This window comes from Streptococcus sp. oral taxon 431 (genome assembly GCF_023110115.1).
Classification (GTDB): Bacteria; Bacillota; Bacilli; order Lactobacillales; family Streptococcaceae; genus Streptococcus.
Genome location: NZ_JALDVP010000001.1, coordinates 230687 through 346029 on the forward strand (window position 1 = coordinate 230687; position 115343 = coordinate 346029).

The 115343-nt window shown below is 37.8% G+C and carries 115 protein-coding genes (2 of these 115 running past the window's edge); 52 read left to right on the plus strand and 63 right to left on the minus strand.

Annotated elements, in window-relative coordinates; translation table 11 throughout:
* The 14 genes from M1F91_RS01265 to M1F91_RS01330 form a co-directional block, all read left to right on the plus strand.
* Positions 1-619, plus strand: the 3' portion of a protein-coding gene (locus M1F91_RS01265; RefSeq protein WP_247912569.1) for an ATP-binding cassette domain-containing protein. The gene continues 119 nt to the left of window position 1, outside the view; 619 of the gene's 738 nt are visible here — the last part of the coding sequence; its start codon lies off the left edge, out of view; its stop codon occupies positions 617-619.
* A 2-nt stretch (positions 620-621) separates the two neighbouring features.
* Positions 622-2304, plus strand: coding sequence for an ABC transporter ATP-binding protein (locus M1F91_RS01270; protein ID WP_247912295.1), 1683 nt, complete (start codon positions 622-624; stop codon positions 2302-2304).
* A gap of 263 nt (positions 2305-2567) precedes the next feature.
* Positions 2568-3320 carry a CPBP family intramembrane glutamic endopeptidase gene (locus M1F91_RS01275; protein ID WP_247912296.1) on the plus strand — a complete coding sequence of 251 codons (753 nt, stop codon included), beginning with the start codon at positions 2568-2570 and terminating at the stop codon, positions 3318-3320.
* An 88-nt stretch (positions 3321-3408) separates the two neighbouring features.
* Positions 3409-3900, plus strand: a complete 492-nt coding sequence (locus M1F91_RS01280) for a nucleotidyltransferase (protein WP_247912297.1) — start codon at positions 3409-3411, stop codon at positions 3898-3900.
* A 262-nt stretch (positions 3901-4162) separates the two neighbouring features.
* Positions 4163-4969: an alpha/beta hydrolase gene (locus M1F91_RS01285; RefSeq protein ID WP_247912298.1), complete on the plus strand. Its 807-nt coding sequence runs from the start codon at positions 4163-4165 to the stop codon at positions 4967-4969.
* Positions 4970-4980: 11 nt separating this feature from the next.
* Positions 4981-5796, plus strand: coding sequence for an ADP-ribosylglycohydrolase family protein (locus tag M1F91_RS01290; protein ID WP_247912299.1), 816 nt, complete (start codon positions 4981-4983; stop codon positions 5794-5796).
* A 46-nt stretch (positions 5797-5842) separates the two neighbouring features.
* A complete protein-coding gene (locus M1F91_RS01295) occupies positions 5843-6409 on the plus strand; it encodes a hypothetical protein (protein ID WP_247912300.1) in 567 nt (188 codons plus the stop codon).
* 105 nt (positions 6410-6514) lie between these two features.
* Positions 6515-6757 (plus strand): phosphohydrolase, encoded by a 243-nt coding sequence (locus M1F91_RS01300; protein WP_247912301.1) that lies wholly within the window; start codon positions 6515-6517, stop codon positions 6755-6757.
* 258 nt (positions 6758-7015) lie between these two features.
* Positions 7016-7402 (plus strand): hypothetical protein, encoded by a 387-nt coding sequence (locus M1F91_RS01305; RefSeq protein ID WP_247912302.1) that lies wholly within the window; start codon positions 7016-7018, stop codon positions 7400-7402.
* 14 nt (positions 7403-7416) lie between these two features.
* On the plus strand, positions 7417-8388 hold the full coding sequence (locus M1F91_RS01310; RefSeq protein WP_247912303.1) for a hypothetical protein: 972 nt from the start codon (positions 7417-7419) through the stop codon (positions 8386-8388).
* A gap of 268 nt (positions 8389-8656) precedes the next feature.
* The gene (locus tag M1F91_RS01315) at positions 8657-9538 is read left to right on the plus strand and encodes a diacylglycerol kinase family protein (RefSeq protein ID WP_247912304.1); all 882 of its coding nucleotides are present in this window, start codon (positions 8657-8659) and stop codon (positions 9536-9538) included.
* A gap of 55 nt (positions 9539-9593) precedes the next feature.
* Entirely contained in the window at positions 9594-10472 is an 879-nt protein-coding gene (locus tag M1F91_RS01320; RefSeq protein ID WP_247912305.1) for a DUF4300 family protein, read from the plus strand.
* Between the two features lie 13 nt (positions 10473-10485).
* On the plus strand, positions 10486-10668 hold the full coding sequence (locus M1F91_RS01325; RefSeq protein ID WP_004252868.1) for a hypothetical protein: 183 nt from the start codon (positions 10486-10488) through the stop codon (positions 10666-10668).
* Positions 10669-10672: 4 nt separating this feature from the next.
* Entirely contained in the window at positions 10673-10984 is a 312-nt protein-coding gene (locus M1F91_RS01330; protein ID WP_247912306.1) for a hypothetical protein, read from the plus strand.
* 61 nt (positions 10985-11045) lie between these two features.
* On the opposite strand, the gene M1F91_RS01335 is transcribed toward M1F91_RS01330, so the two are convergent.
* Positions 11046-12065 (minus strand): hypothetical protein, encoded by a 1020-nt coding sequence (locus M1F91_RS01335; RefSeq protein WP_247912307.1) that lies wholly within the window; start codon positions 12063-12065, stop codon positions 11046-11048.
* 250 nt (positions 12066-12315) lie between these two features.
* On the opposite strand from M1F91_RS01335, the gene M1F91_RS01340 reads away from it, so the two are divergent.
* From M1F91_RS01340 to M1F91_RS01380, 9 genes are all read left to right on the plus strand, one after another.
* Entirely contained in the window at positions 12316-13332 is a 1017-nt protein-coding gene (locus M1F91_RS01340; RefSeq protein WP_247912308.1) for a hypothetical protein, read from the plus strand.
* Positions 13333-13929: 597 nt separating this feature from the next.
* On the plus strand, positions 13930-15384 hold the full coding sequence (locus M1F91_RS01345; protein WP_247912309.1) for an aminotransferase class I/II-fold pyridoxal phosphate-dependent enzyme: 1455 nt from the start codon (positions 13930-13932) through the stop codon (positions 15382-15384).
* On the plus strand, positions 15385-16245 hold the full coding sequence (gene speE / locus M1F91_RS01350; RefSeq protein WP_223338447.1) for a polyamine aminopropyltransferase: 861 nt from the start codon (positions 15385-15387) through the stop codon (positions 16243-16245).
* A complete protein-coding gene (locus M1F91_RS01355; RefSeq protein WP_247912310.1) occupies positions 16242-17501 on the plus strand; it encodes a saccharopine dehydrogenase family protein in 1260 nt (419 codons plus the stop codon). Before speE ends, M1F91_RS01355 begins: the two co-directional genes overlap by 4 nt.
* A complete protein-coding gene (gene nspC / locus M1F91_RS01360; RefSeq protein WP_247912311.1) occupies positions 17501-18628 on the plus strand; it encodes a carboxynorspermidine decarboxylase in 1128 nt (375 codons plus the stop codon). The genes M1F91_RS01355 and nspC overlap by 1 nt, the downstream gene beginning before the upstream one ends.
* A complete protein-coding gene (aguA, locus tag M1F91_RS01365; protein WP_247912312.1) occupies positions 18625-19710 on the plus strand; it encodes an agmatine deiminase in 1086 nt (361 codons plus the stop codon). The genes nspC and aguA overlap by 4 nt, the downstream gene beginning before the upstream one ends.
* Before the next feature lie 9 nt (positions 19711-19719).
* Entirely contained in the window at positions 19720-20595 is an 876-nt protein-coding gene (gene aguB / locus M1F91_RS01370; RefSeq protein ID WP_247912313.1) for an N-carbamoylputrescine amidase, read from the plus strand.
* 323 nt (positions 20596-20918) lie between these two features.
* Positions 20919-21155, plus strand: coding sequence for an AbrB family transcriptional regulator (locus M1F91_RS01375; RefSeq protein ID WP_247912314.1), 237 nt, complete (start codon positions 20919-20921; stop codon positions 21153-21155).
* Entirely contained in the window at positions 21152-21565 is a 414-nt protein-coding gene (locus M1F91_RS01380; protein ID WP_247912315.1) for a type II toxin-antitoxin system death-on-curing family toxin, read from the plus strand. Before M1F91_RS01375 ends, M1F91_RS01380 begins: the two co-directional genes overlap by 4 nt.
* Before the next feature lie 139 nt (positions 21566-21704).
* Here the strand turns inward: M1F91_RS01380 and M1F91_RS01385 are convergent, their stop codons facing one another.
* From M1F91_RS01385 to M1F91_RS09115, 3 genes are read right to left on the minus strand one after another with little or no spacing between them, the layout of a single operon-like run.
* Positions 21705-22520, minus strand: coding sequence for a TIGR03943 family protein (locus tag M1F91_RS01385; RefSeq protein WP_247912316.1), 816 nt, complete (start codon positions 22518-22520; stop codon positions 21705-21707).
* The gene (locus M1F91_RS01390; protein ID WP_247912317.1) at positions 22517-23422 is read right to left on the minus strand and encodes a permease; all 906 of its coding nucleotides are present in this window, start codon (positions 23420-23422) and stop codon (positions 22517-22519) included. The genes M1F91_RS01385 and M1F91_RS01390 overlap by 4 nt, the downstream gene beginning before the upstream one ends.
* Positions 23423-23554, minus strand: coding sequence for an SPJ_0845 family protein (locus M1F91_RS09115; RefSeq protein WP_263393592.1), 132 nt, complete (start codon positions 23552-23554; stop codon positions 23423-23425).
* Positions 23555-23709: 155 nt separating this feature from the next.
* On the opposite strand from M1F91_RS09115, the gene M1F91_RS01395 reads away from it, so the two are divergent.
* Genes M1F91_RS01395 through M1F91_RS01405 form a run of 3 tightly spaced genes read left to right on the plus strand, consistent with a single transcriptional unit; the run spans position 23710 to position 26607 of the window.
* Entirely contained in the window at positions 23710-25839 is a 2130-nt protein-coding gene (locus tag M1F91_RS01395; RefSeq protein ID WP_247912318.1) for a Tex family protein, read from the plus strand.
* On the plus strand, positions 25826-26275 hold the full coding sequence (locus M1F91_RS01400; RefSeq protein ID WP_247912319.1) for a SprT family protein: 450 nt from the start codon (positions 25826-25828) through the stop codon (positions 26273-26275). The genes M1F91_RS01395 and M1F91_RS01400 overlap by 14 nt, the downstream gene beginning before the upstream one ends.
* A gap of 59 nt (positions 26276-26334) precedes the next feature.
* Positions 26335-26607 carry a PspC domain-containing protein gene (locus tag M1F91_RS01405; RefSeq protein ID WP_247912320.1) on the plus strand — a complete coding sequence of 91 codons (273 nt, stop codon included), beginning with the start codon at positions 26335-26337 and terminating at the stop codon, positions 26605-26607.
* Positions 26608-26662: 55 nt separating this feature from the next.
* On the opposite strand, the gene M1F91_RS01410 is transcribed toward M1F91_RS01405, so the two are convergent.
* Positions 26663-27358, minus strand: coding sequence for a VIT family protein (locus M1F91_RS01410; RefSeq protein ID WP_247912321.1), 696 nt, complete (start codon positions 27356-27358; stop codon positions 26663-26665).
* Positions 27359-27549: 191 nt separating this feature from the next.
* On the opposite strand from M1F91_RS01410, the gene M1F91_RS01415 reads away from it, so the two are divergent.
* Complete coding sequence (locus M1F91_RS01415; protein WP_247912322.1) at positions 27550-28830, plus strand: O-acetylhomoserine aminocarboxypropyltransferase/cysteine synthase family protein; 1281 nt, start codon at positions 27550-27552, stop codon at positions 28828-28830.
* A 64-nt stretch (positions 28831-28894) separates the two neighbouring features.
* The gene (gene radC / locus M1F91_RS01420) at positions 28895-29575 is read left to right on the plus strand and encodes a DNA repair protein RadC (protein WP_247912323.1); all 681 of its coding nucleotides are present in this window, start codon (positions 28895-28897) and stop codon (positions 29573-29575) included.
* A 261-nt stretch (positions 29576-29836) separates the two neighbouring features.
* Here the strand turns inward: radC and M1F91_RS01425 are convergent, their stop codons facing one another.
* The 8 genes from M1F91_RS01425 to M1F91_RS01460 form a co-directional block, all read right to left on the minus strand.
* A complete protein-coding gene (locus M1F91_RS01425; protein WP_247912324.1) occupies positions 29837-30091 on the minus strand; it encodes a hypothetical protein in 255 nt (84 codons plus the stop codon).
* A 24-nt stretch (positions 30092-30115) separates the two neighbouring features.
* Positions 30116-30805 (minus strand): gamma-glutamyl-gamma-aminobutyrate hydrolase family protein, encoded by a 690-nt coding sequence (locus M1F91_RS01430; protein ID WP_247912325.1) that lies wholly within the window; start codon positions 30803-30805, stop codon positions 30116-30118.
* Between the two features lie 15 nt (positions 30806-30820).
* On the minus strand, positions 30821-31462 hold the full coding sequence (locus M1F91_RS01435) for a redox-sensing transcriptional repressor Rex (protein WP_004252929.1): 642 nt from the start codon (positions 31460-31462) through the stop codon (positions 30821-30823).
* 82 nt (positions 31463-31544) lie between these two features.
* Complete coding sequence (locus M1F91_RS01440) at positions 31545-31760, minus strand: DUF4649 family protein (protein ID WP_247912326.1); 216 nt, start codon at positions 31758-31760, stop codon at positions 31545-31547.
* A 9-nt stretch (positions 31761-31769) separates the two neighbouring features.
* The gene (locus M1F91_RS01445; RefSeq protein WP_074324088.1) at positions 31770-32117 is read right to left on the minus strand and encodes a DUF1831 domain-containing protein; all 348 of its coding nucleotides are present in this window, start codon (positions 32115-32117) and stop codon (positions 31770-31772) included.
* Between the two features lie 4 nt (positions 32118-32121).
* Positions 32122-33237 (minus strand): cysteine desulfurase family protein, encoded by a 1116-nt coding sequence (locus M1F91_RS01450; RefSeq protein WP_247912327.1) that lies wholly within the window; start codon positions 33235-33237, stop codon positions 32122-32124.
* A 15-nt stretch (positions 33238-33252) separates the two neighbouring features.
* Positions 33253-34203, minus strand: coding sequence for a ribose-phosphate diphosphokinase (locus M1F91_RS01455; protein ID WP_247912328.1), 951 nt, complete (start codon positions 34201-34203; stop codon positions 33253-33255).
* A gap of 123 nt (positions 34204-34326) precedes the next feature.
* Positions 34327-34896 carry a CYTH domain-containing protein gene (locus M1F91_RS01460; RefSeq protein WP_247912329.1) on the minus strand — a complete coding sequence of 190 codons (570 nt, stop codon included), beginning with the start codon at positions 34894-34896 and terminating at the stop codon, positions 34327-34329.
* Positions 34897-35029: 133 nt separating this feature from the next.
* Here M1F91_RS01460 and M1F91_RS01465 point away from each other — a divergent pair, with 133 nt between their 5' ends.
* From M1F91_RS01465 to xerS, 8 genes are all read left to right on the plus strand, one after another.
* Positions 35030-35701 carry a GTP pyrophosphokinase family protein gene (locus M1F91_RS01465; protein WP_045616114.1) on the plus strand — a complete coding sequence of 224 codons (672 nt, stop codon included), beginning with the start codon at positions 35030-35032 and terminating at the stop codon, positions 35699-35701.
* The gene (locus M1F91_RS01470; RefSeq protein WP_247912330.1) at positions 35685-36503 is read left to right on the plus strand and encodes an NAD kinase; all 819 of its coding nucleotides are present in this window, start codon (positions 35685-35687) and stop codon (positions 36501-36503) included. Before M1F91_RS01465 ends, M1F91_RS01470 begins: the two co-directional genes overlap by 17 nt.
* Positions 36500-37399: an RluA family pseudouridine synthase gene (locus tag M1F91_RS01475; RefSeq protein WP_247912331.1), complete on the plus strand. Its 900-nt coding sequence runs from the start codon at positions 36500-36502 to the stop codon at positions 37397-37399. Before M1F91_RS01470 ends, M1F91_RS01475 begins: the two co-directional genes overlap by 4 nt.
* A gap of 15 nt (positions 37400-37414) precedes the next feature.
* Complete coding sequence (gene pta, locus M1F91_RS01480) at positions 37415-38389, plus strand: phosphate acetyltransferase (RefSeq protein WP_247912332.1); 975 nt, start codon at positions 37415-37417, stop codon at positions 38387-38389.
* A 148-nt stretch (positions 38390-38537) separates the two neighbouring features.
* Positions 38538-39389, plus strand: coding sequence for a ribosome biogenesis GTPase YlqF (gene ylqF / locus M1F91_RS01485; protein WP_247912333.1), 852 nt, complete (start codon positions 38538-38540; stop codon positions 39387-39389).
* Entirely contained in the window at positions 39376-40155 is a 780-nt protein-coding gene (locus tag M1F91_RS01490; RefSeq protein ID WP_247912334.1) for a ribonuclease HII, read from the plus strand. The genes ylqF and M1F91_RS01490 overlap by 14 nt, the downstream gene beginning before the upstream one ends.
* 15 nt (positions 40156-40170) lie before the next feature.
* Positions 40171-41721: a ClC family H(+)/Cl(-) exchange transporter gene (locus tag M1F91_RS01495; RefSeq protein ID WP_247912335.1), complete on the plus strand. Its 1551-nt coding sequence runs from the start codon at positions 40171-40173 to the stop codon at positions 41719-41721.
* 354 nt (positions 41722-42075) lie between these two features.
* Positions 42076-43146, plus strand: coding sequence for a tyrosine recombinase XerS (gene xerS / locus M1F91_RS01500; protein ID WP_247912336.1), 1071 nt, complete (start codon positions 42076-42078; stop codon positions 43144-43146).
* Between the two features lie 78 nt (positions 43147-43224).
* On the opposite strand, the gene M1F91_RS01505 is transcribed toward xerS, so the two are convergent.
* From M1F91_RS01505 to M1F91_RS01555, 11 genes are all read right to left on the minus strand, one after another.
* Positions 43225-44214 carry a lipoate--protein ligase gene (locus M1F91_RS01505; RefSeq protein WP_247912337.1) on the minus strand — a complete coding sequence of 330 codons (990 nt, stop codon included), beginning with the start codon at positions 44212-44214 and terminating at the stop codon, positions 43225-43227.
* A gap of 58 nt (positions 44215-44272) precedes the next feature.
* The gene (lpdA, locus tag M1F91_RS01510; protein ID WP_247912338.1) at positions 44273-45976 is read right to left on the minus strand and encodes a dihydrolipoyl dehydrogenase; all 1704 of its coding nucleotides are present in this window, start codon (positions 45974-45976) and stop codon (positions 44273-44275) included.
* Positions 45977-46015: 39 nt separating this feature from the next.
* Entirely contained in the window at positions 46016-47059 is a 1044-nt protein-coding gene (locus M1F91_RS01515) for a dihydrolipoamide acetyltransferase (RefSeq protein ID WP_247912339.1), read from the minus strand.
* Positions 47060-47386: 327 nt separating this feature from the next.
* Positions 47387-48379 carry an alpha-ketoacid dehydrogenase subunit beta gene (locus M1F91_RS01520; protein WP_006152177.1) on the minus strand — a complete coding sequence of 331 codons (993 nt, stop codon included), beginning with the start codon at positions 48377-48379 and terminating at the stop codon, positions 47387-47389.
* 16 nt (positions 48380-48395) lie between these two features.
* Positions 48396-49364, minus strand: coding sequence for a thiamine pyrophosphate-dependent dehydrogenase E1 component subunit alpha (locus M1F91_RS01525; protein ID WP_247912340.1), 969 nt, complete (start codon positions 49362-49364; stop codon positions 48396-48398).
* A gap of 181 nt (positions 49365-49545) precedes the next feature.
* Positions 49546-50886, minus strand: a complete 1341-nt coding sequence (locus M1F91_RS01530; RefSeq protein ID WP_247912341.1) for an MATE family efflux transporter — start codon at positions 50884-50886, stop codon at positions 49546-49548.
* A 43-nt stretch (positions 50887-50929) separates the two neighbouring features.
* Complete coding sequence (locus M1F91_RS01535) at positions 50930-52198, minus strand: dihydroorotase (RefSeq protein ID WP_247912342.1); 1269 nt, start codon at positions 52196-52198, stop codon at positions 50930-50932.
* A gap of 12 nt (positions 52199-52210) precedes the next feature.
* Complete coding sequence (locus M1F91_RS01540) at positions 52211-52675, minus strand: 8-oxo-dGTP diphosphatase (RefSeq protein WP_247912343.1); 465 nt, start codon at positions 52673-52675, stop codon at positions 52211-52213.
* A gap of 12 nt (positions 52676-52687) precedes the next feature.
* The gene (locus M1F91_RS01545) at positions 52688-53341 is read right to left on the minus strand and encodes a uracil-DNA glycosylase (RefSeq protein ID WP_247912344.1); all 654 of its coding nucleotides are present in this window, start codon (positions 53339-53341) and stop codon (positions 52688-52690) included.
* Positions 53342-53352: 11 nt separating this feature from the next.
* A complete protein-coding gene (locus tag M1F91_RS01550; protein ID WP_247912570.1) occupies positions 53353-54108 on the minus strand; it encodes a DUF4336 domain-containing protein in 756 nt (251 codons plus the stop codon).
* A gap of 64 nt (positions 54109-54172) precedes the next feature.
* The gene (locus tag M1F91_RS01555; RefSeq protein ID WP_247912345.1) at positions 54173-54865 is read right to left on the minus strand and encodes a YjjG family noncanonical pyrimidine nucleotidase; all 693 of its coding nucleotides are present in this window, start codon (positions 54863-54865) and stop codon (positions 54173-54175) included.
* Positions 54866-55280: 415 nt separating this feature from the next.
* On the opposite strand from M1F91_RS01555, the gene M1F91_RS01560 reads away from it, so the two are divergent.
* The gene (locus M1F91_RS01560; RefSeq protein ID WP_247912346.1) at positions 55281-57050 is read left to right on the plus strand and encodes an Ig-like domain-containing protein; all 1770 of its coding nucleotides are present in this window, start codon (positions 55281-55283) and stop codon (positions 57048-57050) included.
* A 125-nt stretch (positions 57051-57175) separates the two neighbouring features.
* On the opposite strand, the gene M1F91_RS01565 is transcribed toward M1F91_RS01560, so the two are convergent.
* The 4 genes from M1F91_RS01565 to rexB form a co-directional block, all read right to left on the minus strand.
* Complete coding sequence (locus tag M1F91_RS01565; protein ID WP_247912347.1) at positions 57176-59266, minus strand: glucosaminidase domain-containing protein; 2091 nt, start codon at positions 59264-59266, stop codon at positions 57176-57178.
* A 362-nt stretch (positions 59267-59628) separates the two neighbouring features.
* Positions 59629-60126 (minus strand): YkgJ family cysteine cluster protein, encoded by a 498-nt coding sequence (locus tag M1F91_RS01570; protein ID WP_247912348.1) that lies wholly within the window; start codon positions 60124-60126, stop codon positions 59629-59631.
* Between the two features lie 89 nt (positions 60127-60215).
* On the minus strand, positions 60216-63866 hold the full coding sequence (gene addA / locus M1F91_RS01575) for a helicase-exonuclease AddAB subunit AddA (RefSeq protein ID WP_247912349.1): 3651 nt from the start codon (positions 63864-63866) through the stop codon (positions 60216-60218).
* Positions 63863-67114: an ATP-dependent nuclease subunit B gene (rexB, locus tag M1F91_RS01580; RefSeq protein WP_247912350.1), complete on the minus strand. Its 3252-nt coding sequence runs from the start codon at positions 67112-67114 to the stop codon at positions 63863-63865. The genes addA and rexB overlap by 4 nt, the downstream gene beginning before the upstream one ends.
* A gap of 116 nt (positions 67115-67230) precedes the next feature.
* Here rexB and M1F91_RS01585 point away from each other — a divergent pair, with 116 nt between their 5' ends.
* The 3 genes from M1F91_RS01585 (at position 67231) to M1F91_RS01595 (ending at position 69885) form a co-directional block, all read left to right on the plus strand.
* Entirely contained in the window at positions 67231-68040 is an 810-nt protein-coding gene (locus tag M1F91_RS01585) for a Cof-type HAD-IIB family hydrolase (protein ID WP_247912351.1), read from the plus strand.
* Between the two features lie 164 nt (positions 68041-68204).
* Entirely contained in the window at positions 68205-69113 is a 909-nt protein-coding gene (locus tag M1F91_RS01590; RefSeq protein ID WP_024054139.1) for an ATP-binding cassette domain-containing protein, read from the plus strand.
* A 10-nt stretch (positions 69114-69123) separates the two neighbouring features.
* The gene (locus M1F91_RS01595; protein ID WP_247912352.1) at positions 69124-69885 is read left to right on the plus strand and encodes an ABC transporter permease; all 762 of its coding nucleotides are present in this window, start codon (positions 69124-69126) and stop codon (positions 69883-69885) included.
* 39 nt (positions 69886-69924) lie between these two features.
* Here the strand turns inward: M1F91_RS01595 and M1F91_RS01600 are convergent, their stop codons facing one another.
* From M1F91_RS01600 to glmU, 8 genes are all read right to left on the minus strand, one after another.
* The gene (locus tag M1F91_RS01600) at positions 69925-70803 is read right to left on the minus strand and encodes a HAMP domain-containing sensor histidine kinase (protein ID WP_247912353.1); all 879 of its coding nucleotides are present in this window, start codon (positions 70801-70803) and stop codon (positions 69925-69927) included.
* A complete protein-coding gene (locus M1F91_RS01605) occupies positions 70800-71501 on the minus strand; it encodes a response regulator transcription factor (RefSeq protein WP_247912354.1) in 702 nt (233 codons plus the stop codon). Before M1F91_RS01605 ends, M1F91_RS01600 begins: the two co-directional genes overlap by 4 nt.
* A gap of 105 nt (positions 71502-71606) precedes the next feature.
* Entirely contained in the window at positions 71607-71867 is a 261-nt protein-coding gene (locus M1F91_RS01610; RefSeq protein WP_045763891.1) for a SemiSWEET family transporter, read from the minus strand.
* Positions 71868-72032: 165 nt separating this feature from the next.
* Positions 72033-74321, minus strand: a complete 2289-nt coding sequence (pcrA, locus tag M1F91_RS01615) for a DNA helicase PcrA (protein WP_247912355.1) — start codon at positions 74319-74321, stop codon at positions 72033-72035.
* A gap of 121 nt (positions 74322-74442) precedes the next feature.
* Entirely contained in the window at positions 74443-75138 is a 696-nt protein-coding gene (locus M1F91_RS01620) for a 5'-methylthioadenosine/adenosylhomocysteine nucleosidase (RefSeq protein ID WP_247912356.1), read from the minus strand.
* Positions 75139-75148: 10 nt separating this feature from the next.
* Complete coding sequence (gene macP / locus M1F91_RS01625) at positions 75149-75460, minus strand: cell wall synthase accessory phosphoprotein MacP (RefSeq protein WP_247912357.1); 312 nt, start codon at positions 75458-75460, stop codon at positions 75149-75151.
* 11 nt (positions 75461-75471) lie between these two features.
* Positions 75472-76017 (minus strand): NUDIX hydrolase, encoded by a 546-nt coding sequence (locus M1F91_RS01630; RefSeq protein WP_247912358.1) that lies wholly within the window; start codon positions 76015-76017, stop codon positions 75472-75474.
* Positions 76018-76026: 9 nt separating this feature from the next.
* Entirely contained in the window at positions 76027-77406 is a 1380-nt protein-coding gene (gene glmU / locus M1F91_RS01635; protein WP_247912359.1) for a bifunctional UDP-N-acetylglucosamine diphosphorylase/glucosamine-1-phosphate N-acetyltransferase GlmU, read from the minus strand.
* A 157-nt stretch (positions 77407-77563) separates the two neighbouring features.
* On the opposite strand from glmU, the gene M1F91_RS01640 reads away from it, so the two are divergent.
* From M1F91_RS01640 to lysS, 5 genes are all read left to right on the plus strand, one after another.
* Complete coding sequence (locus M1F91_RS01640) at positions 77564-78364, plus strand: glycoside hydrolase family 25 protein (RefSeq protein ID WP_247912360.1); 801 nt, start codon at positions 77564-77566, stop codon at positions 78362-78364.
* Positions 78365-78468: 104 nt separating this feature from the next.
* Positions 78469-79311, plus strand: coding sequence for a DUF368 domain-containing protein (locus M1F91_RS01645; RefSeq protein ID WP_247912361.1), 843 nt, complete (start codon positions 78469-78471; stop codon positions 79309-79311).
* The gene (locus M1F91_RS01650) at positions 79311-79793 is read left to right on the plus strand and encodes an aminoacyl-tRNA deacylase (RefSeq protein ID WP_247912362.1); all 483 of its coding nucleotides are present in this window, start codon (positions 79311-79313) and stop codon (positions 79791-79793) included. Before M1F91_RS01645 ends, M1F91_RS01650 begins: the two co-directional genes overlap by 1 nt.
* Entirely contained in the window at positions 79793-80416 is a 624-nt protein-coding gene (locus tag M1F91_RS01655; RefSeq protein ID WP_247912363.1) for a histidine phosphatase family protein, read from the plus strand. The genes M1F91_RS01650 and M1F91_RS01655 overlap by 1 nt, the downstream gene beginning before the upstream one ends.
* A gap of 135 nt (positions 80417-80551) precedes the next feature.
* The gene (gene lysS, locus M1F91_RS01660; RefSeq protein WP_247912364.1) at positions 80552-82042 is read left to right on the plus strand and encodes a lysine--tRNA ligase; all 1491 of its coding nucleotides are present in this window, start codon (positions 80552-80554) and stop codon (positions 82040-82042) included.
* Positions 82043-82160: 118 nt separating this feature from the next.
* Here the strand turns inward: lysS and M1F91_RS01665 are convergent, their stop codons facing one another.
* Complete coding sequence (locus M1F91_RS01665) at positions 82161-83144, minus strand: GTP pyrophosphokinase (RefSeq protein WP_247912365.1); 984 nt, start codon at positions 83142-83144, stop codon at positions 82161-82163.
* 23 nt (positions 83145-83167) lie between these two features.
* Positions 83168-84838 (minus strand): formate--tetrahydrofolate ligase, encoded by a 1671-nt coding sequence (locus tag M1F91_RS01670; protein WP_247912366.1) that lies wholly within the window; start codon positions 84836-84838, stop codon positions 83168-83170.
* A gap of 233 nt (positions 84839-85071) precedes the next feature.
* Here M1F91_RS01670 and coaB point away from each other — a divergent pair, with 233 nt between their 5' ends.
* From coaB to M1F91_RS01685, 3 genes are read left to right on the plus strand one after another with little or no spacing between them, the layout of a single operon-like run.
* Complete coding sequence (gene coaB, locus M1F91_RS01675) at positions 85072-85758, plus strand: phosphopantothenate--cysteine ligase (protein WP_247912367.1); 687 nt, start codon at positions 85072-85074, stop codon at positions 85756-85758.
* 14 nt (positions 85759-85772) lie between these two features.
* Positions 85773-86324 (plus strand): phosphopantothenoylcysteine decarboxylase, encoded by a 552-nt coding sequence (coaC, locus tag M1F91_RS01680; protein WP_247912368.1) that lies wholly within the window; start codon positions 85773-85775, stop codon positions 86322-86324.
* Complete coding sequence (locus tag M1F91_RS01685) at positions 86308-86871, plus strand: ECF transporter S component (RefSeq protein WP_247912369.1); 564 nt, start codon at positions 86308-86310, stop codon at positions 86869-86871. Before coaC ends, M1F91_RS01685 begins: the two co-directional genes overlap by 17 nt.
* A 34-nt stretch (positions 86872-86905) precedes the next feature.
* Here the strand turns inward: M1F91_RS01685 and udk are convergent, their stop codons facing one another.
* The 3 genes from udk to M1F91_RS01700 form a co-directional block, all read right to left on the minus strand.
* The gene (gene udk, locus M1F91_RS01690; RefSeq protein ID WP_247912370.1) at positions 86906-87544 is read right to left on the minus strand and encodes a uridine kinase; all 639 of its coding nucleotides are present in this window, start codon (positions 87542-87544) and stop codon (positions 86906-86908) included.
* 120 nt (positions 87545-87664) lie between these two features.
* Entirely contained in the window at positions 87665-89398 is a 1734-nt protein-coding gene (gene ptsP / locus M1F91_RS01695; protein WP_025170355.1) for a phosphoenolpyruvate--protein phosphotransferase, read from the minus strand.
* Positions 89399-89402: 4 nt separating this feature from the next.
* Positions 89403-89666, minus strand: coding sequence for a phosphocarrier protein HPr (locus tag M1F91_RS01700; protein WP_000146952.1), 264 nt, complete (start codon positions 89664-89666; stop codon positions 89403-89405).
* 360 nt (positions 89667-90026) lie between these two features.
* Here M1F91_RS01700 and nrdH point away from each other — a divergent pair, with 360 nt between their 5' ends.
* The 4 genes from nrdH to M1F91_RS01720 all read left to right on the plus strand — a co-directional run bounded on the left by nrdH (position 90027) and on the right by M1F91_RS01720 (position 94472).
* Complete coding sequence (gene nrdH, locus M1F91_RS01705) at positions 90027-90245, plus strand: glutaredoxin-like protein NrdH (RefSeq protein ID WP_036757515.1); 219 nt, start codon at positions 90027-90029, stop codon at positions 90243-90245.
* Positions 90246-90314: 69 nt separating this feature from the next.
* The gene (gene nrdE, locus M1F91_RS01710; RefSeq protein ID WP_247912371.1) at positions 90315-92474 is read left to right on the plus strand and encodes a class 1b ribonucleoside-diphosphate reductase subunit alpha; all 2160 of its coding nucleotides are present in this window, start codon (positions 90315-90317) and stop codon (positions 92472-92474) included.
* Between the two features lie 137 nt (positions 92475-92611).
* Positions 92612-93574: a class 1b ribonucleoside-diphosphate reductase subunit beta gene (gene nrdF, locus M1F91_RS01715; protein WP_006148574.1), complete on the plus strand. Its 963-nt coding sequence runs from the start codon at positions 92612-92614 to the stop codon at positions 93572-93574.
* 130 nt (positions 93575-93704) lie between these two features.
* Positions 93705-94472 (plus strand): DeoR/GlpR family DNA-binding transcription regulator, encoded by a 768-nt coding sequence (locus M1F91_RS01720; protein ID WP_247912372.1) that lies wholly within the window; start codon positions 93705-93707, stop codon positions 94470-94472.
* 39 nt (positions 94473-94511) lie between these two features.
* Here the strand turns inward: M1F91_RS01720 and lacG are convergent, their stop codons facing one another.
* The 22 genes from lacG to eno form a co-directional block, all read right to left on the minus strand.
* Positions 94512-95918 carry a 6-phospho-beta-galactosidase gene (gene lacG, locus M1F91_RS01725; protein ID WP_348982805.1) on the minus strand — a complete coding sequence of 469 codons (1407 nt, stop codon included), beginning with the start codon at positions 95916-95918 and terminating at the stop codon, positions 94512-94514.
* A gap of 213 nt (positions 95919-96131) precedes the next feature.
* Positions 96132-97823: a lactose-specific PTS transporter subunit EIIC gene (locus M1F91_RS01730; protein WP_247912374.1), complete on the minus strand. Its 1692-nt coding sequence runs from the start codon at positions 97821-97823 to the stop codon at positions 96132-96134.
* On the minus strand, positions 97823-98140 hold the full coding sequence (locus M1F91_RS01735; protein WP_247912375.1) for a PTS lactose/cellobiose transporter subunit IIA: 318 nt from the start codon (positions 98138-98140) through the stop codon (positions 97823-97825). The genes M1F91_RS01730 and M1F91_RS01735 overlap by 1 nt, the downstream gene beginning before the upstream one ends.
* Positions 98141-98173: 33 nt before the next feature.
* On the minus strand, positions 98174-99010 hold the full coding sequence (locus tag M1F91_RS01740) for a PRD domain-containing protein (RefSeq protein ID WP_247912376.1): 837 nt from the start codon (positions 99008-99010) through the stop codon (positions 98174-98176).
* A 230-nt stretch (positions 99011-99240) separates the two neighbouring features.
* Positions 99241-100221, minus strand: a complete 981-nt coding sequence (lacD, locus tag M1F91_RS01745) for a tagatose-bisphosphate aldolase (RefSeq protein WP_006148581.1) — start codon at positions 100219-100221, stop codon at positions 99241-99243.
* 1 nt (position 100222) lies between these two features.
* Positions 100223-101152 carry a tagatose-6-phosphate kinase gene (locus tag M1F91_RS01750; protein ID WP_247912377.1) on the minus strand — a complete coding sequence of 310 codons (930 nt, stop codon included), beginning with the start codon at positions 101150-101152 and terminating at the stop codon, positions 100223-100225.
* Between the two features lie 10 nt (positions 101153-101162).
* Positions 101163-101678 (minus strand): galactose-6-phosphate isomerase subunit LacB, encoded by a 516-nt coding sequence (lacB, locus tag M1F91_RS01755; RefSeq protein WP_247912378.1) that lies wholly within the window; start codon positions 101676-101678, stop codon positions 101163-101165.
* Between the two features lie 148 nt (positions 101679-101826).
* Positions 101827-102252, minus strand: coding sequence for a galactose-6-phosphate isomerase subunit LacA (gene lacA / locus M1F91_RS01760; protein ID WP_006148584.1), 426 nt, complete (start codon positions 102250-102252; stop codon positions 101827-101829).
* 263 nt (positions 102253-102515) lie between these two features.
* The gene (locus tag M1F91_RS01765) at positions 102516-103409 is read right to left on the minus strand and encodes an aldose 1-epimerase family protein (RefSeq protein WP_247912379.1); all 894 of its coding nucleotides are present in this window, start codon (positions 103407-103409) and stop codon (positions 102516-102518) included.
* 95 nt (positions 103410-103504) lie between these two features.
* Positions 103505-104980: a PTS galactitol transporter subunit IIC gene (locus M1F91_RS01770; RefSeq protein ID WP_247912380.1), complete on the minus strand. Its 1476-nt coding sequence runs from the start codon at positions 104978-104980 to the stop codon at positions 103505-103507.
* 49 nt (positions 104981-105029) lie between these two features.
* Positions 105030-105335, minus strand: coding sequence for a PTS sugar transporter subunit IIB (locus M1F91_RS01775; RefSeq protein WP_006151856.1), 306 nt, complete (start codon positions 105333-105335; stop codon positions 105030-105032).
* A 40-nt stretch (positions 105336-105375) separates the two neighbouring features.
* Complete coding sequence (locus M1F91_RS01780) at positions 105376-105852, minus strand: PTS sugar transporter subunit IIA (protein WP_247912381.1); 477 nt, start codon at positions 105850-105852, stop codon at positions 105376-105378.
* Positions 105853-106032: 180 nt separating this feature from the next.
* Positions 106033-106644: a hypothetical protein gene (locus M1F91_RS01785; RefSeq protein WP_247912382.1), complete on the minus strand. Its 612-nt coding sequence runs from the start codon at positions 106642-106644 to the stop codon at positions 106033-106035.
* Between the two features lie 73 nt (positions 106645-106717).
* Positions 106718-108541: a translation elongation factor 4 gene (gene lepA / locus M1F91_RS01790; protein ID WP_036757546.1), complete on the minus strand. Its 1824-nt coding sequence runs from the start codon at positions 108539-108541 to the stop codon at positions 106718-106720.
* A gap of 81 nt (positions 108542-108622) precedes the next feature.
* A complete protein-coding gene (locus tag M1F91_RS01795; RefSeq protein WP_247912383.1) occupies positions 108623-109351 on the minus strand; it encodes a metallophosphoesterase family protein in 729 nt (242 codons plus the stop codon).
* Positions 109352-111019, minus strand: coding sequence for a DNA repair protein RecN (gene recN / locus M1F91_RS01800; protein ID WP_247912384.1), 1668 nt, complete (start codon positions 111017-111019; stop codon positions 109352-109354).
* A 6-nt stretch (positions 111020-111025) separates the two neighbouring features.
* Positions 111026-111457, minus strand: coding sequence for an arginine repressor (locus M1F91_RS01805; RefSeq protein WP_247912385.1), 432 nt, complete (start codon positions 111455-111457; stop codon positions 111026-111028).
* Positions 111450-112265: a TlyA family RNA methyltransferase gene (locus M1F91_RS01810; protein ID WP_247912386.1), complete on the minus strand. Its 816-nt coding sequence runs from the start codon at positions 112263-112265 to the stop codon at positions 111450-111452. The genes M1F91_RS01805 and M1F91_RS01810 overlap by 8 nt, the downstream gene beginning before the upstream one ends.
* Complete coding sequence (locus M1F91_RS01815) at positions 112258-113133, minus strand: polyprenyl synthetase family protein (RefSeq protein WP_247912387.1); 876 nt, start codon at positions 113131-113133, stop codon at positions 112258-112260. Before M1F91_RS01815 ends, M1F91_RS01810 begins: the two co-directional genes overlap by 8 nt.
* Positions 113130-113342: an exodeoxyribonuclease VII small subunit gene (locus M1F91_RS01820; RefSeq protein WP_004253516.1), complete on the minus strand. Its 213-nt coding sequence runs from the start codon at positions 113340-113342 to the stop codon at positions 113130-113132. Before M1F91_RS01820 ends, M1F91_RS01815 begins: the two co-directional genes overlap by 4 nt.
* Entirely contained in the window at positions 113320-114660 is a 1341-nt protein-coding gene (gene xseA / locus M1F91_RS01825; protein WP_247912388.1) for an exodeoxyribonuclease VII large subunit, read from the minus strand. The genes M1F91_RS01820 and xseA overlap by 23 nt, the downstream gene beginning before the upstream one ends.
* Positions 114661-114837: 177 nt before the next feature.
* Positions 114838-115343, minus strand: partial view of a surface-displayed alpha-enolase gene (gene eno, locus M1F91_RS01830; RefSeq protein ID WP_225750274.1) — the 3' end only. The gene runs 799 nt beyond the window's last position; 506 of the gene's 1305 nt are visible here — the last part of the coding sequence; its start codon lies off the right edge, out of view; it ends in the stop codon at positions 114838-114840.

Consider the following 115343-nt stretch of genomic DNA (forward strand, 5'->3'; position numbering starts at 1 on the left):
TGCTGGAAAAACAACGTTAATGAAATGTATGTTATCCTTATCAACAATTACATCAGGTAGTATTGAAATTTTTGGGAAAAATCTACACGAACACAGAGAAGAAATCCTAAGTCAGATTGGAAGTATTATTGAATCACCAATTTTTTATGATAATTGCACTGCAAAAGAAATTTTGGAAATTCACGCTCAGTATATGGGGAAAAATATTACTGAATCAGATGTAATAAGAGTATTAAGAATGGTCGGATTAAAAAATACGACTAAAAAAGTAAAAGATTTTTCGTTAGGAATGAGGCAAAGGCTTGGTTTAGCTCGTGCTTTTCTAACAAAACCTAAATTGTTGATTTTAGATGAGCCAATCAATGGTTTAGATCCAATAGGAATTCAAGAAATTCGAAATCTTTTGTTGTCGCTTTCTAAGGAGCATGGAATTACAATACTAATATCGAGTCATATATTATCGGAAATTTCACAGATAGCAGATAAAATTGGTTTTATCAAAAATGGAGAAATGGTAGAACAGGTCTCTATGAAAGAGATTAGGAGAGAGAATATTAACTTAGAAGAATATTTTATGTCTCATTTTCTAAATGAAATTAAGAATTATGAGGTAGATTAAGGATGAAACAATTGATAAAGGATCATCAGAAGGCTTTTTATGCTTTCATGATATTTAATATACTGGTTCCTTTAACTAATATTGCTTTTGCTTATTCTATTAAAGGGATTATTGATAGTGGAATGTCCCAAAATGAAGATGCCTTAACTCAAGCGGTACTAGTAGGAGCTACTGTTATTTTCATCTATGCAGGACTCAACTTTATATCTCTTCGATTGAGAAATAAACTTGTTAGGCAAATCATGTCAAGATACAAAAACAAGGTGTTCCAATCTATTTTAGATAGCGATTATAGAGAATTTTCTAAGGAAAAATCAGGGAAGTTTATTTCTGTATTAACCGAAAATATGAAGAAAATTGAGCAAGATTATCTCCACCAGTATTTTAATATTTCAAAAAACCTTTCCTTAATGATTTTTTCACTCCTAGCTATGTTTATAGGTAATTGGTTTTTGACTTTATTAGTTATCATTGCTAGTGTTATTCCGATAATAATTTCAGGATTTATTGGACAAAAATCTGCCTCTCTACAAAATAGTGCTATGATTGCAGATCAGAAGTATTTAGCTAAGGTTAAAGATATTTTAGCAGGATTTCTTGTTATCAAAAGTTTTAATGTGAAAGAGTCTATCTGTGAGGATTATAGTCATGAAAGTGAAAAATTTGATGAAATAAATTTTATAAAAGGGAAATTTGATGTTTTAGCTAATGTTATTTCGCAGCTTTCAGGGATGATTGTATTTTTGGTAGCCTTTGGTGGAGGAATGTATCTTGTTTTTAATGGCCATACCACAATTGGAAGTGTAACAGCTATTGTTCAACTGGTCAATTTTGTGGTAATGCCACTAAATGAAGTTGGCATGGGAGTGAGTAAATTCCGTGAAGGTCAGGCAACACTAGATGCATTTGAGGTAAAAGATGTAAGCGAACTTCAGACTGGTGAAACGAAAGAAAATTTCGATGATGTTATTTCTTTTTCAAATATAGATTTTTCTTACCCTAATACTGAAGAAAATATTTTTTACCATTTATCTTTAAAGATTCAAAAAGGGGAAAAAATTGCAATTGTAGGAACGTCAGGTAGTGGGAAATCAACTTTGCTCAATCTATTGCTGAGTTTTTACGATGTAACAAGTGGATATATTTCAATTGATAATCAGGATATACAAGCTATTTCAGCAGAGAGTCTTTATAACTTAATGACTATTGTTCAACAAGACGTTTATATCTTTGATGATACTTTAAGAGCAAATATTACACTTAATCAATCCTTCACTGATGAGGAAATAAATCAAGCTGTACAGCAGTCAGGTCTGGAAAGTTATGTTTTAGAAAATGAATCTGGTCTACAAACTTTATGTGGAGAGAATGGCTCAAATCTATCTGGCGGACAAAAACAAAGACTTAGTATTGCGCGTGCCTTAATTCGAAAAACACCGATCTTATTATTGGATGAGGCTACCTCATCTTTGGATAATCAAGTAACTACTGAAATTGAAAATTCAATCTTGGATATTCAAGATTTGACTGCACTTGTAGTAACCCACAAGTTGAATGAGAACATTTTGAAAAAATACGATAGAATTCTCTTTGTGAAAGCAGGCGTCATTGTTGAAGATGGTTCTTTTTGTGACTTGATGGATAGGAGAGGTGAGTTTTATAAGTTGTTTGAGTTGAGTGTGTAATTCTCTTTCATTTTATAGTATAATTTTATAAAACACTCTATCACTTTCGTTCTATAATATAGAAGTTTGCTATCACGACACGTTGAGTGCGTGAGCTTGTTGGTAAAAGCCTAGAAAGCTTGGTATGAATCAATAATGAAAAGCCTTGATTGTAAGGCTTTTTTTGTGTTTTTGTGATAGAATATAGTTAGTTATAAAGCGAGAACAACTAAGAAACAGTAAAAAAATATTAGATATAAATTAATCAAGATGAGGAAGATAAAATGACAGAAATTGACAAAAAGAATTTAAAAAATTTTCTTTATTGTACATTTGGAATTACTTATATAGCTTGGGGGATTCTTGCCATCTTTACGCAATCTCATTTTTGGGGATTAGAAACATTTATAGGGAGAATGTTACATATAGTAGGTGCACTTGGTCCAGCTATTGCAAGTGGCTTTTATTTGAAAAGGAATAATATAAAATTTCAACATTTTCTATTTAGTAAGAAAGGAAAAAGTAGTATTTATTTCATTATTCATTTGTTAGCAATTTTGATACTATTTTCTGTATCGTCCTTAGAATTAAATGGAGTATCCATTTATCTGATGCCATTATTCTTTATACAACTAATTTTTTTTGGTGGTGGACATGAAGAATTAGGATGGAGAGGAATATTACAGCCGTTACTTGATAAAAAATATACATATTGGCAATCTAATTTGATTGTAGGATCAATTTGGGGAATATGGCATCTGCCTTTATGGTTTATAGTTGGAGAAAGTCATCAAGGATTTCCTTTTATTTTATTTTTTATATATACATTATTTTTAAGTTTTGTTTTAGGGCTTCTTTACCGTCAAACGAAATCTGTGGGATACTGTATATTATTTCATGCGTTCGCAAATTTGTTAAATCTCTATTTTGTGTTAAAAATTAATGTTATTTTTATTATCATTTTTATTGCTTATTTAATTTATACTATATTGGCTAGTAATAGAATTAGTAAGGAAAAGAATTTGTATCTAAAATAAATGGATATACTCTAGAAAATGAAGATGATTTTGTTCAAGGTAATAAAGAAGAAATAACGAATATTTATATGAAAGGCTTAGAGTAAACATGAGTCTCTTATTTGAAGAATTTAAAACCATTTGTTTCCATTTAAATCGAGTCGGAATTACACCGACACTGATGGGGTCTTTGGGATTGGAGTTTAGAACGAAAGAAAATTGGGGGCCGTCTGACATTGACATTCATGTGCCTGGTGACCCTAGAGGTTGGGAAGCACCTGATCATCTAAGAATTTATGACTGGGACAAGATAATGAAAGTGATGAAAGACTTAGGCTACGTCTTAATAGATATTCATGAGCATGAATTCCAAAAGGATCGAGTGAGTGTTGAATTTGGAAGTATCGATTCCTTACCTGATTTTGCAGGAGTTTCGGAATCGGATATAGAGCTTATTCACATTGAAGGCATCACTTTTCGTCTTCCAAGTCTGGAGCAGTATCTAAGTATTTACAAAGCTTCTTCTCAAGACTCCTATCGAAATGAACAAAATAACAATAAGGATTTTAAAAAGATCGAGTGGCTGGAAAAACATTTGTAAATTATCATATGAAAAGTAGTAAGTTGTAAGACTGACTGCTATGTTATTTTTATTGGTTATTTAATTTATACGATATTGGCTAGTAATAGAATTAGTAAAGAAAAAAGATTTTAAAATTTAGATCAGGATACCCATTATTAAAGGTAACATTCTATCTAGATAATCGATGTTAGAGATTGTCTGTTTAAAGTGGTATCACAGCTTGTTCAAACAGATTAAACAAAGATGTAGCTAGGAATGTCTTACAGTAAGGAGTTTAAATATGAAATTCCATGAATTTGGTGATAAGAATTTGCCTTCTATCTTGCTGATACATGGCGGTGGCAGTTCTTGGTGGAATTATCTTCGTCAAGCACGGATCTTATCGGAGAAGTATCGTGTCATTCTACCCACCTTGAATGGCCACGGCGAAGAATATCAACTTGATTATGCTTCTACTGAAGATTCTGCTTTGGAGATTCTGGACTATATCAAAGCAAACTGTGGTGGGAAATTGTTTGCAATCGGTGGTGTTTCACTTGGTGGTCAAATTACTATGGAGCTTTTGTCAATAGACAGAGATATAGCTGAGAAAGCCATCATAGATGGAAGCCTCTGTATTCCTCAACCAAGGTTGGCTAAAATCAGTATTTTTCTGGTACGTCTATTTGGCAAACTAATAATTAGTAAATTCTCTTGCAAACTTCAGTTAAGCATGATGAACAAACTCTATCCTAAACTCGCTTATCCAGAGGAACTAAAAGATTATTATTTGGAGGATCTGCCAAGGACGCCTATCAAAACATTGGTGACCATTTACAAAACCTATATGGGGCATTACAAGCTAAAGGATACGATTTCTGTTAATAAGGCGCAGGTTCTTTATATTTATGGTGAAAAAGAATTGAACTGTGTGAAAGCATCAGCGAAATTATTTCAACAACTGCATCCAAATACGATTTTGTATGAAGCTAAGGGCTATAACCATGGCTATTTATCAGCTTACCTGCCTCAAGAGTGGATTAATTTGGTGGTGCCATTTTTAAAGAGTGATTCATTGGAAATGTGTAATGAATCTGATATATCATAAGGAGGAATCTGATGCTAGGAGCAATAGTTGGAGATATTGTTGGTTCAGTTTATGAATGGAACAATATTAAAACGAAGGATTTTCCCTTGTTTAGGGATGACTGCTTTTTCACAGATGACACGGTGATGACCTGTGCTGTGGCGGAAGCAATCATGAATGGTGGACAGAAGGATGACTTCATTGATGCCATGAAGAAGTATGGCAGAATGTATCCAAACGCGGATTATGGTGCCAGGTTTAACCGGTGGCTTATGACCGACAACCGTGAGCCTTACAATAGTTTTGGGAATGGTTCTGCGATGCGCGTTTCTCCGTGCGCTTGGGTAATGGAGGCTACAACATACGAGTTACCGTCCGAGGGAAAACGTCTGGCGAAACTTTCTTCAGAGGTGACGCATAACCATCCAGAAGGAGTTAAAGGAGCTATGGCTACAGCGGATGCGATTTATATGTGCCGTTATTTCTTCGATAGTAATAACCCTGCGGAGATTAAAAGACGCGTTAAGGAACATATCGAGAAAGAGTATGAATATGACCTTTCTAAAACGCTGGATGAAATTCGTCCTACGTATCGTTTCAATGAAACGTGTCAGGAGACCGTTCCTCAAGCCATCGTTGCATTTTTAGAGAGTACAGATTTTGAAGATGCAATTCGAAATGCGATTTCTCTTGGTGGGGACAGCGACACTCTTGCTGCAATCACAGGAAGTATCGCCGAGGCAGCTTATGGAATTCCTGAGTGGATCAAGGACAAGGCCTATAGCTATTTAGATGAGCCTTTAAAAGAGGTGCTCAGACGATGGGAAGAAACGTTTGTAATAAAATAATAGATAGGCGTTATGCGGACCGATACTGAATGAAGGAGGGTTATCGATGGTTATATTAGAATTGTACCAAAACAATTATTCAAAGGATTTAGTCGTATTTGAGACAATAGAAGAAGGGAAAGAATTTGTAGCCAAAATACCTGGATATACTTTAGAAAAAGAAGATAGTTTTGAAGTGGAGTATTTTAATCCAAAAAATCTTCCGGATTATATGGAAATTGTCTTCAATGGAAATATTGTTCCTTTATCTAGATTTTCGTTTAATCCTGAAGAAAATGTGGATATTATTTGGAAAGAGATTTCGAATCTATCTGTTAAAAACGATAAAGTAATCGAAGGCGCTACAAAAGTAGATGCCTATGTCGTTAACAACGGTGAAGTGAAAACCTATGTCGAAGCCAGAGAAGCGAAATTCCGTAAGGCAAAAGCATTCTTAGAAAGCAAAGGATATGAAGTCGATAGAACCTTTTTTGGAAGCGAAGACGGCGAAGCGATTGTCTACAGAAAAAAAGACGCCGAAGATTGGCACTTCTTATGTCACCTAGATCCTTCTTTTATAGAGATTAAAGATGTAGAGGGATATGTGAAAGAAGCAATGGAAGAGATGCAATAGTCAACCAAAGTCCGTTTTGAGTTGCTATCACGTCTTGTGTGAGCTGATTGACCATCAAATAGTAAACCTTTAACATTTCTAGTTTCTTAAGGAGAAATATCGATCATGAAAATGGAAATAGGGAAAACCTATCTTGTAAAAAAAGATATTTTTGGTTTAAAAAAAGATGAACTTTGGACCTTAGTTGACAAGGGTTATCAGGCTTATTATGGTGAACATAATTTCGTATTTGTCAATGATGATAAAGTGAAGGTATTTGCAGTTTTACAAGATAGTTCAGAAGAAGATATACAAATTTACCATCATCTGGATGACTATCTTGAAGAAGTCGCTCATGAGAGTTTCTAGAGGATGTGAGTTGCAAATTGAAAATGCCTACTTTTAATTAAGCTTAGACCTAATTAATCAATTTAAGTTAAGAGTTTATATTTGAAATAGAGTCTTCATAGAGACTTTTTCGTTATAAAAAAACTAGACTGAAACCACGGTGAAAACCGTCTGGTTCAGTCTTTTTTTCTGTTAATGTAGTATAATAAAAGGTGTAAGAATTCTATTTTTTAATAGGATTTTTCCAAGAATGAAAATTCTTCTAGAAAGAGGAGAATCATGAAGCAATCACTTGAATTTTTAAGAGAAAGAATCACCGATAAGATGCCCTTAGAGGAAATGGTAGCAATCTTTGAAGACTTGTGTCGTGAGCCTATTGAGGATGAGATGATTTTATTTGAAACAGGGACATTTACAGCTATATCTGATAAGCCAATGTTTCAACTATCGTTGGTAAGGCAAGCTCCAAATGAAGATGAAGAGTTTTATCAAGTTCACCTCGATATTTTCTATGAAGCATGTCAAGAGAATAAAATATTTCATGAATCGATCTGGGATGAAGATTTAGAGGAAAATATCTTTGATTACATTAGAGCTTCAGAGGTGTTTGCCTATGCTAAAGAGCAAGAATACCAAGCAGTCAAAATTTATCTGGAAGAAACTTAAGAATAGGTAGTAATATGTTTAATTTTTTTAAGAAAACAACACACAAAAAACTTGAAATCAATCTCCACAACAATTCAATGATTATTAACGGAACCAGCTTATCTTTTCCTTTGTCCTTGCAAGATATTGAAGCTGTATTGGGAAAGCCTGACCAGGTTGTCAAAAGAGATAATAAGTTTATTAAATACATTTATGACAATATTGGTATTGTATTTGAACATTCTTTCACGATTAAAAATCATTTAAAAAAATCTAAAACATACATTGATGAGGAACATTTGATTTCTACTGTTTTCCTCTACTATGGCGATGTTGTAAAATCTATGACTGGAGAGAAAGAATTGCCAAAGCAACCATGTCAAGCTGTGGTATTAACAGATGGAAAATCGCCTTATTTCTTTTCTGATAGGCATAGAGTAGGGGATTTTAACCTTATTTTATGGACTCCTTATGGAACTAATTTTAAAGGAATTGCAGAGACAATCACAGACACACTTTCTATTTCCTTCTTTCCAGAGATAAAACGTGAACGGGAAAGCTACAAGTTAAAAGAAACTGACGAAGAAGTGCTTTCCTTTAAAAATATAAATTTTAAACTAGCCATTATCCAGGTTTTAATGTATGATTTAGAGGTTTTGAAACCTGTTTTTAATATTTTTGACTTTGCAGAGGAAGTCAGTGAGTTGAATATCGATACAGAAAGTATGGAGATTATTCAGCCAGCACTTGATTATATGATAAATCTTCCTCTACCTAAGAAATATGCTGAACAAGTTCAAGAAATCGATATGGATGGAGGTAACGAGATTTACATGAATCTGATACCTCAGTGGGACGGTGAAGATGATAGTTTCGATCTAAATGAAATTAGTCTTAAAGAACTGCAACAGTTTCCAAATCTGAAGAAAGCGACAATTATGACTAGTAATTTTAAACAAGTTGAGGATATTTTTAAGAGTCAAGGAATAAAAGTAGAACTGCTATAAACGTCCTTTTTAACTAGATTTAATAAATTCTCTCAAGAGGGAGTGCCAAGGATACTAGTAGCAAGCATTCTACTCTACATGATTTTTAACATTGAAAACTTAAGAATTTTAAGATTTAATATTAATGAATTATTAGGCGAGAGAACAATCTATTTAAATTCAGGACATCCAATTTTTAATTTTAAGAATTTAGTTATATAATGACATAGTATTAAAAAGCTATATTGAAACTTATTTTTTTATAGTTAGGTTGTAAGGAGAATAATAAATGAAAAAAATTATGGTAATCATCAATCCAACATCTGGAGGCGAAAAAGCCTTGGATTATAAGGTAAAACTGGAGAATAAAGCTAGAGATTTCTTTGAAGATGTGGAGATTAAAATTACGGAGAAAGCGCAAGATGCCACAAACTTTGCAGCAGAAGCTTCTCAGGAGCGATATGATGCTGTTCTTGTTTTTGGTGGAGATGGGACTGTCAATGAAGTAATCTCTGGTATCGCTGAAAAAGACTACATTCCTAAACTCGCGATTATTCCAGGAGGAACTGGAAATCTCATTACAAAACTATTAGAAATCAATCAAGATATTGATGGTGCTATTGACGAACTCGATTTTAATTCTACGAATAAGATTGATATCGGAAAATCAAATGGGCACTATTTCGGATACATTTTTAGTATTGGTTCACTGCCAGAAGCTATCCACAACGTTGGGATAGAGGATAAAACGAAGTTTGGTATGCTTGCCTATGCGATTAATACCATGAAGTCTGTTGTAACAGATCAAGCGTTTAATATTACTGTTGAGACAGAAAATGGAAATTATATTGGCCCGGCCAGCCATGTCTTGGTTCTCCTTACCAATTATTTCGCTGATAAAAAAATCTTTGATGAAGACAAGGATGGTTATGCCAATATTTTGATACTAAAAGATGCCTCAATCTTTACTAAATTGTCAGTTATCCCTGATTTATTAAAAGGGGATGTCGTCGTAAATGATAATATCGAGTATATGAAAGCTCGTCATATAAAAATTTCATCTGATTCTGAATTAGAAACGGATGTTGATGGTGAAAAATCTGATGACCTACCAGTAGAAATCAAGGTGCTAGGTCAGCATATCGAAGTCTATTCTCAACCTAAAGAATAAGATTTTTAAACTTTGACAAGTCTTTTTAACGATATTTTTTAATAAAGGAAAGCCTATGAAAATTAAAAAATTAGCAACTGTTAGTCTTTGCTCAACACTTCTTTTGACCATAGTAGCTTGTAGTCAAACTCAAAAGACTTCTGATAGTACTGCTGAAACTTCAGTGACTCAATCACAGTCGAATCAGGTTTCCTGGAGAGCAACTTATAGCAATTTGAACAATCAACCGAGTGCAGAAGAAGTTCGGAAAGCCTTGGCTGCACATTTGGATAAAGATAGTGTCGATGCATTTTTAAACCTTGTCAATGATTACAACGCAACTGTCGGCTCAGTAGGCTTAACTGGGGATTTTTCTACATTTACCAAAACAGACTATGATGTTGAAAAGATAAGCAATCTTTGGACACCTAAAAAGGGTGATTTTGTCGGTACCAACTGTCGTATTAACAGTTATTGTTTATTGAAAAATTCTATTGAAATTCCTAAGTTAGAGAAAGATGATTCCCTTTTGTTTGTCGATAATGATGCCATTGATAAAGGAAAGGTCTTTGGTGCAGAAGACAAGGATGCTTTTGATATTTTATTCTCAAGAGTCAAGACCGAAGCAACGACAGATGTCAAAGTTCATGCTGCAAAGATGGAACAATTCCTTTCTCAATTCAAGTTTAACGAAAATGCTCGAATGCTCTCCGTAGTCGTTCATGATGACTTGGATGGTCAATCCCTCTTTATTGGGCATGTCGGTATTCTTGTACCAAGCGAGGGTGGCTATCTCTTTGTTGAAAAGTTAACCTTTGAAGAGCCTTATCAAGCCATCAAATTTGCGACCAAGGAAGATTGTTACAAATATCTAGATACAAAATACGAAAACTATACAGGAGAAGGTCTAGCTAAACCATTTATTATGGATAATGATAAGTGGGTTCAATTTTAAGGGAGTAGACATTATGGATGCATTGTTTGGACTGATAGTCTTATTCCTAATAGGGGTATGGGCTGTTTGGGTTATTAAAGGAAACCAGCAGAGACCAAGAAAAAATGAAAGGTTTATTGGTTATATCAATCGATACGATGAAGATGGAGAACCTTACCAAGCGGAGATTTGGGAAGTCAGTGAAGATGAGGAGTAGACATATGGAATTACAAGATTTTACAGAAAAAGAACAAGAAATGATTAAAAAGGGACTAACTTTCTCTAAACTTAGCGATAAGGAAACAACCGATAAGATTATCGCTCTAATCCCTCAAGAATACATTAAGCGTATTCCATTTTTTGTTAGAAAACATGCGATTACTCGTACTGTCAAAAGAATTTCTCTTGAATATCCAGAATTATACGCTATTGCTGAACAAGATGGCCAACTTCCAGAAAAAGAAGCTCAAGAATTACGACAAATTCTTACAGATATTTTCCAAGAAAAAATGAATAAGCATAAAATCAAGTAGGAGCGCGTAAACGCTCATCTATTTGATTATATGCTTACTAATGACTAAAGCTAACACTCCATCATTCCCACATGCTATGCTGGGCTCTGACTCCATAGCTATCAATCGAACCATCTGAATTGAACTTGGATTCAATACGGTACCTTTTCCAGAGGTCGTAATCTGCTGTTTGAATGGTTAGGATAAAGTTGTTATCTTTATCAGAGACATTATAATCAGCTGGATTGACTTCAAAGATATCGATTAATTTTCGTGTTTGAAAATCTTGGAGCTTGAGATTTGCTAGCTTGACATGATTGATGGAAATTTTTTCTAGTTGTTTGCTATCCTTAGGTGTTCTGTAATAGGTGATGACGCAGTTTTTGAGTTGATCAGTATCTTTACCTGTGGGAGTAAGGATCATAAAGCCATAGGACTGATTATCTCGCTTGACTTCTAAAAGCTGACCGTAATAGAAGTGGTCGTTTTTGGGATTGGTGATGGAACTCTCTGGATTTTTATCTTCGAAGCTAAAGCCTTGGTCCAAAAGCTCGGAAGCCTTGGTCTCACCGATAATGATAGTGGTATCTTGAATGGTTACTGGAACAGGTTGAGCTGGAAGGCCACTCATCATCATGCAAAACATAAAAACATAACTCGTTAAAAAAGCTGTCCCGATAAAAGCGTTGGTTGATGCATAGACATGACTGTTCTGAAAGTTTTTTCTTATAGCTAGTATAACAAATTTGCCAATACTTTTTAAAACCATACTAACAAGTACGATAAAAAATTGTTTTTTCAAACATTCATAAATGGCTTGAGGAAAGCTATTACCATGATAGTAGAAGACAGCCAATACGAGTAGATTTACGATTAAATAGATTAGCAAGAACCAATGAATCTCTTTAAGGGCATTAGCATCAGTGATTTCTTCATAGTCGACGTGAATTCTTCCTTGAATAGCATGGCCAAGTTTATAAATCCATTTGGGAATGTCTTTGCCTTTTTTAACCGCAACTACAAGTCTAATATAGAGATAGATAGTAAAGCACAAGGATAGAAAGAAAAGAGCATAAAAACCCAAAACAATACTAGTGAACATTACTACTTCCCCCGTTTTTCAATTGCTAGAGAACAATTTTGTTAGCTCCATTATAGCATTTTCTAGAGAAATAGAGCTAGAAATATCAGCAGTTTCCTTAAAGATAAATAGATGAGAATCATTGCCATTTAAGCTTTACCGATTGTGCTGATAGAAGGCTGCCCCTTCTTCTTAATGGTTTTATTGATTGGGGATTGGACATTAAAGAGAAAGATTAGATTTGAGAGAGAGCGTAAAGGAGTAGAGAGCCATGGGTAGAACGGTGATTATAGGTACTTTAATAGTTTTTTCAATCTTTAATCTGCTACTCGGTCTGGGTTTTTATCTCTTTCTAAAAAAGAGGAAAGAGAATGGGCAGTCATTGTACGAAACTACAGTAAATCAACAAATTCGAACAGAAAAACTGGGTCTAGGAGAGATTTTGGTCTACCTGTCCCTGATTGCAATAGCAGGGATCTTTGCTTTTCAGACCTTAAATAGAGGCGGTGTGGGGAATTCTATTTTAGCCAAAATGATCCTCCTACCTGCTATAATGGCCCTTTTCAATGCAAGAAAAAGGACTGGAAAGTCTTTACTTGCCCTCCTTATAACCTTGATGGTCTTTCTAGTAGGAGTCATGTTTAATCTCACGATTGGTTTCCCACCTCAAGCACCGATTTTGCAAATTAATGAAAGTAAAATCATTTTAACAGAAACCAAAGCAAGCGATCTGATGGAAGCTGGATTTGATATCTATGTAAGACAGGGTGATGGTGGTAGCGACTACGAAGACCTCCTGACAGATAGCAATTTCCAAAAGTATTCAGGAGATAAATCAGTCACTATCGAAAAAGGCTTCAGACTTGATAGCAATGCAGTTCCTTACGCTCCCTATCTCCTGGCAAAAGATGGCATAGTACTGGGCAGTATATCCTTTTACGGGGCAGAAGATAAGGAAGTGGTTCTAGAAGATTCTAAGGTTATTCAGATTCGATTTAATAAGGATAGCATTGAAGCAGCCAAGCAACATTCTATCACTTTCAAGTTAGATGAACTCGACTTGACTAGTCGACTTGATATCCCGCTTGTTCAAGCAACTTTTAAAAAGCATCTATGGTCAATCCCCCCATCAAATACAAGTGATGTCACTCAATTGTGGTATGGATTACAGTGGTCAAGTAACAGTGACTCTCTATTTTGGAATGAGTATTACAGCCTTATCCATCTAGATGAAAATTATTTGATGACTGATTTTGAACTAGCTGCGAAAGTTGCGCGTGATGAGTAGATAGAATTTTGAATTGTTGATTATGCTTACGGATTCATTAAAGGAACTAGTTGACTTAGTTCCTTTTCTTGATTATTGAATTAAATTTAAAACGATTTCTATTTTGAAGTTAATTAGATTTCACGAACAAAATATTAAATTATTTTAAAAAGTTCTAAAAATACTTTACAAGTCTCTGAAATCATGGTATAGTAATGAAGCTTAGAAAATGAGATGATGTTTTCTAGCAAATATAAACCCGAGTAAAAAATGCCTACGGACAGGCAGGGTTGAATGCCGAAGCGTGGTTGAAAAGCCGCATTATTGATAGGGTTAAAAGCCTACTTTTATAAGTTGATGTTAGGACATTCGTCCTAATTCGTAAAGATTTGTTAGTGTGGTGAAAGCACACGTCATCTTGTGAAACGATCAATAAAGTACGTAATATTTGCTACTAGAGAGTTAGGAAACATCAGGAACAGACATACTCAAAAGAAACAAACATAAACACGTCAGTAGATTGTAGAGCAGGTGCCAACCTGCTCTTTTTTCATAAGTATCCTTTAGAACCTTGCATTGTTAAGGTGTAAAACTATGGTAAAGGAGTATGTCTCTATAATGTTAAATCAAAACCAAGCTCCTATTTATGAGGGACTGGTCAAGTTACGAAAAAAAAGAATTGTACCTTTCGATGTACCTGGTCATAAGCGTGGTCGTGGTAATCCAGAATTAGTGGAACTTTTAGGGGAAAAATGCGTTGGTATTGATGTCAATTCTATGAAGCCCTTGGACAATCTAGGACATCCCATTTCGATTATCAGAGAAGCAGAAGAGCTAGCAACAGAGGCTTTTGGTGCTGCTCATGCCTTTTTGATGATTGGTGGGACAACTTCATCCGTGCAAACCATGATTCTTTCTACCTGTAAATCCGGTGATAAAATCATCCTTCCACGAAATGTCCATAAATCAGCTATTAATGCTCTCGTTTTATGCGGTGCTATTCCTATCTATATCGAGATGAGTGTGGATCCAAAAATCGGTATTGCTTTGGGGCTTGAAAATGAGCGTGTGGCGCAAGCTATTAAGGACCATCCGGATGCCAAGGCTATCCTGATTAATAATCCAACCTACTATGGGATTTGTTCAGATCTTAAGGGACTAACTGAGATGGCTCACGCTGCAGGAATGAAAGTCTTAGTAGATGAAGCCCACGGTGCCCATCTGCATTTTACAGATAAACTTCCTCTGTCTGCTATGGATGCAGGAGCAGATATGTCGGCTGTATCCATGCATAAATCCGGTGGCAGCTTGACTCAAAGTTCCCTTCTTTTAGTTGGCAATCAGATGAATCCTGAGTACGTACGCCAGATTATTAATCTGACACAGTCAACATCAGCATCCTACTTGCTAATGGCCAGTCTCGATGTTTCTCGTAGAAACCTAGCCCTTCGTGGTAAGGAATCCTTTGAGAAAGTTATTGAGTTATCTGAGTATGCTCGTCGTGAAATCAATGCCATCGGTGGCTACTATGCCTACTCAAAAGAATTAGTAGATGGTGTCTCAGTTTGTGATTTTGATGTAACCAAGCTGTCAGTGTACACTCAGGGTATTGGCTTAACAGGTATCGAGGTTTATGACCTCTTACGAGATGAATATGACATTCAAATTGAGTTTGGTGATATAGGCAATATCTTAGCCTACATTTCGATTGGTGACCGTATCCAAGACATTGAACGCTTGGTCGGTGCTTTAGCTGATATCAAGAGACTCTACTCGCGAGATGGGAAGGACTTGATTGCTGGAGAATATATCCAACCAGAGTTGGTGCTGTCTCCTCAGGAAGCCTTCTATGCAGATAGAAGAAGCTTAACATTGGACGAGTCCGTTGGCCAGGTCTGTGGGGAATTTGTCATGTGCTATCCTCCAGGTATTCCAATCCTAGCGCCAGGTGAACGGATTACACGAGAAATTGTCGATTATATCCAATTTGCCAAAGAACGTGGTTGTTCCCTCCAAGGAACGGAAGATCCAGAGGTCAATCACATCAATGTTATTGAGAGAAAGGAGAACTAGATGGATTTATGGTTTTCTGAAGTTCATACTCCAGATGTGAAGTTAACAATGAGAACAGCCAAACAGCTTTATTCTGGTCAAAGTGAATGGCAAGATATCGAAGTTTTAGACACACCAGCTTTTGGAAAGATTTTGATTTTAAATGGGCATGTCTTGTTCTCAGATGCAGATGATTTTGTCTACAACGAAATGACAGTTCACGTTCCTATGGCTGTCCATCCAAATCCAAAGAAAGTCTTGGTTATTGGGGGTGGTGACGGTGGTGTTGCCCAGGTTTTGACTTTATATCCTGAATTGGAACAAATCGATATTGTAGAACCAGATGAGATGTTGGTAGAGGTTTGCCGAGAATACTTCCCAGATTTTGCTGCAGGACTTGATGACCCTCGCGTCACCATTTACTACCAAAATGGACTGAGATTTTTGAGAAACTGTGAAGATGATTACGACATTATCATTAATGATGCGACAGATCCATTTGGCCATACGGAAGGACTCTTTACCAAGGAATTTTACGGCAATAGTTACCGTGCTCTCAAAGAGGACGGAATCATGATTTATCAGCATGGTAGTCCCTTCTTTGACGAAGATGAGTCAGCTTGCCGAAGCATGCACCGCAAGGTCAATCAAGCCTTTCCAATCAGTCGGGTCTATCAGGCCCATATTCCAACTAGCCCAGCTGGCTATTGGTTGTTTGGATTTGCATCGAAAAAATATCACCCTGTCAAAGATTTTGACAAGGAAGGTTGGAAAAAACGCCAGCTTTTCACAGAATACTACACTGCAAACCTACACGTCGGTGCCTTTATGTTGCCCAAGTATGTAGAAGACATTTTAGAAGAAGAGGAAGGAAAAAAATGAGTCGTTTATTAGTTATTGGATGTGGGGGAGTCGCCCAAGTTGCTATATCAAAGATTTGCCAAGATAGCGATACTTTTAAAGAAATTATGATTGCTAGCCGTACCAAGTCAAAATGTGATGAATTAAAGGCTAAATTAGAAGGCAAAACAAGTACTAAAATTGAAACAGCTGCTCTTGATGCTGACAAGGTAGAAGAAGTCATTGCCTTGATTGAAAGCTACAAACCAGAAGCTGTTTTGAACGTAGCTCTACCTTATCAAGACTTGACCATCATGGATGCTTGTTTGGCAACAGGTGTCCACTATATCGATACTGCCAACTATGAGGCTGAGGACACAGAAGACCCTGAATGGCGTGCTATTTATGAGAAACGTTGTAAGGAACTTGGTTTTACAGCCTACTTTGACTACTCATGGCAATGGGCTTACCAAGGTAAATTCAAAGAAGCAGGTCTGACTGCCTTGCTTGGTTCTGGTTTTGACCCAGGTGTAACAAGCGTCTTTTCAGCTTATGCACTCAAACATTACTTTGACGAAATCCACTATATCGATATTTTAGACTGTAATGGTGGTGACCACGGTTATCCATTTGCTACTAACTTTAACCCAGAAATCAATCTACGTGAGGTTTCTGCACCAGGTTCTTACTGGGAAGATGGAAAATGGGTAGAAGTCGAAGCTATGTCTATCAAACGTGAGTATGATTTCCCTCAAGTTGGTCAAAAAGACATGTATCTCCTCCACCATGAAGAAATCGAATCATTAGCAAAGAACATTCCAGGTGTCAAACGCATTCGCTTCTTTATGACTTTTGGCCAATCTTATCTAACTCACATGAAATGCTTAGAAAACGTTGGGCTCCTCCGTACAGATGCTATTAACTTTAACGGACAAGAAATCGTACCAATCCAATTCTTGAAAGCCTTGCTTCCAGATCCTGCAAGCCTTGGCCCACGTACTGTTGGTAAAACAAATATCGGATGTATCTTTACAGGCGTCAAAGATGGAGTTGAGAAGACAATCTACATTTACAATGTTTGCGACCATCAGGAGTGCTATGCAGAGGTTGGTTCACAAGCCATTTCTTACACAACAGGTGTTCCTGCCATGATTGGGACAAAACTAGTGATGGATGGTACATGGAAAAAGCCTGGAGTTTATAACCTTGAAGAGTTGGATCCAGACCCATTCATGGAAGCTTTGAATACATACGGTTTGCCATGGGTTGTGGTTGAAAATCCACAAATGGTGGACTAATGAAATTAGAACAAGTACCAACGCCTTCTTATATCATTGACTTAGGAAAATTAGAAGAGAATTGCCGCATTCTGCAAGAGGTTCAGGAAAAGGCTGGCTGTAAGGTTTTGCTAGCTCAAAAGGCTTATTCTCTCTATAAAACCTATCCCTTGATTAGTCAGTATCTGTCAGGTACGACGGCTAGTGGACTCTATGAAGCCAAGTTAGCTAGAGAAGAGTTTCCGGGGGAAGTCCATGTATTTGCGCCTGCTTTCAAGGAATCAGATATGGAAGAGCTACTGCAAATATCTGATCATATTGATTTTAACTCAGAGAGACAACTTCGAAAGTATGGTCAACGTTGTCGTGAGGCTGGTATCAGTGTGGGTCTTCGCATCAATCCTCAATGTTCAACGCAGGGTGACCACGCGCTTTATGATCCTTGTGCTCCTGGCTCTCGTTTTGGAGTGACTTCAGACAAGATACCAAGTGATTTATTGGAATTGGTTGACGGACTTCATTTTCATACCCTCTGTGAGCAAGGGGCAGATGATTTACAAACGACTTTGAAAGCAGTAGAAGACCAGTTTGGAGCTTATTTGCACCAAGTTAAATGGCTCAATATGGGTGGTGGACATCATATTACGAGAGATGATTATGATGTGGACTTACTGATCTCTGAGATTAAACGTATTCGAGAAACTTATAACGTAGACGTCTACATTGAACCTGGAGAAGCCATTGCCCTTAATGCGGGCTATCTAGCGACAGAAGTCTTGGATATTGTTGAAAACGGGATTGAGACCTTGGTGCTAGACGCCTCGGCAAGCTGCCATATGCCAGATGTTCTTGAGATGCCTTATCGTCCCCCATTGAGAGATGGATTTGAAGCGCAAGAAAAACCTTATACTTATAGACTCTCTTCAAATACTTGCCTGACAGGGGATATCATTGGGGATTACAGCTTTGAAAAACCGATTGAAATTGGCGATCGTCTCTATTTTGAAGACATGGCTATTTACTCATTTGTCAAAAACAATACCTTTAACGGCATTGGGCTTCCAAGTTTGTATCTCATGGATAAAGAGGGTAAGTGCAGTCTAGTCAAAGCATTTGGCTACCAAGACTTTAAGGAGAGATTATCATGATGGACAGCCCAAAGAAATTAGGTTATCGTATGCCTGCAGAGTATGAACCCCATCATGGAACTCTCATGATATGGCCTACTCGACCAGGTTCTTGGCCATTTGAAGGAAAGGCCGCTAAAGCTGCTTTTAGCCAGATTATCAAAACGATTGCTCAAGGGGAAACAGTTTACCTTTTGGTGGAGCAAGACTATCTATCTGAAGCACAATCTTATCTTGGAGACAATGTTGTTTATCTAGATATCCAGACAAATGATGCCTGGGCTCGTGATACAGGTCCGACCATTCTTCTTAATGATAAAAGGGAAAAGTTGGCGGTAGATTGGTCTTTCAATGCCTGGGGTGGTTCTGTTGACGGTCTTTACCAAGACTATGAAGCAGATAACCAAGTAGCCAGTCGCTTTGCAGAAGTTTTAGAGATACCTGTTTATGATGCCAAACCTTTTGTACTGGAAGGTGGAGCTATTCATAGTGACGGTCAAGGAACCATTCTTGTCACAGAAAGTTGTTTGCTCAGTCCTGGTCGTAATCCTCACCTGACTAAAGAGGAGATTGAAAAGACCTTACTAGAGAGTCTTGGTGCTGAAAAAGTTATCTGGTTGCCTTATGGTATTTATCAAGACGAGACAAATGAACACGTCGACAATGTTGCTGCCTTTGTTGGTCCTGCTGAGGTTGTTTTAGCGTGGACGGATGACCAAGATGATCCTCAGTATGCCATGTCTGCAGTAGATTTAGCTCTTTTAGAGAAGGAAACCGATGCAAAAGGCCGGAGTTTCACTATTCATAAACTTCCAATCCCAGCAATTCATCAAGTAGTTACAGAGAAGGATTTGCCGGGCTATACTTATGAAGAAGGGGAAGAGGAGCGTTATGCTGGTGAAAGACTAGCAGCTTCCTATGTGAATTTTTACATTGCTAATAAGTCTGTATTAGTGCCGCAATTTCAGGACTCTAACGACCAAGTGGCCCTGGATATTCTGACACAGTGTTTCCCAGACCGTGAAGTCGTAGGAATCCCAGCAAGAGATATTCTATTAGGTGGTGGAAATATCCACTGTATTACCCAACAAATTCCAGAATAGGAGAAAAAGATGAGAAATGTAACGGTTGCAGCTATTCAGATGCAATGCGCTAAGGATGTGGAAACCAATATCCAAACAGCTGAACGTTTAGTTCGACAAGCTGCTGAGCAAGGAGCCCAAATTATTCTCTTGCCTGAATTATTTGAACGTCCCTATTTCTGTCAGGAGCGTCAGTATGACTACTACCAGTATGCCCGGTCGGTGACAGAAAATACGGCTATTCAGCATTTCAAAGGAATTGCCAAAGAGCTAAAGGTGGTTTTACCGATTAGTTTCTATGAAAAAGATGGTAATGTCTTATACAATTCTATTGCTATCATTGATGCAGATGGAGAAATACTGGGCGTTTATCGTAAAACTCATATACCAGATGACCATTATTACCAAGAGAAATTCTATTTCACACCTGGAAATACTGGTTTCAAGGTCTGGGACACTCGCTATGCCAAGATTGGTATTGGCATCTGTTGGGACCAGTGGTTCCCTGAAACAGCCCGTTGCCTTGCCTTAAATGGTGCAGAATTGCTTTTTTATCCAACAGCCATTGGTTCGGAGCCGATTTTGGATACAGATAGTTGTGGTCACTGGCAACGTACTATGCAAGGGCATGCAGCAGCAAATATTGTTCCAGTTATCGCAGCTAATCGTTATGGTTTGGAAGAAGTCACTCCTTGTGAGGAAAATGGAGGACAAAGTTCCAGTCTTAATTTCTACGGTTCATCCTTTATGACCGATGAAACAGGAGCTATTTTAAGTAAAGCTGAACGACAAGATGAAGCAATCCTCTTAACCACTTATGACCTTGACAAGGGAGCAAATGAACGCCTGAATTGGGGCCTCTTTAGAGACAGAAGACCAGATATGTATAAAGATATCGTGAAATGACAAAAAGCCTCCAAGAGGCTTTTTGTTTATATACTATATTAATTTTTGATAAAGTATTAGAAATCTGATAAAATGAACATAGCATTACTGAGGAGAAGAAAGACTGGGAAGCTCTCAATGAATTTTTCCTTTAATAATTAAGTCGTTATGACGGTAGATGTGGGCAAGCAATGAACGACCACCAAGCGCCTGATCCAAATGCTTATTCGGTTTATTCTGATGAGTTATTAGTAGAAAATTCTTAAGCTGAATTATTTTAAATGATAATCTATCATTGTAATTACGGTAATTATTTGTTATAATACTTCAAAGGAGGAAATCAGATGGTATTAAAAACAAGAAAACAAGGAAATTCAATCACCATTACCATTCCAAGTGAATTCAATATTCCAAGTGGTGTTAAATACGAAGCAAAATTGTTACCAAGTGGTGAAATTATCTTTACTCCCGAAGAGTCTGGACATCAGATTTCTTATGTATCTGATGATGCCTTTGACTTAAATTTGGACAAAATTTTTGACGAATACGATGATGTTTTTAAAGCTTTGGTGGAAAAATGACAGTCTATCTAACAGAAAGGCAAATTGAAAAAATCAATGCTTTAGCAATTCAACGGTATTCACCTAATGAAAAAATTCAAACAGTTAGTCCTTCTGCCTTAAATATGATTGTCAATTTACCAGAACAATTTGTCTTCGGTAAACCTCTTTATCCAACAATTTTTGATAAGGCAACGATACTATTTGTCCAATTGATCAAGAAGCATGTTTTTGCCAATGCTAATAAACGAACTGCTTTCTTCGTTTTGGTGAAATTTCTACAGTTAAATGGTTATCGTTTTTCTGTAACAGTTGAAGAAGCGGTAGATATGTGTGTAACTATCGCAGTAGACTCCTTAACAGATGAAAGGTTATCTAGCTACACCAAATGGATCTCTGAACATTCATTTAGAACTAATGGCCAAATTTAAGCTTGGATATTTAAATCCTATAAGTAAAAAATAGATAAACAGACAGTATTAGAATTCTGAAATACAGAAATCTAATATTTTGAATATGTCAATCATTCAACCTTATTAAACAAAAAAAGTAGCCCACTAAGGCTACTTTTTAAAATTCTTTATAAACATAAGTATTTTCGGGTTTGTCTACTTTGATGAAGGACTGGACTTCAAGGGTTGGGAGGACTTGGTTGAGTTCTTTGTGATAGTGATTGCTAATATTACCTTTGACTCTGACCCAAGTGTTATTTTCGTACTGAATAGTGTTTCCAGTGGTCAAAAGGCCAAAAACTCCTGAATCAGCAATACAGTGCATAATACCAAAGCGAAAAACAAATTGACTATTGGTATGATTTGGATCGTTGTAGACAAAGCCAGTAAACTCTATTTCCTTACCTTCAAATTCATTTGGATAATCATAGATAGCTTCCATGACCTCCAGGTAATTTTCATCATTGATAACTATCCTAGATTGAGATAAGTATTTATCAGCACTCTTTCGAATAATATTTTCATGAGCTGTTTGTGAATAAAAGCGACTGGTATCCGGCTTAAGATACTGACTGCTCGTTCCTTCACTTGCTTGGATTGCCTTGTCAGTTCCTTCCGACAAAGGGAAATAATATCCTTTTGCCGATACTGTTTGTGAATCCAGAGTGACAGTTGGAAATGTAAATCCAACTAACAAGGGTAAACTTAAGAGGACAAAACTAGCAAGCTTGGCTGAAAAACTATGTAAGTGACTGTGTTCTTTCAAACGCTTGAAGCAAATATAGGCTTGAACAATGGCTAGTAGCAAAGATAAAAACATAGTGATATAAGCCAGATATGAGTAGTGGAGGTTTATATACTGATTGAGCTTACCTGATAGGTGCAGATAAAGGGTTAAGATAAAATAGCCAAATAAGATAAAAAATCGAATCATAGCAGCACCCCGACTAGATAAGAATAGACAAGAACAACAAGAGTTACAATTGTCATGAATTGCCAAATAAATCGCGTTTTGAGATAATTCTTCATCATGAGTAGGTTCTTGACATCAAGCATGGGACCTATAACCAGAAAGGCAAGCACTGGAGCAAACCCAAAACTTGATAGAAGAGAAGAGCCAATAAAGGCATCCGCTTCACTACAGAGGGATAGAAGGAAAGATAAGACCATCAGAAGAACAATAGCGAGCATTGGTGTCGCACTGATGGATGTCAGGATACGAGTTGGAACATAGACTTGGACTATACTTGCAAAAAGACAGCCAAAGACCAAATAACGCCCCATATCAAAGAATTCATCAATAGCTTGGATAAAGATCTGAAGCAGTTTTTGACTTTTAGTCAAGTGAGAAAAATCATGCTCATGGCAAGCCAATCTATTTTCTTTTTGGATAGGTCCCTCCCAGACAAAACCAAGAAAGATACCCAATATAGTAGCAATTAGAATAGCGCCCAAAGCTCTTAGGAGAACCATTTGAATTGAATTACTAAAGGCTGAATAAGTCGCAAAAAGTACGATGGGATTGATGATAGGAGCGGTTACTAGAAAGGGAACAGCTGTATAGCTTGGAACCTTCTTTTCTAAAAAACGATTGATGATCGGAACGATTCCACATTCGCAAGAAGGAAAGAGAAAACCGATGAAGCTACCAAAAAAGATTCTCCCCAAGCGATTTTTAGGGAGAAATTTATAAACCTTCTCAGGTGTGACATAGACTTCAATGGCACCAGAGATGATACTACCAATTAAGACAAACGGTAAAGCTTCAATGATAATTGAAAGAAAAATGGCGCCAGCTTGTAGCACACTAGAAGGGAAACTTTGAAAGAGTGTCATCTATTTTTTCTTTACTGCCTTATCTTTCTTTTCTTTGTCATCTGGAAATGTTACTTGCTTTAAATCAGGTAGTTTAGCGAATTCTTCGAACATCTTATCTAAGTCATCAGTTTTTGTAAATTTAACAGCCATGATGCATACCTCGATTCTTTTAGTTAACACTATTATACTATTATTTCTAAGAAATAGTTGGATTTTAAAATAAACATGGCTTTTATCTTTATAAAGTTGAAATAAAGCAACAAATTAATGAAAACAAGCTTTCGCGCTTATGGTATAATAGTTTCATGGATAAAAAATATGAAAAAATTTCCCAAGATTTGGGTGTAACTTTAAAGCAGATTGATACTGTCTTGTCTTTGACAGCAGAAGGAGCAACTATCCCCTTTATCGCCCGTTATCGGAAAGACATGACTGGTAGCCTAGATGAAGTTGCTATTAAAGCTATTATTGACCTCGATAAAAGTCTAACAGCTCTCAACGATCGTAAAGAAACTGTTTTAGCAAAAATCAAAGAGCAAGGCACGTTAACCAAGGAATTAGAAGAAGCAATTCTTTCTGCCGAAAAATTAGCAGATGTAGAAGAACTTTATCTTCCCTATAAGGAAAAACGTCGCACCAAGGCAACGATTGCGCGTGAGGCGGGACTCTTCCCACTTGCTCGTTTAATCCTACAGAATGTTTCTAACCTAGAAAAAGAAGCAGAAACATTTGTCTGTGAAGGTTTTGAAACTCCACAAGATGCTTTAGCAGGGGCAGTAGATATCTTAGTAGAAGCTCTTTCTGAGGATGTTACTTTACGTTCAATGACTTATCAAGAGGTACTTAGACGCTCTAAGATTACTTCTCAAGTCAAAGATGAGAGTCTTGATGAAAAACAAATCTTTCAGATTTATTACGATTTCTCAGAGACAGTTGCAAACATGCAAGGCTACCGTACACTTGCCCTTAATCGTGGTGAGAAGCTAGGAATTTTGAAAATTGGTTTTGAGCATGCGACTGATCGGATTCTATCTTTCTTTAGTGGTCGTTTTAAAGTTAAGAATGCTTATATTGACGAAGTTATTCAGCAATCTGTTAAGAAAAAAGTATTGCCAGCTATTGAGCGTCGTATTCGTACGGAACTAATAGAGAAGGCAGAAGAAGGAGCTATCCAACTCTTCTCAGAAAACCTTCGTAATCTCCTTCTGGTTGCACCTCTTAAAGGGCGCGTGGTCCTTGGATTTGACCCTGCCTTTCGTACAGGTGCCAAGCTTGCAGTCGTTGATGCGACTGGGAAGATGCTGACGACCCAGGTCATTTATCCCGTCAAACCAGCTTCAGCTCGTCAGATTGAAGAAGCAAAGAGAGATCTGGCAGATTTAATTGGACAATACGGTGTGGAAATCATTGCTATCGGCAATGGTACTGCTAGTCGTGAGAGCGAAGCCTTCGTCGCTGAAGTTCTTAAAGATTTTCCTGAGGTCAGCTATGTCATTGTAAATGAGAGCGGTGCATCTGTCTACTCAGCTAGTGAACTTGCTCGTCAAGAGTTTCCAGAGTTAACTGTTGAAAAACGTTCTGCTATTTCCATTGCTCGTCGCTTGCAAGACCCACTTGCTGAATTGGTTAAAATCGATCCCAAATCCATCGGTGTCGGTCAATATCAGCACGATGTTAGTCAGAAAAAACTGTCTGAAAGTCTTGACTTTGTTGTTGATACAGTAGTTAACCAAGTTGGTGTCAATGTCAATACAGCTAGTCCAGCCTTACTTTCACACGTAGCTGGGCTTAACAAAACAATCTCTGAAAATATCGTGAAGTACCGTGAAGAAGAAGGAAAAATTACATCACGCGCCCAAATCAAGAAAGTTCCTCGTTTAGGAGCAAAAGCCTTTGAACAGGCTGCAGGTTTTCTCCGTATCCCTGAAAGTAGCAATATCCTTGACAATACAGGTGTTCACCCAGAAAACTATGCTGCCGTCAAGGAACTTTTCAAACGTTTGGACATTAAGGACCTAAACGAAGAAGCACAAGCAAAACTCAAGTCTATATCAGTTAGTGAAATGGCTCAAGAGCTAGACCTCGGTCAAGAAACCCTCAAAGATATTATTGCAGATCTTCTCAAACCAGGCCGTGATTTCCGTGATTCTTTCGATGCTCCGGTCCTTCGCCAGGATGTCTTGGATATCAAGGATTTAAAAATCGGTCAAAAGCTTGAAGGTGTCGTTCGTAACGTTGTAGACTTCGGTGCCTTTGTTGACATTGGTATTCACGAGGATGGCCTGATTCATATCTCTCACATGAGCAAGAAATTCATCAAGCATCCGAGTCAAGTCGTTTCAGTTGGTGATTTGGTAACCGTTTGGGTAAAGAAAATCGATGTCCAACGCGAAAAAGTAAATCTGTCGCTCATTGCACCAGATGAATCTAACTAATTACGTTCGACAAGTTTCTTTAGAAGACTTTGGGAAACCTTTCAAACACCAAGCTCAATGGAATTCTCGTCTACGGTCGACAGGTGGACGATTTTTCCCTAAGGATGGGCATTTAGACTTTAATCCTAAAGTCTATCAAGAACTTGGTTTAGAGGTTTTTCGGAAAATTGTCCGTCACGAACTCTGTCATTATCATCTATACTATGAGGGCAAGGGGTATAAACATAAAGACACAGCCTTTAAGAAACTATTAAAAGAAGTAGACGGGCTCCGCTTTGTTCCTCCCTTATCAAGTGCTCGTCAAAAACCAGCTTTGGTTTATAAATGTCACTCTTGTGGTCAAGCCTATCAAAGAAAGCGTCGAATTGATACCAAACGTTATCGTTGTGGCCTTTGTCATGGTAAACTTATCCTACAAAATCAGCCCAAGGACTGATGCAGGGTGTTTTAGTTCATGTTATACTTATTTCAAGAATACCGAAAGAGGTACAAACTATGAATAAAAAATTTTACAAAATGAGACGAAATCGTATGATATCAGGAGTACTTGTTGGACTCTCTGATAAATGGGACCTTGATGTTACTCTTGTGCGCTTCATTTTTGCTATCTTTACAATCGCAAACTTCGGACTTGGAATCATCATCTACATTATCCTAGCCTCTATCATGCCAACAAAGGAAGATATCGAAGCAGAAATGTACGGAACAGGACCACGCAAGATGAAAGAAGCTGAACCAATCGATGATGATAAAGGTTGGTTTTGGTAGTTTTACTTAATTGTTTATGTTTGTATAATAAAAAAGATACCGTACGGTATCTTTTTTAAATACTAAATAACTGACCCAATAAATATGTCACTCCCATGGTTAAAAGACCTATACAGAGGTTACGAATCATAGCTGTTTTGGTTGGGGCTTTTCCGAGTTTGGCACTGGTGTAACCTGTAATCAATAGAGAAATCGCAACGATAAAAACAGTAGCAGGGATTCGATAGTCACTTGGAAAGACAGTTATTGAAAGCATGGGCGGAAGACTTCCGAGGACAAAGGCGATAAAGCTAGATGCTGCAGCATGCCAAGGATTAGTAAATTCTTCGTATTCGATTCCATACTTTTCCTCGACTAGAGCCTTAAGTGGATTATTTAGAAAAGCTTTGTTAACTAATAGTTGGGCTGATGTTTCACACTCACCATTTTGAAGATAAGCTGCGTATAGAGATTTTTTAGCAGCCTCCATATCTTTATCCAAAAGAAGTTGTTCGCGGGCTACAGCGGCTTCCTCCGTGTCTTTTTGAGTAGATACGGATACATACTCGCCACCAGCCATAGAAAAGGCGCCAGCAAGAATAGCAGCTAATCCTGAGAGGAAGATAATCCAGATATTAGTTGTAGCACTGGCAACCCCGATAACAACTCCAGCGATAGAGATAATACCATCATTTGCTCCTAGTACACCAGCACGCAAGATATTTAAACGGCCAGCAAAGTTTGCATCAATTTCATGTGTAATTTCTGACATAGTTTTCTCCTTTCTAAACATTATAAAGTATAGGAGAAGTGAATACAAACTTTTTAAACTATCTGAAAAAAGTTCTACAATTCTAATAATAGACATAGCTATTTCTTATGCCAATATATAACAAAGTTGTATTTGTAACTGAACGAATTAGGTGATACAATGAACCTAATGAAATCTTAGGAGGACTCACAATGACTCGTGAATTTAAATTTGAAACCCTACAATTGCATGCAGGACAAGTGGTAGATGCGACTACAAAATCTCGTGCAGTTCCTATTTACCAAACGACATCTTTTGTATTTGAAGATACCCAAGAAGGTGCAGAGCTTTTTGCCCTTCAAAAGGCTGGAAATATCTATACTCGTATTACCAATCCAACAACATCAGCCTTTGAAGAGCGTATTGCTGCCCTTGAAGGTGGAGTAGGTGCACTTGCAACAGCTTCTGGGATGGCAGCCCTTACCTATACAATTCTTGGACTAGCTCACGCAGGAGACCACGTCGTTGCGGCATCTACTATCTATGGTGGTACCTTTAACCTCTTGAAAGAAACCCTTCCTCGTTATGGAATCACCCCAACTTTTGTTGATATTGATAATCTAGAAGAGGTAGAAGCAGCGATTAAAGACAATACTAAACTTGTCTTGATTGAAACCTTGGGTAATCCAGTTATCAATATTCCAGATATCGAAAAAATCGCTGAAATTGCTCATAAACACCAGATTCCTTTGGTTGCAGACAATACTTTTGCAACACCATATCTTATCAATGTCTTTTCTCATGGTGTAGACATTGCAGTTCATTCAGCAACTAAGTTTATCGGTGGTCACGGTACAACTATTGGTGGTGTCATTGTCGATAGTGGGAAGTTTGACTGGGCAGCTTCAGGGAAATTCCCTCAATTAGTCGAAGAAGATCCAAGCTACCACAATATCAGTTATACTCGTGATGTTGGTGCTGCAGCCTTTATCGTAGCTGCTCGCGTTCAGTTACTTCGAGATATGGGAGCTGCTCTTTCACCGTTTAACTCATTCTTGCTTTTACAAGGTCTTGAAACACTTTCTCTTCGAGTTGAACGTCATGTTCAAAATGCTGAGAAAATCGTTGATTTCCTTGTAAACCATCCAAAGGTTGAAAAAGTTAATTATCCAAAACTTCCAGATAGTCCATACCATGCCTTGGCTGAAAAATACTTACCAAAAGGGGTCGGATCAATCTTTACCTTCCACGTTAAAGGCGGAGAAGCAGAAGCACGTAAAGTGATTGATAACTTAGAAATCTTTTCAAACCTAGCCAATGTTGCAGATGCAAAATCATTGGTCGTTCATCCGGCAACTACAACCCATGCTCAGTTGTCAGACTCTGATTTAGAAGCAGCAGGAGTAACTAAAAATCAAATCCGTCTCTCAATCGGTCTTGAAAATGTCGATGATTTGATTGAAGATTTGCGTCTTGCACTTGAAAAAATCTAAAAAAAAACTAGTTTTTATCGAATTAAACATCCTTCTCACGAATAATAAAGTGAGGAGGATTTTTATGTATAGTATTTCATTTCAAGAAGATTCGCTTTTACCAAGAGAGAGACTAGTCAGAGAGGGAGTAGAAGCACTCAGCAATCAAGAATTACTGGCAATATTACTAAGGACAGGAACAAAACAGGCCAATGTTTTTGAAATAGCACAGAAGGTTTTAAATAACCTAACTTGCCTAACAGATTTAAAAAAAATGAGCCTACAGGAATTGCAGACTTTATCAGGTATTGGACGTGTTAAGGCTATCGAATTACAAGCTGTTATCGAATTAGGCTACCGTATCCATAAAAGGGAAACAGTGGAAATGGAGAGCATTCTTAGCAGTCGTAAATTAGCTAAAAAGATGCAAGCTGAGCTTGGAGATAAAAAACAAGAGCACCTAGTGGCGCTCTATCTGAATACTCAAAATCAAATCATTCACCAGCAGACTATTTTTATAGGATCTGCTACGAGAAGCATTGCTGAACCTAGAGAAATTCTCCACTATGCCCTAAAGCACATGGCAACATCTGTAATTCTTGTTCACAATCATCCATCAGGGGCAGTAGTTCCTAGCCCCAATGATGACCATGTGACGAAGCTTGTTAAAGAAGCTTGCGAGTTAATGGGATTGGTCTTATTGGATCATCTTATCGTCTCACATTCCGATTATTTTAGTTACCGTGAGAAGACGGACCTGATATAGGATTATTTTTTGAAGTTTAGAGGACCCTGCTCAATCGCTTGTAAAGCGTAAGACTCTACTTCCTTCATATCAATTTTAGGAAGAGGATCAATTGCAGGGACTAGCAACTTTTCTTGCACGATAAAGTCGACAATAGCATTGAAATCTTTAATTTTATAATACTTTTTGGAGTGGATCAAGATATCTCTGTAAAAAACAAGCGAAGAACGAAATCTGCCTTTAAATTTGGCATCTGCCTTTTTACAAAATGGTTTTGCCTTTTTAGAGATTTTTTTTCAGTTCTTTTTGTTTGTCTTTTAGTGAGAGTTTGTCGAGATACTCTTTATTCTTAGAAAATGATTGGTAACTATATGCCATTAAAAGACTATATAGATTAGAATGTTGAAAATAAACTTCTATTTTCTTTTCCTTATAGGTTGAGAAATGGTCAATTTCCTTGCTCTTAACAGATGTTAAGACATTAATTTCTAAATCTCTTAAAAGTTCATGAGTAGAAGGGATGTTAAGTTTATTCATAATTAATTAGCTAATTTATCGAATTTACAATTCATTGACAACATAGTCGAAAAGTGTTTTATCTTTGGGGCGATTTTCAAAGAGAAATTCTGGATGCCATTGAACACCGAGATAAGGGAAACCGTCCGTACTTGTAACAGCTTCGATAATACCATCTTTAGGATCATGTGCTACAACCTGAAGATTAGGAGCTAAATCTTTGATGCTCTGATGGTGGAAAGAGTTGATATGAGAGATTTCTCCATAAATTTCTCGAAGAATAGTATTTGGTTCTGTGACAAGACGCTGAGTGGTGTATTCAGCGGAAGTATCTTGCCAATGATCTTCGATATCTTGATAAAGAGACCCGCCCATGGCTACGTTAAAGAGCTGAGTACCACGACAGACAGAAAAAATAGGTTTCTTTTGCTTGATTGCTTCTTTAATGAGGGCTAACTCAAAAATATCACGTTGAAGGTGGTAATCGTCGCTATCAATAGCTTTTGGCTCACCATAGTATTTAGGGTCAACGTTTTGTCCACCAGTTAAAATAAGTTTATCAATTAAACTAATGTAGTAACCGGCCATTTCTTCATCACCAATTGGTAGGATAATGGGAATTCCACCAGCTTCCTTAACTCCTTCAACAAAGCCTTTGGCAGCATAACTCATCATAAGCTCATCGTCTGGATGGGCATTTTCGTTTCCTGTAATCCCAATAACTGGTTTTTTCATAAATCAATTCGCTTTCTAATCCTCTTTTCGCATGAAATAGAGGAGGGTTTGAAGTTCGCTAGTAAGATCGACATACTGAACAACTACGTCTTTAGGAAGATGTAGGTGAACAGGAGAAAAACTGAGGATACCTTTGATACCAGCATCAACCAAAAGTTCCGCAACTTCTTGAGATTTAACACTAGGAACAGTAAGAATAGCAGTTTTAACATCACTATCCTTAATTTTATCCTTTATTTGAGAGATTCCATAAATTGGAACACCGTCGGGTGTCTTGGTACCAACCTCAGGATGATCATCTAGGTCAAAAGCCATGATGATTTTCATTTTGTTACGCTCATGAAAGCGGTAGTGGAGGAGGGCATGCCCCATATTTCCAATACCCACAAGCATCACATTGGTAATAGAATTATCATTTAAAAGATCAGCGAAAAAGTTCATGAGCTTTTTGACATCATAGCCAAATCCACGACGTCCAAGTTCGCCAAAGTAAGAGAAGTCACGACGAACAGTGGCAGAATCAATTCCAATCGCTTCTGCAATTTGTTTGGAATTAGCTCTTTCAATTTTCTCGGCATTAAATCTTTTAAAAATACGGTAATAGAGAGAAAGTCTCTTTGCTGTTGCTTTAGGAATAGCTGACTGTTTTTCTTTCACAAAATCACAACCTTTCTATCTACTATTTTATAGAAAGCTTGTGAAAATTGCAACAATAACGAAAAAAAAACTAAGAAAAATCTTAGTTTATCTTAGTTTCGTGGTAAGTCCTTAAAAAGCGGTAGAGATTACCTAGAAGTCCCTGATAAATTTCAACTCCATCATGTGTTAATGAAGTAATAAGAGTAGTATCAGGAAGGGTTACACAACCCGATAGAGAGAGCATAAGAGCTTCATAGTCTTCGTATTCTTGCACACGCTCTACTTGATAGGAGTCCTTGTAAGTTAATCGAAACATAATGACCTTCTATCTTTCGCTTTTTGTAAATACGCCACGCTCAACCAGGCTATCCATCAAGAAGTAGAATTTCTCTTGGTGAATGTGAGTTTCTTCTGATTTAAAGATATCAACTAAACGTAGACCAAATTTATCAGTGATGTTGATTTTGACCCCAGTTAAGTCTTTGTTGATGATAATCTTAAGTTGGAATCCCTCTCCACTATTTGGTACTTTTTCAAGAAGACGCGTTAATTCATAGTTACCAACTTTAGTTTCAAAAAAAGTATTATCTTTAAGCGTAAATTTTTTTACAGTTGGGCTAAGTGTGTAATCATAACGGCAATTTTTTAGTTTAATCGTTTGTTCGAATGCCATTGAGTTATCCTCCGATGATATTTTTAAGAGTTTTAGCAAGAGTAATTATTTCTTGTTCTGTATTTTGAGGTGAAATGCTGACGCGAACTGACTCGTGTAAGCGAGGAGAGTCTTCGCCGTAGAAGGCTTGAAGAACATGACTGACCTGAACAACACCAGCTGTACAAGCAGAACCAGTCGAGATAGAAATTCCTTCAAGGTCTAGACGAAGTAGCAGTAGATCGTTGCGTTGTCCTGGAAATCCAATGTTGAGGACATAGGGAAGTTGCTCTTTACCTTGGTTTAGATAGTAGGTTGCTCCAGCCATTTCAGCTAGAAATGTTTCTTGTAGTTTTTGAACTTTTTCAAAGTTAGGCTCTATATGTTCAAGATCATCCTTTAGAGCTGCAACCATACCTATAATTGCGGGAAGATTTTCTGTCCCTGCTCTTTTTTTCTGTTCTTGATCTCCGCCATGTAGGTAAGGATCAAAATCTGTAGAAGCAGCGTATAGGAAACCGATACCCTTTGGACCGTGAAATTTATGAGCAGAAGCACTGAGGAAATCTATTCCTAGTTCTTCAGGAAGAATTTCTAGCTTTCCGACAGCTTGAACAGCATCTACATGATAAGCTGCTGAATGTTCTTTTAAAATCTGACCAATTTCAGCGATTGGCAAGAGAGTACCTGTTTCATTATTGGCATACATGGTTGAAACTAGAATAGTATCTTCACGGAGTGCATTTTTAACTTGCTCTGCTGTGATTTCTTGATTTTCAGGTTCTAGAATTGTCACTTCAAACCCAAATTTTTCAACTAGATATTCAATAGGTTCAAGCACAGCATGATGCTCGATAGCAGTAGTAATGATATGTTTGCCACGATCTTGATGACGAAGACAGTAGCCGATAATAGCTGTATTATTACTTTCTGTACCACCAGAGGTGAAGAAAACGTGTTGGGGCTTTGTACCTAGTAAACCTGCTAATTCTTGACGGGCTTCACGTAATAATTTACCTGCTTGTCGCCCATGGCTATGAATACTAGAAGGGTTCCCATATGTTTCTTGCATGACTTGAGTCATTGCTGAGATAGCTGCAGGTGACATGGGTGTCGTAGCAGCATTATCTAAATAAATCAAAAACTCACCTAATTTCTATTTAAATTTAAATAGTGGACTAACTGGTTTTCTTTCATGAATACGAACCATGGCATCACCAATTAGTTCGCTTGCGGTAATATATTGTACATTCTTAGGTTTTTTACTTTCTGTCAATACAGAATCTGTCACCAAGACTTCCTTGATATCAGTTGCATCTAACAACTCCGCAGCACCATTAACGAACAATCCATGGCTAGATACCGCGTAAATTTCAGTAGCACCATCGCGTTCCAAAATTTTAGCAGCTTCAGAGAAAGTCCGGCCTGTATTAAGGATGTCATCGATTAAGATTGCTTTCTTGCCTTCAACCTCACCGATAATATATCCTTGACTACGTTCAGAATCATCTTGAGCATAGTCGATGATAGCAATCGGCGCATCAAGGTATTCAGCAAGACTACGAGCACGTTTTACACCTGAATTTTTAGGGCTAACAACAACCACATCTGAACCTGTCAAACCTTTATCACAATAATGTTTTGCAAAAAGAGGAATTGTGTAGAGGTTGTCAACAGGAATATCAAAGAAACCTTGAACCTGAACAGCGTGGAGATCAAGTGTCAATACACGACTAACTCCAGCTTTAACCAACATATTTGCAACAAGTTTAGCCGTAAGGGGTTCGCGAGAAGAAGCGATACGGTCTTGACGAGCATAACCAAAATAAGGCATGACAACATTGATTGTATTTGCACTAGCACGAACACAGGCATCAACAGTGATTAAAAGCTCCATCAAATGATTGCTAACAGGACAAGAAGTAGACTGGATGATATAAACATCATAGCCACGAACACTTTCTTCGATGTTAACTTGGATTTCACCATCTGAGAATTGACGTGATGATAATTTTCCAAGTGGCACACCTGCAGCATCTGCGATTTTTTGAGCAATTTCATGGTTTGATGAAAGCGAAAAAAGCTTCATATTCTTTGTATCTGACATTGATAAACCGTCCTCTATAAACTAAGTGAATCAGCAAAAGAAAACAATTTTAAAACAAGAGTTTTCTGTTACAGATTCTAATTTTTTTTATCTCCTTTATTTTATCAAAAAAAGTTGATTATTTCAGGATTTTTTCATATTTTCTATAAATCGTACTAATTTTGAAGGTGCTTTCTTGTAATGGATATCATTGGCTTGTAAAAACTCCTGAAAATTAAGACTTCCTTGGTCACCATTCTCAACTTCTAGCTCTAGTTCATAATCTACAATATCGAAGTAGCGGCTTTGATCAAGCGCCATGAGTCCAATAGCTGTTTCTTTTTCGTAACGAACAGTAGTTAGGCAACCTAAAACCACCCAACCACTTGTTGAAAGTCCACGGCTAGTTAGTTCTTCTAGAATCATCCCCTGAGGGAGTTTACAATTTTCAAGACAATATTTTGCTTCCTCAAGAGTAAGGGATTGGTTGTATTCCATATTTCCGACTTCTTGAGGAATCTTAATAGTCAGTTCGGCGCTTGTATCGAACGTACGAATACGCATTGCAATTTTATGTTGGCGAAGGTAAAAATCAGGCGTATCTAAGTAGTAATTTCTTTGTGTAACTGGTGTGACTTCTGAAAATTGAGCTAGCAATCGATCATATTCTTCTTCACTTAGAAGTGTTTTCATTTCTATTTCTAAATGTTTCATTTTTACAACCTTTTCTTTATATTTGAAAGCGATTTATGGTATAATAAGCATTGTATTTATTGTATATGATTTTCATGAGAAAATCAAAAACTAGATAAATGAAACTGCATAGAGAATTGGACGTAAGAGTTATATGATTACAGAATGGGAAGAATTTTTAGATCCTTACATTCAAGCTGTCGGAGAATTAAAAATTAAACTCCGAGGTATCCGAAAACAATATCGAAAACAAAATAAACATTCTCCTATTGAGTTTGTCACAGGTCGCGTAAAGCCGATTGAAAGCATCAAAGAAAAAATGGCACGTCGTGGGATAACCTATGACACGCTTGAACAAGATTTGCAGGATATTGCAGGATTGCGTGTGATGGTTCAATTTGTAGACGATGTGAATGAGGTTGTATCTATCCTGCGTAAAAGACAGGATATGAGAGTTGTTCAAGAACGAGATTATATCACTCATCGTAAGGCGTCAGGTTATCGTTCTTACCATGTAGTTATTGAATATACAGTCGATACTATAAATGGTGCAAAAACCATCTTAGTTGAGATTCAAATTCGTACGTTGGCAATGAACTTTTGGGCGACGATTGAACATTCACTCAACTATAAATACCAAGGAGATTTCCCGGAAGAAATCAAGGAAAGACTTGAGATTACCGCTAGAATTTCTCATCAGCTAGATGAAGAAATGAGTAAGATACGTGCTGATATCCAGGAAGCGCAAGCACTCTTTGATCCTTTGCACAGAAAATTAAATGACGGGGTAGGAAACAGTGACGATACCGATGAAGAATACAGGTAAACGAATTGACCTAATTGCCAACCGTAAACCTCAGAGTCAAAAGGTTCTTTTTGAATTAAAAGATTGCTTAAAAAAGAATAATTTTATCCTGAATGATAAGAATCCAGACATCGTTATCTCTATTGGTGGAGATGGCATGTTACTGTCTGCATTTCATAAATATGAAAACCAACTCGATAAGGTGCGTTTCATTGGAGTACATACTGGTCACTTAGGTTTTTATACGGATTATCGTGATTTTGAGTTGGATCAATTAGTCACAAATTTACAGTTGGATAATGGAGCTCGAGTTTCTTATCCGCTCTTAAGTGTTAAAATCTTTCTTGAAAATGGTGAAGTCAAGTCTTTCCGAGCACTAAATGAAGCTAGTATTCGTCGAGCGGATCGTACTATGGTTGCGGATGTCATCATTAACCATGTTCCCTTTGAACGTTTCCGTGGTGACGGCTTAACGGTTTCAACGCCAACTGGAAGTACAGCCTACAATAAATCACTTGGTGGTGCTGTCCTACATCCGACTATAGAAGCGTTACAATTGGCGGAAATTGCTAGTCTGAATAATCGAATTTATCGAACACTTGGTTCTTCAATCATTGTTCCTAAGAAAGATAAAATCGAACTAATACCAACTCGAAATGATTATCATACTATCTCTATCGATAATAGTATCTATTCTTTCCGAAATATTGAAAAAATAGAGTACCAAATCGATCACCACAAGATTCATTTTGTAGCCACTCCAAGCCACACCAGTTTTTGGAATCGTGTTAAAGATGCCTTTATTGGTGAGGTGGACGAATGAGGTTTCAATTTATTGCCGACGAACATGTCAAGGTCAAAACCTTTCTGAAAAAACATGAAGTTTCTAAAGGTTTACTTGCCAAGATTAAGTTTCGAGGTGGCGATATCCAGGTGAATGGGCATCCACAGAACGCAACCTATCTCTTAGATATCGGAGATGAGGTTGTCATTGATATTCCACCTGAGGAAGGTTTCGAGACATTGGAAGCAATTGATTATCTGCTAGATATTCTATTTGAAGATGATCATTTCTTGATTATTAATAAACCCTTTGGTGTTGCATCTATTCCTAGTGTCAATCATTCCAATACCATTGCCAACTTTATCAAGGGTTACTATGTCAAACAGAACTATGAAAACCAACAAGTCCACATCGTTACTAGACTTGATAGAGATACCTCTGGCTTGATGCTTTTTGCAAAACATGGCTACGCGCATGCTAGGTTAGACAAGCAATTGCAGAGAAAGGCTATTGAAAAGCGTTATTACGCCCTGGTTAAAGGTGAGGGTCATCTTGATCCTCAGGGAGAAATCATTGCACCAATAGCCAGAGATGAAGATTCCATCATCACTAGACGGGTCGCAAAAGGTGGGAAGTATGCTCATACTTCTTATCGAGTGGTAGCATCTTATGGAAATATTCACTTAGTTGATATTCGTCTCCATACTGGGAGAACCCACCAGATTCGGGTTCATTTCTCGCATATTGGATTTCCATTACTCGGAGATGACCTTTATGGTGGAAGTTTAGACCATGGCATAGAACGCCAGGCTCTACATTGCCATTACTTATCGTTTTATCATCCTTTCTTAGAAGAGCAGTTAGTGCTAGAATGCCCACTGCCGGATGATTTTAACGCACTTATTACACAGTTATCAAATAATAATTTATCTTAAAAGGAGTCAAAACTTATGGAAGTTTTTGAAAGTTTGAAAGCCAACCTAGTTGGTAAAAATGCACGCATCGTTTTACCTGAAGGTGAAGAACCACGTATCCTTCAAGCGACGAAGCGTTTGGTAAAAGAAACAGAAGTTATCCCTGTCCTATTAGGAAACCCTGAAAAAATTAAAATCTATCTTGAAATCGAAGGAATTACAGAAGGTTACGAAATCATTGATCCAGAACACTACCCACAATTTGAAGAAATGGTAGCTGCGCTTGTTGAACGTCGTAAAGGAAAAATGACAGAAGAAGAAGCGAGAGAAGTGCTTGTCAATGATGTTAACTACTTTGGTGTAATGTTAGTCTATATGGGCTTAGTAGACGGTATGGTGTCAGGTGCGATCCACTCAACAGCTTCAACTGTTCGTCCAGCTCTTCAAATCATCAAGACTCGTCCAAATGTTAGCCGTACATCAGGAGCCTTCCTTATGGTTCGTGGCGCTGAACGTTACTTGTTTGGTGACTGTGCTATCAACATCAACCCCGATGCTGATGCTCTAGCTGAAATCGCGATTAACTCAGCAATCACAGCTAAGATGTTCGGTATCGAACCTAAGATTGCTATGCTTAGCTACTCAACTAAAGGTTCAGGTTTTGGTGAAAGTGTTGATAAAGTTGTTGAAGCAACAAAAATCGCTCATGAATTGCGTCCAGACCTTGAAATTGATGGAGAATTGCAATTTGATGCTGCCTTTGTTCCAGAAACTGCCGCTCTTAAAGCTCCAGGAAGTAATGTAGCAGGACAAGCTAATGTCTTTATCTTCCCAGGTATTGAAGCTGGTAACATTGGTTACAAGATGGCAGAACGTCTCGGCGGATTTGCTGCAGTTGGACCTGTATTGCAAGGACTTAACAAACCAGTAAACGACCTTTCTCGCGGATGTAACTCTGATGATGTTTACAAATTAACTCTTATCACTGCAGCACAAGCGGTTCATCAATAAGAATTTTATCCCTCTTTTCCTCTCGGTAAAGGGGGATTTCCCTTTTATTGAGATATCATTCATCTGCAAAAATAGCCAAAATATGGTAAAATAGTCAGTAATCATCTATGTTTTATAGAATAAGTTTGTATGAAGAAAAGGAAATAAAATGGCAACTATTCAATGGTTTCCTGGACATATGTCTAAGGCGCGTCGTCAAGTCCAGGAAAATTTAAAATTTGTTGACTTTGTAACAGTTTTAGTAGATGCACGTTTGCCCTTGTCTAGTCAAAATCCGATGCTGACTAAAATCATCGGAGATAAACCAAGACTATTGATTTTGAACAAAGCAGACCTTGCGGACTCAGCATTAACGAAAGAGTGGCGTCAATACTTTGAATCACAAGGTATTCAGACACTTGCTATTAACTCTAAGGAACAAATAACAGTAAAAGTAGTAACGGATGCTGCTAAGAAACTCATGGCAGAGAAGATTGCGCGTCAAAAAGAACGTGGTATTCAAATTGAAACTTTGCGTACCATGATTATTGGGATTCCAAACGCTGGTAAATCAACTCTGATGAACCGTTTGGCGGGTAAGAAAATCGCTGTTGTTGGTAATAAACCTGGTGTTACTAAGGGGCAACAATGGCTTAAAACTAATAAGGACCTTGAGATTTTGGATACTCCAGGTATTCTTTGGCCAAAATTTGAAGATGAAACCGTAGCACTCAAGCTTGCTTTAACTGGAGCTATCAAAGATCAGTTGCTTCCAATGGATGAAGTAACGATTTTCGGTCTTAATTACTTTAAAACACATTACCCTGAAAAGCTTCAAGAACGTTTTAAACAAATGAATTTGGACGACGAAGCTCCAGAAATCATCATGGATATGACACGTATCCTTGGTTTCCGTGATGATTACGATCGCTTCTATAATCTCTTTGTCAAGGAAGTTCGTGACGGAAAACTTGGTAACTATACCTTAGATACATTGGATGATATCGATGGCAACGATTAAAGAAATAAAAGACGCATTAGCAAAGATAACAGATCTTGAAAGTCCCCTTTTTAAGGAGTTTGAAAATGATTCTCGCTCAGGTGTACAAAAGGAAATTGAAAAGCGTAAGAAAGCTATTCAAGCTGAAATTGATGAAAATCTGCGCCTAGAAGGCATGTTATCTTATGAAAAAGTGCTTTACGCTCAAGGTTTTAGCTTAATTGCTGGTGTAGATGAGGTCGGACGTGGCCCATTAGCTGGTCCTGTTGTTGCTGCGGCAGTCATTTTACCTCAAAATTGTAAGATTAAAGGTTTAAATGACAGTAAAAAAATCCCTAAGAAAAAACACGAGGAGATTTTTCAGATTGTCAAAGAGAATGCCCTAGCAATCGGTATTGGGATTATGGATAATCATGTCATTGACCAAGTCAATATCTATGAAGCAACGAAACTAGCCATGAAGGAAGCTATCTCTCAACTTGAACCTCAACCAGAACACCTTTTGATTGATGCAATGAAGTTGGATTTGCCGATTTCTCAAACATCCATCATCAAAGGAGATGCGAATTCCCTATCCATTGCAGCTGCATCCATCATTGCTAAGGTTACAAGGGATAAGATTATGGATAACTATGACCAGGAATTCCCAGGTTATGATTTTTCTCAAAATGCTGGTTATGGAACGGCTAAACATTTAGAAGGTATAGAAAAGCACGGATTTACACCCATTCATCGCACAAGCTTTGAACCGATTAAAACGATCGTTTCAGAAACTAATAAAAGATAATTAAAGGAGAGAATTATGGAGGAACAATCGGAAATACTTAGTTCCAAGAAAGAATTTGCCTTCGCGTCCAGTACGATCTTAGCCCAAGTAGGGCGAGGTATTATTGTCGGATTAGTCGTAGGAATTATTGTAGGATCATTTCGATTTTTGATCGAAAAAGGCTTTCATATCGTTCAAGGATTTTATCAAGACCAAGAAAATCTGATACGGAATCTATTGATTATTTTCCTTCTTTATCTTTTTATATGCTGGCTTAGTGCCAAATTAACACGTTCAGAAAAAGATATCAAAGGTTCTGGTATTCCTCAAGTTGAAGCGGAGTTAAAAGGTCTCATGTCTCTCAACTGGTGGAGTATTCTCTGGAAGAAATACATTCTGGGTATTTTGGCCATTGCAAGTGGGCTTATGCTCGGTCGTGAAGGTCCCAGTATTCAGCTAGGTGCCGCTGGAGGAAAAGGAATTGCTAAATGGCTCAAGTCTAGCCCTGTTGAGGAGCGTTCTTTGATTGCTAGCGGAGCTGCGGCTGGACTTGCTGCAGCCTTTAATGCACCGATTGCGGGGTTATTATTTGTAGTAGAAGAAGTCTATCACCATTTTTCACGATTCTTCTGGGTTTCTACCTTGGCTGCTAGTCTAGTAGCAAACTTTGTTTCCCTTCTCATCTTTGGCTTAACACCTGTGCTTGATATGCCTGATAATATTCCTCAAATGAGTCTTAGTCAATATTGGATTTATCTGGTTATGGGGATTTTTCTTGGAGTTTCTGGATATCTATATGAGAAAGCCGTTCTGAATGTTGGCAAAGTTTATGACTGGGTTGGCCAAAAGCTTAACATTGATAAAGCTTATCATCCGATTTTTGCTTTTATTCTTATTATTCCAGTAGGAATTTTTCTACCACAGATTCTTGGTGGTGGGAATCAAGTTGTCTTATCCTTAACAGAACAGGATTTTAGCTTCCAAATTCTCTTAATTTACTTCATCATTCGCTTTATCTGGAGCATGATCAGTTATGGAAGTGGACTACCAGGTGGAATTTTCCTACCTATTTTAGCTTTAGGATCCTTACTTGGAGCTCTGGTCGGTGTTATTTGTGTCAATCTTGGCCTTGTTAGCCAGCAGCAATTTCCTATCTTTGTGATTCTTGGAATGAGTGGGTATTTTGGTGCTATTTCAAAAGCACCATTGACAGCTATGATTCTTGTGACTGAGATGGTCGGAGATATCCGAAATCTAATGCCTTTAGGGATGGTCACCCTAGTTGCTTATATTGTTATGGATCTGCTCAAAGGGGCGCCCGTCTATGAAGCCATGCTAGAAAAAATGTTACCTGAATCAGCAACAGATGATGGAGAAATTACCCTAATTGAAATTCCAGTATCAGATAAAATAGCTGGTAAGCAGGTACATGAACTCAATTTACCTCATAATGTGCTCATCACAACCCAAGTACATAATGGGAAAAGTAAGACAGTTAATGGATCTACAAGGATGTATCTAGGTGATATGATTCATCTCGTGATTCCAAAAAGTGAAATTGGAAAAGTGAAAGATTTATTGTTGTAGAATTAGTTATTTACATAAATTATATTATGTCATGTATATTAGTGGTCTAAGATTAGTAATTATAATGATAGACCAAATCATATAAATCAAAACTCGATTCCTATATAATGGTATCGAGTTTTTATATTGTATTCTAATAAACTTAAACTGTAGAAGCTTTAGAAATTTTTTAAGTCAATAAATTAATGATTGATTATTAACTTAGCGAATCTAGACAGACGTTTTTTAGAATTGTATAGCTTATTTGAACATTCCTAAATCTCCCCTATAACATCTTTCCGAAAAACTATAATTTTCTTGAAAAATATATCTGGCTATGCTATACTACTAGTATAGAAAGATTTGGAGAAAAACATGAAACGCGAGATCTTATTAGAACGTATTGATAAACTCAAACAAGTCATGCCCTGGTACGTCTTAGAATATTACCAATCAAAACTGGCTGTTCCGTACAGTTTTACGACCTTGTACGAATACTTAAAGGAATACGATCGATTTTTCACCTGGGTCTTGGAATCAGGTATATCAGATGCTGACACCATGGCAAATATTCCCTTAGACGTTCTGGAGCACATGACCAAGAAAGACATGGAATCCTTTATTCTTTACTTGCGTGAACGTCCTCTGCTCAATGCCAATACGACGAAAAACGGGGTTTCTCAAACAACCGTTAATCGTACACTTTCTGCACTTTCTAGTCTTTATAAGTATTTGACTGAGGAGGTTGAAAATGAACAAGGGGAACCTTATTTCTATCGCAATGTTATGAAGAAGGTTGCTACCAAGAAAAAGAAAGAAACCTTGGCTGCGCGAGCTGAAAATATCAAGCAAAAGCTCTTTTTAGGTGATGAAACAGAGGGATTTTTGAATTATATAGATGAAGAATACCCTAAAACTCTCTCAAATCGAGCCTTATCGTCCTTTAACAAGAATAAGGAGCGAGATTTAGCCATTATCGCACTCCTTCTTGCCTCTGGTGTCCGTCTTTCTGAGGCAGTTAACCTAGATCTTCGAGATCTTAACCTTAAAATGATGGTGATTGATGTTACTCGAAAAGGTGGAAAAAGAGACTCAGTCAATGTGGCTGCCTTTGCTAAGCCTTATTTAGAGCAATATCTTGCTATTCGAGACAAACGTTATAAGACAGAAAAGACTGATACAGCCCTCTTTCTGACCTTATATCGAGGTGTTCCAAACCGGATTGATGCTTCTAGTGTTGAAAAGATGGTGGCCAAGTATTCAGAAGACTTTAAAGTCCGCGTAACTCCCCACAAACTGCGCCATACTCTTGCAACCCGTCTCTATGATGCAACCAAATCCCAAGTTTTGGTCAGCCACCAGCTAGGACATGCTAGCACACAGGTAACGGACTTGTATACGCATATCGTTAATGACGAACAGAAAAATGCCTTGGATGGTTTATAAAATACATAATATACATAATATAAATTATGTAAATAATAGCTACAAAAAAAAGAAGCTGGAAAAACCAACTTCTTTTTTTTATTCAACAACAGCCTCAGCAATTTCTTCTGCAGTAATTCCTGCGAAGTAACGGCCTAAGTTAATGGTTTGAAGTGCTTTAAGAACATCTTCACGTTCGTATTTAATGCCACGAAGGACATCTTCTACTGCTGCTACATCTTCGATACCAAAGAAGTCTCCATAAATCTTGATGTCTTGAATTTTTGACTCAATAACATTAGCAAAGATTTCAACTTTACCGCTTGGGAATTTAGTTCCACGACGGACGTTATACTCTGGTGATTTCCCATAGTTCCAGTCCCAAGTTCCAAACTTAGTTTCTTTGATGCGATTGATTTCAGCTAATTCTTCATCTGAGAATACATACTCAGTCATCTCAGAGTATTCTTTTTTCATGTATTCCAAGAGTAAATCACGGAATTCTTCAACAGTGATCTTTTCTGGCAACTCATCGATAATATTAGTTACTCGAGCACGGACTGATTTAACCCCTTTTGATTCAAACTTATCTTTAGACACTTTAAGTGCGTTAGCTAGGACTGACAAATCCACGTCAAAGAGAAGACAACCATGGTGCATGATACGGCCATTGATATAGGCTTGTGCATTTCCACAGAATTTCTTACCGTCGATTTCCAAGTCGTTACGGCCTGTAAATTCAGCTTTAACACCAAGTTCAGCCAAAGTATTGATAACTGGAGTAGAGAAGCTCTTGAAGTCAAAGGCCTTGTTTTCATCTTCTTTTGAAATGATGGTATAGTTAAGGTTGTTCAAATCATGGTAAACAGCTCCACCACCACTGATCCGACGGACTACTTCAATACCGTTTTCGCGTACATAGTCACGGTTAATTTCTTCGATGGTATTTTGGTGACGACCTACAATGATAGATGGTTTGTTGATCCAAAGAAGGAAGATTTGATCTTCATCAAGAAGATGCTTAAAAGCGTACTCCTCTAAAGCAATATTAAAGGCAGTGTCGTTTGAATGATTGATAATGTATTTCATAAGATACCTTCTAATACGATAGAGACTGGAAAATAATTCCAGTCTAATCTATCTATTTTTATTTTTTCTTAGGTGAATGGATAGCCATTCCAAGAACATCAGCAAATGCTTCGTACATAACTTCAGAGTATGTTGGGTGACCGTGGATTGTCTTAAGCATTTCTTCTACAGTGATTTCCATTTCGATGATACTTGACGCTTCATTGATCAACTCTGCAGCAGCAGGACCAATGATATGAACACCAAGGATTTCACCATATTTCTTGTCTGCAATGACTTTAACAAATCCTTGAGCAGCATCTGATGCAATTGCACGTCCGTTTGCGGCAAAGTTGAATTTACCGATTTGGACATCATATTTCTCACGAGCTTGTTCTTCAGTCAAACCAACTGCTGCTACTTCTGGAAGTGTGTAAATAGCTGCAGGAGTCAAGTTCAATTTAGCAACATGGTGATTTCCTTTAAGGGCATTTTCAGCAGCTACTTCACCCATACGGAAGGCAGCGTGAGCCAACATCTTAGTACCGTTGATATCACCTGGCGCATAGATACCTGGAACAGATGTTTCCATGTATTCATTGACCTTGATACGACCACGGTCTAACTCAAACTCAACTTCTCCGATTCCTTCAAGGTCTGGAACACGACCGATTGAAAGAAGTGCTTTATTTGCGATGATATCATCTTTTCCTTCGACTTTGATACGGAGTTTGCCATCTTCTTCGATGATTTCTTGCAGTTTAGTACCTGTCAAGATAGTCATACCTTTGCGTTCAAGAATCAAGCGAAGATTCTTAGATACTTCTGCATCCATAGCTGGAACAATGCGGTCCATCATTTCGATAACAGTTACTTTTGAACCGAATGTCATAAATGCTTGACCAAGCTCGATACCGACAACCCCACCACCAATGATCACAAGGCTTTCTGGTACTTCATTCATTTCAAGGATGTCATCACTAGTCATAACAAGTGATGATTCCATACCAGGAACGTTGATTTTGCTTACTTTTGAACCACCAGCAAGGATGATCTTCTTAGTTTCAAGCAATTCAGAACCATTTACCAAGACATTCTTATCTTTAGTAATAGTACCGATACCTTTATGAACATCAACTCCATAGCTACGAAGAAGTCCTGCAACACCACCTACAAGGGTATTGACAACTTTAGATTTTGTTTCTAGAAGTTTGTCCATATCAACTGTGAAGTTAGGATTTTCAATTACGATACCACGATTTGCTGCATGGCCAATATTTTCGATAATTTCAGCGTTGTGAAGGTAAGTCTTAGTTGGGATACATCCACGGTTCAAACAAGTTCCACCAAGTTCAGATTTCTCAACAAGAGCAACCTTACCACCTAATTGAGCTGCTTTAATGGCAGAAACATAACCAGCAGGTCCACCACCAATAACAACGATATCATAAGCATCATCGCTCTTACCATCATCGTTCGAAGCACTTGCTGCAGGTGCTGGGCTAGCTTCTGGTGTAGCTGCTCCAGCTGTTGGGATATTTTCCCCTTCTTCACCAAGATAACCGATAACTTCAGTAACAGGAACAGTCTCGCCGTCCCCTTTCAGGATAGCGATCAAGTAACCGTCTTCTTCTGCTTCCAATTCCATGCTGACTTTGTCAGTCATGATTTCCAAAAGGATTTCTCCTTCTTTTACAAATTCTCCGACTTTTTTATTCCATTGGACGATTTGTCCTTCTGTCATATCCACGCCGGCTTTTGGCATAATTACTTCTAAGGCCATATCTTACTTCCTTTATCTATATTTCTAAAAATAAATTCTCTAAACCAACATTGAGATTGGGTTTTCAATTAAAGCTTTCAAGTCTTTCATAAACTTAGCACCAGCCATACCATCTACGACACGGTGGTCAATTGTTAAACCAAGACTCATAATTGGACGAATCACGATTTCACCATTAACAACAACTGGTTTCTCAATTGTTGAGCTAACCCCAAGGATTGCTGAGTTCGGTTGGTTAATGATTGGACCGAATGATTGAACACCAAACATTCCCAAGTTACTGATGGTGAAGGTTGAATTTTGCAATTCGCTAGGAGCTAGTTTACCATCCAAAGTACGTCCGATAACATCTTTGAAGGCAACTACCAACTCAGACAAGCTCATTTTTTCAGCATTGTAGACAACTGGCGTCATCAAACCATTATCCATTCCAACAGCCATCGCAAGGTTGACATAGTTGTGAGTGATAATTGTCTTACCATCTTCAGTTAATGAAGCGTTAATGTACGGGTGTTTCATAAGCGTCTTAACAACCGCAAGTGAAAGCAAGTCTGTAACAGTAATTTTCTTGCCAGTTGCTTCCATGATTGGATCAAGGACTTTCTTACGAAGGGCAAGCATTTCAGACATATCGACATCGTAGTTAAGCGTGAAGGTTGGTGCAGTCAAGTATGATTCAACCATACGTTGAGCAATAACCTTACGCATTGGTGTCATCGGAATACGCTCGATTTCCCCATAAGGAGTTACGTTATCTGGAATTTCTTCCACTTTTTCGATCTGAGAAGGTGACTTAATCGTATCGTTTTCAATATTTTCCGGAAGGAAAGCTAAAACATCCTTCTTCATAATCTTGCCACGATGACCAGTTCCTTGGATTTCCTGCCATGCAATGTTATGTTCAAGGGCAATTCGTTTTGCAAGTGGTGAAATGCGAACCACATTAGTGTCTTTAAATGTTTCCACGTCTTCTTTGTGGACACGACCGTTTGCGCCTGAGCCAGAAATATCGTAGAGATTAATTCCTAAATCATCCGCTAATTTTCTAGCTGCAGGAGTCGCTCTTAGCTTATCATCAGCCATGACCTCTCCTATTCTATACTAAGATATTAAGGACGAAGAGGGCAATGAAAAAATAGGAGATTGACGATGTGTTCGATGAACACAAGGAAATCTATCTTTTTTTCACAGACCTCCGTCCGAATTCAATTACATGATGCAAAGGGCGTTTAAAAGCGACCGAAAAATAGGAAATCAACGTAGACTTCGATGAAGTCAAGGAGATTTATCTTTTTTTCGAGCTTTTAGCCCGTGCTCTAATCTAAGATATCAAGTACGTAGAGAACTTTGCATCTATTAGATACAAAGCTTCTCGTCTGATTTATTTGTTTACATAATCTATTTTATGTATTATTGTTTGTTGTGAGTTTTACGGATTGCATCTTTGATGCTTTCAACTGTTGGAATCATTGCATTTTCAAGATTTTGTGCGTAAGGCATTGGTACATCTTCCCCTGCACAGCGGCGAATAGGTGCATCTAAATAATCGAATGCTTCTGATTCTGAGATAATAGCTGAAATTTCACCGATAAAACCACTTGTCTTGTGGGCATCGTTGACAAGAACTACTTTTCCAGTCTTCTTAACTGAGTTAATGATGATGTCTTTATCAAGTGGAACCAAAGTACGTGGGTCTACTACTTCTACTGAGATGCCTTCTTCAGCCAATTCTTCAGCTGCTTGCATAACACGACGAAGCATTTTACCGTATGTTACTACTGTTACATCAGTTCCTTCGCGTTTGATTTCTCCGACACCAAGTGGAATTGTATAGTCAGGATCTACTGGTACTTCACCTTTTTGGTTAAATTCTGATTTGTATTCAAGGATGATAACAGGGTTGTTGTCACGGATAGAAGACTTAAGAAGTCCCTTCATATCAGCTGGTGTACCTGGAGCTACAACCTTCAATCCTGGGATATGAGTGAACCAAGATTCCAATGATTGTGAGTGTTGTGCTGCAGAACCTACTCCGTTACCAGCGGCACAGCGGATTGTAATAGGCACTTGACCTTTACCACCAAACATGTAACGAGTTTTAGCTGCTTGGTTGACGATATTATCCATGGCAATAACAGAAAAGTCCATGAAAGTCATGTCAACGATTGGGCGAAGTCCAGTCATAGCAGCACCAGCAGCTGCTCCAGAAATAGCTGCTTCGGAAATCGGACAGTCACGAACACGTTCTGGTCCAAATTCTTCAAGCATACCTACAGATGTACCAAAGTCTCCACCAAAGACACCGACATCTTCACCCATCAAGAGTACATTTTCGTCGCGACGCATTTCCTCAGACATTGCAAGGATAATGGTATCGCGGAAAGACATTAATTTTGTTTCCATATTTCTCTACTTCTCCTTAGTCTGCGTAAATATCTTCAAAAGCTGATTCTAGTGGAGGGAATGGACTTTCTTCTGCAAACTTAACAGATGCTTCCACTGCTTCCTTAACTTGCGATTGAATTTCTTCGAGTTCTTCTGCACTAGCAATATTATTTTCAACAAGGTACTTGCGAAGGTTTTCGATTGGATCTTTTTCTTTCCACTCATCGACTTCTTCACGTGTACGATATTTACCAGGGTCTGATGAAGAGTGACCAAGCCAACGGTAAGTTACACTTTCAATCAAGACAGGACCTTTACCAGAACGAACATGGTCAACTGCTTTCTTAAATCCTTCGTAGACATCGATAACATTGTTACCGTCTTCGATAAACATTCCTGGAATACCGTAAGCAGCACTACGCTCGTGGATATGCTTGACATTTGTCATTTTCTTAATATCAGCAGAGATTCCATAACCGTTATTGATACAGTAGAAAATTACTGGAAGATTCCAAATTGAAGCCATATTAACAGCTTCGTGGAATACACCTTCATTCGTCGCTCCATCACCAAAGAAGCAGACAACGATTTTACCAGTGTTTTTCATTTGTTGAGTAAGGGCTGCACCTACTGCGATTCCCATACCACCACCAACAATACCGTTGGCTCCAAGGTTACCTGCATCAAGGTCGGCGATGTGCATTGATCCACCTTTACCTTTACAAGTTCCAGTATACTTACCAAGGATTTCAGCCATCATACCATTAAGGTCGATTCCCTTAGCAATGGCTTGTCCGTGACCACGGTGGTTTGATGTTATGAGGTCGTCTTCGTTTAGAGCTAACATAGCCCCAACGTTTGCAGCTTCCTCACCAACAGAAAAGTGCGTCATACCTGGCACTTTTCCTTTTTTTACTAATTGAGCAATTTTTAAATCCATACGACGAATTTCTTCCATCTTACGGAACATCTCAAGCAAAAGATTTTTATCTAAAGTTGACATAATCTTGCCTTTCTAAGTTTAATTTCTTATAGTTCTATTCTAACTTATAGGTTAACTAGAGTCAAAGATTATGCTTGATATTTTTTCACAATATAAAAAAAGAAAAGTCAATGAAATCAAGACTTTTCTTTATGTAAAATGGCTATTTCACAAACTGATTTCCATGGATATTTTCAACAAATTATTTGAATCTTTTCATAATAACTTGTAAACGCCACTGATAGAGTAATCCGCTGACAACTAAACTTACGATAAGACCTATCCAATATGAATAAGCATCGAGATTTGTTGAATAATCTAGAAACAAACCAAGAGGTATAGCAACTCCCCAGTATCCAAGGAGACCAAGGTAGAAAGGTATGACAGTATCTTTGTAGCCTCGTAAAATCCCTTGTAATGGTGCCGCAAATGTATCAGCTAACTGGAAAAATAAGCTATAGGTCATAAAACTAGCAGTTAGTTGAATGAACTCTGAATCATGACCATAGAGACTGGCAACATTTTCTCTAAAAACATAGAGAAAAGAAAGTGTTAAAATTGCGAATGCCATAGCTGATAGTCGTCCAATTTTTATGTATTTCTTAGCATCCTCTAGACGTTTAGCACCAACTTCGTAAGAAACAACAATAGCCATCGCTGTTGAAATGCTCATAGGAAAGGCGTACATGAGAGATGAAAAGTTCATGGCAGACTGATGACTAGCTATTATCAATGATGAAAACTTCGCCATAATCAAGCCAACGGCTGAAAAAATAGCAACTTCTGCAAATACAGTTCCACCTATTGGTAATCCCAGTTTTATCGCTTCTTTTATTTTATTCCTGTCTAAAGGTAGACGGTTTTCTAAATGTAGTTCTTTTAATTTTTCTTGTTTAAGAAGGACGAGTATAGATATACCCAACAAGGCCCAATAAGCCATAGAGGTCCCAAGTCCCGCTCCAGCTCCTCCCAACTCAGGAAAACCAAAGGCACCATAAATCAATAAATAGTTAAAACCACTATTGAGAGGGAGCAATAAAAGCATCAAATACATGGACAACCTTGTCAATCCAAGTGCATCCAGTAACGAACGAATAACACTAAAGAGTAAAAGAGGAATAATCCCTATTGCTAAAAACCATAGATAACGAACTGCTATATTTGCTACCGCCGCTTCTAATCCCATATTATTTAGAATTAGTGGAGCAACCAGAAAAACTAAAACAAATAGAAAAATGGATAAGCCAAGTGAAAGATAAAGAAACTGATAGAAATCAGAAGCCACTTCTTCTTTTTTCCCACGTCCTAAATGATGTCCAACTATAGGGACTATGGCAGAAACAATACCTGTTAAAAAAGTAAAGAAAGGATTCCACAAGCTAGTAGCCATTGAAACACCAGCTAAATCAATCGTATTATACTGGCCGGTCATGGTCGTATCGACAAAGGAAGCCGAATAATTTGCGAATTGATAAACCAAAATAGGGAAGAAAATCTTAAGAAATAAAATGAACTTGTCTTTAAAATGATGGGTTGGATACATACAGACTCTCTCTAAATTTAAATATTATAGAGCAGTATTTCATCTAGTATTTATAGACAATCTGTCCATTACAAATAGTGTATTTTACCTGCCCTTTTAACTCTTCACCGATAAATGGGGAGTTAGATGCTTTTGAAGCAAAATGTGATTCTACGATACGGTCTGCTTTATCATCGAAAATGGTAATGTCAGCTGGACCATTTTCAGCCAAATATCCTGCTTCAAAATGATACAATTTTGCTGGGTTTACTGTCATTTTTTCTAATAATTCCATCAAGCTTAGCTCACCAGCTTCGACTAAGTAAGTTAAACCAAGTGACAATGAAGTTTCCAGTCCTGTCATACCCGATGGAGCTTTGGTGATATCCTCGACGTTCTTTTCATCAGCATGGTGAGGCGCGTGATCTGTCGCAATTACTGAAATGACTCCTGACTTGAGTCCTTCGATAACTGCACGGCGGTCAGACTCCAAGCGAAGTGGTGGATTCATCTTAGCATTACTTCCCTTAGTCAAGAGAAGCGCTTCAGTCTTAGAGAAATGTTGCGGTGCTACTTCTGCAGTTACGTTTGCTCCCAAATCTTGAGCGAACTCCACAATTTTGACACTCTCTTCCTTGGACAAATGCTGGATATGAACATGGGCTTTTGTAGCATAGGCGATCATGACATCACGTGCAATCATTGCATACTCTGCAACCCCAGTAGCACCACAAATATGGAAGTGTTCTTTAGCAATATTTTCATTAAAACCTAGCGTACCATTCAGACCAGGATCTTCCTCGTGTAAGCTGATAAATGTGTTGAGTTTTTTAGCCTCTTCCATAGCTCCCTTGACCACTTTACTGCTTTCAAGAGGAATACCATCATCTGAAAAACCAACGGCTCCAGCTTCTAAAAGCGCCTTAAAGTCAGTCAAGTCTTGGCCATTAAAGTTCTTGGTAATAGTTGCTACAGACTTAACATTAATTTTTTCCTTTGCTGCAGATTGAAGAACTTCCTGCAAAGTCTCAACATCGGAGATGGTTGGGTTGGTATTAGCCATCATGACAACTGTCGTAAAACCACCAGCTGCTGCTGCTAGTGCACCTGTATGAATGTCTTCTTTATGAGTTTGACCAGGTTCACGGAAATGAACATGGATATCCACCAAGCCAGGTGCAACTACAAGACCAGTTGCATCAATGACCTCTGCATCTTTTTCACTAATTTGTGGTGCAATTTTGACAATTTTACCGTCTTCAACCAAGACATCACACACTTGATCCAAACCAGACTTGGGATCCATTACACGACCATTTTTGATTAGTAACATCTGCTTTCTCCTTTATTCGTAGAAATCTACTTGAGTATCCAATAACTTATCACTATCATAAACAAACTTTGCTGAAAAGAATGGTTTATCTTCTAAAAGCCACTCTACGAAGGTGTGGTCTCCTTCCCAGGTTGGTTTGCTTAAAACTTCATCATAAGGAACCCATTCTAAGGTCCCTTCATTACAGTCAATCAACTCCCCTTCAAACTCCGTCACCTTAAACACATAGGTGTACCAGTCTAAGTCTGGTGTGAACTCTGGAAAGGTGATTACACCTTTAAGAACTGGCTTAGCCTTCAATCCTGTTTCTTCTAAAATCTCGCGGGCCGCACATTCTTGTGGAGTTTCTCCACGCTCTAACTTTCCACCTACACCGATCCATTTTCCTTCATGGACATCATTAGGCTTTTTATTGCGATGAAGCATGAGCAGTTCTTTTCCATTATCAATGTAGCAAATCGTCGCTAACTGGGGCATATTATTCTCTCCTTATCTAAGCCAATCAATCGGCTCTTGTCCTGTCTCTGTTAAGAATGTATTGGCCTTGGAAAAAGGCTTGGAACCCCAAAATCCTCTGTAAACGGAAAGAGGACTCGGATGAGCTGATTCAATAATCAGATGTTGAGGATTAGTTACTAACACCTTCTTCTTACGTGCATAAGCACCCCAGAGAACAAATACTACTGGTCTATCAAGATTATTAACAACCTTAATTACAGCATCTGTAAAAGGCTCCCATATCTGCCCAGCATGACCATTTGCCTTCCCAGCAGGAACGGTCAAGCAAGCATTTAGAAGTAAAACTCCCTGCTCAGCCCAAGCTGTCAAATCATGGGATGATTTAACTCCAATGTCAGCAGCAAGTTCTTTTAAAATATTTTGCAAAGAAGGAGGTGCTGGGATATTATCTGGAACAGAAAAACTCAAACCTTGAGCCTGACCAGGACCATGATAAGGATCCTGACCAAGAATCACCACTTTAACCTCTTCAAGAGGAGTTGTCAAAAGAGCCTGAAAAACTTTTTCCTTGGCCGGATAGACAGTTTCTTGTGCATAAACCTGTTCCATAAAGTGATTGATTTTCCCAAAATAACCTTCCGGTAATTGCTCCTTAATCAAGGCGTGCCAAGATGAGTGTTGCATCTTTCTCTCCTTTATCGTATCCATCTAAAAGCACGTCTTAATTCATCCGTACCATTTTTAAAAAAGCATAAACCATGTGCAAGTATGATTTTATCCGGTTTCCAGTTTAACATAAGGGAAAAGGAAACCTTTGCTTCCCTTTGTCTTCCTAAAAAAGTCATCCGATAGTCAATAGGAGTTTGACCATCAGGGGCTGTTACACGAGCTAAACGATAGAATCTTCTGCGGATTGGACTAGCTATCTTTTCTGGTTCAAAATTCTCTATGAGGTCTGTCACAATCAGTGTTTTAGTTGATTTATGAAAAAATACCACCTCTTCAATGACTGAACTTCCCTTAAAAATGAGTTGTTCAATCTCATCAGACCATAAGTCAGGAGCCTTATCTGTTAAGGGAGCATCAAATACAACCTTGACTTTCTGACTTTTCGCTCTCTCTTCTACTCCCGGACTAGACCATGCTTGCGCATGAGGATATCTTTGTTTCCAATCTGCAATATAGGCGTAGTGAATCTTATTTGGTGAAATCAGGTAAGCCACTTTGCCCAAAGCGTCCAGTTCAGTAAAAAGTTTCTCATTTGGAGCAATAGGAGAATGAATCCAAAGTTTGTCATCATTTAACTTAATCACCGTCATACGTGTCTGAAAAGGAAGTTTGAAGGCCTTCATATCCATTTGTATCAAATCACCATCCACTATCCAGATATTTTGATCAACTTCCTTTAGTAAATACAATGGTTCATAAAGAGAAAGAGGTGGCGTAGACATCATTTACTACTCCTTCATTTTCACTGCCTCTATTATAGCAAAAAGTGGCTATGGAAACCACTTTTTACAGTTTATCTAAGAGTTCTAGCAGAGCCTGATAAGAGTCAACTTCATAAGTTGGCTGGGCTAAGCTCTTATTTACCAGATGATGAGGATTATACCAGATGGTATCAATGTCAGCATTATTGCCACCTTGGATATCGGCGGTTAGGGAATCTCCAATCATCAGCGTCTTTTCTTTACTAAATCCAGCAATCTGCTGACCAATTTTTTCATAGAACAGTGCATCAGGTTTTTGCGTTTGCAACTGCTCTGAGATAAAAACTTGGTTGAAATAGGGAGCCAGACCTGATTGAGCCAGACGACCTGTCTGAATTGTAGTTATCCCGTTGGTGGCAGCGTAGAGTTCATAACCACGATCAATAAGGCTATCTAAGAGTTCCATGGCCCCAGAAAATACCTGCCCCTGTTGAGCTAAAAAAAACTGATAACGTTCAGCTAAGTATACGCCATCCTTTTCAATTTCAAAATGAGCAAATAAACGAGAAAAACGTGTGTTAACTAGTTCTTGTTTTGTAATCTTTTTAAGCTCCAAATCCTTCCAGAGAGACTTGTTCATTGGAACGTAATAATCTTTATAGGCTTGAATATCAGAAACACCTTCTTCTTTTAGAAGTTGCGTTAAAGCCACATCTTCGGCAGCATCAAAATCGAGCAAGGTATGGTCGAGGTCGAAAAGTAGAAATTTATAAGTCATAAGTATAGTATCCTAAAGTTTCCAAATAATGGTTGTTAAAATATCTTCACAATCCTTAGCTCTAAGTATATCATATTGAACATCTTATTTCTGAAACTTAGTTCATATCCTAACTAAATTTTTAATTCAGTGTAGGTTGAATTTTTAAAAAAAGTTTGTAAAAAATGAACAATCTTTTTATTTTTTTAGAAATTTGTCGGAAATATCTTACTATTTTATATTATTATTTGCCTTACACTCTTAATTGTGATATAATTCACGTTGTAGGGGAGTTTTAGTGTTAGACTAGGAGGAGGCTTGGTTAAAGTTTGTCTATAAAATGAACCTATATGACTAACTCGTCTCTCAGTTAATAATTGACGCTACTTTATAGTATATTTAGAAGCTATCTTAATTTATAAGAAGGATGTATATGATGAACAAAAAGAAAAAGTTTAGTATTTTCTCGTTTTTGATATGCGTATTGACGACTATTTTCGTTTTTAGTTTGAATAAAACTTTTGCTGAAACTCCTGAGGTTTCAGTAACCGGAAAATTCGTAGATACAATCCAAAATGTTAAAGTATCAAATAATGAAGGTGGAGTTCTCGACTGGGACTTGCAACAGTGGGCAACTTTCCGAATCAATGCAGATTTTGATTTAGCTGGAAAAAATGTCAAAGCAGGAGATACTACTGTTATATCTGTACCGGATGCTTTGATGATTACTTCACAATCATTCGATGTTAAAGATATCAATACAAATGAAATTATCGCACATGCCAAAGTGAATGCAGATAACAAGTCCATTTCTTTAACTTATACAGATTATGTCGAAAAGCACTCTGATACAAGCGGATCTTTCTTCTTTTACGCTCGTATAGATTTCAAAAAACACCCACAAAAAGGTGAAATTCCGGTAGAAATCACCATTAACAAAGAAACAAAAATTGGTGGTAAAGTTTCATTTGCTGGTATCGGAGACGGAAATCCAAAAGTTTTAACAAAGACTAGTTGGGTTAATGAAGGTGATAAAAGAGAGGTCCAATATACTATTTCAGTCAATCGTACAAAACAAAACATCAAAGGTGTAACGATTGAGGACCACTTGCAATTTACAAATGCTTCTTACGTAAAAGATAGCATTAAGGTTATCAAAGGTAAATTCTCTTTCGAAACTGGTGAATGGGTATTCTCAAACCGCGTTGATGTGACAGACCAACACAAGATTACAGTTAGTGAAGATGGACAATCTTTCGTTGTCGAATTAGGGGACATTACAGAAGAAGACCAATATCGTATTTCTTATAACGTTCGTCTAAATTATGACCCTGTTGATGGTGAGTTATTGAAAAATGAAGCAACTCTTAAAGGTGTTGGTATTGAAAGTAACAGCATAATTAATGGTGCTGCAGTTCAAATTGCTGGTGGTGCTGGTCTTGGTTATGTCTACTCAATCAACATCCATAAAGTCGATGATGCTAACCAACCTATCAAAGGCGCTAAATTTAAAGTAGTACGTGAAGCAAACAATCAAGTAATTGGTGAATACGAAACTGATGAAAATGGTAATATTACTGTTAATGCATTATTAAAAGATAAATATATTTTGACAGAAACAGAAGCTCCTGCAGGATTCGTTATTAAAGATGCTGACACTGTCGTAAATATTGAAGACTTTGGAACTGATCACGCTGTAACAAAAACAATTGTGAATTCAAAAGAAGAGACAACTACAACAACGACGGAAGCACCTACAACTGTTACAACAACGACAGAAGCGCCTACAACAACAGAAGCTCCTACAACAACAGAAGCTCCTACAACAACAGAAGCTCCTACAACAACAGAAGCGCCTACAACAACAGAAGCGCCTACAACAACAGAAGCTCCTACTACAACAGAAGCGCCTACTACAACAGAAGCGCCTACTACGACAGAAGCGCCTACTACGACTTCTGTAACTACTACTGAAGCTCCTACGACTACTACAGTAACTACTACTGAGGCACCTACAACTGTTACAACAACAACTGAAGGACCAAGTACAGTAGTGACAACTGAAAATACAACAACTACAGAAGAAAAACCCGGACTTCCTAAAACTGGAGAAGGTAAAGGAACATTAGTTACTATCATTGGTTTTGTAACTTTAGTTTCATCCATTATTTTGGTAGCATTTCTACATAAATCAAAAAAAGACTAATTCTAAATTAGAGATTAGGTTTGATTAGAAGCTCAAAAAGGATTTACTTTTAAAAAGTAAATCCTTTTTGTATGATTAAAAATAAAAATCGATAACCATTTTATGGTCATCGATTTTAAAATATTTTAATCCTTTTCACCAAGTTTACTATTGATAGTCATCATGATACTTGCAATCTTTTCACCCCAATATGGATCAGAAGCGTAAAGAGTGTTCATTCCAGATGATTTATTACCAAGATGAGTTCTACCTTCATCAATATAATTCTCTCGGATCCATTTAGCTGCCCCCAAGATTCCTTTGTCGACATTGTCAAAACTCTTTGCTGAATCATATGGAGTTGTATCGTAGGCAGCAATACCAAAGAAGTTATTCTTATCCTTAGCAATCTGACTACGTCCCCATGCACTTTCTAGAGCGCTGTGAGCCATGAGATAGAGTGCATTCACCTGATAACGTTTCTCCGCTTCTTTGAAGACCTCTCCTTTACCTGCGAGACGACTTCCGTTAATATTCATAAGAGAATAAACTTTATCTAGTTCAGCTGCAGTATAATTGGTTGGCTTTCTTAAGTCTCGATAGAGGAATGGATTCTCGACTTTAAAGGTATCAAAGTTAACACCATCCGCTGAATAGTATTTTTTACCAATTGCCATCGATGAACTATGAGGTGCTACACGAATACTAGTATAAGGCGATAACTCGTGATAAACGTAACGACCGTCACTCGTATAATGAGGGATAAACTCATCACTAGCATTTACAGCTACAAGGTCACTCTTATTCATAAAGCCTGAAAGTCCAGAAATCTGAACTGGTAGTCTTTCTCCTTGAGATCCTGAGGCAGAAACGGTAACGATAGAACCTTGCGAAATATAGCTAAGTCTGCTACCAGAGGCACTATATACATAGGCTATAATTGGTTTTACCTTATAGTAAGTTGACGTAGATGGATTAGAGATCCATTTTCCATTATTCTCGAAACTATAATCTTTACCTTTGATTTTAAGAGTTCCAGTAGCATATAGTCCATCTTCTTTCAGATAATACCAAGCATTGTATGAGTTATCAAAAATCCACTCACTTTTGGCCATATGGCCACCTGATTTAAGATAGTAGGATCCTTGCCATTGATTTTCAGCGTAAGAACCATCTGATTTTAAGTAGAACCAGCTATTGTGCTGTTTGTCGAAAATCCATTCACTTTGTGCCATAGCACCACTATCTTTTAAATAGTATTTCTTTTTCCAGGTGCTACTTACCATTACACCTTCCGCATCAAAGTAATACCAACGGTCTTTAATTTTTTCCCATTTATTACGAGTTATCTTACCAGAGGCATTAGCATAATACCACTTGTTAGAAATTTTAACCCATGATGATTCAGCTAAGGCTCCACTCTTGTTGAAGAGATACTCTTTGTAAATCGTATCACTGAGCATGGTTCCGTCTTGGTTAAAGTAATACCAGATGTTCTTAATTTTTTCCCACTTATTACGAAGAATTTTCCCGTCTTGATTGCCATAGTACCATTTATCACCAATTTTAGTCCAAGTGTTAATTGCTAAAGCTCCACTACTATTGAACAAATAGTCTTCGTAAATGACATTACTAAGCATGATACCGTCTTGATCAAAACGATACCAATCTCCAGAAATACTAGCCCATTTATTTCGAGTTACTTTTCCTTCTTCAGTCGCATAATACCATTTATTTTCAAGTTTTACCCATGATGATTCCGCTAGGGCTCCACTCTTATTGAAAAGATAGTCGTTATAGACAGTATTGCTAAGCATGGTACCATCCTGGTTAAAATAATACCAAACTCCAGCGATCTTCTTCCAATTTTTGACAGCCTTTTTATTTTCATAATAACGCCATTGGCCATTCTCTTTTTGCCAACCTTCTTTGTTGACCTCTTCAGTAATTTCTTCTGTTGAAGAGTTATCCTTGGTAAGGGCTGTTTCTTGTTTCTGTGTGGTTTGAGAAGAATCCTTTTCTGCCTTGTTTTGTGTTTCGTTCTGATTCTGTCTATCGTTCTGCTCTTGACCTTGAGTTTGCTTTATCTCTTTATTATCCTTACTAGTTCTATTTGCTACAGTTTTGTCAGAACTTTCTATTTTATTTGTAGCTTTGTTTTCTTCAGCCAATACTGTTGTTTTTGAAATACCTGCAATGGAAAGAACAACAGTACTTGCTAGTAATATCTTTTTCATTTTTAACCTTTCAATTTTATATTCCCTAAATTTTTTACTTCTTACTTATCGTTTTAAAGACAACATTTATCCACTTTATTATACAATATAATTTTAATTATAAAAGTAACGTCTTAAAGAAGAAAGAAACTTGTAATATTGTTAAAACAATTTAGAAATAAAAGTCAACAAAAAGTAGTCGAACAATATCAGAACGACTACTTTTTATAATAGATCTAAACTTTTACTATTCTGACATTCTTCTTCATTCGAATCGGATTTATAAAAATCGATAGATCAGCTAAGACAACAAATCCGCCCCCTATTTCTAATAGGGCGTGTCAAGTGTAGTCGAGGGTAGAATTTTCAATAAAATAATATTTTTACTCTATCTTATCTCTTAATTTCTCGACAAAGAGATAGGCCGCAGGACAGGTTAAAGTGTTTTTGATAGTCAAATTATTGATTTGATATATCTTTTTACGGTCGGTATGTGGAAATTCTCTACAAGCCTTGGGACGGACATCATAGATGGAACAGAGATTGTCACCACCGAGAAATGGACATGGCATTGACTTAAAGATCTTATCACCGTCTTCATCTACCTGTAGAAATGCATCTTCGAAGGCTGGTAATTTCATTTTAAAGTACTTGGCAATGCGTGTGATATCTGCTTCTTTAAAGTCTGGTCCAAGGCTCTTGCAACAGTTTGCACAGGCTGTACAATCAATTTCTTCAAACACTTCTTGGTGAATCTCCAGCGCAATCTTATCTAGGTTTTTTGGAGCTTTCTTTTTCAGATTTCCAAGAAATTTACGATGCTCTTTTTGCTTTTGTAAAGCTAATTGGTGATAGTATTCGATATCGATTTCTTTTGACATAGATTCTTTAACATCCTTTTCTGAAACTAGTATACCATAACTGAAAATAAATAAAAACTACTGCCGTTAAGGCAATAGTTTTTACAAGATTAGTCGACTTCGACCACCTCAACCATATCTTTGCCAAGTAAGATTAAATATTTTTCAACTTGATCTATTTGGTAAGAACGAGACAAGGCTTCTGCATATAGCGATAATTGACCTCTATAACGTCCAATCAGTTGACTTGGATATTCATAATGATCTGTCTTGTAGTCAAAGAGAATAATTTTATCCTCATAGAGGAGATAACCATCTAAAATTCCACGGACAACAAAGTCTTCCTGACTCTTAGCATCTCTTTTTAACATAGAGAAGGGTTGTTCTCGATAAAGTTTATCTTGATTTGCAAGAATCTCTTGACCAAGAGCTGTATTAAAGAAGGACAAGATTTTTTCTAGATTAACTTTATCTTTAACAGCTGAAGTTGCCTGAACTTGCTCCAAGGCTTCTGTCAAGGTTTCCAAAGTAGGTTTCTTAGCGAGATTGATTCGCTGCATGAGTTCATGGGTAGCACTACCAATCTCAGCTCCAGTGACTTTTTCTGTCTTAGAGAAGTCTGGAAGTTCAAACTGAATCATAGTTTCTTTTGGTTTAGATTGACCAGCTACTACTACACCTTCCATATCCATGACTGGTTCATAAAACTTCTTAATCTGGCTTGGGGTCTGAACACTCGGAAGATTAATCGCTGCACGGTGGATTTCATTATACACTTCCACTTCTTTCAGCATTTCTAAAGCTTCCCTAATAGTATCAGACTGACGGTTGCTTGCCTGAGAAAGATCTTGGAGCTGGTTTTTAGTTTCCAATTCTCCGATAGCTTCCTTGGTTAGGTCTTCTTCACCTTCAAAGCGCACACTAAAGTGTAAGTCCTCTTTAGAAAAAGCTTGATAGATGGCCCAAATCCAGTCCTGGAAATTTTGAGCATCAAATCTTGTTTCACGAGTCAAAAGACCTTGCCCATTTGTCGGGTATTCTTTAGACTCCAACTTTTCTCGTGATCCTTTTCCGACTAGATAGAGTTTTTTCTCAGCACGAGTCATGGCTACATACAGTAAACGCATCAACTCAGAATAGCTTGCTAATTGGAGCTCCTCCTCATTTTGACTATAAGTCAAGCTTGGAATGGATAACTTAATGGTAGATGGAAGATATTCCTCTTTTGCATTTGTAGCTACTCTAGCCACATACTTAAGACCAAGACCGTTTTTACGACTTAGGATAACTTCAGACATGGAATCTTGCTTGTTAAATTGCTGATCAATATTGAGAATAAAGACATATGAGAACTCAAGCCCCTTACTCTTATGAATACTCATAAGCTCCACAGCATCCTTAGGTGGAGCTACAGTGACACTGGCAAGGTCGTACTGAGCTTCCAAAACTTGATCAATCATAGCTATGAAACGTGATAAGCCTTTAAAATTACTCTTTTCAAACTGGTCTGCTCGTAGTGCTAGGGCATAGAGGTTGGCCTGTCTAGCTTGACCATTTGGTAAAGCACCAACATAATCATAGTAGAAACGTTCGCTATAGATTTTCCAAATAAGGTCATAAGGCGAATGCGTTTTTGAGAACAAACGCCAAGAATTAACAGTTTCTAAGAAAAGGTTAAGCTTTTTATGGAGTTCAGGCTTAATTAGATCTTTTTGGATACTAGTTTTTGCTTGAGCATTGACTAGTTTCTCATAAAAGTTTTCTTGAACCTTATCCTCAGAATTTTGAAGAGCTAGACGAGCCAATTCATCTTCATCAAAGCTAAACATCGGAGACTTCATGAGAGCTACTAAAGCAAAGTCTTGCAGAGGATTATGGATGACCCGAAGGGTATCTAACATGACTTGGACTTCTAAAGACTGTAAATAGTTGCTTTGAGCACCATCTGTCTTGACTGGAATCCCATACTCAGACAAGGCAAGTAGAACCTGGTCATTGCGACTTCTGCTGGCAGTCAAGAGAGCAATGTCCTTGAAGGGCACACCTTTATCATTGTGGAGATGCAATATCTCCTTAAGCACCATTCGCATTTCACCAGTCAGTTTGTTGGTCGAAAACTCTTCCTCTTCCTTAGAATCACCGTCAACATCCTTATCATACAAGAGGACTTCTGCCTTGTTTTCTGAATCTGGGTGTAAATCAGTATTTCCGAAAACAAGTTGATGCATGCCGTCATAAGAAATCTCTCCAACTTCCTCATCCATGAGATGCTTAAAGACGTCGTTGGTAGCATTTAGTACTTCTGAACTACTACGGAAGTTTTCCTTGAGAAGTATTAACTGACCTTCTTCACTATCCTGAGCAAAACTGTGGAATTTTTCATTGAAGATTTGGGGATCTGCCTGTCTAAAACGATAAATAGACTGCTTGATATCTCCCACCATAAAACGGTTATGCCCGTTAGAAAGGAGTTCCAACATTCTTTCCTGGATATGGTTGGTATCTTGGTACTCATCGACCATGACTTCGTGGAAACGTTCCTGATACTCTTTTCGAACTTGAGGGAAGTTTTCCAGAATCTCAATGGTATAGTGACTAATATCCGCAAATTCAAAGGCATTTTCTTCACGCTTACGCTTTCGATAGGCATCAACAAAATCACTCATGAAAACTTGAAAAGTCTTTGCTAAGTCCCAAGACTCTTGATGATATTTTTCCTGGAATTTCAATAAAGTAAGTTGGTCATTTAATGCAATTAACTTTTCAAACTTATCTTTTCTCTCTTGGTTGTACGCTTCTTTCAGTTCTAGGAGTTCAGCCTTGCGACTAGCATTTGTGAGAGCAAGGCCACCCTTATCCTTAGAAATACTCACAACTCGCTCTAGGACTTCTTGATATTGATTAAAAGTTGATTCGCTGGTTAAAGCTCCAATTTCATCAAGAACTTGTTGGACAGCTTCTAAGTAGGCTGCTTTCCCAAATTCCTTAGCATCATTCTCTAGATGGTAACGGAAGAAACTTTCCAATTCCCAGAGTCTTTGCTGAATGTCTTGAGCCAGCTTTTCTTTAGAACTTGTAAAATCGGCCTTTTCGAATCCTCTTAAGAAAGATTCCTGTAGCCAAGCCTGAGGATTACTTGTAGATTGCAAAAAGTCATAAATCATATAGACCTGTTTACGCAAACCACGCGCATCCTTGCTTTTTCCTGCAAAGTTTTTGACTAGCTGACTAAACTTGACTTGTTCCTTACTTTGGTAGTGACTTTCGAAAACTTGTCGAAACACATCATTCTTTAAGAGGAGTTGCTCACTTTCATTCTCAAGAATGCGGAAGTTTGGAGCAAGATCTAGAAGATAGCCATGTTTGGCTAGAAACTTCTGAGTAAAAGAGTCCATAGTTCCAATAGCAGCGTTTGGTAAATCAGCTAATTGTCTTCCAAGATGCTTTTTTAGCTCCATATCTTGAGTCTCTTGGATTTGTTGGCTGATTTTCTTTTCCAAGCGTTCTTTTAACTCGGTTGCTGCCTTTACCGTAAAGGTTGAGATAAAGAGTTGGCGAATTTCTACTCCACGCGCTAGTTGATCAAGAATTCGTTCAGCCATGACAAAGGTTTTTCCTGAGCCAGCTGATGCTGAGACCAGAATGTTTTTACCAGAACTGTAGATAGCTTGAATTTGCTCAGCAGTTTTCTTGGGTTTCTTGTCAGAATGAGCTTCTTCTATTTGCAACTTTTCAATCTCTTCTTGGGATAAAAATTTCATCGCTCCAACTCCTCTCTAATTTTATTAAACCATGTTTCCTTATCATTGCTCTTAGCGACCTTATCTAACAATCTAGCTTGACCTAAATGGTAATTAGCTTCAAAACCAGTTATCGACTGATATTGTTGGACATAAGGGGCAATACTCCTACCGTCTTCTGTATAGGGATTGATAGCAAATCTACCAGATAAAATCTTCTCTGCTGCTTTCTTATAAATAAGAGCGTTATAGTCCAGCAATAACTGGAATTCCTCATCAGACAACTGATAGGTCTTGTTTTTATTATATAGTTCCCCAAGGCTCTTTATCTCTTTTTCGAGAAATAACCCTTGATATTTCATACTCTTAGTCGTTTCTGCTAAAGCCTTTGAAAGAGTTTTTACAGTTTGTATAGACTGAACTGGCTCAGCCATCTCTAAATACATAGCACCAAAGAAGTCGGTATTTCCTTCTTTCTTAAGAGCAGCCAGATAGGTTGGTAATTGTGAATTAAGGCCGTTATAAAAGAGAGGGAAGTTAAACTGTGTTAGAGAAGATTTGTAATCGACAACACCAATAGCTTCACTTGTCTTTAAGCGATCTATTCGGTCAACTTTACCACGGACATAGACATTTCTGCCGTTATCTAACTGGACAAAGGCTTGTTCCTTACCACCAAAGACTGCTTCTTCCTGAATTGTTTCAATTTCAGAATTATGACGAAGTATATGCCCAGTTGCACGCGCAACGTCTAAAAGAACTTCCTTGGTTAATTGGGCTTCCAAACTTTCTTGATAAATGGCTTGAAACTCACGTTCTTGACTTGTTTCAGAGATTGCTTGTTCTAAACGGCGATCAAAAGGTGTATCAGCAGGAAGTTTCATAGCGCGTTCAAAAATACGATGCAAGAAATTCCCATGGCTTCGAGCATCAGGTCGCAAACGTAATTCTTCCTGCAAGCCTAAGACATAACGAAGGTAATAGCTGTATTCATTACGATAAAACTCTGTTAATCCAGAAGTTGATAGATAGAAATCCTGATCTTGAGGATACAAGGCTTTCAAAGTTTCAGTAGCTAAGGTCTTACTTTTTGGACTTGTCGGCAGGACAGGATTATCAAGGCCTTGATCTTCTAATTTTCTCCCCATGACACGAGCTAGAACCTTAATAAAGGTCAAGTCCTGCTCACTTGTCTCCAACTCACCTTGCTGGTGATAAGCAACAAGACTAGACAAAAGACTGTGATAAGAACCAATATCATCCTTTGATAGGTTTCTTCGGTCGATTCTCTTTTCAATCTTGGTAAAACCAAAATCCTGCAATTCTTTCAGATAAACCGACTCTTTACTCTCGCTTTCATTGAGTAAACTTGGCGCTGATAAGACCAATTGCTTCTTAGCAGAGTTCACTAAAGAAAGCATGGTATAGCGATTTTTCTTAAGATTTTCATGGCTAGCAATCAATAATTGAGAGCCATCTTCAGTACCTTGGTTTAAAACTTCTCTTTCTTCATCACTCAAAAGACTGGAATTTTGGGTGATTTTAGGTAGATGATCCTGGGTTAATCCAAGTGCATAGATGTAATCAGAAGTTAAAGGCGAAATCAAATCATAACTTTGCACCAGAACCGTATCTACCGTTGCAGGGATTGTACGATAATTTGATAAGGACATCCCTGAATGAAGAAGAGCCAAGAAATCATCTAAAGCAACCTGAGTCCCCTCAAATACGGTCGCAAATTGCTCCATTACGTGGCAAAATGCTTTCCAGACCTCTTCTTGTCTTTCTTGCTCTGTCGCATCCATCGTTTCAGATAAGGATTGTAATTGCTTGGTCACAGATGCATCCTTCAAAAAGTTATTCCATTTTTTAAGGATATTTTCAATCTTTTGCTTACGACTGGATAATAAAGTTTCTAGTGGGTTTAGGACACGGACACGCAGCTCGTTTAATTTCTCTAAATCAAATTTTCCATGATGATTTTTTGTAAATTCTTGTTTAAAGTTAGAAAGTCCATCAATACCTAAATAGCGGATATATTGTTCAAAGCTATCGATTTCTTCCTGAGCGAGATCGGTGTATAAGCCGGTTCGCAAGAGATTAACCAATTCTTCCTGACGGAAATAGTACCGTTTGAGACGTCCCACAGATTCTACAAATTGAGTCAACGGATGATGAGCCATAGACTCACTCTTACCTAGATAAAAAGGAATCTGATATTGATTAAAAATTGTCTGCAAGGACAGTTTATAAGACTCTACGTCACCAAGTAAGATACGAAAATTCTTATAGCTAAGTTCTTGCTCTTGGTGCAATTTCTGGCGAATGCTACGAGCAACGAGCTCCAGCTCTTCTTTTTGTGTCAGGCAAGACCAGATTTGCAAGTCTTCTCTATCCTTAGCATCCACTTCTATGCTAACTTCAGAATAATCATAAGCACTTTCAAGTAATTTCGAGGCTTTAGCAAAGGCATCAAGTTTTTCATGTTCTTGACATGCATCTTCTGCCTTGGTCTGATATTTAAAAGCCAAATGACGTAGAAATTCAACACTGGCTTGATAGAGATTCCCTTCACTAAAAGAGCTATTATAGGCTCTCTTAGACGCATATACACCAATAGTAATCTCAACACCCTTACGATGAAGCAAATCCACTAGGTGTTCCTCTTCTGCAGAAAAACGGGTAAAACCATCAATAACTAGGGCAATCTTACTAAAATCACTACTTACCTTGTTTTCTTCGATAGCATCAATCAGATAGGACAATGGACTTCCTTGTGAAACTTGACCTTGATTTAAATAAGCTGTTATCTTTTCAAAAATCAAGAGTAAATCAGAGCGTTTATCAGCATCTGTCAAACTTTCCAAGTCCAAAAAACTCATCTTTGCAGTTGAAATTTCATGATAAATCTCAATCAGTTGCTGGATGAATTGCGGATCTTGTTTAATAGCCCCGTAAACACGTAAATCCTTAGCATCTATCTCAGACAGACACTTATAGAAAGCCATACCAAGACCGATATCATCGAGACTTGACCTCTCAGGAATATCATTTAAAACCAGATAACGTGCCATTTGAGCGAAGCGCGTGACTGTGATAGCAAAAGAAGCCTGCTGACTCAAGCACTCCAGCACGGCACGTTCCTTTTCAAAAGAAAGAGAGTTAGGGGCGATATAAAAGACTCGTTTTCCTTGGTCAACTAGTCCTTGAGCCTCCTTAGTTAGGATTTCTGTCAAAGAAGTCCGAATATCGGTATAAAGTAGTTTCATCTCTGCCTCGTTTGTTTTTTCATTACTCTATATTATACCATGATTTAACAGAAGATTCTGTCTCTGATTCCCAAAATATGCTATAATATAGGCAAAACACGTGAAAAGGAAATACTATGATTAAACTACTTGCTTTGGATATGGATGGAACTCTACTAAATGAAGCCAAGGAAATTCCTCAGGCTCATATTGATGCCATTCATAAGGCTATCGAAAAAGGTGTCAAACTGGTTCTATGTACTGGACGACCTCTCTTTGGAGTTCTTCCCTACTACAAGAAACTCGCTCTTGATTTGCAAAATGAATACGTTATTGTCAATAATGGTTGTTCTACCCACCAAACCAGTGACTGGAGCCTTGTTGACTGGCGGGAACTTAGCAAATCTGACATCGAATACCTCAATGACCTGGCTGAAAAGAGTGAGGTTCAGTTGACTCTCTTTGATGAGGAACACTACTTCGTTCTCGGAGGCAAACCAAATCCTATTGTTCAATATGATGCCACACTTGTCTTTGCTGACCTGACTGAAATCTCACTGGAAGAAGCTACTAGTGGTAAATATCGTATGTTCCAGGGAATGTTTTTAGGGACAAAAGAACAAACAGATGACTTTGAACAACGATTTGCTGATGAACTTTGTCAGAGATTTAGCGGTGTTCGTTCTCAACCAGTGATCTATGAAGCAATGCCACTCGGTACAACCAAGGCTTCTGCTCTTTCTCGTTTGGCTGAGATTTTAGATATCCAACCTTCTGAAATCATGGCTATGGGTGATGCCAATAACGACATTGAGATGTTAGAGTTTGCTGGGCTGGGGGTCGCCATGGGAAATGCCAGCGACCACGTAAAATCTCTCGCTGATGCCGTAACTGCTAGCAATGAAGAAGATGGTGTTGCACGCGCCATTGAGAAATATATTTTATAAAAAATAAGCCCAGTCAACTAGTATTTCTAGCCAACTGGGCTTTTATTTTTTTTAAAATTTAAAAACTTTAGAAACTCTTTAGAAATGCTTGACGATTCTTTGATATCTATGCTTTATACTAGAGTTATAAAAATAAAACATCTTAAAGATTAAAGGAGAAAACTATGAAAACAGTCCTCGAAATCCATGGCTTGTCCAAACAATTTGGCAAACAACCTATTCTACAAGATCTTAGTCTCTCAGTTAAAGAAGGAGATATATATGGACTTATCGGAAAAAATGGTGCTGGTAAAACAACTCTGATTAAAATCATTACCCAATTATTATCTGCTGACCATGGAACTATTTCCCTCTTTTCTAGTCAAGGGTATAAGGAGTGCACGAAAGCCCTATCTCGAGTAGGTTCAGTCATTGAATCCCCAGTAGCTCACAATCATTTAACAGCCTATCAAAATCTAAGATACTATTGTACTATTCGACATATCCCAAATGCTGATCAAGTCATTCAGGAAACATTAAAGTATGTGGGGTTAACAGATACAGGTAGAAAAGTTTTTCGAGATTTCTCTCTTGGAATGAAACAACGCCTAGGCATTGCGATTGCCCTCCTATCAAAACCGGACTTTCTCATCCTTGATGAACCTATCAATGGACTTGACCCAATCGGTATTAAAGAGTTTCGTCAAATGATTCAACGTCTGAATCAAGAACTAGGAATAACAATTCTCATCTCTAGTCATATCTTGTCAGAACTCTACCTGGTTGCCAATCGCTTTGGAATTTTAGACCAAGGGAAAATCATTCGAGAAATCAGTAAGACCGAATTTGAGACACTTAATGAAGACTATATCGTTCTAAAAACAAGTGACAAAGAAAAAGCTAGTCAAATCTTAAAAGACAAAGTTCATCTCGAATTTAAAGTTGTTAATTCAGATAATGAGATTCATATTTTTAGTCATGAACAAGATGTCAAACGCATTCTCAAAGAACTTACTCTAGCAGATGTTGACGTGGATGAGATTTACTATGCTCGTCAAAATCTTGAAGAATACTTCACACAATTAGTAAAATAGGAGGAACACCATGATACATACAATTCAAGCAGACTTTTACCGTCTTTTCCGTTCCAAAGGATTTTGGATTACAGAGCTCGTTCTCTTTGCACTCATGTTAATGGGGGCTACTTTTGGAGCTACAGGACACTTCATATCCGTCAGTACAAGTACAAACGCAGAAACCGAACTGCCAAGCAAGGGATGGGATGGTATACAAGCCCTTATTAACACCTCTAGCAATAGCTCAAACCTAGTTTTCCTCTGTATTATCCTTGCTTGCTTAGTTCTAGGAGTTGATCTTATCGGAAAACTCTATAAAAACAGTTTGACAGTGGGTGTTTCTCGCACAGAATTCTTCCTAGCCAAGTCTGTAGTATTGGCAAGTATCGCTCTAATGCAAATTCTTGTTAGCCTAGTTATTGCTTTCGTACCAGCGACTATCCTAAACGGTCTTGGTACGATGCCAGAAGGATTTATTGGCAATCTCCTTCTAACAATTTCTCTTCAATTTCTCTGCATTCTAGCTTGGCTATCTATTGTGTCCTTCATTCTCTATGTGACTCATTCTTATTTGGCTGTTTTCATTGGCTATTTAATCAGTTCTACCTTGCTTTCATTGCCGATGCTTATCTACCCAGATATCGAGTTTTTGCGCTATTTATCCTTGAACTTTACCTATGCCATGACTGACTATAGCCAGGCCATTCTATACACCGTTATCGTTACTGTAACCATTATTCTACTCTTTACCATTAGTGGACTTGCTGTTTTCAAGAAGAAAAGCTTATAAAAATGACCTCCTCTATTCAAATAGAGGAGGTTCTTTGCTTTAAAAGAGAACTCTAACTGTAAACCATGAACCATCTGTACTTAGTTGTAGTTCTGCACTAAGTAGATGGGATAATTCTTCTGTAATATAAAGACCTAAACCAGATGATTCTTCAGTATCTGAGAGGTTTTCAGAGTAAAATCGTTGACTGAGATTTTCAATTTTACGAATGGGTTGTTTAACCAGATTAGCAATTTCCAAACAAATGTGATTGTCCACTTCCTTCAGAGAAAATCTCGCTTCATCCTTACCATGTTTTAGAACATTGCCAACGAGATTTTGCAAGATACGCTCTAATAAATCCGAGTCTGTTATTAAATACAAACTAGGTTCTACTTGCAAATCAAGGTTAATCTTTGCCGTCTGAAATGAATCATAATAAGTCAGCAATTTCTGCGTCATAAATGTCGAGACTTCTAACTCAGATAAGTCAGGCTTAACTGCTCCCTCCATTAACCGACGATAGTCCAAAAGAGCCTCTAGGCGTTTTGAAACTTGATTGAGATGATGAGCAATTTTTCTCAAACTCTCAGACTCAGGATTTTCTGTTTTAAGCAATTGCTGAGTATAACCTGACGCAATCGTTAAAGGTGTTCGAATATCGTGTGCAATATTGCTAATAGCCATGTCTAAAGTCTGCTTCTCTCGCTTCATAATCAAGCGTGACTGCTCAACTTCTTGAAAGAGATGATTGATTTGCTGGTAAAGATGTAAAAAATCCTTGGAGAAAGTGGACACTCCGATTCTCTTCATACTTCCAGTCAGAATCTTGTCTTCAATTTGTTGGCTCAAGTTTACCAGTGCTAGATGATAGCGAATCAACCCTATCGTCAATAGGATAATAACCAGCAGTAGCAAAGAAAGTAAAATATAGATCATTGCTCATCTCCTTTTAATCGAACACCAACTCCCCAGATAGTTTCAATATACTCTTGCTCTGGATCAAGTTGGCTTAATTTTTTACGGAGGTTACTTAAATGAGTGTTGAGAGTATTGTCGCCTGGTAAATAAGTATCCTCCCAGACTAATTCATAGAGTTCTTCTTTCGTGAAAATTTTCTTAGGATGTCCCAACAAGGTTTGGAGAATCAAGCATTCTTTCTTAGCTAGGCGAATAGTTTCCTGGCAATTTTTGATTTCAAAACTATCTGCATCAAATTGAATATTTTTTAACTGTTGAATCAACTTGTCAGGATGTTCGATTTCAGCTGCTTGCTTGTCACTTTTTTGACGTAATTGTACCGTAACCCTGGCAAAAACTTCATCCAAATCAAAAGGCTTTACAATATAATCATTAGCACCATCTAAGAGATATTGGCTGATGAGCTTTTTATCGCTTAGGGCAGTTAGCATGATGACAGGAATTGAACTATCTTGTCTAATGGCTTTTAAAACCTGATCGCCATTTTTACCTGGAAGCATAATATCTAACAAGATCAGATCAATGTCACCTTGTTCAATTCGTATCATTCCTTCAGTACCAGAAAAAGCCTGAATCACCTCATGCTCCTCAGAAAGTAGAGTTCTCAAAATTTCTTGAATCTCATTATTATCTTCAACGATAAGTATTCTAGCCATAAACACCAACCTTTTTAATAGTATTATATCATGTTTTTTTAGGAATTTCGGATAAAGAAAAACTCTCCTTCATACTTAAATACGAAGAAGAGCTCATTAGCTATATTAAATTAAGGCAGTCAATGCTGTAATAAGTCCAAAAACGATACCTGGTGCATTAGCTGCTGCCAAAGGAATATCACGTTCTTTTTTAAAGAGACCGTAGTAAACCCAAAGACTGCAGTTAAGTGCAGCTACTGCTGGTTGGATAAAATTCCCTTTTTGACCAGCAAGGTTATTCATAATTTGAGGAATATAAGAGACATACATCATTACAGACATAAAGGTTGCAATCCAACCTAAAGTTTTCATTTGTTTTTCAGTCATTTTTTTCTCCTTTCGAAAACAGTTTCAATTATACACTATTTTTTTAGATAGTGAAGTTTAAAAAACTATTTGTTAAAAACTTGTAAACTATCACAATCTTGTGATAAGAGAATCAAAAAAATACCCTCTTGCTATTTCAAGAGGGTTTTTTATTCGTTTAGAAACTTACTTTTTCTCAATCGGTGCAACACTGGCCAAAAGTTTTTTCAAACCGACTTCTGGGAAGTTGATTTTTAATTCCTGGGTAGCTCCACTACCTGATACTTCAAGGACAGTTCCTTCACCCCATTTTTTATGAAGGGCAATATCACCGATAGACCAGCTAGTTTCACTGGAAGCTGATTTAGAACCAGCCGCAAATTGTCCAAATGGTAAACCACTTGATTGGATCGATGTAGGCGCAGTATTCCGTTTTCGTTCTTGAAGAGCCTGTGCCAGACTCATTCCTTGACCAAATGTAGTGTTTCCACTTGTGTAAGAAGCTTTAAAACTTGTATTAGCTGGACGAGCCAAACCTTGATAGGTCAACAGATCTGAACTAATCTCGTTGATAAAACGGGTCGGACGATTGTAACTTGTACGCCCGAAAAGCAAGCGAGAGTTGGCGTTGGTTAGATAGAGAATTTTCTCGGCGCGCGTGATTCCTACATAGGCCAAACGACGTTCTTCTTCTAATTCATCAGGATCTTCAGAGGCACGACTAAGAGGAAATACATTCTCCTCCATACCGATAATAAAGACAACTGGAAACTCGAGTCCTTTGGCAGAGTGTAAGGTCATTAAGGTTACTTCTGACGTCTCCTGACTGCCTGAGTCCGTATCTGCAATTAAGGCAAGATCATTCAGGAAACGACTCAGTTTATCTAGTCCTGTTTCCTCTTCTTGGCTTTCAGGATTGTCATCAAAGTTTTTGGTAACAGATAAGAATTCCTCGATATTTTCAACCCGAGCCTTACTCTCCAATGTTGCTTGTGCATTTAGAATATCAACGTAACCTGTTTTTTCAAGGACAGCCTCAACCAACTCTGTAATGGTTAATTGGTCCAGTTTCTCCCTCAAATCCAGTATCATATTGGCAAAGTCCCAGATCGACTGGGCTGCCTTACCCTTAATTCCTGATAACATGATATTTGCTGAAGCATCTAGCATGGACATTTCTTGCAAATTAGCGAAGTCTCGAATTTTTTCAACAGTTCCTGGGCCAATTCCACGCTTTGGTTCATTGATGATACGTTCAAAACTGATATTATCACTTAGGTTGGCAATGAGATTGAGGTAAGCAATGATATCACGGATTTCCTTACGGCTGTAGAATTTGGTACCACCAACCATGGTATAAGGAATATTAGACTTGAGAAGGGCCTCCTCAATAGTACGTGACTGGGCATTAGTACGATAAAGAACTGCAAAGTCTTTGTGTAGGAAGTTTTGACTTCGACCAAGTTCATCAATTGTTTTGGCTACAAAAACAGCCTCATCTTGTTCGTCATTGGCACGATAGTAGACAATTTGTTCCCCATCCGCATTTTGAGTCCATAGATTCTTAGGACGGCGATTTTTATTGTTTTTAATAACGTCATTAGCTGCTTGGAGAATGGTTTTGGTTGAGCGATAGTTTTCCTCCAATAAAACAACCTTGGCTTGAGGATAATCCTTCTCAAAATCCAAGATATTCTGCATATCAGCACCACGCCAACCGTAGATAGACTGGTCCGCATCCCCAACAACACAGATATTTTTAAAGCGAGAAGCCAACAGTTTGACCAGTTGGTACTGGGCATGATTGGTATCTTGATACTCATCAACATGGATATATTGGAACTTTTGCTGATAGTAAGTCAAGACATCAGGATTTTGGTCAAAGAGACGAAGCGTAAGCATAATCAAATCATCAAAGTCAACTGACTCAGACTGACGGAGTTCCTTTTGATAGGCCTCATAACACTTAGCGACAATGTTTGTATATAAATCTCCTGCTTGAGCAGCATAAGCAACATCGTCAATCAAATCATTCTTAGCATTAGAAATGGTCCCTAAAATAGAGCGTTCATTCCACTTTTTAGGATCCAAATTTAATTGCTTGAGAATACGCTTCATCAGTGATCGCTGCTCACCTGGATCGATAATGGTAAAGTTACGATTGTAACCAATATGATCCGCATCACGACGTAAGATACGAACGCACATAGAGTGAAAGGTCGCTATCAAACAGTCCTGTGTAGCTGGATTGAGCCCATAGGCACGTTCTTTCATTTCACGAGCAGCCTTATTGGTAAAGGTAATGGCTAAAATATTCCAGGGATTAACCATCTTTTCATCAATTAAGTAGGCAATACGATGGGTCAAAACTCGTGTTTTACCAGAACCAGCCCCCGCCATAATCAGCAGTGGACCTTCTGTTGTTTGGACCGCTTCAGCCTGTCGGTCATTCATACCGTTTAATAAAGGATTCATTTTCTCTTCCTATTCTTCAAATCAATGTTTCTATTATATCAAAAAAGACTGAAAATAACTCTATCAGAGACAAGCTTCCTTTTTTCCTAAAAAAAGAACACTAACAAGTGTTCTTTTTATTTTAATCATGAATAGATTGTAAAAGTGTCAACAAGGCTTGAGCCGATCTGCGTCCTGCTTCTACGATAAATTCATCAAATGAAATAGAAGCTTCGTGGTTAGCATTATCACTCATGGCACGTACAACTAAGAAAGGTAGATTAAGCGCGTGAGCTGCTTGAGCGATAGCCGCTCCTTCCATCTCAACCGCAAGCACCTGAGGAAAATGTTCTTTTATAGCTTTAATCTTATTTTCACCCGCAATAAAACTATCACCGGTAGCAATCAAACCTAAATGCCATTTTTGGTTAAGTTTAGACAAACTCTCTTGAATCAAGCTAACAAACTTTTTATCTGTTTCAAAATAGAGTGGTTGTTGGGCCATCTGACCGTATTCATAACCAAAAGCAGTCACATCAACATCATGATAAGCTAGCTTATCAGCAATCACTACATCTCCAACTTCGATTCCTTCTGCTAAAGCACCAGCTGAACCAGTGTTGATGACAGCATCTACTTTAAAGTGGTCGGCTAGGATAGCTACACTCATAGCAGACATGACTTTACCGATACCACTCTCCACCAAGACAAGCTCGACTGAACCAATTATACCCGTATGATACTTATTTCCTAATACCGTCTCTTCTTGAGCGTTTTCTAAATGTTGAATCAGATAAACTAGCTCTTCTGGCATAGCTGCTATAATTCCAATTTTCATGACATTCCCCTTAAATAAATCTCATTGCTAAAACTAGAAAAATCAAGAGAAGAATAACAGCAAATAGAATCTTATTCAGTTTTGAGTTAAAAACATTTCTCTTAGTATTTTCAATTCGACGACTTTTATGGATTTGTGGTTCAACATCAATCGTTAGGGTATCTTGACTAAAACCATGGTCACTTGAACGTGAAGCTCTATAATGTTGAGATGAAGTAGATAATATCTTTGTTTCTTGATCATCTACTAAAGTAGGACCAGAGATATCTTCACCACGATTTGCACGCTCGATTATTTCGTCTGTTAATAAAGGTTTTCCCATAGGTTCCTCCCCTATTTTTCTTGTAATTCCCAGTACTGGATAGCCATGATAGTCTTGGCATCACAGATATCACCAGACTGGATCAGTTGTTTAGCTTCTTCAAGACTAACTTCAAGTAATTCTAAAGTTTCATCTTCATCCTGTGGACGTGGATCATCAACCTTTGTCAAATCACTTGCCAAATAAAGTTTTAATCGCTCATTACAGAAACCAATAGCAGAATAGAAATCATACAAAAAAGTCAGTTTTCCAGTGTAGGCAGCTTCTTCTTCCAATTCACGAAGGGCTGCTGCTTCAGGATCAGCGTTTTCTCCAATTTCTAGTTTTCCTGCAGGAATTTCAACAGAAACTTTTTCAATCGCCTTGCGATATTGCTTGACTAGAACAATCTTATTTTCTGGAGTAACTGCAAGTACGCATACTGCACCATTATGGAAAATCAAATCACGTTGAGCTGTCCCTTTTCCATTAGGAAGTTCGACCTGGTCTTGTACCAATTGGAAAATAGGCCCTTTATAGATTTCTCTACGGCTGAGTGTTTTCTCTTCAAATTCCATGCTTAGCTCCTATTTGTTTTTAGGATGATGTGGTAGATGAGTCGCATATTCGTCTTTGTTAACTTGGCGACCACGACCGATGGCGATAGCATCAGCAGGCACGTCTTTAGTAATGGTTGAACCTGCACCAACAAGAGAGTTATCTCCTAGTTCAACAGGAGCAATGATGGTCGAATTCGAACCAACAAAGACATTGTTTCCGATGACTGTCTTATATTTATTTTTCCCATCATAGTTGACTGTTATTGTACCAGCACCAAAGTTGACGTCACTGCCAACTTCACAGTTACCAATGTATGTCAAATGACCAGCTTTTGTATTTTCTCCAATGCTAGAACCTTTAACTTCAACAAAGTTTCCAATATGAACATCTTTTGCCAGGCTAGATCCTGGACGAATATGAGCGTAAGGTCCGACTGTAACACCATCAGCAACTGTGCTTTCCTCAATCATAGAATTGGTAATTACAGCACCTGAACCTATAGTACTATCGACAATATAAGTTCCATTCGTCAAAACAGTTTCTGCACCAATCTTACTAGAACCTTTGAGGGTTACATTAGCTTCAATTTGTACATCTGGAGCAATTTCAACATCCACATCAATATAAGTCGCTTCTGGATTTACAAAACTAACACCATTAACCATGTGGGCTTGGTTAATACGACGACGCATAACAGCTTCTGCCGTAGCGAGCGCTACACGATCATTTACTCCAAGGCTTTCATCAAAGTCTTTCAGAGTATAAGCTCCAACTTTCTCACCAGCTTCACGGAATATTCCAATCACATCCGTGATATAGTATTCACCTTGAGCGTTGTTAGTATTGATATTCTTAAGTGCTTCAAAGAGGCGAGCGTTATCAAAAACATAAGTTCCTGTATTGATTTCCTTGATTTGTTTCTCGAAATCAGTCGCATCCTTTTGTTCAACAATTCTCAGCACTTCAGCATTATCATTACGAACAATACGTCCATAACCAAATGGGTCTTCAGCTTCTGCAGTTAAGATTGTAGCTACATTCTTGTGGTTTACATGGAAATCAATCAAGTTCTTTAGGCTTTCACCAGTGATTAATGGTGTATCTCCAGCGATAACCAATGTTTGTCCAGAAAGACCTTCAAGAATTGGCTCAGCCATCATTACTGCATGACCAGTTCCCAATTGCTCAGACTGTCTCACAAAATCAGTCTGTCCTGCTAAAACTTGCTCTACAAGTTCAGCCTTATGTCCAACTACGGTAACTGTTTTTTCAGGGTTAATTGCGCCAACGCTACGAAAAACATGCTCAAGCATTGAAATTCCCGCAACCTTGTGCATAACTTTCGGTAGATCTGATTTCATACGGGTACCTTTACCCGCTGCTAAAATAATTGCATAATTTGCCATATTTTTCTCTTTTCTATAGAAATTCTTTATTATTATACCACAATTTACTTCACGATACACAAATTTGTTGACCTCAACATGACGCTAATGACTGTCACTACTCCGTTTTGAGTAAATTTTTTGATTTTTTTCATAATTTACGATAAACTATAGGGGTATGAGAAAAAAAATTCGTCCAGCTTTTATAGTTATTATATTTGCTGCTTTTATAGGACTCTTGATTCTCAATCGTCCACGATTCGAAGAACATCCTGTAAAAACCAAACAAAATCCAGTTCAAATAGAAACACAAGCTCTACATAACTTGGATAAGCCTATCATCGATATCTCTGGTTGGCAAAGACCGTCAGAGATCAACTATGATATTTTATCTAAAAACATCTCTGGTGCTATTGTTCGAGTCCACGGAGGAAACCAGATCACTACTGAGAACGATGCATCTTATACGAATGGAACAGATAAAGCTTATAAAAGTCATATCACAGAATTCCAAAAAAGGAATATTCCAGTTGCTGTCTATGCATATGTATCTGGAAAAAGTGTAGAGGAAATGGAAAAGGCTGCTGAAGCATTCTACAATTCAGCTTCCCCATACAATCCAAGTTACTATTGGTTAGATGTCGAAGAAAAAACCATGTCAGACATGAATAAAGGGGTTGAAGCTTTCCGTGCTAAACTAGAATCTCTAGGTGCTAAAAACATCGGTATCTACATCGGTGTTTACTTCATGGAGGAGCATAGCATTAGTACAGATAAGTTTTCAGCTATTTGGATTCCTTCCTATGGCGCAGATTCGGGCTATTTTGAAAATTCACCAAATACAGACCTTGACTTTGATCTTCATCAATATACATCAAAAGGAAACTTGGTTGGATTTGAACATCATCTAGACTTAAATCTTATTTCTTTATCAAAAGATAAGGAAGAAACGTTTAGAAAACTATTCTTAAAACCTTAATTTCAATCAGCAAGCAGATATTCCTTCTGCTTGCTTTTTTATTTCTCTTACTTTGTGATATAATACAAGAAGAGAATTTTAGAGAATAAATATGGAGAGAGTTTATGTTATCTTGGATTTCAAAAATGATTAAAGGAATTGTTATTGCCCTAGGATTTATATTACCTGGTATATCTGGTGGTGTTCTGGCAGCTATTTTAGGGATTTACGAAAGAATGATTCGATTTCTTGCCCATCCATTCAAAAACCTAAAAGAAGATATTCTTTATTTCTTACCTGTTGCTATTGGGATGTTACTAGGTATAGGGTTATTTTCTTATCCAATTGAGTACCTCCTTGAGCATTATCAGGTTTATGTTTTATGGAGTTTTGCGGGTGCCATTATTGGTACAGTCCCAAGTCTTGTAAAAGAAGTTACTCAAGATTCAGAAAGAGACAAAGTCGATCTTATCTGGTTTTGGGTGACCTTTATTGTTTCTGGAATTGGTCTTTACGCTTTAAACTTTGTTGTTGGTTCACTCAGCGCAAGTTTCACAAGTTTTATCCTTGCTGGTACTCTGCTTGCTCTAGGTATCTTGGTTCCTGGATTAAGCCCCTCAAATCTTCTCTTGATTTTAGGTCTTTATACCCCAATGTTAACTGGATTTAAAACTTTTGATTTATTTGGAACCTTCCTTCCAATAGGAATTGGAGCTGCTGCTACTCTAGTCGTTTTTTCAAAATTGATGGACTACGCTCTTCGAGTGTATCACTCTCGTGTTTATCATTTCATCATTGCAATTGTTCTTTCAAGTACACTCTTGATTTTGATTCCAAATGCGGGTAATGCTGAAAGTATTAACTACAGTGGTTTATCTCTTGTGTCTTATGTGATTGTTGCCTTCTTTTTTGCTCTTGGTATCTGGTTAGGTATTTGGATGAGTCAATTGGAGGATAAATACAAATAATGGCTAAAAAAGTAAAAGTTAAAAAAACCTTAGTAGAGCAAATATTGACTAAGGCAGGTGTTGACCATCAAGGTATTCAAATCAACGCTTTAGAGGGAGAACTTCCTTCTGGTTATGATAGAAATCATATCTTTAAGACCTTAGCATTATTGGGTGACAAGACTGGTCCGGTTATTGGAATTGTTCCCATCACCGAACACCTTTCTGAAAAGAAATTAGCAAAGATTTCTGGTAATAAAAAAGTTTCCATGATTCCTCAAAAGGATTTAGAAAAAACAACGGGATATATTCATGGAGCTAATAATCCTGTCGGTATCCGTCAAAAACACAACTACCCTATTTATATTGATGAAAGTGCTTTGGAATTGGAAAAAATGATTGTTTCTGCTGGAGAAGTCGGACACAGTATCATCATTGCGCCACAAGATCTGGCAAACTTTGTAAAAGCCAGCTTTGTAGATATCTTAGAGGAGATAAACTGATGAAACTTTACTTTGTCCGTCACGGTCGAACAGTCTGGAATCTAGAAGGTCGCTTTCAAGGCGCTGGTGGAGATTCCCCTCTTCTCCCTGAATCTATTGAAACTTTAAAAGACCTAGGCCAGTATCTTAAAGATATTCCTTTTGACAAGATCTATTCGAGTGATTTACCGAGAGCGGTAAAATCAGCTGAAATTATCCAAAGCCAACTGACAAATCCATGTCCTTTAGAAAGTGTTCCCGAACTCAGAGAATGGCACCTCGGTAAGCTTGAAGGTCTAAAAATTGCTACCTTAAATGCAATCTACCCTCAGCAAATTCAAGCCTTTAAAACAAACTTAGCCAAGTTTGATACTAGTATGTTTGAAGCTGAATCACTGTACACTACAACTCAGCGCACCATTCAATTTATCAAGTCCTTAAAAAACTCTAAGGCAAAACACCTATTACTTGTTGGTCATGGAGCAAACCTTACTGCAAGTCTTCGCACGCTGATAGGCTATCAGGAAGCTCTGCTTCGTAAAGACGGAGGCTTGGCTAATGCAAGTCTAACAATTATAGAAACTAATGACTTTGAAACATTTACTCTAAAGACTTGGAACGATACTTCTTATCAAAAAATATAGAACTTGATATTAACAATCAAGTTCTTTTTAGTTTTTATAGAATATCCGTGAATTTCTTGACTATTTATGATAAAATGGAGTATCGTGAAAAATTAATTTATTATTTCAAATTTCGATTAAAATTAGGAGGAACTCATGTCAACAGAACACATGGAAGAATTGAATGACCAACAGATCGTTCGCCGCGAAAAAATGGCTGCGCTCCGTGAACAAGGAATTGATCCTTTCGGTAAACGTTTTGAACGTACTGCCAACTCTCAAGAACTAAAAGATAAATTTGCTGATCTTGATAAAGAACAACTACACGAACTAAACGAAACTGCTACTATCGCTGGACGTTTAGTGACAAAACGTGGAAAAGGGAAAGTTGGTTTTGCTCACCTTCAAGACCGTGAAGGTCAAATCCAAATCTACGTTCGTAAAGATGAAGTTGGTGAAGAAAACTACGAAATCTTCAAAAAAGCCGACCTCGGAGACTTCCTTGGTGTCGAAGGTGAAGTTATGCGTACTGATATGGGAGAACTCTCTATCAAGGCTACACACATCACTCACTTGTCTAAAGCCCTTCGTCCGCTTCCAGAAAAATTCCACGGTTTAACAGACGTTGAAACTATTTACCGCAAACGTTACCTTGATTTGATTTCAAACCGTGAAAGCTTTGAACGCTTTGTTGCTCGCTCAAAAATCATCTCTGAAATTCGTCGTTATCTTGATCAAAAAGGTTTCCTAGAAGTTGAAACACCTGTTCTTCACAACGAAGCTGGTGGTGCTGCTGCTCGTCCGTTTATAACTCACCACAATGCCCAAAACATTGACATGGTGCTTCGTATCGCGACTGAGCTTCACTTGAAACGACTTATCGTCGGTGGTATGGAACGCGTTTACGAAATCGGACGTATCTTCCGTAACGAAGGTATGGATGCTACACACAACCCTGAGTTCACTTCTATCGAGGTTTACCAAGCTTATGCAGACTTCCAAGATATCATGGACTTGACTGAAGGTATTATTCAACACGTTGCAAAAGCTGTTAAAGGCGACGCTCCAGTTATCTATCAAGGAACTGAGATAAAACTTAACGAACCATTTAAACGAGTACACATGGTGGATGCCATTAAGGAAATCACAGGGGTTGATTTCTGGAAAGATATGACTTTCGAAGAAGCTAAAGCTATCGCAACTGAGAAGAACGTTCCAGTTGAAAAACACTACACAGAAGTTGGTCATATCATCAATGCTTTCTTTGAAGAGTTTGTCGAAGAAACATTGATTCAACCAACCTTTGTCTATGGACATCCAGTAGCAGTATCACCACTCGCTAAGAAAAATCCTGAAGATGAGCGCTTTACAGATCGTTTTGAGCTCTTCATCATGACTAAAGAATACGGCAATGCCTTTACTGAGTTGAATGACCCAATCGACCAGCTTAGCCGTTTCGAAGCCCAAGCTAAGGCCAAAGAACTTGGTGATGATGAAGCGACTGGTATTGATTATGACTACATTGAAGCCCTTGAATATGGTATGCCACCAACAGGTGGTTTGGGAATCGGTATCGACCGTCTCTGCATGCTACTCACTGATACTACTACTATCCGTGACGTACTTCTTTTCCCAACTATGAAATAAAAACTAAACTCCTAGAAAGATTCTAGGAGTTTTTTGTAGTTAAAAAGACAACCTTATCAAAGAGGTTGTCTTTTTATTTCTTATTTGATTAAATTTAATTTTTCTAAAGTATCATAAATCAAAAAATAACTGTCTCGTATTTTAAATCATAAAGAACCTCTAGCAAAGGTGTAGTATTCCAAGTATAAAAATAGTTATTTTTTTCTTCAATCCATCTACTAAAGTAATTTGGAAATTCACTTTTGAACTTAGTTTCCAATTCATCAATCGTTTTAATACCTAATTGTTCACAATAATTGACAATTTTAGAAATTCTATCATCTTTAAATTTTCCACCAGGATACCTAATATCTATATTATGTTGATTATAATATTTCTCAAGAAACTTGATATAAGATTCACTTTCTAATAAGGCCGAAATACTTATAGAATCAATTTGAATACTTTTAGAATTTTCTTTGAACTCTTCTTCAACTTCATTAAGATAGTCTTTTTCATATCTTTTAATTTCCATAAATTCATCATCAGCTAATTCAATTAAACCAGCTAATCTCGAAAATCTTCTTCTGATTTTTTCAGGAACATCCTGATCAGTTTTATAGCCAAAGTCATGTTCTATCTCCGCCCAAGCATGCTGTAAAATAGTTCTTATCTGAACTTCAAACTTCAATTCTTTATAATTCAAATTCTCAGCTAATTTTGCTCTGTCTCCACCTAATTTTAAAATATAATGTAAAGATACATAACCAAATTTTGTTGGATCTTGTGTTTTTCGTTTGTCAATAGAATTAGCTTTATCTAATTCAAATTCCTCCTCAAGTAACGAAGCAATTTTATCTACATCATCCGAAAAATAAGTAATAATTCTAATTCCACAAATATCTGTTATCTCTAATAAATTAGAATACTTATAACCCTTAGTTTCAATTTTTCTTTCTAAACTATCTCTATCCTTAACCCTTCCCTTAATTTCATGAATCTGTATTTTTTTAATTTCCAATAGACTTTTAATCGTGGCATCTATATATTCTAAAAGTCTCTCATAATTGTTTTTAGTAGAATCAAATTCAGATAAAATTTCTTTACAATTTCGCTCAGTCATTTTATACCCCCTATGTACTATGATTAGAATAATCCTAGTACAGTTCCATCACTTTCAACATCCATGTTGAGAGCGGCAGGACGTTTTGGAAGTCCAGGCATGGTCATAACATCACCAGTAAGGGCGACGATGAAGCCTGCACCCAGCTTAGGTACTAATTCACGAATAGTAATTTCAAAGTTTTCAGGTGCTCCAAGAGCGTTAGGGTTATCTGAGAAACTGTATTGAGTTTTAGCCATACAGATTGGCAGTTTATCCCATCCGTTTTGGACGATTTGTGCAATTTGGGTTTGAGCTTTCTTCTCAAAGTTAACCTTGCTACCACGGTAAATTTCAGTAACAATCTTTTCGATTTTTTCTTGAACGGAAAGGTCGTTGTCATAGAGACGTGTGTAGTTTGCTGGGTTTTCGTCGATTGTTTTTACGAGAGTTTTAGCTAGAGAAACTCCTCCTTCAGCTCCATCAGCCCATACGCTAGCTAATTCGACTGGTACATCGATTGAAGCACATAGTTCTTTCAAGGCTGCGATTTCAGCTTCTGTATCAGAAACAAATTCATTGATAGCAACAACTGCTGGAATACCGAACTTACGGATATTCTCAACGTGGCGTTTCAAGTTTGCAAATCCAGCACGTACTGCTTCTACATTTTCCTCTGTCAGAGCATCTTTAGCAACTCCACCATTCATTTTAAGGGCACGAAGAGTCGCTACAATGACTACTGCACTTGGAGATGTTGGCAAGTTTGGAGTCTTGATATCCAGGAACTTCTCTGCACCAAGGTCTGCACCAAAGCCAGCTTCTGTTACAGTATAATCAGCTAAGCGAAGAGCTGTTTTTGTCGCCAATACAGAGTTACATCCGTGAGCAATATTGGCAAATGGTCCACCGTGTACAAATGCTGGTGTACCATATATTGTTTGCACAAGGTTTGGTTTGATAGCATCTTTCAAAATCAATGCTAAGGCACCCTCAACCTGTAAATCACCAACTGAAACTGGTGTGCGGTCATAACGGTAGCCGATGACAATATTAGCCAAACGACGTTTCAAATCTTCAATATCGGTTGCCAAGCAAAGGATAGCCATGATCTCTGAAGCAACTGTGATATCAAAACCATCTTCACGTGGAATACCATTAAGTGGACCACCAAGACCAACAGTTACATGGCGAAGAGCACGATCATTCAAGTCAACAACACGTTTCCAGAGAATACGACGTTGGTCGATTCCTAGCTCATTTCCTTGGTGCAAATGATTGTCAATCAAGGCCGAGAGAGCATTGTTTGCAGTTGTGATTGCGTGCATATCACCAGTAAAGTGAAGGTTGATGTCCTCCATTGGTAACACTTGGGCATAACCACCCCCAGCAGCTCCACCTTTAATACCCATAACAGGGCCAAGAGAAGGTTCGCGGATGGCAATCATAGTTTTCTTGCCAATCTTATTCAAAGCATCAGCAAGACCAATAGTAATGGTTGATTTTCCTTCACCAGCAGGTGTTGGGTTGATAGCTGTAACAAGAATCAACTTACCAACTGGATTGGTTTCAACTTCACGAATTTTATCAAAGCTTAGTTTAGCCTTGTACTTTCCATACAACTCCAAATCATCATATGAAACACCAAGTTTCTCAACAACATCAACGATCGGTTTTAACTCAATACTCTGTGCAATTTCAATATCTGTTTTCATAAAAAACTCCTCAAGCCTCTAATGTGTTAATTCATTATATCATAAAACAAGATTTTTAACAGTCATTATGATTAGTAACGTTCGTGAATATCGCTAAATAACAGACTTTCTTTATCTCTATTTAATTTTTTATATGCCTTTATAGATTTTAACTATGGATTAACATCCTATTTTCGGCCCTTGTTACATCGCTTTCATTTTACTTAATGCTCATTTTTTTGTACAATAGTTCTATGAAAATTTTAGTTACTTCTGGTGGTACAAGTGAAAAAATTGATAGAGTTCGTTCTATTACCAATCACTCCTCCGGTAAACTTGGAAAAATTATCACCGAGACTCTTCTAAAGGCTGGCCATGAAGTTTGTTTGATTACCACTCTTCAGGCAGTTAAGCCAGTTAATCATCCAAACTTGACCATCATCGAAATTAAAAATACAGCTGATTTGCTGCAAGTCATGAAAGATAAGGTTACGGATTACCAAGTCTTAATCCATTCTATGGCTGTATCAGATTACACGCCTGCCTATATGACTGGATTTGATGAAGTTCAAGCTAGTCAGGATTTAACAGTGTTTTTAGATAAGAAAAATCAGGAAACAAAAATCTCATCTAAGGAAGACGTTCAGGTTCTATTTCTCAAGAAGAATCCAAAAATCATATCTCTTGTTAAAGAATGGAATCCTAAAATTCACCTGATTGGATTTAAATTACTGGTTGATGTCAGCCAGGAACATCTGATTCAAATTGCGAGGGAAAGTCTTGAAAAGAACCAAGCTGATTTAATTGTCGCAAACGACCTTACTCAGATTAGTAGCGAGCAACATAAGGCTTACTTAGTTGAAAAAAATTCTTTCCAAACTGCTATGAGTAAACATGATATTGCTGATTTACTCCTCGAGAAAATCAAAAGTTATGACTAAAAGAAAGGGATTTTATGGCCCGTATTACACTCGCTATTACAGGATCTATTGCTGCATACAAGACAGTTGACCTAGTTAGTTCTTTAAAAAAACAGGGGCATTCTGTTACTGCTCTTATGACTCAGTCAGCAACAGAATTCATTCAGCCATTAACTTTACAAGTACTATCTCAAAATACTGTACATCTCGATGTCATGCACGAACCTTTTCCAGATCAAGTGAATCACATTCAAATAGGAAAAGAAACAGATTTATTTATCGTAGTTCCTGCAACAGCCAATACAATCGCTAAATTAGCTCACGGTTTTGCTGACAATATGGTGACTGCTACTGCTCTTGCTTTGCCACACTTTGTACCCAAACTATTGGCTCCAGCTATGAACACAAAGATGTATGACCATCCTGCGACCCAAGCTAATCTTAAAACTTTAGAAGATTATGGTTATACTATTATTTCTCCCAAAGATTCTCTACTGGCCTGTGGGGATACAGGTCGTGGTGCTCTCGCTGATCTCAAAACTATTTTACAAGAAATAAAGGATAAAATTCATGAACAAACGCTCTAATATTGCTCCAATCGCTATCTTTTTTGCTATTATGATTGTTATTCATTTACTAAGCTCAATTTTATTTAATGTACTTCCCTTTCCAATCAAACCAACTATTGTTCACATTCCAGTAATTATTGCAAGTATTATCTACGGACCAAGAATCGGTGCAACCTTAGGTTTTCTGATGGGAATGCTTAGCTTAACGGTTAATACTCTCACTATCCTGCCAACAAGCTATCTCTTCTCACCATTTGTACCAAATGGTAACTTCTATTCAGTTGTGATCGCAATTGTTCCTCGTATCTTAATCGGTTTGACACCTTATTTCGTCTATAAACTACTAAAGGGAAGAGCTGGACTCATCTTTGCAGGTGCACTTGGCTCACTCACGAATACAGTATTTGTCTTAGGTGGTATCTTCTTTCTCTTTGGTAATGTTTTTGATGGAAATATTCAAAAACTATTAGCTACTGTTATCTCAACAAATTCAATCGCAGAACTAATTATCTCAACCCTCTTAACTCTCGTCATTGTTCCGAGACTTGAAAAAATTAAACAATAAAAACTGTATCAAGAGATACAGTTTTTTATTTCTATTACTGGGCTAAACGAGCCTCTTCTAAAATCTTTTCAATCTTTGTTGTCAGTAAATCAATTGCTACTGTATTTGACACTCCTTCTGGAATAACGATATCTGCATAACGCTTTGTTGGCTCGATAAACTGATGATACATAGGTTTTACGACACCAAGATACTGATCAATAACGCTATCCAAACTACGACCACGCTCTTCCATATCACGCTTAATACGACGAATGATACGGACATCATCATCTGTATCAACGAAAATCTTGATATCCATTAAATCACGTAGACGTTTGTCTTCCAAAACCAAGATTCCTTCTACGATAAATACATCTTGAGGTTCTTGGCGATAGGTTTTCGAGCTTCTTGTATGGGCAGCATAATCATAGGTAGGAATATCAACAGGATGTCCTGCCAACAATTCTTTGATTTGCGCAATCATCAAGTCAGTATCAAAAGCAAAAGGATGGTCATAGTTTGTTTTGATACGCTCCTCAAAAGTTAAATGAGATTGATCTTTATAGTAGGAATCATGCTCAATCATGGCAATTTTTTCATTTGGGAAATGGGATAAGATTGCTTTAGAAACACTGGTTTTTCCTCCACCAGATCCCCCTGTTACTCCGATAATGATTGGTCTGTTTTGCATAGTTGCCTCCGTATTTTTCCTTTGTCTATTTTACCATATTTTTAGAAAATTTTACAGGATGACTTTTCAAATTAGAGTAGAAAAAACCTTGTAGTTTAGTTCTACAAGGTTTTAATGTTTTTAATCAAAGTTAACGTATTCTTTTGAAAGTTCAAGAACTTCTTCCATTGTTGAACATTCAGTAAGAGCACGGTTAGCGTATTCTTGCATCTTAGCTGTGTCAAGTTTCTTCATCAAGCTACGTGTACGAAGTACTGAAGTAGCTGACATTGAGAACTCATCCAAGCCCATTCCGACAAGAAGTGGAACAGCAGTTTGGTCACCAGCCATTTCACCACACATACCAGCCCATTTACCTTCAGCGTGAGCTGCTTTGATAACATTGTTGATCAAGCGAAGGATTGATGGGTTATATGGTTGGTAAAGGTATGAAACTTGTTCGTTCATACGGTCAGCAGCCATTGTGTATTGGATCAAGTCGTTTGTACCGATTGAGAAGAAATCAACTTCTTTAGCAAATTGGTCAGCAAGCATAGCTGCAGCAGGAATTTCAATCATGATACCAACTTGGATATCATCTGCAACTGCGACACCTTCAGCAACCAATTTTGCTTTTTCTTCTTCAAGAATAGCTTTAGCAGTACGGAACTCTTTCAACAAAGCAACCATTGGGAACATGATACGCAATTTACCGTGAACAGATGCACGAAGCAATGCACGCAATTGTGTACGGAACATTTGGTTACCAGTTTCAGAGATAGAGATACGCAAAGCACGGTAACCCAAGAATGGGTTCATTTCTTTAGGAAGATCGAAGTAAGGAAGTTCTTTATCCCCACCGATATCCATTGTACGAACGACAACAGGTTTACCGTTCATACCTTCAAGAACTGCTTTGTAAGCTTCGTATTGGTCGTCTTCCGTTGGGAAATCTTGAGAATCCATGTACAAGAATTCTGTACGGTAGAGACCAACAGCTTCAGCACCATTTTCGTTCACACCTTCAACGTCTTTAGGTGTACCGATATTAGCTGCCAACTCAAAGTGTTTACCATCTGCAGTAACAGTTTTAGCATCTTTCAAAAGAGCCCATTCAGCTTTTTGTTTAGCGTAAGCTTCACCAGCTGCTTTGAATTCTGCAATTTGTTCTTCAGTTGGGTTGATAACGACTTCACCTGAAATACCTGAAACAGCCAAAACGTCACCATCTTTTACAAGTTCAGTGATGTTGTTTGTACCCAAAACAGCAGCGATTTCAAGTGTACGAGCCATGATAGCTGAGTGACTTGTACGTCCACCAATGTTTGTTACAAAAGCTTTTACAAAGTTTTTGTCCAATTGAGCAGTATCAGATGGAGTCAAGTCGTGTGCAATGACGATTACTTCTTCATTAATTGAAGCTGGGTTTGGCAGTTTCTTGCCAAGAAGATTTGCCAAAACACGTTTTGTAACGTCGCGAATATCCGCTGCACGTTCTTGCATGTATGGGTTGTCTTCCATGCCTTCAAAGATTGTGATAAACATGTCTGTAACTTCTTTCAGACCTGCTTCTGCATTTACTTTCTTAGCACGAATTGTTTCTTTAATCTGACCGATTAATTCAGGGTCAGCAAGAACCATCAAGTGAGCGTCAAATACTTGCGCCGCTTCTTCACCAAGCGTACCTACAGCCTTCTCGCGGATAAGAGAAAGCTCGTTTTGAGAAGCTTCAAGAGCAACATCCAAACGAGCCTCTTCTGCATTTGTATCTTCGACTGTAATAGTCTCGAATGATAAATCCGGTTGAACGAGTAGATATGCTTTAGCAACTGCAACACCATCAGATGCTGCGATTCCTTTAAGCATTTCTGTCATATCCTTATGCCAATCCTTCTTTTTCCATTGTTTCTGAGATAGCAGCAATAGCGTCATCAGCGTCTGCACCTTCAGCAGTGATTGTAACGTCAGCACCTTGACCAACACCAAGGCTCATAACACCCATGATAGATTTAAGGTTAACTGATTTACCTTTGTACTCAAGAGTAATATCTGAAGCAAATTTGCTAGCAGTTTGTACCAACAATGTTGCTGGACGTGCGTGAATACCTGTTTCTGCCACTACGTGGAAATCTTTAGAAGCCATAATTTGACTCTCCTTTAAATGTTTTCTTTTTGAGTTATATCTGATAACCCTTACAATTTGGTATTATATCATCTTCTAGGAATTTTTTCAAGTATTTTATGGGATTTCTTCTTTTTCCTTTCAGATAACTTGCTGAAAATCTTCTATTTTATGTATCAAAATACATCATGTAGTTTTTTATAATTTTAACATTTAGAAAACGCTGTTATTTATGGGTTTTATTTTTTGCAATCACTATATATTGTGTTCAGATAACTCTCATCTAAAAAAAATCTACAATATTTAGTTTTTCTTCGTTGACAAAGATTTTTTTTCTGATATACTTAAGAAGTAATTAAATTTTGAAAGAGGAGTTACAGAATGGTAACCGTTTATTCTAAAAACAATTGTGTTCAATGTAAAATGACCAAACGATTCTTAGATAGTAACAAAATCGCATATCGCGAAATCAATCTTGATGAACAACCTGAATTTATTGAACAAGTTAAAGAGCTAGGCTTCAATGCTGCTCCTATCATTCAAACACCAACTGAAGTTTTCTCTGGTTTCCAACCAGCAAAACTTAAAGAACTTGCTTAAGTATCAGGATTAAAAGCTTCTATGTCAATCTTAGAAGCCTTTCTTTTGTAATGAATTAAAGGAAATTTTATGGGATTAAAACAACTTGAGGACGTAACTTACTTCCGTCTAAATAATGAAATCAACCGTCCTGTTAATGGACAAATCATGCTCCACAAAGATAAAGAAGCCTTGGACGCTTTCTTTAAAGAAAATGTTGTGCCAAATTCTATGGTTTTTGATTCTATCACTGATAAAATCGATTACCTTATTAAACAAGACTATATCGAAACAGCGTTTATCAAGAAATATCGTCCAGAATTCTTAGAAGAGCTTTACCAATTTATTAAGGATCAAAACTTCCAATTCAAGTCTTTCATGGCAGCATACAAGTTTTACAATCAATATGCCTTGAAAACTAATGACGGAGAGTACTATCTTGAGAGCATGGAAGACCGTGTCTTCTTTAACGCTCTTTACTTTGCTGATGGTGACGAAGCTATCGCAATTGATATTGCCAATGAAATCATCCACCAGCGTTACCAGCCAGCTACACCTTCTTTCTTGAATGCAGGCCGTGCACGTCGTGGTGAATTGGTATCCTGTTTCTTGATTCAGGTAACAGATGATATGAACTCTATTGGACGTTCTATCAACTCAGCTCTTCAACTTTCACGTATCGGTGGTGGTGTCGGAATTTCCCTCAGTAACCTTCGTGAAGCTGGAGCACCTATCAAAGGGTATGAAGGTGCCGCTTCTGGTGTCGTACCAGTTATGAAGCTTTTTGAAGACAGCTTCTCTTACTCTAACCAACTTGGTCAACGTCAAGGTGCTGGGGTTGTTTACCTTAACGTCTTCCACCCAGACATTATTGCTTTCCTTTCTACTAAGAAAGAAAATGCTGATGAAAAAGTTCGTGTCAAGACTCTTTCACTTGGTGTTGTGGTACCAGATAAATTCTACGAATTAGCACGTAAGAATGAGGAAATGTATCTCTTCAGTCCTTATTCTGTTGAAAAAGAGTATGGTGTACCTTTTAACTACATCGATATCACAGAAAAATACGATGAATTGGTGGCAAATCCAAACATCCGTAAGACAAAAATTAAGGCCCGTGATTTGGAAACAGAAATTTCTAAATTGCAACAAGAATCTGGCTATCCTTATGTAGTCAATATCGATACTGCTAACCGTGCAAATCCTGTCGATGGTAAGATTATCATGAGTAACTTGTGTTCAGAAATTCTTCAAGTCCAAGAGCCAAGTCTTATCAACGATGCGCAAGAATTCCTTCAAATGGGTACTGACGTTTCATGTAACCTTGGTTCAACAAACGTTGTAAATATGATGACATCACCTGACTTTGGACGTTCTATTCGTGCAATGGTTCGCGCTTTGACCTTTGTAACAGATAGCTCTCACATCGTTGCTGTTCCAACTATCGACCACGGAAATAGCCAAGCTCATACATTTGGACTTGGTGCTATGGGGCTTCACAGCTATCTTGCTCAGCAATTAATCGAATATGGATCTCCTGAGTCTGTTGAATTTACAAGCATCTACTTTATGCTTTTGAATTATTGGACTTTGGTAGAATCAAACAATATTGCGCGTGAACGTGGCATTACCTTCCACAACTTTGAGAAATCAGACTATGCAAATGGTACTTATTTCGATAAGTATACGTCTGGTCAATTTGTTCCAAAATCTGATCGAGTTAAAGAACTCTTTGAAGGAATCTTTATCCCGTCTTCAGCTGATTGGGCTGAACTTCGTGATAAAGTTAAAGCAGATGGACTTTACCACCAAAACCGTCTTGCTGTAGCTCCGAATGGTTCTATCAGCTACATCAATGACGTATCTGCTTCTATCCACCCAATTACCCAACGTATTGAAGAACGTCAAGAGAAGAAAATTGGTAAGATTTACTATCCTGCTGCAGGATTATCAACCGAAACTATTCCTTACTACACTTCTGCCTATGACATGGATATGCGTAAAGTTATCGATGTCTATGCTGCTGCAACTGAGCACGTAGACCAAGGGCTTTCACTTACTCTCTTCATGCGTAGTGATATCCCAACAGGTCTTTACGAATGGAAGAAAGAGAACAAACAAACAACACGTGACCTATCTATCCTTCGTAACTACGCCTTTAACAAGGGCATTAAGTCTATCTACTACGTTCGTACCTACACAGATGACGGCGGTGAAGTTGGTGCTAACCAATGTGAAAGCTGTGTGATTTAAAATCTCACTAAAATCTTGTTTACAAAGATAAGGTAACATCAAAAAGTCGGAGTACCGACTTTTTGTGCGGTAACCCAATCACACAAGGCTAGAACATTCATCACTATTTTAATAAAATCAAAAGAAAGAGATTTGTAATGGAAACTTACTACAAAGCCATTAACTGGAATGCCATCGAAGATGTCATCGATAAATCAACATGGGAAAAACTAACTGAACAATTTTGGTTGGATACACGTATTCCCTTATCTAATGACTTAGATGACTGGAGAAAGTTATCAAATCAAGAAAAAGACTTGGTAGGAAAAGTCTTTGGCGGTTTGACACTTTTGGATACCATGCAATCTGAAACAGGGGTAAATGCTCTTCGCGCTGATATTCGTACTCCTCACGAAGAAGCTGTTTTTAACAATATTCAATTCATGGAATCTGTCCACGCTAAATCTTATTCTTCTATTTTCTCAACCTTGAATACCAAGACTGAGATTGAAGAAATCTTTGAATGGACTGATACAAACCCATATCTTCAGAAAAAGGCACAAATCATCAATGAGATTTACCTTAACGGAACACCACTTGAAAAGAAAGTAGCTAGTGTATTCCTTGAAACCTTCCTCTTCTACTCTGGTTTCTTCACTCCACTCTACTATTTAGGAAATAACAAGTTGGCAAACGTTGCTGAAATCATCAAACTCATCATTCGGGACGAGTCAGTTCATGGAACATATATTGGTTATAAATTCCAACTTGGTTTCAACGAATTACCAGAAGAAGAGCAAGAAAAGTTAAAAGACTGGATGTACGACCTGCTCTACACTCTTTATGAAAATGAGGAAGGTTATACAGAGAGTTTATATGATGGTGTTGGTTGGACTGAAGAGGTGAAAACTTTCCTTCGCTACAACGCCAATAAAGCTCTTATGAACCTAGGACAAGATCCTCTCTTCCCTGACTCAGCTGACGATGTAAACCCAATTGTTATGAACGGGATTTCAACAGGTACATCCAACCACGACTTCTTCTCTCAAGTTGGTAATGGTTATCTACTTGGTGAAGTTGAAGCTATGCAGGACGATGATTATAACTACGGATTAGACTAATTAAAAAATATAAAAACATCTGAGTTAAAAACAAACACAGATGTTTTTTGTTTTTGTTTATTTTTGTTTTATTTAAGTTGCTTAGATGTTTAAAATGTGATAAAATGATATTGGATATGGGGGTGATTCAATGCTAAAACAAGAAAAACTAGATGTGATTTTAGAGATTGTCAATACAAGAGGAACCATCACAGTCAAAGAAATAATGAATCGTTTAGATATTTCTGATATGACTGCTCGACGTTATCTGCAAGAGTTAGCTGACAAAGATCTACTTGTTCGAGTGCATGGAGGCGCTGAAAAACTTCGTTCTGGTTCTCTATTAGCAAATGAACGCTCGAATGTCGAAAAGCAAGGTCTTCAGATTGCTGAAAAACAAGAAATCGCAAAGTTTGCTGGTCATTTAGTCGAAGAAAGAGAAACGATTTTTATCGGTCCAGGTACTACTCTTGAGTTCTTTGCGCGTGAACTTCCGATAGATAATATTCGTGTGGTAACAAATAGCCTTCCTGTTTTCATTATCTTGAATGAACGAAAACTGACTGATTTAATTTTGATTGGTGGAAATTATCGTGAAATCACCGGTGCCTTTGTCGGAACCTTAACGCTCCAAGATATCGAAAGTCTTCAATACTCTAAAGCTTTTGTTAGTTGCAATGGTATAAAAGATCATGCTATCGCTACTTTTAGCGAAGATGAAGGCGAAGTCCAAAAGCTAGCATTAAAAAATGCTAATAAAAAGATTCTTCTTGCTGACCACAGTAAATTTAATAAGTTTGATTTTTATACTTTCTATAACATTGCTGATATTGATACAATTATTTCAGATTCAAAACTTAGCCAAGAAACCCTAAAAACTTTGTCTAAACAAACAAAAATTATTAAATCGACACCTTAAAAAGTCTCACCATTGGTGAGACTTTTTTTATCGTTAAATCTACTCAATAAGGCCTGTTTCAGCTACTTTCTTATACCAATGAGCTGATTTCTTAGGATAACGTTCTTGTGTATCGAAATCAACATAGAAAAGTCCGTAACGTTTTTCATAACCATTAGACCATGAGAAAACGTCCATCAATGACCAGATGAAGTATCCTTTGACGTTTGCACCATCTGCAATCGCATCAGACAATACTTCCAAGTGTTGTTTCACATAATCAATACGGCCATCATCGTAAACCGTATTGTCCACAAACTCATCTTTGTATCCAAGTCCGTTTTCTGTGATATAGATTTTCTTGTAGTTTGGATAGTCTTTCTTGACGCGCATGATTTGGTCATACAAACCTTGAGGATAAATAATCCAGTCCCAGTCAGTGCGAGGTACATAGTCAGGAGCTACACGACGACCAACACCTTTAATTTGGTACTTAGAGCTTCCTTTTTCCCCTTTACCGTTGTGGATGATTTCAGTTTCACCATCAAATGCTTCCATCCAATCACTCATGTAGTAGTTAATTCCAAGGAAGTCATTCAAGTCTTTAGCTGCTTCAAGCGCTTCAAAGTCTTCGTCTCGTAAGTCCAAACTACCACCATTAACTGCTAAAATGTGATTTACCCCTTCCATGGTTGCATCGGAATAGTGTCCAAGGTAGGTTGCATCTAGAATAAACTTGTTATGGATGATATCTTCCAACTCAGCCGCACGTACGTCTGCAGGATTTTTAGGATCCAATGGATACTTAGTTGGAAGGGCGTGAACAACCCCGATTTCACCTTTGTAGCCTTTGTCTTTGTACAATTTCACAGCACGTGCATGAGAAACCATCATATTGTGGTGAGATTGGAAGACTTTGGCAAGGTCATACTGAATCCCTGGAGGGAATTTTCCTACTAAGTATTGACCATCTCCGATTGGGCCAATTTCATTGAAGGTTGTCCAGTAGTTGACTTCTGGGAATTCTTCAAAACAGAAGGCTGCATAATCTACGAAGTGTTCGATATTTTCACGATTCAAGAAGTCTCCGTTTGAGTGAAGAGCTTCAGGAGTATCAAAGTGGTGAAGAGTTACGAATGGTTCTACATGACGTTTATGACATTCTGCAAATAACTTATGATAGAATTCTACCCCTTTTGGATTTACTTCACCATAGCCAGTTGGGAAAATACGTGACCAAGCAATAGAAATACGAATTCCGTTTACGCCATATTCTTCCGCCAACTGTAAGTCTACTGGATATTTATGGTAAAAATCACTAGCTGGTTCTGCTGTATACCAATAGTTATCAGCTAAGTATTTGTCCCAGGCAACAGGACCTTTACCATCTGTATGCGTAGCTCCTTCTGCTTGATAGGCAGCCGTTGCCCCACCAAAAATAAAATCTTTAGGAAGTGTTTTTGTCATTTTTTCACCTATTTCTTGATTGGATAAAATGAAAAGTGAGGGGAGAGGAGTTAGTGAGCCATCCATCTCCATCTCACTTCTTGTTCCAAGCCACCGAATTGTGACATGAGGAGGTAAAAACGATATATTTTTACCGACGAATTAACAAAGCGATTAGGAAAATCGCCATAGCGATTTCCGTTACGATAGGAGACTGTTTCACAGTCCCTATCGTTAATCGAATTGCGCCTGAACGAATGCGAGAGCGCCTTTACCATCACGAGTCAACTTGATGTATTGAGCTCCTTCAGTCTTAGCCAATTTGATGCCTAGTTTATCTGTTTCAGCCTTCATATCTTCGAAGTTGGAAGCAACCTGAGGCGCCAAGATAACAAGGTCGAATTCTGGCAACATTTCACGGTGGGCTCCATAGCCACCTGCTGCAGCTTTAACTGGAACTTTATACTCTTCTGCGGCTTTATTCAAAGCATTGGCAAGAAGACCACTTGTTCCTCCACCCGCACAAAGAACGAGGACGTTTGTTTCTTCAGTAATTGTATTTTGTGCAGATTCTACTCCAGCTTTTTCAAGAATCGCATCTGCTTTTGCAGTGTTAAAGTTTGCAGCTACCTTTTCTTTTAATTCATCATTAGTTTTACCTGAACGTTCTTCTTCAAGAATTTGTTCATCATAAACTTTGAGGAATGGATAGTAGATAACAATATCTACTACAATTAACAATGCTGCAAGAGCGAATGATAAGAACTGGAAGTTTGTACCAAGAACAATACCAAGAGGTCCTGGTGTAGTCCATGGAAGGTTGGCAGTAAATGAGTTCATGCCAAGTGTTTCAATAAAGAACTTAAAGATCCATACGTTTGCAATTGGTGCAAAGATGAATGGGATAAAGAAGATTGGGTTCAAAACAAGCGGTGCACCAAACAAGATTGGTTCGTTTACACCAAAGAATGTAGGAACTACTGAAGCGCGTCCAATAGCACGATTTCGTTTTGATTTACATAACCACATAAACATGAACGGAACAACAAGAGTTGCACCAGTACCACCCATAGTGACGATAAACATTTGTGTACCAGATGTGAGGATCTTATCAGCGTGCATACCTTGTTGAAGAAGGTTCAAGTTGACTTCAGCATTTGCATAAGTGATCGCTGCAATCGCAGGCTCAACGATAGATGGGCCGTGAATACCAATAAACCAGAAGAATGCAAAGGCACCGAAAATAATCGTAATACCAACATAACCGTCTGCTGCTGAGAATAGAGGCGCAAAGAATTTACCGATTGATTCTGCTACGCTTGCACCAACAAAATGACGAGCAAGTAAGTCAAGACCGTAAAGGGAAACGACAGAAAGCGTAAATGGAATAACATCTTTAAAGACCTGTGAGATATTTGGTGGAACTTCATCAGGCATTCGAATAGTAACATTATTCTTCACACAAACCTTATAGATAGCTACAGTTACAAAGGCTGCTAGGAAAGCTGAAAGCAAACCTTTTGTTCCGAGGAAGCCTGTTGCAAAGCCACCTTCAATTGGGTCAGCTGCCAAGATCAATAAACCAACAATAGCAGCTAATAGCGTTGACATATAGTTGATTTGATTTGTTTTTTCCATGCTACGGTTAACAGAGTCTGTTAATGATTTAGCTGTTGTACCAGCAACCAAAAGTGCGAGAATACCCATTGAATAGCTATAAGGTTTCATCAAAAGCGCTACAACATCATCAGACCATACAAATCCCCATGAATTAGGCACAAAGGCAATCAAGATAAAAATACTTGAGAATAGAATGACTGGCATTCCTGCGATAAATCCATCACGAATAGCACGAAGATAGATATTACGAGATAGTTTTTCAAAGAAAGGTTTTCCTTTCTCGATAAAGGCAATTAACTTATTCATTATTTAGCTCCTCTTTTATAAAGTTCAATTAAATGATGCATCAAATCTTTTAGCAAGATTGTTGTCATCAGGTGATCTTGGCCATGCATCATGGTCACGCTATAAGCCAAATCGTCACCAGCAGCTTCCTTAGTCAATAGACTAGTTTGCGCGTGGTGGGCCTCTGCAATACAGCTACCAGCTTCCTCTACCAGAGCGTCCGCTTTTGCAAAATCACCAGCTTCAGCAGCCTTCAAGGCTTCCAATAGTTTTGAACGAGCATCGCCAGCATAGGCAACAATTTCAAAACCTAACAATGTTACTTCTTCTCTATTCATGATAGATTTCTCCTTATATAATTTTTAGTAATATTATGACAATAAACGTTGAATATGTAGAACAAGGTAAACTCGTTCACTCTTATAAAGGTCAACACCCGTTTCCTGTGCAATGACTTCATAAATTTTGCTACCAATCTCGAATGCTTTTGGATATGTAGTTTTGATATGTTCTTCCATATCGAGCAAGGATTGATTATCATCCCGACTTCGATCAAGGTAATCCAAGAAATAATTTAGATGAATCATAAAACGATCGTAGAAATTATTATTTTCTTGGGTTCTTTGAATGTTATAGCTCCTGAGAAGACTCTCAACCTTCTTTATGATTTCCTTTCTCTTATCAATAGCCTCTGCAACTTCTACCTCATTCTCACCCTCGGCATTAATAAAGTGGTAGGCTATTCTTTTTATTTCATCCTTTGGTAAATTACCAGATAGTTTACTATTATAGATTTCAAAAGACTCTTGAGCTATTTGAAAAGCAATAGGATACTCCTTTGAAATATCAGGTAAATTACTATCCTTATAACGTCCTTGGCTAATCGCTTGATAAGAACAATAGATATGGTCTGTCAAGGTTACGTAGAGGTACTCTTGAATAGGATATTGGTATTTTTTTGAAAGATTATCGATAATTTCATAAGTAACGGTAATAAAGTCTAACGGAACATCCTTGAGTAAAGTCATAAAATTCTCTCGAGATTCTTCAGTCTTCATCCGAAAGACTTTTTCAACCTGATCCTCAGAAATCAAATCTCCCTTTTTCTTACCAAACGAAATACCCTTACCGACTACGATCAACTCCTCTCCCTTGCTATTTCGCACAAGAGAAACATTGTTATTCATTGGATTTAATATCCGATACATGTCGACCTCCTTGTTCTCTCATTTAAGAGCTAGAGCATAAAAAATGACCACAAATGACCCTGAAAATATATTTCTGAGTCATCTGTGATCATGCCTAATATTACTTAGTAACACTCACTCTTATTAACTTGTGACTTAAGTATAGCACAAGATTTTTATTTTGTAAACCTTTACATACAACTTTTTTTAAAAGTTTTTTAGCTGGGTTTTGACATAAAAAGGGTGGAAACTTACACACGTTCGGTCCATGAAGTTGCTGTTGTTTTAAGAACTTTGTTGAGTTCATCGATGTTCTCAAAACCAGTTGTACGAAGCCATTCGCGAGCTGCTGCTTCACCGTCTTTGATGTAGGCTTCAACTGATCCAGCCCATGTTGCACGTCCACAAAGAACACCATTGAAGTTTGCACCTGATTCGTGGGCAAATACAAGAGTTTCTTGGAAGAGCTTAGCTGATACACCTGCACTCAAGTAGATGTATGGCAAGTTAGTAGCTTCGTCTTGAGCTTTAAAGAAGTCTGCTGCTTCTTCACGTGTGTGAACGATTTCGCCATCGCCAAATCCTTCAACGTATTTCACGTTAACTGGAACTTCCACTTTCAAGACATCAATGTTAAAGCGTGGGTCTGAGAAGACCTTCATAGCACCGATAACCTTGCGTGGTTTTACTTTAGCGTATTCTGCAGAACCTGCGTCCGCAATCTTTTCATCGTAAGCCAAGATTTCAAGGAAGAATGGAATATCTTCAGCTACACACTCAGAACCAATACGTTCAATGTAGGCTTGTTTTTGTTGGTTGAGTTCGTCAGAGCTATCTACGTCATAGTAAAGCAAGAATTTAACGGCATCTGCACCTTGTTCTTTGATACGTTTTGCAGACCAAACGTCCAAGCAGTCTGGCAAGCGTTTTGTACTTGTTGTATCGTATCCTGTTTTTTCATAAGCAAGGAGAAGACCTGCATTTGGATCAAGTGCTTTTGTAGCTGGAAGCCCGTACTCAGGGTCAAGTAGCATAGATGAAGCATATTTAGTCAATTCATCTGCTACCAATACTTTAAGTTCTTCCATTTGAGCAACTGTTGGCTCTTCTGTTTGGTATTGAGCCATGAGGCGTTTCAAAGCACCACGTTGGTCAAAAGCGAGAGCTGAGATGATACCATTCTCATCAGAGAGTTTTTGCATACAAGCGCGTTTATTTTCTGTTAAAACCATTTTATACCTCTTTCACAATTAATTGGTCATATAGACCTTGATAGTTAGCCATATTGACATGACCGGTCATTTTTTCTTGAGCATTAAGCATACCAAGGACATTTGCCTTGATCAACAGTTCTTGATCCGTTTCTTTATGGAAAAGACCTGAAGCAATACCTGCCACTGTAGAATCGCCAGAACCGACTGGATTTACTACTTGAATTCTTGGAATATCTACTTTGTAGAAAGTGTTACCGTGTTTAGCGAATGCTCCGTTAGCACCTAAGGAAACGATAATCCACTCGATTCCATCAAATAGTGGTTCTTGAAGGACTTCTTTTAATTCATCCAAGTCTTTAGAAATATCTCTTCCCAAAAGTTGAGATAATTCTTCATTATTTGGTTTGATAACTGTTGGCTTATGTGGAGACTCAAGAACAGCATGAAGTGCAGCTCCTGAACAGTCCAAGACAACAGGTTTACCGGCTTGGTTAGCAAGTTCAACTAAACTAGCATAGTAATCAACTGGAAGTCCTGCAGGTAGACTACCTGAAATGGCCACTACCTCTACAGTCTCTATAAGTTCTTTGAAATGAGCCAAGAAATCTTGACCTTCTTTTTCTTGAACTTCAGGACCCTTTTCTAGGATTTCTGTTTGGTTATCTCCATGTAGAATTGCGATACAGTTACGGGTTTCACCTTGAATAGAGAAGAAACGTTTGCTTACTTTATCATCAATATTTTCTACTAAAAAATCACCAAGTTTACCACCGACAAGTCCTGTTGCCACTACGGAGTCACCAAATTCTGATAGGACACGAGTAACGTTAAGACCTTTACCACCAGCCGTTTTAGTGACATCTACAACACGGTTGACAGTGTCAATTTTCAGTTCATCCAAAGGATAGGAAATATCAATGGATGGGTTCATTGTGACTGTTAAAATCATAAGTCACCTCTTAGTCGTGGTATTCACCACGATCCCATTTTTCAAGGAACTCTGTAAAGAAGTTGGCATCAGTTTGATGATCGTTATGAGTTTCAACGTGTTGGATTTTAGCGATCAATTTTTTGTTTTCTTCTGATGGTTTGTATTCAGCGTTGATGAAAGCCTCAATGATATCACACATGAGCAATTCACCAGTGATTTTACCACCAAATCCGATTACGTTGGCATTCAATTGTTCTTTTGCATATAGAGCTGTTGTCATATCGCGAACCAAAGCAGAACGAACAGCAGGAACCTTGTTAACAGCATTATTGATACCTACACCAGTACCACAGATACATACACCAAGATCAGCTTGGCCACTAACTACTGCTTCACCAACTTTTTTACCAAAGATTGGATAGTGGGTACGAGCGTGGTCATAAGTACCAAAGTCGATAACTTCATGTCCTTTTGATTTCAAAAATTCTGAAACAGCCATTTTTTCATTTGTTACGATGTGGTCACATCCGATTGCAATTCTCATTAGTTATTCCCTCCGATTAATTGTATAAATCTAATATCATTTATCTTAACTCAAGAAAAATCAAGATTAGCTTAGGAAGCGAGCTGCGAGCATAACTGAGGTTAGCTAAAGTGAGCTAACGACAGATTATCTTGATTTTTGAAGAGTATTAGCACATTTTGTTCAACATGTCGACCCTGATTTGGTGACGACCACCGTCGTATTTACCATTTACAAAGCCTTTAGCAATGTTTTTAGCCAATTCATCACCAACAAGTTGAGCACCCATAGTAATCATACGTGAGTTGTTGTGACCGCGAGTCATATAAGCTGAACGTTCATCAGAAACTTCTGCAGCAACCATTCCTTTGATTTTAGTAGCAACCATAAACGGACCTGCACCATAAGCATCAATGACGATACCAAGGTTTTGTTCTTCTTTCTTAACTTCTTCCGCAACCGCAAGAGTTACATCAACGAAGTCTTGACCTTCTGCTGTAACATCCACTACGTGGAAGTTTTCTTTTTCCAAGAAGTCTTTTACGACTTCTTTCAATCTTAAACCTGCAGCATCTGCACCAATAACAATAGCCATATTGTATACTCCTTTTTTATAATAGACCAGTAAAACTTTCTGATTCTAGCCTAAAAGAGGCCTTTCTCAAATAGCTACTAGTAGTTTTGTTGACAATAATTTAAATTAAGAACAAATATCTTATTCGTTTCTTAATAAGCTTTCTTCAGAGAAAAGCCAGAACAGTAATCTTGTTAAAATAAACACAAATTGTTCTTTATAAACATAATATACTACGATTAGTTGGAAAAGTCAACAATTTATGTTTGTTTTTGTTTATTTTTTTATAAAATCTCGATATCAAATCCAACCTGATCAAAATCACTAGGTTTTATAATCCTAACATCTTTCTTATCTTCCAGTCTATCTCCTTCTTCTATTGAAGTAGACAAACCTGACCATGGTTCCAAGGCAATAAAAGGCCCTTTATTAAGAGTTGACCATACGATTAAATTTGGAAACTCTTTAAAATCTAGTTTCAAACCTTTATCATGTTTTCGTGAACGCAAAGCTACTGTGCGAGATTCCAACTCATCTAATGTCACAGCATCATAGCTAAAGAAGTCATAATTCAAGTCTAATTCTTTTTGATTATTTAACCAAGAACTTCTATCTTTGAAATCCAACATTCCTGTTTCTGGGAAAGGTTTTGGAACTGTACATGTTTCTGGCTTTTCAAATTCAAGATAGTAATCTTCATATACCTCGTCATCTAGTAAGGGACAGTTAAAACCAGGATGCCCACCGATAAAGTATGGCATCAATTTTTCAGCTTCTTTATTATATATTTTATACTGTGTACGTATGGTTTTCTCAGTCACTGTATACGTAATTTCTAAACGAAAATGATAAGGGTAATTTGCATACATTTCTTCATCATCTTCAATAGCAAATGTAACAGAATTATCTGTTTGTTCTACTAATGTAAAATCTTTTTTTCGTACTAAGCCATGTCGAGGGATTTTTCCTTCTTTTTGACTACCATCTTCCTTATCATAAAGGACCGTATCATTTCTTACTGAACCACATATTGGGAATAATACGGGTGCTTGCCCACTCCAATAAGTTGGATCCCCCTGCCACAAATACTCTACATCATCTTTATCTTTTATAGAGGATAGCGCTCCTCCAAGTGTTTGAAACTCAACATTTAATTGATCTGATTTTAATACAATCATAAGTCATACCTCTAATTTTCTAAAAAAACTAGGCTGACTGCTCCATAGTGGAAACTGACAACCTAGTTTTTACAATTTACATTTTTAGGAGCAAATTATTTAGCGTTTGCTGCGTATTCTTCATTACGTTTGATCATTTGTTTTCTGTACCATGCAAAGATACCAATGTAGAAAGTAAGGAAGATCACTGCACCAATAATTGCTTTGATATCACCTGTTGTAGTGTTACCAATTGTCCAACCAAGAAGTTTTTCGATTGGCCCTTCAAGTGTTGAGTGAGTGATAAGTTGTGTTTGATCCACACCTTCTGGGAAGGCACCTACACCTTTAGCAAGGTCTGTTGCAAATGGTGCGATAAGTGTACCTGAAAGAAGGAAGAGTGGCAACAAGAGTGTTCCGAAGATAATCATACGGAGCAATTTACCACGAGTAACAACCAAGAGAGCTGGAGTTACACCCATTGCGATGATACCAGCAAGTGGCAAGATACCATTTCCGACATTTGAAAGAAGCACTGCTTCAACCAACATGATTGGTGCAAGTACGTTCGCACAAGCCCAGATTTCAGCACGACCAGCGATAAATGGCCAGTCAAGACCGATGTTGAATTTACGTCCTTGAAGACGTTTAGTAGCAACGTTTGTAATACCTTGTGAAAGTGGTTCTACGGCTGCGATGAACCATGAACCGATAAGTGAGAAGAGCTCCAAGCAGACACCGGCAGTCAAACCAAGTGACAACCAACCTTTAATAACAAGTTCCCATTTTTCTGCACCTTCTACACCTGGAACCGGATGTGGAGTACCCATTAAACCGATAACGATACCAAGAATGAAACCGATGAAGAATTTAGATCCCCAGAAACCGATTCGTTTGTTCAATTTAGCAGCGTCAAAGTCGTATTTATCAAGACCTGGCAATAATTTATCAAAAATCTTATCCAAAACCATGATAACTGGGTTCATCATGTAATTCATGTGAGTTGAAGTCATTGGTGATGAACTTGGTGCATTAAGAAGGTCGTCGAAAGTTGGTTTCATCAAGTCAGAGTTAATAATTTTAAGAACCCCTACAAGAACAACTGCTGCAGTAGCGATGAAAAGAGAAACTCCTTGGCTAACTCCACTCTTGTCAGCGTACCATTTAATCAAAAGACCTGTGATTGACAAGTGCCAGATATCGAAGATATCAACGTCAAGTGTGTCTGTTTTCTTCATTGCAAGCATTACAATGTTGACAATCAACATGATAAGCAAGAAATAAAGTGTCCATGCAGAACCCCATGTGATTGTAGCAAGTGGTGCCCAACCTACGTCAGTGATATTTAGTTGAAGTCCTGTGTTTTCAACGAATTTTTTTAGTGATTCTGAGAATGCACCATTTAACATACCGATGATAGCACCGATACCAGTAAGAGCGATGGCAAGTTTAATACCACCTTCAAGAGCTTTGGAGAATTTAACTCCGAACAATAGGGCCAATACTGTCAAAATGATTAACATGATGATTGGGCCACCCATAGCCAAGATTGGTTTAAAGAAATCATTGGCTAATTGAATAATGAAATCCATAATTTTTCCTCCCTTTATTATGTGATATGGAATTTTAACAAAATTATAATTAACTTAATCCGTGTTCTTTGATTGCTGCTTCAATATTGTCATAGACTGGAGCGCTCATCGCTGGAATACGGAATAAGATAGGTCCAGCTTCAACTACTGGGATACCAGGGTCAAAACCTAAGTCAGTTGCAGCGATTGGCGTGAAGATATCATAACCTTTAATCAAGTCTTCGTTGACATCTTTAACCATAACTGCGTCACACTGTACGTCGTATCCACGGCTAGAGAGCTCTTCTTCTAGAGCGCTTTTAATTTGGTGGCTTGAGTTAACACCGGCACCACATGCAGCAAGAATTTTAATCATTTGGATTTCCTCCATTTTTTAGTTTCTATTTATTTACAAATTAAGCAGTTTTTTCTGAGATATATTGGAACAAAGCTTCTGGTTCTGTAATCTTAGAGAGTGCATCAAGATGACCGTCACCTGTAAAGAAGTCCATCAATTGAGCAAGAATATTTGTTTGACTTGAACTTGAATTATTGATGATAAAGAAGAGTAATGATACTTCTACTTCCTTGTCGGGCGCAATCATATTGTGAAATGTTACTGGTTTCGCTAAACGAACTACAACAACGTTTTCAGTTAAATTATGAATTGTGTCTGTGTGAGGGATTGCTACATTCGGCAAGTCCTTCCCAAGAAATTCCATATCTAAACCGGTTGGGAACATTTTTTCACGTTCAACCAATGCCGATCGATAGGTATCCGTAACAACTTTCTTTTCTTCCAATAGGGTTGCAACTTGATCAAATAGTTGCTCTTGATTATCCGCTTCTAGACAAAAGACTAAGTCTCTGCTGAAGAAATGGTCTAATCCCATGACCTTCTCCTTTCATATCTAACTTTTATGATACAAGTATATCACCATATGAAACCGTTGTCAATATTTTTTGTTGTATTTTGTTTGATTTTTATTTTTTTTGTTTGATTTTAAACAGCAAATAATTTTAAACAGTTTTGAAAAAGAAAGAAAAAACAGGACATACATCCTGTTTTTCTATTAATCTTTTTTTGTAGTCCAACTTTGTTCAATCAATGGAAGCATATCCTTCAACACTTCAGGTGTTCCTTCTAGAGAAACGTATCTAAACTTACCATCGTCTGATTTAAAGATCCAGATCACTAGATATTTACCATTTTTAGCAATACAGTTTACGACATAGGCGTCATAACCACCAATTTTTGACTTAGATCCCCAAACTTTAGAGAAATCCTTGCTTTGTTGTTTAGTTTGATAAACACTAGTAGAGACTTGAACAGCATCAAGAGCAGCATATTCACTTTCACTAACACCAAGGTGCTCTGGTTTAAAAGTATTTAGGGTTACGATATTGATGTCCGTTCCATCACAGTACTGAATATCATCACCACCCTCAACTTCCGTAAAATGAATCCATGATTTTGGCACTTTTACGTAGCCATAAGCATCTGACCCAATTACCTGTGTATCTTTAATTGTTGATTCGGCTACAGTTGTTGTTTCTTGGGCTGTAGTAGTTTCTTGAACTGTTGTTGTTTCTGAAGTCGCTTCTTTTTTAGATTTTGAAGTATTACAAGCAGCGAGGCAAAGGCAACACACTAAAAGTGTAGATAAGCTGACGATTTTTTTCATAATCCTTCTCCTTTCACTTCTATTCTAATGAATGAAAAGATAAGTGTCAAAAGATAACTGTATTAGGAATCAATTATTCTTCATCCATACTCAAGACACTTAGGAAGGCTTCTTGAGGAACTTCTACTGATCCGATAGCTTTCATACGCTTTTTACCAGCCTTTTGTTTTTCAAGAAGTTTACGTTTACGCGAAACATCTCCTCCATAACATTTGGCAAGAACGTTTTTACGAAGAGCTTTGATATCTGTACGAGCTACAATCTTGTGCCCAATAGCTGCTTGGATTGGAACTTCAAACTGTTGACGTGGAATGATTTTCTTGAGTTTATCAACGATGAGTTTCCCACGTTCATAAGCAAAGTCCTTGTGAACAATAAAGCTGAGTGCATCAACCTTGTCTCCATTGAGAAGGATATCCATTTTAACCAGTTTAGATGGGCGATACTCTGACAGTTCATAGTCAAAGCTTGCATAGCCACGTGTTGAAGATTTGAGCTTATCAAAGAAATCAAAGACAATCTCAGCTAGTGGAATTTGATAGATAACATTGACACGATTATCATCGATATAGTCCATCGTGACAAAGTCACCACGTTTGCGCTGAGCTAGTTCCATAACAGCTCCTACAAATTCCTGTGGTACCATGATTTGTGCTTTAACATAAGGTTCTTCAATAGTTGCAATTTTAGTAGGATCAGGAAACTCGGATGGATTCGATACATCCATAGACTCACCATCAGTCTGATTGACCTTGTAAATAACGGATGGTGCAGTCATGATCAAGTCAATGTTGAACTCACGTTCCAAACGTTCTTGAATAACATCCATATGAAGGAGACCCAAGAATCCACAACGGAAACCAAAACCAAGAGCTTGCGATGTTTCGGGTTCAAACTGAAGACTAGCATCGTTCAACTGCAATTTTTCAAGGGCTTCACGAAGGTCATTGTATTTATTTGACTCGATTGGATAAAGACCTGCGAAAACCATCGGATTCATCTGCTTATATCCAGATAGGGGTTCTGAAGCAGGGTTCGCCGCCAAGGTAACTGTATCACCGACACGAGTGTCTTGAACAGTTTTGATAGATGCTGCAATATAACCAACGTCACCTGTCGCAAGGAAGTCACGTCCTACTGCTTTGGGTGTGAATATTCCGACCTCAGTAACATCAAAGGTTTTACCATTGCTCATGAGCTGAATCTTATCACCAGGCTTAACAACTCCATCCATGACACGAACTTGGAGGATAACACCACGATAAGCATCGTAAACTGAGTCAAAAATCAAAGCTTTTAATGGTGCTGATACATCACCAGTTGGTGCTGGAACTTTTTCTACAATTTGCTCTAAAATATCTTCAATTCCAATCCCAGCTTTTGCTGAAGCTAATACAGCCTCACTAGCATCCAGACCGATGACATCTTCAATTTCTGTACGCACGCGCTCTGGATCTGCAGCAGGCAAGTCAATCTTGTTAATAACTGGAAGGATCTCCAAATCATTATCTAAGGCAAGGTAAACGTTAGCTAATGTTTGAGCCTCAATCCCTTGGGCAGCATCGACAACCAATATGGCTCCCTCACAGGCAGCTAGAGAACGTGATACCTCATAAGTGAAATCCACGTGTCCTGGTGTGTCAATCAGGTGGAAAATATAGGTCTCGCCGTCTTTGGCAGTATAATTAAGCTCGATGGCATTCAGTTTGATAGTAATCCCACGCTCTCTCTCTAGGTCCATACTATCAAGAAGCTGAGCTTGCATTTCACGACTAGAAACCGTCTCTGTAGCCTCCAAAATACGGTCCGCCAATGTTGACTTCCCATGGTCAATATGCGCGATAATGGAAAAGTTTCGGATCTTCTCCTGACGTTTTTTCAATTCTTCTAAATTCAAGATTCTCTTCCTTTCAGGGTATCTATTAATTATAAATTGTTTTTATGTTTTTGACAAGACCATAATACCCTGTAGAGAGTATTAATCTTCAGCAACAAAGCCGTCATTTTCGATGAAATAGTGGTCTTTCATACCTTGGTCAGTAAAGACAATTCCATGAAGGACACCACCATAGACAGCTCCTCCATCCATTCCAATTTTTCCATCTTCTGTCATCCAAAGTTCTGCAGTTCCTAGTTTTTGTTCCAAAAGTCCATAGACTGGTGTATGCCCAAAGACAATTGTTTTCCCTGTATGATTAACTGCTTCGTGGAATGGTTTTCTGAGCCAGACTTTCTTGTAATCTGTAGTTTCATGCCAATCATCCAAAGTTAAATCAATTCCTGCATGAACAAAGATATACTTATCTGTTTCAATCACGAAAGGCATTTGTCGGATAAAAGCAACCAAGTCTGCTGCTTCATTTTCTACACGCTTAGCATCTGCTACTCCATCTACTGGTGCATCCAGTGGACGCCCCAAAATAGAATTAATAGTTGTATCCCCACCATTACGACGATAGTGGTCATAGCTTTCTTCAGGATTATCCAACCAAGTTAAAAACATGTACTCGTGATTTCCTGAAATGCAAATCGCTCCTTGATTTTCTACCAAGTCTTTGACCATTTCAAGGACACGACGACTATCTTCTCCTCTATCAATCAAATCTCCAAGAAAGAGTAATTGAGTCTTACCATCCCATGTTTTTAGAAGGTCTTCAAGCATTCCTGCTTTTCCGTGAACATCTCCAATTACATAATAGTCTGTCATTTATTTCTCCTTACTTTGCAACAATTCTCTCGCTTGACTAAGTGCAGCTTCAGTAACATTCTCACCAGCCAACATTTTAGCAACTTCTTCCACCCTTTCTTCAACTGTCAACAAGCGAACTGTTGAAACAGTTGAATAGTCATTACTAATCTTTTCAATAAAGAACTGATAATCTGCGATCGCAATGACTTGAGGAAGATGAGATATAGCTAATACTTGGCCGTGCTGACCAATTTTATGAATCTTTTGAGCGATTGCTTGGGCTACACGACCTGAAACTCCTGTGTCCACTTCATCGAATACAATACTGGTCTTACCTTCCTTACGAGAAAAGGCTGACTTGATCGCCAACATAAGGCGAGACAACTCTCCTCCAGAAGCTACTTTAACCAATGGTTTAAAGTCTTCTCCAGGGTTGGTGGAGATGTAAAATTCAACACTTTCATTTCCTTCACGAGTAAACTTACCTTTAGTAAATTGAACCTGAAACCGAGCTTTCTCCATATAGAGGTCTTTGAGTTCTTGCTGAATCTCATTTTCTAATTGTTGAGCTAAGTTATGTCGAGCAGATGCTAGCTTAGTTGCTAAATCAACTAGACTTACTTCTAATTTTTTGAGTTCTGCTTCCATATCATCTGAAGATAAATGATTGCCAGTCAGAAGGTTGTATTCTTCTGTGATTTTAGCAAAGTACATCAAGACATCGTCAACATTCCCACCATACTTACGTGTAATGGCGTGAATGAGATCTAAACGGCTTTCAATCTGCATGAGACGATTACCGTCGAAATCAAGACTTTCAATAATATCCTCTAAGCGTTTAGTAACATCTTCTAGAACATAATAAGATTCAGATAAGGAAGTAGAAATTTCACGATATTCTACATCATACTCTTCTAAACTTTCCATATCATTCATAGCTGAACGCACGTTAGCTAGACTTGAAAATTCTTCATTATCTAACATTGTATAAGCATTAGTCAACGTATCAGCAATATTTTTATGATTTAAAAGTTTATCTCGTTCTTGGTTTAGTTTGAGGTCTTCACCTGGCTGTAGGGACGCAGATTCAATTTCAGCCATCTGAAATTCCAACATTTCAATACGAGCCTTGTGCTCTTCTTGATTTTTCTTAATCTCAAGAAGTTGCTTACGCATTTTTCGATAAGCATCAAAGTTTGTCTGATAGGCTTGCTTCAGTTCCAGAAAATCTGCATCACCAAACCCATCAAGCATCTGAATATGCAATTGGGGACGCATTAACTCTTCTTGATCATGTTGGCCATGGATATCAACAAGATACTGTCCAATTGAGCGAAGAACAGATAGATTAACCATCTGTCCATTGACACGACTAACACTACGCCCGTTTTGTAAAATTTCACGACGGATGATGATTTCATCACCTAGCTCTATTCCTTGCTCATCAAAAATCATTTGCAAAGCATAACTGTTTTCAACCGAGAAAAGACCTTCAATTTCAGCCTTAGGAGCACCATGACGAACGACGTCCGTTGTAGCTCTGGCACCCAGCATCATATTCATAGCATCGATGATGATAGACTTCCCAGCACCGGTTTCCCCAGTCAGAACTGTCATTCCCTTCTCAAAATTAAGTGAAATAGCCTCAATGATGGCAAAGTTTTTAATTGAAATTTCAAGTAACATAAGGTCCTACCACTTTTTAACTTGTTCAACAATCTCTACAGCTGCTTCTTCAGTTCGCGCCACAATTAAAATTGAGTTATCATCTGCTAAACAGCTAAAAATCATATCCGAAAATGTTTGAGTCAATTGACTTTTAACAAAAATTGTATTCCCAGGAATAACATCTAAGTTGATGAGATTCCCCATTCTTTCGAAACTTTCGATATTGTTCTCAGCTAACTGTAAACTTTTAACTACTGACTTTGGTAATTCATAGACATATGTATTGTCTTTCAAAGGAATTTTTACAATTCCTAATTCTTTGATATCACGTGAAACAGTTGCTTGAGTGGCAGAAATCCCTGCTTCTTTCAAATGTTCAACGATTTCTTCTTGTGTGCCGATTTGATAATCAGTCACAAATCTTCTAATCTTTTCAAGTCTTTCTTTTTTATTCATCTTTAAACTCTCTATGCGCTTTTTCTACTACTTTCTCTATTTCAGAAACTACTTGCTTGCTTGCATGTTCTTCTTTACGTAAATAAGCAAGAAACTCAATATTCCCATGTCCACCTTGAATAGGAGAGAAATCCAATCCTAAGACTGAGAATCCTTCATCAACTGCCATTTTAGTAACTGATTCTAAAACATTTTGGTGAACTTTGGCATCTCTGATAATTCCATTTTTACCAATCTGTTCTCGTCCTGCTTCAAACTGTGGTTTTATAAGTGCAACAACTTCCCCTTGGTCGACCAATATTCTATGTAGAGCCGGTAAAATGAGACTCAAAGAAATAAAACTCACATCAATACTTGCGAAACTTGGCTCTTCTTCAAAGTCATTTTTTTCAGCATAACGAAAGTTAAATTGCTCCATGCTGATAACACGTGAATCTTGGCGTAATTTCCAGGCTAGCTGATTGGTCCCAACATCAACGGCATAAACCAGTTTTGCACCATTTTGAAGCATAACATCCGTAAAGCCACCTGTAGATGCTCCGATGTCAATGGTCGTTTTGCCTTCAACTGATATGTCAAATTTTTCTAAAGCTTTCTCAAGTTTCAAGCCGCCTCGGCTCACATACTTGAGTTTCTCACCCTTGAGTTTTAATTCAGTATCATCAGGAATTTTTTCTCCTGGTTTATCAAAACGCTCACCATTAAGGACTGCAATCACTAAGCCAGCCATTACGCCCCGCTTAGCCTGTTCTCTTGTTTCAAATAAACCTTGTTTGTAGGCAAGTACATCTACTCTTTCCTTAGGCATTGATTCTCAAACTTTCTACTATTTTTACGATTGGTTCTTTATCAAAGTCGACTAATTGGCTAATCACGTCTAATTTTTCATTAGCCTGATCCAAAGTTCGGTTACAAAAAATTTTTGCCTCATCCAATCCTAACAAAGCAGGATAGGTTGATTTCTCAGCTTGCAAATCTTTTTGTGGTGTTTTACCAATTTCCTCAAAACTAGCAGTAACATCAAGGATATCATCTCTCACTTGAAAAGCAAGCCCAATCAGCTCTCCAACTGTTTTCAACTGTTTTTGAAGATTTTCATCCAATCCTGCAATAACTCCTGCCGCTTGAAAAGGGAAGGCTAAGAGTTTACCAGTTTTATTAGCATGGATGGTCTGAAGTTCTTCTAGGTTTAAATGTTTACCTTCACCTTCCATATCCAAAACTTGGCCAGCGACCATCCCCATACTTCCAGAAGAAAGGGACAAAGTAGCTATTAAATCTACCTTAATTTCGTTTGGCAAGTCTGCTTGCGCTATCAAAGCATAAGGATCTAAAAAGAGGGCATCTCCTGCTAAAATTGCTAGTGCTTCACCAAACTTCTTATGGTTGGTTAAACGCCCACGACGAAAATCATCATCATCCATAGCAGGAAGATCATCATGAATTAAGCTTCCTGTGTGAATCATCTCAAGCGCTGCTGCAACCTGGGCATGAGCTATAGTGATTGGCACCTGCAAAGACTCCAAAACTTCTAAAAGTAGATAAGGACGGATCCTTTTCCCACCTGCATGGATAGAATAGAGAACAGCTTCTCTGAGATTAGCAGCTAATTGCTGGTCTCCATAAAACTCCTCAAGAGCTGACTCAACCAAAGCTAATTTTTCTTGCTTGTTCATAGAAGTTCGCTTTCTGTTCCATCTTCTTGCATAACTTTAACCAGGGTCTTTTCTGCTTTATCAAGTGTTGCTTGCAATTCTTTTGAAAGAACCATTCCTTTTTGAAATGCAGTAATAGCATCTTCTAAAGCAATTTCACCATTTTCTAAACTCTGAACAATAGTCTCAAGCTCTGCTAAATTATCTTCAAATTTCTTCTGTTTTGACATCTTTAACCTCTAATTCTACCTGACCATCTCGCATCATCAACATCACCTGGTCATTTTTTTTCAAATCATTTGCTGAAGATACCACGGTATCCTCTTTTTTAACAATCGCATAACCCCTTGCTACGATACGACTCGTATCTAACATGAGTAAAGCTTCTGACAAGCGTTTTAGTTCAGCAACCTTGGCATCATAGATCACAGCCATCTGGCTACGCATTAATTTTTGTAATTGTTGAATACGGTCTTGGTAGCGCTGAATCTTGACATTTGGAGATAATTGCTCCAAACGGTGAATTTGAACTTGAACCTTCTGTTGATTTCTAACTAACTCACCATTCAATCCCTGCTTCAGTCGAAGTACTAACTGATCCAAGCGTTGCAGATATCCATCATATAAACGCTCTGGTTGCCTGAAAATGACTGATTGACTAAGCCCTCTCAAGGCTTCTTTTTTCTTTGATAAAGTATTTTGTACAGCAGTAGCCATTCGTTTCTCTTGATTTTTAAGGTAGGTCAGTAGATCTAACTTAGTCACAGGTGTAGCTAACTCTGCTGCAGCAGTTGGTGTTGCTGCTCTCTTGTCGGCAACAAAATCAGCCAAGGTTACATCTGTTTCGTGGCCCACACTTGAAATAATAGGAAGGCGCGATTCAAAGATAGAACGCACTACAATCTCTTCGTTAAAAGCCCAAAGATCCTCAATTGATCCACCACCACGACCAATGATAAGAACATCCAAGTCTTCTCGTTCATTAGCTCTAGCAATGTTACGGGCAATCTCCTCTGCTGCCCCTTCGCCTTGAACCTTGGTAGGATATAAAACAATCTCAACCCCTGGGAAACGTCTGCTAACGGTAGTAATAATATCCTGTATAACAGCACCACTACGACTAGTCACAACCCCGAAGCGTTTTGCAAACTGAGGGATTGCTTGTTTAAAGCGTTCTTGAAAAAGGCCTTCTTCTGATAATTTCTTTTTTAATTGTTCGAACTGAATCGCAAGAGCCCCTACACCATCAGGCTCTGCCTTTTCAATGATGATAGAGTAGCTCCCACTTGGTTCATAGACTTGGACACGACCGATAACATTGATCTTCATTCCTTCTTCCAAATCAAAACCTAGTTTCTGATAAATACCTGACCAAATAGTCGCTTGGATTACAGCTCGATCATCTTTTAGAGAAAAATATTGATGAGTTGGACGCTTGCGGAAGTTAGAAACCTGACCAGTTAAATAGACCCTCTCCAAGTATGGGTCTTTATCGAATTTCATTTTCAGATACTTAGTCAAAGTTGTTACCGACAAATACTTTTCCATCTCAACCTCCTTCTTTCTCTAGTTTTTCCTAGGTATTATTATACCAAAAAACCGTTTAAAAATCTCTCTTTTCACCTCTAGAATACGAAAACAAGATTGGATTTCTTTGAGCTTGTCTAATAATATACAAAAGCCCTCGGAAAAATCCAAGGGCTTTAATTAGTTCACTGAACTATTTTATTTTTTCAAGTTGTAGAATGATTTCAATCCACGGTATTCAGCTACTTCACCAAGTTGATCTTCGATGCGAAGCAATTGGTTGTATTTAGCGATACGGTCAGTACGTGAAAGTGAACCAGTCTTGATTTGTCCTGCGTTTGTTGCAACTGCGATGTCAGCGATTGTTGAATCTTCAGTTTCACCTGAACGGTGTGATACAACGGCAGTGTAACCAGCTTCTTTCGCCATTTCGATAGCGTCGAATGTTTCAGTAAGAGTACCGATTTGGTTAACTTTGATAAGGATTGAGTTAGCAGCACCTTCTTCGATACCACGTGAAAGGTAGTCAGTATTTGTTACGAAGAAGTCGTCACCAACCAATTGAACTTTACCACCAAGACGTTCAGTAAGAGCTTTCCAACCGTCCCAGTCGTTTTCGTCCATACCATCTTCGATAGTGATGATTGGGTATTTGTTTACCAATTCTTCAAGGTAGTCGATTTGTTCAGCAGCAGTGCGGACAG

Bases quoted from the DNA above. Each gene is read 5' to 3' on its own strand.
- M1F91_RS01285 (WP_247912298.1), top strand. From the start codon at position 4,163: ATGAAATTCCATGAATTTGGTGATAAGAATTTGCCTTCTATCTTGCTG.
- M1F91_RS01605 (WP_247912354.1), bottom strand. From the start codon at position 71,501: ATGGCTAGAATACTTATCGTTGAAGATAATAATGAGATTCAAGAAATT.
- M1F91_RS01410 (WP_247912321.1), bottom strand. From the start codon at position 27,358: ATGTCAGAAATTACACATGAAATTGATGCAAACTTTGCTGGCCGTTTA.
- M1F91_RS01565 (WP_247912347.1), bottom strand. From the start codon at position 59,266: ATGAAAAAGATATTACTAGCAAGTACTGTTGTTCTTTCCATTGCAGGT.
- M1F91_RS01815 (WP_247912387.1), bottom strand. From the start codon at position 113,133: ATGAACAAGCAAGAAAAATTAGCTTTGGTTGAGTCAGCTCTTGAGGAG.
- M1F91_RS01330 (WP_247912306.1), top strand. From the start codon at position 10,673: ATGGAATTACAAGATTTTACAGAAAAAGAACAAGAAATGATTAAAAAG.
- coaB (WP_247912367.1), top strand. From the start codon at position 85,072: ATGAAAATTTTAGTTACTTCTGGTGGTACAAGTGAAAAAATTGATAGA.
- M1F91_RS01730 (WP_247912374.1), bottom strand. From the start codon at position 97,823: ATGAATAAGTTAATTGCCTTTATCGAGAAAGGAAAACCTTTCTTTGAA.
- M1F91_RS01530 (WP_247912341.1), bottom strand. From the start codon at position 50,886: ATGTATCCAACCCATCATTTTAAAGACAAGTTCATTTTATTTCTTAAG.
- nrdE (WP_247912371.1), top strand. From the start codon at position 90,315: ATGGGATTAAAACAACTTGAGGACGTAACTTACTTCCGTCTAAATAAT.
- M1F91_RS01775 (WP_006151856.1), bottom strand. From the start codon at position 105,335: ATGATTAAAATTCTTGCTGCATGTGGTGCCGGTGTTAACTCAAGCCAC.
- aguA (WP_247912312.1), top strand. From the start codon at position 18,625: ATGATGGACAGCCCAAAGAAATTAGGTTATCGTATGCCTGCAGAGTAT.
- M1F91_RS01640 (WP_247912360.1), top strand. From the start codon at position 77,564: ATGAGAAAAAAAATTCGTCCAGCTTTTATAGTTATTATATTTGCTGCT.
- M1F91_RS01490 (WP_247912334.1), top strand. From the start codon at position 39,376: ATGGCAACGATTAAAGAAATAAAAGACGCATTAGCAAAGATAACAGAT.
- M1F91_RS01785 (WP_247912382.1), bottom strand. From the start codon at position 106,644: ATGAAAAAAATCGTCAGCTTATCTACACTTTTAGTGTGTTGCCTTTGC.
- M1F91_RS01810 (WP_247912386.1), bottom strand. From the start codon at position 112,265: ATGCCTAAGGAAAGAGTAGATGTACTTGCCTACAAACAAGGTTTATTT.
- M1F91_RS01270 (WP_247912295.1), top strand. From the start codon at position 622: ATGAAACAATTGATAAAGGATCATCAGAAGGCTTTTTATGCTTTCATG.
- M1F91_RS01470 (WP_247912330.1), top strand. From the start codon at position 35,685: ATGAAGAATACAGGTAAACGAATTGACCTAATTGCCAACCGTAAACCT.
- M1F91_RS01535 (WP_247912342.1), bottom strand. From the start codon at position 52,198: ATGTTACTAATCAAAAATGGTCGTGTAATGGATCCCAAGTCTGGTTTG.
- ylqF (WP_247912333.1), top strand. From the start codon at position 38,538: ATGGCAACTATTCAATGGTTTCCTGGACATATGTCTAAGGCGCGTCGT.
- xerS (WP_247912336.1), top strand. From the start codon at position 42,076: ATGAAACGCGAGATCTTATTAGAACGTATTGATAAACTCAAACAAGTC.
- M1F91_RS01765 (WP_247912379.1), bottom strand. From the start codon at position 103,409: ATGATTGTATTAAAATCAGATCAATTAAATGTTGAGTTTCAAACACTT.
- M1F91_RS01460 (WP_247912329.1), bottom strand. From the start codon at position 34,896: ATGAAACATTTAGAAATAGAAATGAAAACACTTCTAAGTGAAGAAGAA.
- nspC (WP_247912311.1), top strand. From the start codon at position 17,501: ATGAAATTAGAACAAGTACCAACGCCTTCTTATATCATTGACTTAGGA.
- M1F91_RS09115 (WP_263393592.1), bottom strand. From the start codon at position 23,554: ATGGCTGTTAAATTTACAAAAACTGATGACTTAGATAAGATGTTCGAA.
- M1F91_RS01425 (WP_247912324.1), bottom strand. From the start codon at position 30,091: ATGAATAAACTTAACATCCCTTCTACTCATGAACTTTTAAGAGATTTA.
- nrdH (WP_036757515.1), top strand. From the start codon at position 90,027: ATGGTAACCGTTTATTCTAAAAACAATTGTGTTCAATGTAAAATGACC.
- M1F91_RS01805 (WP_247912385.1), bottom strand. From the start codon at position 111,457: ATGAATAAAAAAGAAAGACTTGAAAAGATTAGAAGATTTGTGACTGAT.
- M1F91_RS01600 (WP_247912353.1), bottom strand. From the start codon at position 70,803: ATGATCTATATTTTACTTTCTTTGCTACTGCTGGTTATTATCCTATTG.
- M1F91_RS01440 (WP_247912326.1), bottom strand. From the start codon at position 31,760: ATGTTTCGATTAACTTACAAGGACTCCTATCAAGTAGAGCGTGTGCAA.
- M1F91_RS01395 (WP_247912318.1), top strand. From the start codon at position 23,710: ATGGATAAAAAATATGAAAAAATTTCCCAAGATTTGGGTGTAACTTTA.
- M1F91_RS01540 (WP_247912343.1), bottom strand. From the start codon at position 52,675: ATGCCCCAGTTAGCGACGATTTGCTACATTGATAATGGAAAAGAACTG.
- pcrA (WP_247912355.1), bottom strand. From the start codon at position 74,321: ATGAATCCTTTATTAAACGGTATGAATGACCGACAGGCTGAAGCGGTC.
- aguB (WP_247912313.1), top strand. From the start codon at position 19,720: ATGAGAAATGTAACGGTTGCAGCTATTCAGATGCAATGCGCTAAGGAT.
- ptsP (WP_025170355.1), bottom strand. From the start codon at position 89,398: ATGACAGAAATGCTTAAAGGAATCGCAGCATCTGATGGTGTTGCAGTT.
- M1F91_RS01290 (WP_247912299.1), top strand. From the start codon at position 4,981: ATGCTAGGAGCAATAGTTGGAGATATTGTTGGTTCAGTTTATGAATGG.
- lysS (WP_247912364.1), top strand. From the start codon at position 80,552: ATGTCAACAGAACACATGGAAGAATTGAATGACCAACAGATCGTTCGC.
- lpdA (WP_247912338.1), bottom strand. From the start codon at position 45,976: ATGGCCTTAGAAGTAATTATGCCAAAAGCCGGCGTGGATATGACAGAA.
- M1F91_RS01280 (WP_247912297.1), top strand. From the start codon at position 3,409: ATGAGTCTCTTATTTGAAGAATTTAAAACCATTTGTTTCCATTTAAAT.
- M1F91_RS01590 (WP_024054139.1), top strand. From the start codon at position 68,205: ATGAAAACAGTCCTCGAAATCCATGGCTTGTCCAAACAATTTGGCAAA.
- speE (WP_223338447.1), top strand. From the start codon at position 15,385: ATGGATTTATGGTTTTCTGAAGTTCATACTCCAGATGTGAAGTTAACA.
- glmU (WP_247912359.1), bottom strand. From the start codon at position 77,406: ATGGCAAATTATGCAATTATTTTAGCAGCGGGTAAAGGTACCCGTATG.
- M1F91_RS01750 (WP_247912377.1), bottom strand. From the start codon at position 101,152: ATGATTTTAACAGTCACAATGAACCCATCCATTGATATTTCCTATCCT.
- M1F91_RS01505 (WP_247912337.1), bottom strand. From the start codon at position 44,214: ATGAAATACATTATCAATCATTCAAACGACACTGCCTTTAATATTGCT.
- M1F91_RS01380 (WP_247912315.1), top strand. From the start codon at position 21,152: ATGACAGTCTATCTAACAGAAAGGCAAATTGAAAAAATCAATGCTTTA.
- M1F91_RS01670 (WP_247912366.1), bottom strand. From the start codon at position 84,838: ATGAAAACAGATATTGAAATTGCACAGAGTATTGAGTTAAAACCGATC.
- pta (WP_247912332.1), top strand. From the start codon at position 37,415: ATGGAAGTTTTTGAAAGTTTGAAAGCCAACCTAGTTGGTAAAAATGCA.
- M1F91_RS01585 (WP_247912351.1), top strand. From the start codon at position 67,231: ATGATTAAACTACTTGCTTTGGATATGGATGGAACTCTACTAAATGAA.
- M1F91_RS01645 (WP_247912361.1), top strand. From the start codon at position 78,469: ATGTTATCTTGGATTTCAAAAATGATTAAAGGAATTGTTATTGCCCTA.
- M1F91_RS01310 (WP_247912303.1), top strand. From the start codon at position 7,417: ATGTTTAATTTTTTTAAGAAAACAACACACAAAAAACTTGAAATCAAT.
- M1F91_RS01475 (WP_247912331.1), top strand. From the start codon at position 36,500: ATGAGGTTTCAATTTATTGCCGACGAACATGTCAAGGTCAAAACCTTT.
- lacA (WP_006148584.1), bottom strand. From the start codon at position 102,252: ATGGCTATTGTTATTGGTGCAGATGCTGCAGGTTTAAGATTGAAAGAA.
- nrdF (WP_006148574.1), top strand. From the start codon at position 92,612: ATGGAAACTTACTACAAAGCCATTAACTGGAATGCCATCGAAGATGTC.
- M1F91_RS01385 (WP_247912316.1), bottom strand. From the start codon at position 22,520: ATGATTCGATTTTTTATCTTATTTGGCTATTTTATCTTAACCCTTTAT.
- M1F91_RS01340 (WP_247912308.1), top strand. From the start codon at position 12,316: ATGGGTAGAACGGTGATTATAGGTACTTTAATAGTTTTTTCAATCTTT.
- M1F91_RS01525 (WP_247912340.1), bottom strand. From the start codon at position 49,364: ATGTCAACTTTAGATAAAAATCTTTTGCTTGAGATGTTCCGTAAGATG.
- macP (WP_247912357.1), bottom strand. From the start codon at position 75,460: ATGGGAAAACCTTTATTAACAGACGAAATAATCGAGCGTGCAAATCGT.
- M1F91_RS01560 (WP_247912346.1), top strand. From the start codon at position 55,281: ATGAACAAAAAGAAAAAGTTTAGTATTTTCTCGTTTTTGATATGCGTA.
- M1F91_RS01345 (WP_247912309.1), top strand. From the start codon at position 13,930: ATGTTAAATCAAAACCAAGCTCCTATTTATGAGGGACTGGTCAAGTTA.
- M1F91_RS01430 (WP_247912325.1), bottom strand. From the start codon at position 30,805: ATGAAAAAACCAGTTATTGGGATTACAGGAAACGAAAATGCCCATCCA.
- M1F91_RS01495 (WP_247912335.1), top strand. From the start codon at position 40,171: ATGGAGGAACAATCGGAAATACTTAGTTCCAAGAAAGAATTTGCCTTC.
- lacG (WP_348982805.1), bottom strand. From the start codon at position 95,918: ATGACAAAAACACTTCCTAAAGATTTTATTTTTGGTGGGGCAACGGCT.
- M1F91_RS01550 (WP_247912570.1), bottom strand. From the start codon at position 54,108: ATGTCTACGCCACCTCTTTCTCTTTATGAACCATTGTATTTACTAAAG.
- M1F91_RS01465 (WP_045616114.1), top strand. From the start codon at position 35,030: ATGATTACAGAATGGGAAGAATTTTTAGATCCTTACATTCAAGCTGTC.
- M1F91_RS01455 (WP_247912328.1), bottom strand. From the start codon at position 34,203: ATGTCAGATACAAAGAATATGAAGCTTTTTTCGCTTTCATCAAACCAT.
- M1F91_RS01295 (WP_247912300.1), top strand. From the start codon at position 5,843: ATGGTTATATTAGAATTGTACCAAAACAATTATTCAAAGGATTTAGTC.
- M1F91_RS01545 (WP_247912344.1), bottom strand. From the start codon at position 53,341: ATGCAACACTCATCTTGGCACGCCTTGATTAAGGAGCAATTACCGGAA.
- M1F91_RS01780 (WP_247912381.1), bottom strand. From the start codon at position 105,852: ATGGGATTAGACCATTTCTTCAGCAGAGACTTAGTCTTTTGTCTAGAA.
- M1F91_RS01390 (WP_247912317.1), bottom strand. From the start codon at position 23,422: ATGACACTCTTTCAAAGTTTCCCTTCTAGTGTGCTACAAGCTGGCGCC.
- M1F91_RS01400 (WP_247912319.1), top strand. From the start codon at position 25,826: ATGAATCTAACTAATTACGTTCGACAAGTTTCTTTAGAAGACTTTGGG.
- M1F91_RS01405 (WP_247912320.1), top strand. From the start codon at position 26,335: ATGAATAAAAAATTTTACAAAATGAGACGAAATCGTATGATATCAGGA.
- M1F91_RS01735 (WP_247912375.1), bottom strand. From the start codon at position 98,140: ATGAATAGAGAAGAAGTAACATTGTTAGGTTTTGAAATTGTTGCCTAT.
- M1F91_RS01595 (WP_247912352.1), top strand. From the start codon at position 69,124: ATGATACATACAATTCAAGCAGACTTTTACCGTCTTTTCCGTTCCAAA.
- radC (WP_247912323.1), top strand. From the start codon at position 28,895: ATGTATAGTATTTCATTTCAAGAAGATTCGCTTTTACCAAGAGAGAGA.
- M1F91_RS01275 (WP_247912296.1), top strand. From the start codon at position 2,568: ATGACAGAAATTGACAAAAAGAATTTAAAAAATTTTCTTTATTGTACA.
- M1F91_RS01610 (WP_045763891.1), bottom strand. From the start codon at position 71,867: ATGACTGAAAAACAAATGAAAACTTTAGGTTGGATTGCAACCTTTATG.
- rexB (WP_247912350.1), bottom strand. From the start codon at position 67,114: ATGAAACTACTTTATACCGATATTCGGACTTCTTTGACAGAAATCCTA.
- M1F91_RS01650 (WP_247912362.1), top strand. From the start codon at position 79,311: ATGGCTAAAAAAGTAAAAGTTAAAAAAACCTTAGTAGAGCAAATATTG.
- M1F91_RS01300 (WP_247912301.1), top strand. From the start codon at position 6,515: ATGAAAATGGAAATAGGGAAAACCTATCTTGTAAAAAAAGATATTTTT.
- M1F91_RS01335 (WP_247912307.1), bottom strand. From the start codon at position 12,065: ATGTTCACTAGTATTGTTTTGGGTTTTTATGCTCTTTTCTTTCTATCC.
- M1F91_RS01555 (WP_247912345.1), bottom strand. From the start codon at position 54,865: ATGACTTATAAATTTCTACTTTTCGACCTCGACCATACCTTGCTCGAT.
- M1F91_RS01665 (WP_247912365.1), bottom strand. From the start codon at position 83,144: ATGACTGAGCGAAATTGTAAAGAAATTTTATCTGAATTTGATTCTACT.
- M1F91_RS01320 (WP_247912305.1), top strand. From the start codon at position 9,594: ATGAAAATTAAAAAATTAGCAACTGTTAGTCTTTGCTCAACACTTCTT.
- M1F91_RS01740 (WP_247912376.1), bottom strand. From the start codon at position 99,010: ATGTATCGGATATTAAATCCAATGAATAACAATGTTTCTCTTGTGCGA.
- recN (WP_247912384.1), bottom strand. From the start codon at position 111,019: ATGTTACTTGAAATTTCAATTAAAAACTTTGCCATCATTGAGGCTATT.
- M1F91_RS01820 (WP_004253516.1), bottom strand. From the start codon at position 113,342: ATGTCAAAACAGAAGAAATTTGAAGATAATTTAGCAGAGCTTGAGACT.
- M1F91_RS01630 (WP_247912358.1), bottom strand. From the start codon at position 76,017: ATGGAATTTGAAGAGAAAACACTCAGCCGTAGAGAAATCTATAAAGGG.
- M1F91_RS01685 (WP_247912369.1), top strand. From the start codon at position 86,308: ATGAACAAACGCTCTAATATTGCTCCAATCGCTATCTTTTTTGCTATT.
- lacB (WP_247912378.1), bottom strand. From the start codon at position 101,678: ATGAGAATTGCAATCGGATGTGACCACATCGTAACAAATGAAAAAATG.
- M1F91_RS01700 (WP_000146952.1), bottom strand. From the start codon at position 89,666: ATGGCTTCTAAAGATTTCCACGTAGTGGCAGAAACAGGTATTCACGCA.
- udk (WP_247912370.1), bottom strand. From the start codon at position 87,544: ATGCAAAACAGACCAATCATTATCGGAGTAACAGGGGGATCTGGTGGA.
- M1F91_RS01520 (WP_006152177.1), bottom strand. From the start codon at position 48,379: ATGGAAACAAAATTAATGTCTTTCCGCGATACCATTATCCTTGCAATG.
- M1F91_RS01375 (WP_247912314.1), top strand. From the start codon at position 20,919: ATGGTATTAAAAACAAGAAAACAAGGAAATTCAATCACCATTACCATT.
- M1F91_RS01720 (WP_247912372.1), top strand. From the start codon at position 93,705: ATGCTAAAACAAGAAAAACTAGATGTGATTTTAGAGATTGTCAATACA.
- M1F91_RS01770 (WP_247912380.1), bottom strand. From the start codon at position 104,980: ATGGATTTCATTATTCAATTAGCCAATGATTTCTTTAAACCAATCTTG.
- M1F91_RS01355 (WP_247912310.1), top strand. From the start codon at position 16,242: ATGAGTCGTTTATTAGTTATTGGATGTGGGGGAGTCGCCCAAGTTGCT.
- coaC (WP_247912368.1), top strand. From the start codon at position 85,773: ATGGCCCGTATTACACTCGCTATTACAGGATCTATTGCTGCATACAAG.
- M1F91_RS01570 (WP_247912348.1), bottom strand. From the start codon at position 60,126: ATGTCAAAAGAAATCGATATCGAATACTATCACCAATTAGCTTTACAA.
- M1F91_RS01325 (WP_004252868.1), top strand. From the start codon at position 10,486: ATGGATGCATTGTTTGGACTGATAGTCTTATTCCTAATAGGGGTATGG.
- M1F91_RS01445 (WP_074324088.1), bottom strand. From the start codon at position 32,117: ATGGCATTCGAACAAACGATTAAACTAAAAAATTGCCGTTATGATTAC.
- M1F91_RS01305 (WP_247912302.1), top strand. From the start codon at position 7,016: ATGAAGCAATCACTTGAATTTTTAAGAGAAAGAATCACCGATAAGATG.
- M1F91_RS01515 (WP_247912339.1), bottom strand. From the start codon at position 47,059: ATGGCTGATGATAAGCTAAGAGCGACTCCTGCAGCTAGAAAATTAGCG.
- lacD (WP_006148581.1), bottom strand. From the start codon at position 100,221: ATGGTTTTAACAGAAAATAAACGCGCTTGTATGCAAAAACTCTCTGAT.
- M1F91_RS01795 (WP_247912383.1), bottom strand. From the start codon at position 109,351: ATGACAGACTATTATGTAATTGGAGATGTTCACGGAAAAGCAGGAATG.
- xseA (WP_247912388.1), bottom strand. From the start codon at position 114,660: ATGGAAAAGTATTTGTCGGTAACAACTTTGACTAAGTATCTGAAAATG.
- addA (WP_247912349.1), bottom strand. From the start codon at position 63,866: ATGAAATTTTTATCCCAAGAAGAGATTGAAAAGTTGCAAATAGAAGAA.
- M1F91_RS01655 (WP_247912363.1), top strand. From the start codon at position 79,793: ATGAAACTTTACTTTGTCCGTCACGGTCGAACAGTCTGGAATCTAGAA.
- M1F91_RS01415 (WP_247912322.1), top strand. From the start codon at position 27,550: ATGACTCGTGAATTTAAATTTGAAACCCTACAATTGCATGCAGGACAA.
- M1F91_RS01620 (WP_247912356.1), bottom strand. From the start codon at position 75,138: ATGAAAATTGGAATTATAGCAGCTATGCCAGAAGAGCTAGTTTATCTG.
- M1F91_RS01315 (WP_247912304.1), top strand. From the start codon at position 8,657: ATGAAAAAAATTATGGTAATCATCAATCCAACATCTGGAGGCGAAAAA.